Consider the following 114,382-nt stretch of genomic DNA (forward strand, 5'->3'; position numbering starts at 1 on the left):
CTGCAGATTCCCAACGTCACTTTGAACAGTGGGAGCGTGATTCCGCAGCTGGGCGTGGGCACCTATCTGATCGAGCCAGAGCACACCGAACGCGTGGTCAGCGAAGCGTTCAAAGCCGGCTACCGACACATCGATACGGCGAGTTTCTACCAGAACGAACCGGCCGTCGGCGCGGCCGTGAAAAACAGCGGAATCGCCCGAAACGAGATCTTCATCACCACGAAGCTGTGGAATACCGACCAGACGCGCGGCGTGGCCGCTTTTGAAGAAAGCCTCGACCGCTTGGGGCTCGACCGCGTCGACCTCTTTTTAATTCACTGGCCGCAGCCGGTGTACGGCGAAGCCCTCACCGCGTGGCGCTCGCTGATCGAGATTGCGCAGTCGGGGCGGTCGACCGCGATTGGTGTCTCGAACTTTGAAATCTCAGATTTGCAGGAGCTGATTGATGAGACAGGTGTGGTGCCCGCGGTCAACCAGATAGAGCTGCACCCCTTCCACCAGCGCCGTGAACTGCGGGCGTTCTGCGCCGATCACGGGATCGCAGTTGAGGCCTGGGGCCCGCTCGCCCGTGGCCGTACCGATTTGCTTGAGCGCCCCGAAGTGACCGCGGCGGCGCAGGCGCTGGGCAAGAGCCCGGCCCAGATCGTGCTTCGCTGGCACGTGCAGCAAGATCGCATCATCTTCCCGAAGACCACGCGGCGTGAACGACTGATCGAGAACGCGCAGCTGTTCGACTTTGAACTCTCGATCGATCAGATGGCCGCGATTGATGCCCTCGAAGAGGCCCGCAATCTCGGCCCAGACCCCAGAACCGACGCTCGCCGATAGCAAAAATGGGGGTGAACGGTGCGAGAACGTCAGACTTTTGGTGTCGGGCGTACGAAGTGGCCGCTCGCGAGCCCTAGGATAGAAGACATGTCCAAGGTTCTTTCTTCTCTTCCCGTGGGCGAGCGCGTCGGCATCGCCTTCTCTGGTGGTCTCGACACCTCGTGCGCCGTTGCATGGATGCGCGAAAAGGGCGCTATCCCGTGCACCTATACCGCTGATATCGGCCAGTACGACGAGCCTGATATCGACGGCGTAGCCGATCGCGCCAAGGAGTACGGCGCCGAAATCGCTCGTCACGTTGACGCTAAGCGCGCGCTGGTCGAAGAGGGCTTTGCCGCCCTGCAGACCGGTGCCTTCAACGTTCGCTCAGGTGGCAAGACCTACTTCAACACGACCCCCCTGGGTCGCGCAGTCACGGGCACGCTGCTCGTGCGCGCTATGAAGGAGGACGGCGTCGACATCTGGGGCGACGGCTCCACCTACAAGGGCAACGACATTGAGCGGTTCTACCGCTACGGCCTGATGGCCAACCCGTCGCTGCGCATCTACAAGCCGTGGCTCGACGCTGACTTTGTCAACGAGCTGGGCGGCCGTCACGAGATGAGCGAGTGGCTCGTCGAGCGCGGCTACCCGTACCGCGACGCCACCGAGAAGGCGTACTCAACTGACGCCAACATCTGGGGCGCCACCCACGAGGCAAAGTCGCTGGAGTTCTTGAACGCTGGCCTCGACATCGTCAACCCCATCATGGGCGTTGCCGCATGGCGCGAAGACGTTGAGGTTCTCACCGAAGAGGTGTCGGTGCGCTTCCAGGAGGGACGCCCCGTTGCGATCAACGGCGAGGTCTTCGATGATCCCGTAGCACTCGTCTACAAGGCGAACGAGATCGGTGGCCGCCACGGCCTCGGTGCTTCAGACCAGATCGAGAACCGCATCATTGAGGCCAAGTCACGTGGCATCTACGAGGCTCCCGGCATGGCGCTGCTGCACATCACGTACGAACGCCTCGTCAACGCCATCCACAACGAGAACACTCTTGCGAGCTACCACAATGATGGTCGCAAGCTGGGTCGCCTGATGTATGAGGGTCGCTGGCTTGACCCCGAGTCGCTGATGCTGCGCGAGGCGCTCACGCGCTGGGTCGGCTCTGCGATCACGGGCGAGGTTACCCTGCGCCTGCGCCGCGGTGACGATTACACGATCCTCAACACCGAGGGCCCCAGCCTGAGCTACCACCCCGAGAAGCTCTCGATGGAGCGCACCGTGGGTGCCGCGTTCGGCCCCGGCGACCGTATCGGTCAGCTGACCATGCGCAACCTCGACATCGCTGATTCTCGTCAGCGCCTCGAGCAGTACGCATCGCTCGGCCTCGTTGGTGGCACCGTTGCTGAGCTCGTGGGTGAGCTCGAAGTAGGCGGCGCTGCAGAAATCGCTGGCTCCGTCGAGGGCATCAGCGAGAACGCAGACGAGATGGGTCTGTCGGCCGCGTTCGAAACCGGCACCGACTAGGTTCCTTGAGCCCGCACCCGATCGGGTGCGGGCAGCCCCGCTAGCGGGTGCAGAACATGCGACGTGGGTGGCAGCTTCGACTATCGAGGCGGCCGCCCACGTCGCATTTTTGTTGCTGGGGGAGCGAAGGCCTGCACATACAAGAAGGCTCCGGTGTCAGTCTTTCGACCAACACCGGAGCCTTCTGAGAGTGAGGAGCCCCGAAGAATCTAGGACGCGCGGCGTGCGCGTGCAGCGCGACGCTTCAATGCGCGACGCTCATCTTCGCTGAGGCCACCCCAAACACCCGAATCCTGGCCGGTGTCCATTGCGTACTGCAGGCACATTTCGGTGACTGTGCAACGTGCGCACACCGACTTAGCGCGTTCAATCTGCTCTACTGCCGGGCCTGTGTTTCCCACCGGGAAAAACAGCTCGGGGTCTACAGTGAGGCACGCAGCCTGTTCACGCCAATCCATTGATGATCTCCTCTTAAATGCACGCGCACGAGAGAGTCAGGCCATATAGCCTAGTACTCGCGCCGTAGTTACCTGATACGTGGCTGAGAATGCTCACGTCGGTGTGCGCGAAACTCGACGAAATATATAGTTTCATGGATGCAAGCGCAAATCAATAGGTAATTTGTAATTCATAAGAAAGAGAGTCGAAATGGTCTCGCAACCTGCCGGACATCCGCGGTCGAATATTGCTTGGAAAGTGCTGCGTTTGCTGCTGGCGGCTGAGACGCTCGGGCTCATCGCCCTAGTGGCCTTCACGATCATGGAATCATTTGCCCAGCCGGGCGCGGTGGCGCAAGAAGTGAGCCTGGTGCTGATGGCCGTGGCCGCGCTGGTGTGGGTCGGCCTCACCTTCTTTGGCGTGGCGCGATCGCAGGCAAGTTGGGCGAGGGGCAGCTCGGTCACGATTCATGTGCTGGCTTTTGCGGCTGGCACCGGATGTCTGCAGCTGGGCATCGGGCAGTGGTGGCTCGGCCTAGGAATCGTGCTTGTCGCCCTCATCGGATTCGCCGCGGCGGTCATTGCGCGACCCGAACGCTCCTCAGAAGCGGCCTAAGCGACGCCAAGAAATTGTTAGGTGGCCCCGTGTCGGGGTACTGGAGCCTCAAGTACCCCGACACGGGGCCACCTAAGCGCTCGCCCGGCGTTATGAGATGCGCAAGCGCGGGCTAAACGCAGCCAAACACCGCCAGGTGGCCACAGAACGGCCCACAGGGCGAGAAATCAACGCCAATGACTACACGTGTGATAATGATGCTTTGCGTGCCTCCTAGGCGCGCGTAGGGCCGCTGTCACCAGGAAAAAGTGTCAGCGGCCCGACGTTTGCCCCGGGAGCAGTGTGCGCGAAGCGTTACGCGTCGACGCCGAGAATCTTGCGAATGCGCGCGACGTGGGCGGTGGCCTTCACGTTGTACAGGGCGTGCTCGATGTTGCCCTGCTCGTCGATGATGAAGGTCGAACGAATGACGCCCTCCACCAGTCGGCCATAGCTGTTCTTTGTGCCAAATGCACCGTAGGCGTGGTGGACTTCGAGCTCGGGGTCGCTGAGCAGCGGGTAGCCAAGATCGTCACGGTCGGCGAACTTGCGCTGCTTCGCGACCTGGTCGCGCGAGACGCCGAGCACGCGCACGCCGCTGGCCTGCAGCGCGGCTTCAGAGTCGCGAAAGTCACACGCCTGCTTGGTGCAGCCGGGGGTCATCGCTGCGGGGTAGAAAAAGAGCACGACCTTTTCGCCGCGGTAATCGGCGAGGGCACGGGTGGTGCCGTCTTGGTCCTGGAGTGAAAACTCGGGAGCGGGCTGGCCTACTTCAAGAATTACGCGTTCGGTCATGCAACCAGCCTAGCGCCCGGGTGTTGCTACTTCAGCAGCCGACGGAGTGACTCCACGCGCGATGCGCCGGTCGCGTCGAGCACGCCGCTTTCGATGGCCGCGTCGAGCTCGCAGTTGGGGGCATCGTCGTGGTGTGTGCACCCGCGCGGGCACGAATCAATCAGCTCGGCAAGGTCGGTGAACCCGCGCAAAATGCCGTCACTGGTGACGTGACCGAGCCCAAACGAACGTACACCCGGGGTATCGACTACCCATCCGGCCTCGCCAGCTTCGGCACCGGGGGTTTCGGCCCGCAGCGCCACCGACGATGACGAGGTGTGTCGGCCGCGACCGGTGACCTCGTTGACATGGCCCGTGGCGCGGTACGCCTCGGGCACGAGGGCATTGATCAGGGTCGATTTGCCCACGCCTGAGTGGCCCACAAACACGGTGGTTTTACCGGCGAGCGTCTCGCGAATCTCGTCGAGCGGCCAGGTCTCGGGCGACGACCGAAACACCGGTACCTCGAGCGCCGAGAAGTGCTCGAGAAACGGCTCGGGGTCGGCGAGGTCAATTTTGGTGATGCAGATCAGCGGCTGAATACCGGCGTCATATGCGGCGACGAGATAGCGGTCGACCAAGCGCACGCGCGGCTCAGGGTTAGCGGCAGCCACCACGATGAGCATCTGGTCGGCATTGGCGACCATGACGCGCTCGACACGGTCGGAGTCATCGGCGCTGCGACGCAGCAGGGTGGAGCGGTCTTCGATGCGCACGATGCGTGACAGCGACCCGATCTCGCCCGAGGTGTTGCCGACGATGTGCACGCGGTCACCGATGACGATCGGGTTGCGGCGCAGCTCGCGGGCGCGGGCAGCGGTGACGCTGCGCTCGCTGGGATCTTCGGGATCAACGCCGGCCGGCACCAGCACCGAGTAGCGGCCACGGTCGACGCCCGTGACCATGCCCGTGATCGCCTCAGAATGCTCGGGGCGACGCTTCGTGCGCGGCTTATTTGCCTTGGGATTGGGGCGCACGCGAATACGGTCACCGTAATCGGCGTACCGGTCGTCGCTGTCGCTATCGTCTGTAAGCCAGCTCATATTAAAAACCCTTGAGGTACGAAGTGGTGCCGGCGCTCATGCCGCCCAGGCTGAACGAACCACCGCTTGCCGCGCCGGGGCCGTCAACGAGGGCCTGCCACAGCTCGGGGAACTGGGGCAGCGTCTTCGACGTGCACGCAATGTCTTCCACTTCGACGCCTGCCACAACGAGGCCAATGAGTGCGCCGGTGGTGGCAATGCGGTGATCGGCGTAACTGTGCCACACGCCGCCGTGCAGGGTGGCGGGGCGCACCTCGATGCCATCTTCCAGCTCGTGGGCGTCACCGCCGAGCGCGCGAATCTCGGCAACGAGCGCTTCGAGTCGGTTGGTTTCGTGGTGGCGGGTGTGGCCAATGCCGGTGATGCGGCTCGTGTGGCCAAGCTGACCGGCGAGAGCTGCCAGCCCCACCACGGTGGGGGAGAGCTCTCCAGCTTCGGGCAGGTGGAGGTCGGCCCCCGTGAGGTCGCCGGTGCGGCTGACGGTCAGCGCGCCATCGGCTGACAGCTCAGCGGTGGCACCAAACGCGGTCAAAATCGTGCGCAGCTGGTCGCCCACCTGCGTGGTTTCTGCCGGCCAATCGGTGATCGTGACGCTGCCGCCCAGGGCGACCGCGGCCGACAAAAACGGTGCGGCGTTTGAGAGGTCAGGTTCGAGGCGCAGGTTGCGCGCTGCAATGGGGCCGGGCTCCACGAGCCACTCACCGGTGGCGGGTGAAGACGCGGTGACGCCGCGGGCGCGCAGCGCCGCGAGGGTCATCTCGATGTGGGGCACGCTGGGCAGGTGCTCGCCCGTGTGCACGACGTGTACGCCGTTGGTGAAGCGGGGGGCGGCGAGCAGCAGGGCTGACACGAACTGACTCGACAGGGAGGCATCGACCTCCACGCGGCCGCCGGCGAGTGTGCCGGTGCCGTGCACCGTGAACGGCAGGGCGCCGCGTCCCTCGTCAGAGATGTCGGCGCCGAGTGCGCGCAGCGCCTCGAGTAGCGGGCGCATGGGGCGCTTGCGCGCGTACGGGTCGCCATCGAAGGCGACGGGCCCGAGGGCGAGCGCCGCCAGCGGCGGCACGAAACGCATGACGGTGCCGGCGAGGCCGCACTCGATCGTGGTTGAGCCGGTGAGCTCATCGGTGGGAGTGATGCGCAGGTCGGCGCCGAAGGCACCGGTGCCGGGCACCTCCTCGATGCGTGCGCCGAGCGCCCGCATCGCCTCCACCATCAAGTCTGAGTCGCGCGAGTGCAGCGGCGCGTGCAGCGTGCCGGGTGCATCGGCGAGGGCTGAGAGGATGAGCTCTCGGCCGGTGAGTGACTTCGACGCGGGCAGTTGCAGCCTGCCATAAATGGGCGCACTCATGTGCGGCGCGGCCCAGTGTGTGACCTCGCCTTCGAGGCTCTCGCCCGAACCGACTTCGTCGCCGTCTTTACCCTGATTCATCTTTGCGATCAACATCACTACGAGTCTAGCTGTCTTGCCCGCTGCGGGCTGAAACGGGGCGTTCCAGGGGCTACGCGGGTGCGTCGCGCTAGGATCGGCGTGTGACCAATTCCACCACGCCAAAGGACCTGGAGCTCAGGTTCACCCAGGAGGCGCTGCCGCTGCTCGATCAGCTGTACGGCGCCGCCATGAAGATGACGCGTAACCCGCAAGATGCGCAAGACCTGGTGCAAGAGACCTATCTGAAAGCGTTTGCGGCCTTTGCGTCGTTCACCGAGGGCACCAATCTCAAGGCGTGGCTCTACCGCATTCTCACCAACAGCTATATCAACACGTATCGCAAGAAGCAGCGCGAACCGTACCTCGGCGTTGTCGAGGAGCTCGAGGATTGGCAGCTGGGCGGTGCCGAGTCAACGACGGCGATGACGACGCGTTCGGCCGAGGCCGAAGCGATCGATCGCGCCCCCGATTCTGTGGTGACGAACGCGCTCAACGCGCTGCCTGAAGACTTTCGTATGGCGGTGTATCTCGCCGATGTTGAAGGCTTCAGCTATCAAGAGATCGCCGACATCGCTGAAGTGCCCATCGGTACCATCATGAGCCGCCTCCACCGGGGCCGCGCCAGGTTGCGTAAGGCACTTGGGGAATACGCGGCGGAGCAGGGCGTTGGTATAGGTAGAGACACTGGGAAAGGAAGCACACGATGAGCGAGTGTGACGGCGCTAAAGGCAAGCTGTACGAGCTGTTACGTGGTGAATTGTGCGCCGAAGAGTCGGCACCGATTCGCGATCACCTGGCCTGCTGCCCCGATTGCCAGAGCGAGCAAGATGTCTGCCGCCAGCTGATGGGGGTCGTCAAGCGCGCCTGCGTCGAAGAGCGCGACAGCAACTGCCCGCCCACGCAGCTGCGCGACGATATTCTCGCGAGCCTGCGTGGCTTGGCGAGCGAGCAGCCCAGCGCGTAGGTTCGATCCGGATCACGCCCCGCCGTGGCCCGTTACTGCGTGAGCCGCTGCTCCAGCGTGGTGAGCGTGGCGTCGGTGACCCCGTGCGCGCGCAGGTAGTCGTGCACGCCGCCCTGGGCTTCAACAACCTGCGTCAATGCGCGGTCGAGGGCCGCCGCGGGTGACGCTCCAACGAGATCGCTGACCTCGGGGGTGAGCGTGACGCCCCTGCGCTGAAGCCACGAAAGCTGGTCGGTCATCCACTGGCCGCGCAAATTCAGCTCTGATGCGGCGTAATTGTCGAGCACATCGTCGCGGTCGACGCCGAGCGCGAGCAGCGTGAGCGCCGCGATGGCGCCCGTGCGGTCTTTGCCCGCGGTGCAGTGAAACACCGTCGGGGTGCCATCGGCGAGCAGTGTGATGCCCGCTGCGAGGGCCGCGGCATGCTCGCGATAGATCAGCTCGGTGAGCGAGAAGATCGTGATGTTGCGGTCAATATGCGCGCTGGCACTCGGAAAAATGGGGTGCGCAATCAGCTCAACCCCCGCGGGCAGCGCATCGGGGTTGGTGGCGCGCTCACGGTCGTCACGCAGATCGATGACGCGGGTGACGCCGAGATCCTGCAGCTGCGCTTGGCCCGTGGCGCCCAGCTTGGCGAGGGAATCGGCGCGATACAACGCGCCCGATCGCGTGCGGCGATCGCCCGCCCGCAACCCTCCGAGGTCGCGAAAATTGAAGGTGCCGTCAACAGGAAGCGCATCATTGGACATGCCTCCATGCTGGCAGACGCCCTGGCAATTGCGGTGAGCACCGATCGTGTCGCGCCGTTTCAGCGGGGACAGCGAGCGCTCTCAGCGGGGAGAGCGCTCGCTGCGATCTCGGGTTGCGCGGCGCACGTAGCCGCCGTCTTCTAAGCCAGCTTCGATCTCGAACCGGTTGCGCAGCGGGTTACGACCGGCGAGCGCGTAGAGCAGCGGCATCGCGAAACCGTAGTGCCGCCACTGGTCGCGGTGCACGCGCTCGTGGCGCAGCACCGCCGGCGACACATTGTGGCCGGTGAGATAGCACGAACCGACGCAGGTGCCGCCGCGTTGATAGGTCCACTTGGGCATGTCACGAAACACCCACAGGCCCTCGTGGCGTTCAATCGGGCCGGTGCTCCAGATCGCGCCCCACACAAACCCCACGCAGGTGGCGTAGGCGTAGCCGAGCCACGCGAAGGGGAGCGGGCGGCGGCGCTGCGGCGCGGCAGGCGTCTCGGCGGGCTCGCCGCCCGGCACGGCCGTCACGCGGTGCCCGCCTGGCGGCCTGAGGTGAGGGCCGCGAGAATGCGCAGCACCGTGGGCAGATCATCGTCGGCCGCGGCAGCGTCGGCGGGCGCAAACTCGCAAATTGACGCCCCCGCGAGCGGCAGCGTTTCGAGCACGGCCCGCAGCACCCCCGTGAGCTCGGCCACTTGCAACCCAAACGGCACGGGCGCGTGCACCGAACCAAACTCGGCGGGGTCGAGCACGTCGAGATCAATGTGCACGTAGAGGTGGGTGGCGCCCGCGGCGCGCGTCACGAACTCGGCCGCGAGGGCGGCATAGGCGGCGGGGCCGGTGAGGGCCTGCGGGTCAGGATCCTGCGTGATGCGCTGCACATCAGTAATGTGCATCGGCGAGATGCCGAGCCGGGCAAGCTCGGCGTCTTCTTCGGGGTCAATGTCGCGAGTGCCCACGAGAATGAGCCGCTCCGTGCTGATGGGGTGCTGCGCGCGCAGGTCTTCGGTGCCGTCGCCGAGTGCGTGCCGCAGCGTCATTCCCGACGCTGCGCCCGAGGGCGAGGTGCTGGGATGCTGCAGATCGGGGTGGGCGTCAAACCACAGCACCGCAAGATTCTCGCTGCCGTGTCGGCGGGCGGCCGCCTCAAGCCCGGGCAGTGATGACGCACAATCACCGCCCACAATAATGGGGGTACCGGTGGACTGGGCGAGCAAATCGCGCGCTGAATCACGGGCGCGAATCAGGCTCGAAAGCCGGGCAACCGGGGTGCCCAGCGCGTCACCGGCCTCGAGTGGCACCGGCACATCAATGCGGGCCGACGCCGGCAGATCCTCGCGCAGCAGCTGCGCGCCCTCGGTCAACCGCATCGCGCGCGACGACGCCGAACCCTGCCACTGGGGCAGAACAAAAAACACGGGTTGAGACATTGCTACCTCGCTACATTTGCAACCTTGCACCGCGACCGGCGCTGATGCTCCAATGCTACGCCCCGCACCCCCGAACGGGCACAGGGCCGCGCGTGCAATGCGGGGGATCGGCGGCCTGCGGGGGTTGATCCGGATCGAACGCCCGTTAGTCGACGGTCACGAAGTCAATGAGCTGCTCCACCCGGCCCACCAGCTCGGGCTCGAGGTCACGAAAGTTACGCACGCGGCCGCGAATGCGGGCCCACGCCTCGGCGATGTCGGCGGGCTCGTCGCCGGGCCAGCCCAGCGCCCGGCAGATGCCCGTCTTCCACTCGATCGAGCGGGGAATGACGGGCCACTCGGCGAGGCCCACACGCTCAGGTTTCACAGCCTGCCAGACGTCGACATAGGGGTGGCCGACGATCATCACGTGGGCGCCATGCGGGCCGCGCGCAATGGCGTCGGCGATGCGCGTCTCCTTGCTGCCGCGCACGAGATGGTCGAGCAGTACGCCCGCCTTGCGGCCCGTCCCCGGCCCAAAATGGGCGAGCACCGCCTCGAGATTATCGGCGCCCTGCAGCATCTCAACCACCACGCCCTCGACCCGCAGATCGGCGCCCCACACCTGCTCAACGAGCTGGGCGTCGTGCTTGCCCTCCACAAAAATGCGGCTGGGCATGGCGACCCGCGCACGCTCTTGCGGGGCCGCAAATGACCCCGAAGCGGTGCGGGCGCGGCCGGCAGGTTTGCGCTTGGGCATCACGAGCGTGACCGGTTCGCCATCGATCATGAAGCCATCGGTGAGCGCGAAGGCGCGCAGCTTGCCGCGATAGTCCTCCAGCTGCACGAGCCCCTCGCGCACCCCCGTGACGGCGCCGCACCATTCGGTCTCAGAATGCTCCACGACGAGGCCGCGTGCCAGCGGCACCTCGCGCCGCGCTGCGGGCCCGCGGCGCGGTTTCATGCGGGCGATGGGATCGAGATCGTAACGGTCATCTAACACGATTTCGAGCCTACCCGGTGACACTGCATGACGGGGCTCGCATGCGCGCCGCGAGCGGTGCGATAGCGTGCAGGGGTGAGTGCACCAGAGCCCGAGACGCCCCAGCCCAAGCGTGGCCTCCGCGGGTTACTCGTTGACACCACCCCGTTGCGTGCCAGCCCGGCGTTCGCGAGGCTGTGGGCGGGCAGCGCGGTGGCCCAGATCGGGGCGCAGATCACCATCGTCACGGTCGGCCTGCACATCTATCACCTCACCGGCTCAACCCTCGCGGTGTCACTCGTCGCCCTGTGGGCCATCGGCCCGATGATTCTCGCCGGCTTCATCGGCGGCGCGCTCGCCGACACCTTCGACCGCCGCACCGTCGCCCTCATCACCGCGTGCGCGGCCTGGGTGAGCATCGGCACCCTCACCACCATCGCGTTTCTGGGCGTCACCGCCACCTGGCCCTACTACGCGCTCGCCGCAGTGAACGCCGCCTCGGCCACCATTTTGGGGGCCACCCGCGGGGCGATCCTGCCGCAACTCTTGCCCGCCCAGCTACTGCCGGCCGCCGCCGCACTCACCGGCATCACCATGGGGCTCGCGGTGACCGTCGGCCCCGCCGTCGCGGGCGTGCTCGTCGCCGGGGTCGGCTACCCGTGGACGTATCTCGCAGACGCCGTGCTCTTCACCGGAGCGTTTTTGGGCATCGCGAGCCTGCCGCGCATGACGCCCACGGGGCCGGGTGCCGCGCCAGGCCTCGGCTCAGTGCTCGAAAGCCTGCGCTTTTTGAAAACCGCCCCCAACGTGCGCGCCACCTTTGTGTGGGACCTCGTCGCCATGACGCTGGGCAACCCGCGCGTCGTGTTTCCCGCCGCCGGCGCCCTCGTGCTTGGCGGGGGAGCCGTCACCGTCGGCGCTCTCACCGCATCGTTCGCGATCGGTGCCCTTGTCAGTAGCCTGTTCTCGGGCCCGCTCGGCCGCGTGCACCGACAGGGTCGCGCCGTCACCTACGCCATCGCCGTCTTCGGCGTCTTCACGGCACTGTTCGGGATCGTGCTGCTCATCACTTTTCTCACGGCGGGCACCCAAGACGGGCGCGCCCCAATCGTGCCCGCCATCGTGCTCGCGGGGCTCGCCCTCGCCGGCACCGGCGCCGCAGACAACGTCAGTTCGGTGTTCCGCTCGACCATCTTGCAAACGGCGGCCCCCGACGAGGTGCGCGGCCGCATGCAGGGCCTCTTCTACGTCGTGGTCGCCGGCGGCCCCAGAGTGGGCGACCTGATCGCGGGCACCGTGGCCACCACCATCGCCCTGTGGGCTCCGCCGCTGCTGGGCGGCATCGCAATCGTCGGCATCATGCTCATTCTCGCCCGCTCAGCCAGCGGATTCTTGCACTACGACGCCCGCCACCCCACCCCGTAACCGGGCACACGCCAGCAGCTCGCGGCACGCCCGCCCCCACCAAAACTTTGCGGCCCGATCAAGTTTCGGCTGCTACGGTGCTGCTATGAGCACCGCAACGACGCAGCCCGAAACCACTCAGCCGCGGGTGTACGTACGCCGCGAAGGCGCCATCACCCGCATCACCCTCAACCGGCCCCGCGCCTTAAACGCGCTCACCAGCGACATGTTCGCCCTCGTGAAAGCGGGCGTGGCCGCCGCCCAAACCGACGGCTCACAAGCCATCGTGCTCGACGGCGCAGGCGACCGCGGCTTCTGCGGCGGCGGTGACATCAAACAGCTCTCCGGCCCCGGCAGCCGCGACATCCTCGCCCTCGAGTACAGCGTCGACTATGCGGTCGCCACCTCACAGGTGCCCGTCATCGGCATGATGGACGGCGTCACCATGGGCGGCGGCATCGGGTTGGCCGGTCACGCCCACCACCGCATCGTCACCGAGCGTTCACGCCTCGCCATGCCCGAAGCGCGCATCGGCATCGTCCCCGACGTCGGCGGCCACAAACTGCTCGCCCGCGCCCCGCACCACCTCGGCGAATACCTCGCACTCACCGCAAGCGAAATGACCCCCGCCGACGCCCTCGCCCTCGACTTTGCCGACCACCTCGTGCCGCACGCAGACCTCGATGCGCTGCGTGAAGCGCTCGCCGCGGGGGAGGCCCCGGCGGCGGCGTGCGCGCGCTTTGCCACGGTGTCGGTGCCCCGCGAGGAAGCCATCTCAGAGTTCAGTGTGAGCACCAACACCGGGGCGATCACCACGGTGCAACCCCACGCGTTGCAGGCGGCCCCGAAGCTGCAGTCTGCGCCGCTCATGGTGTTGGCCGAGTGGTGGGGGCCGCTCGCAGCCCAGGCGCTCGGGGAGAACTGGCGCGCAGTGTTTGCCGACCCCGCGGCCGCGGCGCTGCGCATCATCGCCGCGCTTGAAGCCGCCGCCGCAACCGACGCTGACCATGCCCAAGCTGCGGCCGCGACCGCCGTGACCATCAAAGCAATGTGCCCCACCTCGCTCGCGGTGACGCTCGCGCAGATCGCACGCACGCGCGCCTTCGACTTTTCGCTCGCCGAGGTGCTCACCGATGATCTGCGGGTCGTCGGCCGGCTCGCGGTGCGGCCCGACTTCGCCGAGGGAGCGCGCGCCCAGGTCATCGACAAAGACCGCAACCCGATTTGGCAGCCGGCCACCCTCGAAGGCCTCGACGCGCACGATCTCGCGGGCATTCTCGACCCCGCGCTGCACGCCGATGAACCGCCGCTGGGGCTCTAGGCCCACGTCTCAGCCCAGGCCCACTACGATTGATGGGTGAGTGAAAGCTGGGATTCCCTGGGCCCAAACCAGGTCTACGCGGGCGACAACCTGCCCATTTTGAAGTCGTTGCCGTCTGAATCGTTTCAGCTGATCTACCTCGACCCGCCCTTTAACACGGGTCGCGAGCGGCACACCGAGCGCGTGCGCGGCGTGCGCGCCGAGGTGGAAGACGGCGGCCGGCTCGGCTTTCGCGGGCAGGGCTACGCGGTTACCCGCGAGCGCACCATCTCGTTCGACGACCGCTTTCGCGACTACTGGTCGTTCCTCGAACCGCGCATGGAAGAGGCGTGGCGCCTGCTTGCCCCAGACGGCATGCTGTATCTGCACCTCGACTACCGCGAGGTGCACTACGCGAAGGTGATGCTCGACGCCATGTTTGGCCCCGATTGCTTCGTGAACGAGATCATTTGGGCGTACGACTATGGCGGGCGCACCAAGCGGCGCTGGCCCACCAAGCACGACAATATTCTGGTGTATGCCAAAGATCCGGATCGATACTTTTTCAACGCCGAGGCCGTTGATCGCGAGCCGTACATGGCACCCGGGCTGGTGACGCCCGAGAAAGCCGCGCTGGGTAAATTGCCCACCGATGTGTGGTGGCATACGATCGTGTCACCCACGGGCAAGGAGCGCACGGGGTATCCGACGCAGAAGCCGCTGGGCATTATGCGCCGCATCATTCAGGCGTCGTCGCGGCCCGGTGATTGGGTGCTTGACCCGTTTGCGGGCAGTGGCACCACGGGCGCTGCCGCCGAAGAGCTGTACCGCCGGTTCGTGCTGATCGACGATAACCCCGAGGCCGCCAAGGTGATGCTGCGGCGGTTCACGAACCCCGAAATGCACTTCATTGTGAAGTAGCGAGGCACCGCGAGTCAAGGCGCAGTAGCGCGCAGTTACGCACAGAAAAGGTCGATGTACGAATGGGTATCGCGGGCGAATTGCCGATCACGCTGGATCGCTCAGGCAGCGCCACGCTGCCCGCGCAGGTTGCGGCGGGGCTGCGTGACGCCATTGACCGCGACATGCTGCGCCCGGGGGAGTCGCTGCCGTCAACGCGCGACCTGGCCGCGCGTCTCGACGTCGCCCGCGGCGTGATTGTGGCCGCATACGAGCAACTCGTGGCCGAGGGCTACCTGCTCTCGGGGCACGGCCGCGGCACCGTCGTGCACCCGAGGCTTGATCGTGCGCGCGCAGGTCAGCACGGTGAGCCAGTCGATGCAACCGAGGCCACTGCGCTGCCCGCGGCGCTGCCGGCTCACGGCCCGCTTGCGCCCGGCACCCCGCTCGCCGACGCGGTGGACCGGCCAGCGTGGCGTTCGGCCTGGCGGCACGCGGCGACGCTCGCGCACCTCGCCGCCCCCGAGCTCGGCGACCCCCGGCTGCGCGAGGAGATCGCCGAGCACCTGCGCCAAATGCGTGGTACTCGCCGTTCACCCGCCGACGTGATCGTCACCGCGGGCGCGCGCGATGGGTTGTCGCTGCTGCTCACCGCGCTGGGCACCACGCGTGGCCGGGCGCTCGTGGTGGGTGTGGAGGATCCAGGGTATCCGTCGCTGCGTCAGGTGGCCGCGCGTCACGGTGCCCGCATCGTGGCGCTGCCGGTGGATGCCGACGGTCTTGTGACCACGTCGCTACCGACCGGGGTGCTTGATGTCGTGATCGTGACGCCGAGTCACCAGTACCCACTGGGCGGTTCGCTGCCACTGACGCGGCGCCGCGAACTGCTCGACTGGGCCACCCGCACGGGCGTGGTGATCGTGGAAGACGATTACGATTCTGAGCTGCGTCACGTGGGCAGTCCGCTGCCTACGCTCACCGCGCTTGACGACCCCGAGACCGGCACCGTGGTGCTGCTGGGCACGTTCTCAAAAACGCTGTCACCGGCGCTGGCGGCCGGCTTTCTGCTGGCCCCGCGCGGGCTGCGGCGGCTCATTGAGCCGGTGCGGTCAGACCTCGGCGGCCCCGTCTCTGCGGTCGTACAAGCGGCGCTTGCGCGCTACCTGTCTGAGGGCGAGCTGCGCCGGCACATCGCACGCATGCGTCGCCGGTATGCGCGCCGCCGCGACCTGCTCTCTGAGCGCCTCGCCGGGCAGCCCGGGTGGCGGGTGCGCCCAACGAGCGGCGGCCTGCACGCCGTCATCGAGCTCACCCCCGGCAGCACCGCACGAGAACAACGAGTGCTCGAGCTCGCTGACGCCGCGGGGCTCGGCGCGGTGGGGCTCAGTAGCTACTGGGAAGCCAGCAACGTGGCGGGCTCCACCGGATTGGTGATCGGCATGGGCGGGCCCGACGATGACGGCTTTGACCGGGCGCTCACGGTGCTGCGCCGGGTGCTCGCGGCGTAACACCCAGCCGGTGGGAGTGCAGCGTCAGGTTGTGCTGGTGCTGGTGCTGGTGTCTGAACTGGTGCTGGTCGCTGCGCCCGGATCTAAGGCTGCCCGCTCGGTGAGCGCTTGCAGCAACACCACCGCGTGGTTCACCCGCTCGTCTTTTGCGCCGTACACGAGGGACACCCGATCGTGCTCGCGAGCAAGCGCAATGAGGCCATCGAGGGCTTGCGACGCGACTCCTATGGCGAGCTCGGCGCGATAGTCGGCGGCGAACGCAGCAAACCGTGCGGGGGAGTGTGCGAGGGGGTCTGCGTGCCAGCTGCGCCGCAGCGCGGTGCTGGGCGCGACGGCTGCACACTGCAGGTCGATGGCCGCGCGCTCACGGGTGAGGCCGCGCGGCCAGAGCCGGTCAACGAGTACGCGCAGGCCATCGCTCGCGGCGGGGGCCGCATACACTCGTTTGATTCTGACGTCCATGATTTCTTCAGTGTCCTCCTGCCGGGCCGTTCACGCCAGGGGTGGGTGTGTCTCATAGCCGTTGCGGGTAGCCTAAACGGGTGAGCGTTGACGAAATTTCCCCCAGCATGCAGAACTACCTGAAGGTTATTTGGGGCCTGCAAGAGTGGTCTGAGGCACCCGTCTCAAACTCGGCCATCGCCGAAGCCGCGGGGGTGCGACTTTCGACCGTCTCAGACGCGCTGCGCAAACTCTCCGATCTCGAGTTCATCGGGCACGCTCGCTACGGCAGCGTCACCCTCACCGATGCTGGCCGGCAGCACGCCGTCGCCATGATCAGGCGGCACCGGTTGCTCGAAACCTTTCTCGTCGACATGCTCGGGTATGAGTGGGATGAAGTGCATGACGAAGCCGACCGGCTCGAACACGCGGTCTCCGACCAGCTGATCGACCGGGTTGACCGTGCGCTGGGGTACCCCACCCGTGACCCGCACGGCGACCCGATTCCCAGCGCCGATGGCCGGGTGCACCGGCCCGACGCGGCGCCGCTGTCTCAGTTCACGGGGCCGGGCAGGGTGCGCGTCGAGCGCATCTCTGATTCAGACAACGAGATGCTGCAGTACTTCGCGAGCCGCGGGCTCGTGGTCGACGTGCTGCTCGACGTGCTGCCCGGTGAACCCTACTCAGAGACCGTCACAGTGAGCGTGAACGGTGCCGAAGCGGTGCGGCTGGGCCCCGCGGCCGCGGCCGCGGTGTGGGTTTCGGTGGGCGCTACCGACGAAACCCCCGCAGCCGACTAAGGCTGCTGCGGGTCGCGGGCAAACTTCAGCCCGATCACGCAGCCGATGATGCCGGCGAGAAACAGCAGCTTGAGTACCGAGGGGTCTTCGGCGCCCGCGAGCATCGAGACCGCGACAGTGAGCGCCGCCCCGGTGCCCGTCCAGATCGCGTAGGCCACGCTCACGGCGATGCCGCGCATCGCGTACGCGAGCCCGACCATGCTGAGCGCGCACGCAATCACAAACACGACCGATGGCCACAGCACGGTGAAGCCGGCTGAAGCGTCGAGCGCGAGCGCCCACACCGCTTCGAGGATGGCACTTGCAAATAGCACCGCCCAGTGGCGGCCGCTGGCCTGTTTCTGGGGGCGGGCAGCAGCTACCTGGTGATCCAACGCGGTCATCTCAGCTCACCGCCTTCAGGCCAGCAACACAGGCAATCAGCCCGGCCAGCAACAGTACGCGGGCGAGTGTGACGCGGTCGGCGCCGGTGATGAATGCCCACGCCGTGGTGAGCACCGCACCGATGCCCACCCATACGGCGTAGGCCGTGCCCACGGGGATCTCGTGCAGCGCATACGAAAGCCCCGCCATGCTCGCGATCACCGACACCGCAAAAATAACCGAGGGCCACAGCCGACGAAAGCCCTGAGTCGCATCGAGCGCGGTCGCCCAGACCGCCTCAAGCATGCCGCTCAAAATTAGAATGATCCAGGCGAGTGCCATGGTCGTATTCCCTCTGGCAGTCGTCACTATGCGGGTACTGCTCCCTCGTCCGCACCCCAGCTGGGGGTCACCAAATATTTTGGCACAGCAGCCTGTGCAATGGGCCATCATGGTCACTATATGAGTCGTGAGTGTGGCGAATGTATGAATGGTCAGCGATATCAGCGATAATAGAAAGGTCGCACTGATGTGCGCCTGAGGGGAGTGCGGTGTTCGGCAGATCGAAGAAACGCAAGAGCAGTGGTTCTCGAGGGCTGCGTCGACTTCCTAAGCGCGTGCTCGCTCCGGTCGAAGAGATCGTTGAGCAGGGCCTGCTGGTCGCCGATGTGGCCGTGCGCATGACCGTGAAAAACACGATCATCATGAACGCGTTGAAGCGCAACGTCGATTATGACGCGACGCAGATCAACACGATGGTGCACGACTCATGCGTAGATCTTGCTGAAGAGCGCGAGCGCGACGCTCGTCACATTGCGCGCATGCGCAACGAAATTCGTGACACCGGGCGCAGCTCGTGGAGCGAATCAGACTACGGCAACGACGATAACCGCACGCTGCGGCACCGCCAAGAAGTGTATGAGCAAGTGGCTGAAGAGCTGCACAAGCGCGCTTCTGACCCGACCTATTTGGAAGAGACCGCTGAGCGCGCCCGTCAAGCTGCGTGGCACGAGATTGGCGGGTCACTTGCTGACCGCGCCACTCAGCCCTATTACAGCGGTAACTACAACGACGAGTACGGCAGCGAGCGAGACAGCCGTATTCAGCAGCTCATCGAGAAAGACCTCACCTCGTTGATCCGGGAGCAGGCGGCGAAGGCCGCGGGCGAGAGTGGCGAAACGCTGAGCGACGCGCCCAAGAAGCGCATCTTCAAACGTAAAGACCGCAGCGCCTCGGCGAGCTAACCCTGATCGGTCGGCGTGCTCGCTGAACGCAGCTCGGGGTGCTTCTTGAGGTAGCCCTCAATGAACCAGCACGAGGCTGCGATGCGGCGGCTCTGGGCGAGCTCGCTCGAGAGCGCGTGCTGCGCCAGCAACCCAGAAAGCCCGGTGCCGCGCAGCGTCGGGGTGACCAGCGTGTGGTCAAAATCGATGACGGTCTCACCGAGCAGCGAGTAGTGAGCCTCGCCCACGAGCTCGGGCCCGGCTGCTGTCGCGTGCGTCACGGTGAACCGGTGCGCCTCAGGTTCGTGCGCAATCGTGAACCCTGCCGCTGCCGCCTGTGCTTCATCGAGATATCTAGCCATGTGCTCACCTTACGCGGGTGGCGTCGGCCCCGGCTATCCTAAAAGGTGTGCAAATGAAGTTACGTGCTCGAGCCGCTGCGCTCGCGATCGCGGCCACCGGGCTGCTCTTGGCCGGCTGCAGTGCCGGCGCAGGCTCCGCTGAACCCAAGCCCAAACCCGAGGTGCTCTCTGCGAGCGAAGCCGGGGGAATCTATCTTGATGCGGTGTGCCCGGTGAACCAGGCCTGGGATGCCGCCGATGTGGAGCTTGACCGGTTACGCCTCACGATCTCGCGGGGCGAGCCCGATACGCGCAGGTTCGCCTCGGCCATGAACAAGGTCGCCGCCGCGAGCAAAACCGCCGCGAATGATCTTGACCCGAAGACCCTCGATACCGACGGGCACGTGTGGCCCAAGGACGCACTCACCGAGGTTGCTGCGGTGCAGCGCACGCTCACGAGCGACCAGGCGCAGGCGACCAAGGTCGCAAAGTTTGGAGTCAACCAGGTGCTGGGTTACGAGTGGGACGGGGCCGAAGATCTGGGCGCGGCAGCAAGCGCCGCTCGTGCCGCGCTCGGTCTGCCCGCCGACGGCGAAAATGCCTGCCAGCAGTGGCACGACCAGGTAGCCGCCGACGAAGCAGCCGCAAAAAAGGCCGCTGCTGACTCCGGATCAACGGGCAAGGACTCAGCTGAGAAGTCGCCCGCCGAGAAGCCGGCATCCAAGCCAGCACAGAAATCTTCTTCCGATTCGAGTAGCACCTCATGACGCTCGCGGGGGATTCGGCCGCGCTCGCGATCGAGCGTGCGGTGCGCGCCGCGGCGCGATCGGGCAACCGGCTGCTCTCGGGCAGCACCGCGCTCGTCTCGGTGACCGATGACCTCGCGCGCACCACCCTGCAGCATGCGCTCGCACGCATGGGCGTGCGGGCAGCATTACCGGGCCACCCAGCAGACTTCGTGTTTGTTGACACCAGCGATGCAGCAGAGTTTGCTGCGTCTGACGCTGCGGCCGACTCAAGCCTCCCCGCCGTGGTCGTGGCCCTCGACGGCGGCATCGTGTCACCGCGTGGAACCGACCCGGCTGCGCGCATCGCATGGGCCGAGCGCGGCATGCCCGCCACCGCCGCCCTCGCCCGCGAACTTGCGCAGGGCATGGTGGGCGGCGCCGCGCCGCGCGTGGCCGTGAGCCTAGTGCTCGAGCCCAAGACCGCGGCGTTTACGCTGACGCTCGCGGCAGCGAGGTGTGACGTCGCGGTGTTCAGTGCGGTGTCAGAGACCGATCCCGAGATCGCACGCGAGCTTGCCAAAGACGGCAGGGTCGCCGTGTTCGCCCCCACCGATGAGACCTCAAGCTCGCGCATCAAGAGTGTTGATGCGGCGCACGCCGCCGCCATCTTGGAGTGGGCCCCCGACTACCTCATTGACGACGGTTCACACCTGATCAGGCTTGCACACACTGAGCGCCCTGACGCCCTAGACTGGCTGGTCGGTGCGGCTGAAGAAACCACGAGTGGGGTGCGGCCGCTGCTCGAAATGGTGCAGCAGGGTGATCTGCGCATTCCCGTGATCGCGGTCAATGATGCGCGCACCAAAACCGGGTTTGACAACCTCATTGGCACGGGGCAATCGTGCGTGTTCGCGATCGCCGATGTGCTCGACGCCGCTGGCTGGCACGCGCCCGCACAGCAGCACCGTGACGACGGCGCCACTTACGCAGGGCTCCACGGCACACGGTGGACCGTGATCGGGTACGGCCCCGTGGGCGTGGGCACCGCGCGGTTTGCCGCGGCGCTGGGCGCGACGGTCACCGTGGTTGAACGCGATCCGGTGCGCGCCCTCGACGCCCTGCACGACGGATTCGAAGCGCGCAGCATGGCTGACGCGCTCGCTACTGCAGACGTGGTGGTGAGCGCGACCGGTGTGTGGCACACGCTCGGGCGCACGCACTTCGCCGCGATGCGCCCGGGCACCGCGGTCGCGGTCGCCGGCGGCATCGACGACGAACTCGCGCTCGACGAACTGCGCGCCGCGGGCTGGACGATGGCACCTATCGGATCGCCCGCATCCGCGCTCGAAGAGTGGCGCGCACCCGATGCGACCGCCGGCCCCTATGTGGTCGCGGGCGGCGGTGGCGTGAACTATACCGCGGGGGAGGGCAACCCCATCGAAGTGATGGATCTGTCGTTTGCCACGCAGCTCGCAGCACTCGCGAGGCTGATGCGCGAGCGCCCGGCGCCCGGCGTGCACGCGCTTTCTGCGGCTGAGGAGCGGCTCGTGGCTCGGGCGGCGCTCGCAGCGCGCGGCGGCAGCGCCGACGCAGATCCGGAATCTACGCGTGCCGGAGGCGCCGCGCAGCCGTGGCCCATCCACCGCTACCGCACGCACAACATCGAGCAATAAACGCCCTAGAATCAGGGGGTGAGCTCCCAGCAAGAAATCGTCGTGTACAGCGCGGCCCTCGTATTTCCCGTGACCAGCCCCCGCATCGCCGATGGGGCGGTCGCGGTGCTGGGTAAGCGCATTTTGCACGTCGGCGACCGCCGCTGGGTGCTCGAAGCGCTTGAAGAGCGCGGCGCGCAGTACCGCGAAGAGCACTGGGACGGCGTGCTCGCCCCCGGGCTCGTCAACGGGCACACCCACCTGCAGTACACCCACATGGCCGAGGTTGCCAACCGCAACTACCGCGGGTTTGACGACTGGGGCGACGCGTTCGACGCCGTGTACGAACGCGTCGGGCACGACTGGGCTGCTGCGGCCGCTGACGGGGCGGCCCTGAGCCTGGCCGCAGGCGTCACCGCCGCGGCCGACGTTGTAACCGACCGCGAAGCCCTCTCAGCCCTGCACACCGCGGGAATGCACGGCATCGCCTACTGGGAGGTGTACGGCGCCGATAACGCGGGCTGGACGAACGAAGCCAAAGACGCGGTGCGCGAGCAGATTCGCTCGATTCCCTCGCCCCCCGGCGCCGGAGTTTCGCCGCACGCCCCATACTCGCTTGACGTGCAGCCGCTGCTCGAGCTGCCCGACATCGTGCGCGAGGAAGGCCTGCGCCTGCACATTCACCTCGCCGAGGCGCACATGGAGCGTGAGTTCGACGGCATCGACGGGTACGCCGGCCCCGGCGGGCACGGCTCGTGGCCGTCGCTCGGCGCCGACAGCTTTCGGGCGCTGCGCTCGCACGGCATCGGCGTCTCATCGACCCAGTTCGTCGACCACCTGGGCGTGCTCGGCCCCGACTGCCACATCGCCCACGGCGTGTACGTCAGCGCTGAAGACCGCGCCCTGCTGCGCGCCCGCGGCACGAGCGTCGCCCTGTGCCCCCGCTCCAACGAGGTCATCGGGCTCGATATGCCCCCGGTGGCGGCCTACCTGCGCGAGGGCAACCAGATCGCGGTGGGCACCGACTCGCTCTCGTCGTCACCCTCGCTCGACCTGCTCGCCGACGTCGGCAAGCTATACCGGGTCGCCCGCGACCAGGGATACCGCGGCGACGACCTGCACCAGCGCCTGTTTGGTGCGGCGACGCTCGGCGGCGCCGCGGCACTCGGTCTGCACGTGGGCAAGAACCGGATCGGGCAGCTTGGCGTCGGCGCCATGGCTGACCTCGCGTTCTTCGACGTGCCCACCCACAACCCCGATGTCGCCCTCGCCGAGCTCGTGGAGGCCGGCGCGGGTCGCGCCCGGCGCACCATCGTGGCCGGTGTTGAAAAATACAACGTCACCTCGGGCTAACCGATTCTGGGACTGTTGCTCACGTCTCGTAGAATGAGGAGCAGCCTGAAGCTCGCACCTTCTTTCGATTCACTTTTACATAGGAGTACTCGCATGTCTCGTACGTCTCGCGTTGTTGCCGCGGTCGCCGCTGGCGCTGCCGCCCTGCTTGTCCTTTCCGCCTGCACCAGCGGTGCCGCAGACTCTGCCGAGATTGGTTCGGTTACCGAGGGCAAACTCACTATCGCGACGGGCGAACCCGCGTACGCGCCGTGGATGATCGATAACACCCCCGAAAATGGCGAGGGCTTCGAATCGGCCGTGGCCTACGCCGTGGCAGAGGAGATGGGCTATACCGCCGAGGACGTCGTGTGGATTCGTACCCCGTTCGAGTCGGCCATCGCGCCCGGCCCGAAGGAGTTCGACCTGAACATGCAGCAGTTCTCGGCGACGCCCGAGCGCGAGAACGCGGTTGATTTCTCCTCGCCGTACTATGTCACCACCCAGGCCATCGTCGCGAATGCGGGCAGCGAAGCCGCGAACGCAAAGTCGATCAAGGATCTTGACGGCACCGTCTTCGGTGTCGCTTCGGGCACCACGTCATTCACGGCCGCCGAGAAGGTCTTCGGCGACACCGCCAAAGTGCAGGTGTTCAACAACCTCGATGACGTGGTCGCTGCGCTGCAGAACGGCAACATCGACGCGCTCGTGACCGACCTGCCCGGTGCGTTCTACGTACGTGATGCGCAGCTCGATGACGGTGTCATCGTGGGCCAGCTCGCCGATGAGGCGGGCGACGAATTCGCCTTCCTACTGCCGAAGGGCTCGAACCTCACCAAGCCCGTCTCTGACGCGGTCGATACGCTGCGCGAAGACGGCACCCTCGACGAGCTCGCCGCAGAGTGGATTGCTGACCAGGGTGCACCCGTGCTGAAGTAACGCGCTGACGCGTAGTGTGCGGTGAGTCAGGCTCACCGCACACTACGCGCCGGTTGATGTACCGGGGCATGCCCCGGCCCTAGCACTTCTTTATATGACAGGACCCACAGTTGACCCACACTGTCAGCGCCATTGAACTGGACCGCCGCGCGTATCGCCGTGCGCGCGGGCGACGCTCGGTGCTTGTGAGCTTGCTCAGCACGCTCGTCTTCGCCGCGGTGCTCGTGCTCGTGCTCGTATCGAGCCCCGGTTGGGAGAGCGTGCGGCACAGCTTCTTTGATTTCAACGTCGCGGTGCAGGCCTTCCCGCGCGTAATCGAGGGCCTGTGGCTCAACGTGCAGGTGCTGTTTATCGCAGGCATCGGTGTGGCGATATTGGGCACCCTGCTCGCGGTGGCCCGCACCCTCAAGGGGGCCGTGTTCACGCCCATTCGGCTCTTGGCGGCCGGCTACACCGACCTGTTTCGCGGTATTCCGGTGCTGCTCGTGCTGTACCTCGTCGGCTTCGGCATCCCCGGCCTCGAGCTCACCAACTGGATGCCCCCGCAGTTCTGGGGCACCATCGCCCTGATCCTGTGCTATTCGGCCTACATCGCCGAGGTGCTGCGCGCGGGCATCGACGCCGTGCACCCCTCGCAGCGGCTCGCCGCTCGTTCGCTCGGCCTGAGCCACGGCAAGACGCTGCGCCTCGTGGTGCTGCCGCAGGCGGTGCGCAAGGTCACCCCCGCGCTGATGAACGACTTTGTATCGTTGCAGAAGGACGTGGGGTTGATCTCGGTGTTGGGCGCGGTGGACGCTGTGCGTGCCGCCCAGATCGAGGTGGCAACGGCCTACAACTTCACGCCGTACGTGCTCGCGGGGCTGCTGTTCGTATTGATGTCGCTGCCGTTCATTCGGCTCACCGACTGGTTGACGGCCCGCGCGCAGAAGCGTGAGCAGATTGGGGGCGTCGTATGACCGGCGAACAGACCACTTCAGCGGCAAATCCCCGCACTTCACCCGTGCTCGACGTGCGCGGGGTCGTAAAAACGTTTGGCGACCAACCGGTGCTGCGTGGCATCGACCTCACCGTCGACAAGCACGAGGTCGTCGTGCTCATCGGGGCTTCGGGCTCGGGCAAGTCGACGCTGCTGAAAACGATCAACCTGCTCGAGCAAGTTGATGACGGCCAGATCATGCTCGGCGACACCGATATCACTGACCCGAGCGCTAACACCGACAAAGTGCGTGCGCGCATCGGCGTGGTATTTCAGCACTACAACCTGTTTCCCCACATGAACGTGCTCGACAACGTCACCCTCGCGGCCCGCAAGGTGTTTGGCACCCCGCGCGCACAGGCCGAGGCCCGCGGCCTCGAGCTGCTCGCCCGCATCGGCCTGGGCGACAAAGCCAAAGAGTTTCCCGATCGACTCTCGGGCGGCCAGCAGCAGCGCGTGGCGATCGCGCGCGCGATCGCCACTGATCCGGAGCTGTTATTGCTCGATGAGATCACGAGCGCCCTCGATCCGCAGCTCGTGGGCGAGGTGCTTGACATGGTGGGGGAGCTGAAGCGCGCCGGATCAACGATCGTGATGGCGACCCATGAGATGTCGTTTGCGCGTCGAGTGGCTGACCGGGTGGTGTATTTGAAGGACGGGGTGATCATCGAGTCGGGCACCCCCGAGGAGATCTTCGAGCGCCCCCAGCGCGCAGAAACACGCGAGTTTTTGGCGCGGCTGCGCGACCCGTTCGCGCCGTAAGTCGTAGGGCCCGCGGTACCGACCAGCGAGACCGGCGGGGTGTAGCTGACCGCGCACCTAGGGTAAGGTTGAACCCTTATGTCTGAAACTGAAAATCGCCCATTTGGTGCAACCGAGCAGCTCGCCGTCTGGGTGCTGCTGATCTCGGCGTTCGTCGTTATCTTGAACGAAACGATCATGGGTGTCGCGCTGCCGAAGCTGATGGCTGACCTGCACGTGTCAGCGGTCGCCGGGCAGTGGCTGACCACGGCCTTCTTGCTCACCATGAGCATCGTGATTCCCATCACGGGCATGCTGATTCAGCGGGTCAAGACCCGCCATCTCTTCACCATTGCCATGTCGCTGTTCAGCGCGGGCACGCTGATCGCCGCAACCGCTCCCGGCTTCGAAATGTTGCTGGTGGGCCGCGTCGTGCAGGCCGGCGGCACCGCCATCATGATGCCGCTGCTGATGACCACGGTCGTCACCCTCGTCCCCGAACACCAGCGCGGCCGCCTCATGGGGCGCATCGCGATCGTGATTTCGGTGGCCCCCGCGCTCGGCCCGACCATCTCGGGCATCATCTTGCAGTCACTGAGCTGGCGATGGCTCTTCATCATCATGCTGCCGATCGCCCTCGGGGCGCTCGTGTTCGGCCTGATTCGCATGCCCAACGTGGGCGAGCAGAGCCACGCCAAGATCGATATCTTCTCGGTGATGCTCTCGGTATTCGCCTTTGGTGGCATCATCTACGGGCTCAGCCTCGTGGGTGAATCGGCCAACGGTGACGCGCTGATTCCCGCCTGGATCCCGCTCGTTGTGGGTGTGCTCGCGCTGGGTGTCTTCGTCTGGCGTCAGCTGGTGCTGCAGCGCGAAGACCGTGCCCTGCTCGACCTGCGCACGTTCAAATCACGCCCCTTCGCGCTCTCGGTACTGCTGTTCATCTTCAGCTCGATGGCACTGTTTGGTTCGCTCATTCTGCTGCCGATCTACGCGCAGAGCGTGCTTGGCTACAACACTCTGCAGACGGGCCTGATGCTCTTGCCCGGCGGGCTGCTGATGGGTCTGCTCGGCCCGATCGTGGGCCGTATGGTCGACGCCCGCGGCTCACAGTTCATCTTGATTCCCGGCACGCTCATCACCGCGCTCGCGATGTGGAGCATGGGGCTGTTCACCGAGTCGACCACGATCTGGCAGATCCTCGCCACGCACCTCGCGCTGAGCGTGGGGCTTGCTGGTGTGTTCACGCCGCTGTTCTCGGTGTCGCTCGGTTCGCTGCCCACGAAGCTCGCCTCGCACGGCAGCGCCACGCTGTCGACCGCGCAGCAGGTGGCTGGCGCCGCGGGCACCGCGTTGTTCATCACCGTGATGACGCTTGTGTCGGTCTCGGCAGCGGGCTCGCCCAGCGCCGTTGACCCGCACGATCTGGCCCTCGGCACGCGCGCCGCGTTTATCCTCGGTGGCGCCGTGGCAACGATCGGATTCGTGGTGTCATTCTTCGTGCGTGACCCGGCTCCCGTTGCTGATCCGGCGCTGATTGAAGCACCGGTCGCGAAGTAAGAAACACCTGGCGCAATTCGCGCCCCGACGCAGCCGGCTCCCGCATCAGCGGGGCCGGCTGCTGTCATATGTAGGCTGGTCGGGCCGCCCGCTCTGCCCGCTTGCGTGCGTGACCCGCAGCCCGCTAATCGAGTGCGCTGATGGAGCGCCGCACGACCTCAGCCAGCTGCCGCACCGCCGCAGACGGGCCACCGGGCCCCGCGGGCGCCGCGAGAATCAGCTCGCGCGTGAAGCGCGGGTCTTCGATGGGGCGCAGCGCGACTCCGGGCGGGGGATTGTTGCTCACGAGGCTCGGCACGAGCGCGACCGCCATACCCGCCGCGACGAGGCCCAGCACCACCGAATAATCATCGGTGCGAATGGCCGTGGCGACCTTGTGGCCCGCGGCGGCAAACACCTCGCGCACCAGATCATCGAGGGTGTCACCGGGCGTCGAACCCATCACCCAGCTCTCGCCCGCGAGCGTGAGTAGCCGTTCGCGATCGAACGACGCGTGCTTCGCCGCGGGATGCGTCTCGGGCAGCGCGAGCAGCATCGGGTCGGTGAACAGGTGCGTGGTGTGCACCTCGGCGCGAAACGGTAGCTGATACCCGCCGGCCGCATACACGAGCGCTGCATCGAGGGTGTGCTGATTGACGCGCGTGACGAGCGGGGCGAGCTCTTCGAGCGACGCATCGAGCTCGATGCCGAGCTCGGCGACGCGGCTCGCGATGCCGGGCAGCAGGCGGGCGGCCGCGGTGGGGAAGGTGCCAAAGCGCAGCCGGATCTTGCCCAGCTTGGCGAGGTCACGCACGTCAGTGAGTGCGCGCTCGGCGAGGCTCAGAATCTCTTCGCCGCGCTCCAGCATCAACGCCCCCGCGGTCGTGAGCCGTGAGCCGCGCGTGCTGCGCAGGGTGAGGTCGGCGCCGACGAGCCGGTCGAGGTTGCGCAAGTGATAGTCGACCGTGGGCTGACTCCAGCCCAGCCTGAGGGCCGCGCGCGCCACCGACCCCTCGGCGGCGACGGCGCTGAGGGCCTGCAGCTGTCGAACATCGATCATTGAGTACCCCACGTTCTTTCGATGCTGGGAGACTACTTCGCAGCCCAGCTCCATAGAGTATATGGCACCAGGGAGACCTTCTGGGGTTCCATCTTGCCGCCGTTCACGCCACGGTGGAAGTATGTTCGAACACAGTAGCCACTACTCCGTATCCCTCCCCAGCGCCCCCGCGGCGGGCGAGCATATGGGCACAAAGTTAAGTGTGCTGCCCGACGCCGGCCAGCAGACGTGGCCGCTCGCTGCTCGGCTGTCACCCGCGCAGCGCGAGACCCCCTACGCCGATGCATTGCGCGGTTTCGCCGACGCCGAGACGCTGTCGCTGATGGTGCCCGGCCACGGTAACGACCCCAGCCGCGGCGCCGCCCACCTCGTCGAGTTCTTCGGCGAGCAGGTCACCCGCATGGACGCGCCGCTGATGCTCGAGGGCATCGACCTGGGGGAGAACTCGCCCGTTGAACAGGCGCGCGTGCTCGCCGCCGAAGCCTGGGGCGCCAAGCGCACCTGGTTCTTGACGAACGGTGCCTCGCAGGCCAACCGCACGGCCGCCATCGCGGTGCGCGGCCTGGGCGAGCGCGTACTGATTCAGCGCAGCATGCACTCAAGCTTCACCGACGGCGTGCTGCTGTCGGGCCTGATTCCCGCATTCGTGATGCCCAACGTCGATGTGCGCCACGGTATCGCCCACGGGCTCACCCCGGCAGTGCTCAACGAGGCACTTGAGCGCGAGGCGACCGCGGGCCGCCCCGTCTCGAGTGTGTACGTCGTGTCGCCCAGCTACTTTGGGTCAACCGCCGACGTTGCCGGCCTCGCCGAGGTCGCTCACGCCCACGGTGCTGCCTTGATTGTTGACGGTGCCTGGGGCGCCCACTTTGGCTTCCACCGCGAGCTGCCCGAGTCGCCCGTGCGCTTGGGCGCTGACCTCGTGGTGTCGAGCACGCACAAGCTTGCCGGCTCGTTTACCCAGTCGGCGATGCTGCACCTGGGCAGCGGCCCGCTGGCCGCGAAGCTTGAGCCGCTCGTGGAGCGTGCGTTCTCGATGACCTCTTCAACCTCGGCGAGCGGCATTCTGATGGGTTCGCTCGACGCGGCCAGGCGTGCCCTGGTGCTCGGCGACGCGCAGATCGGCGAGGCCGTGGCCGCGGCGAAGCAGCTGCGCGACCTGCTGCGCACCGATGACCGGTTCGACATCATCAGCGACCACTTCGACGAGTTCGACGACATCGTCGAGACCGACCTGCTGCGCGTGCCCATCGATATCTCGGCGCTCGGCCAGAGCGGGCACTGGGTGCGCTCGCGCGTGCGCGAGCAGCACGGCATCTACTTCGAAATGTCGACCGCCACGAGCGTGGTCGCCGTGATCGGTGCACTCGTGAAGCCCGACGTTGAGCGCGTTATGGCCGCGTTGCGCGCGGTCGCTGATGAGGCCGCCACGATGGCGCCAGACCCCGCCGTCGCTGGCGGGTTCCCCGAGCTGCCCGCACCGGGCGCCCTGGTGACCGCGCCGCGCGAGGCCTACTTCAGTGAGAGCGAGCTGGTGAACGCTGAGGATGCGATCGGTCGCGTCTCGGTTGACACACTCGCCGCCTACCCGCCGGGAATCCCCAACCTGCTGCCCGGCGAAGAAATCACCGCCGACACTGTCGCATTCTTGCGGGCCGTTGCCGCTTCACCGACCGGATATGTGCGTGGCGCCGTCGATGCGCTCGTGACTCAGTTCCGCGTGGCACGGTAGCCGTCACCGGGTGGGCGGCTTCAGCTCCCACCCGGCCCAAACGCAATCAGGGGCAGGATCCATATGGATCCTGCCCCTGATTGCGTTATCGGACGAGCTTACTTCTTCTCGAAGAGGTTGCCGATCAGCGTCGAACCGATCAGAACGACGGCAAGCAGCACCACGCCCACGATCGAGATGGCCACCACGTTGACGGGCTGGCCGGCTGCTGAGTAGATGTCAGCTGCCTGGCCCTCGGTAGCGAACGCAGGTACAGCGACGAACACCGATGCAAAAGCTGCGGCCGTTGCGGTGGCGATTCGGGTGCGGATCTTCACGGATATCTCCTCGCGGGTGTGATGTGCCGAATTGGCGATGCCTCCATCCTAGCTGGTTGTGTGCTGATGCAACTCCGGTCACCACGCGATCGGCCCTAGGATCGAAGTATGGACGCCGCACGCACTCCCACGCCCATTGACCGCATCGCTGAGGACTGGGTCGACACCCTGGTGGAATTTGACCCCACCACCGGCACTTACATTGGGCGGGTGAGCAGCGCCCTGCCTGACTACTCGCCCGAGGGCGCTGAGGCCGCTGCCGAGGCCGAACGACGGGTGATGCAGCAGCTGGCGTCGGCCACGGCGGTGGACGCGGTTGATGCGGTCACCCAGGCTGATCTCGCCGCCGAGCTCACACTGTCACTCGCGCAGCACGACGCGGGCGAACACCTGCGCAATCTCAACGTGATCGCCTCGCCCATGCAAGACATGCGCGACGTGTTCGACCTGATGGCCACCGACTCCACCGCCGATTGGGAGCGCATCGCCGAGCGACTGCGGGCCGTGCCCGCCGCGGTATCGGGATATCAGCGCTCACTCGCCCAGGGCGCAGCGCAGGGACTCGTGCCGGCTATCAGGCAGGTCAGCGAGGTCGCCGCCCAGGTGCGCCGCGCTGCTGGCACCGCCGAAGCCCCCGCGTTCGCCGCGTCACTGCGCGCGCAGGCCGCCGAGGGCGACCTCGTGGCCCCCGCGCTGCAGCGCGAAATTGCGCAGGCCGCAGCGCGGGCTTCTGACGCATACAGTGACTTCGCGGGGTTCCTTGAACGCGAGATCGCCCCGCACGCCCCCGCCGCCGACGCGTTTGGCCGAGACCGCTATGAGCTGGCCTCAGAAGCATTTCTGGGCGCCCGCGTCGATCTCGACGAAACGTATGAGTGGGGGATTGAAGAACTCGCCCGCATGGTCGATGAGCAAGAGCGTATCGCCGCAGAAATTGTTGGCGGATCGCCCCGGCCGGGCATCGTGGCTGAGGCAATCGCGAAGCTCGACCGCGACGAATCACGCAAACTGCACGGCACCGCCGAGCTGCAGCGATGGATGCAGGAAACGAGCGACCGCGCGGTCGCCGAGCTCGGGGCCACGCAGTTCGATATTCCCGAGGAGATTCGCGCGCTCGAGTGCATGATCGCCCCCAATGACGAAGGCGGCATCTATTACACGGGCCCGAGCGACGATTTCTCGCGCCCCGGCCGCATGTGGTGGTCGGTGCCCGAGGGCGTCACCACGTTTGACACCTGGCGCGAACTCACGACCGTGTTCCACGAGGGAGTGCCCGGCCACCACCTGCAGATCGGTCAGGCCGTGGTCAACCGCGGCACCCTGAACGAGTGGCGCAGACAGCTCGCCGGCACCTCAGGTCACGCCGAAGGCTGGGCGCTGTACGCCGAACGCCTGATGGAGCAGCTGGGCTACCTCGATGATCCCGCCGATCGCTTGGGTATGCTCGACGGCCAGCGCATGCGTGCGGCACGCGTTGTACTCGACATTGGTGTGCACCTCGGTAAGCAGCGCCCCGACGGGGCAGGGGTGTGGACGGGCGATTACGCGTTTGAGTTCATGGGGCAGCACGTCAACATGGAGCCCGGCTTTGTGCGATTCGAGGTGCTGCGCTACCTCGGTTGGGCTGGTCAGGCGCCCTCCTACAAGATCGGGCAGCGCATCTGGGAGCGGCTGCGCGACGAAGCACACGCGCAGGCGACCGCACGGGGTGCGGCATTCGACATTCGTGATTTCCACCGCAACGCTCTGGCGCTTGGCGGCGTGCGACTCGACACCCTGCAGCAGTCACTGCGGGGCGGTATGACGGGTGGTCGCCATGCGTGAGCAGTCGCCTGATCCGGCGCTCGACACGGCGCTCGACACGGCGCTCGACCTCGCCCAGAAGTGCCCGTGCGGGCGCGGCGACACCTACGGTGCATGCTGTGCACCGCTGCACGCGGGGGAGGCCGCGCCCACCGCTGAACGCCTGATGCGTTCGCGGTATGCGGCGTTCGCGCTGGGGCTCGTGCCTTACCTCGAGCGCAGCTGGCATGCGAGCACGAGGCCCGATGACCTCGAGCTTGACCCCGAAGTCGTGTGGCGGCGCCTGCTCATCGAACACGTGGAAGCCGGCAGCCCGTTCGACCAAGAGGGCTTCGTTACCTTCGCGGCGATTGGGCGCGGCCCCGATGGGCGCTTCGAACAGCGCGAGCGCAGCCGATTCGTGCGCGACAAAGCGGGGCGCTGGGTGTACCTCGACGGCGACGCTGTCTTCGAGTAGCGCTTACGCCACCTCGACGTTAGCGAATGTAGACGTCGAGGTGGTTACCAAAGGTGCCCCGGTCGTAAATCTTGCCGGGGTACCCGAATGGGGTCTCAAAGACGGTGCCCTTGGGGTGATCGCTCGCGAGCACGACGAAGCCATCCTCGTCGCTGACATAGCCGCCCGGGTTGAGATGGCGGCCGGGAATCGCAAGCCCCGGGCCCGGCAGCACCTTTTCGCTGTAGAACGTGAACCGGTAGCCGCCCCAGTTCACCACCCCGCTAAACATGAACTCCTCGAGCGAGTACAGGGCAGCCTGCGCGCCCGTGGCTTTCTTCGCTGGCGCGGCCGCAATCTCCACGCCCTCCACGCTGGTGCTCAACAGCGCACTCGACGAGTCCGCTGCGTTGAAAAACTGTGTCTTGCGCGCGGGCTGGGGTGGTGGGCCGTCGAGCGCAAACGCATCGGCCATTGAGAACGGTGCCAGGGCGGCGGTGCCGAGAAAAACGGTCACCGCCGCCACCGCACCCACACTGCGCACGCGCCCCCACGGGGTCACCGGGCGCGCCGCAGGCACCCGCGGGGGCGGGAGCGTGGGCAGATGCGGCTGAGCGGAACTCATCAAGACACCGGGGGAGCAGACGAAGCGTGGCGCGTTAGCCGCGCGCCTGCTGCACCCACGCCTCAACGTCATCGGCCGCGCGCGGAATGTTCGCAGACAGGTTGACGCAGCCATCAGCGATTACCACGATGTCATCCTCGATGCGCACACCGATGCCGCGGTACTCTGCGGGAACGGTGAGGTCATCGGGCTGGAAATACAGGCCGGGCTCAATCGTGAACACCATGCCCTCTTCGAGCTTGCCGTCGAGATACATGTCGCGACGTGCCTGCGCGCAGTCGTGCACGTCCATGCCGAGGTGGTGGCTCGTGCCGTGCACCATGTAGCGGCGGTAGTACGCCGTGCCGTCATCTTCGGGCAGGAAGCCCCACTCGCGGGTCTTGCGCTCGATGACCGCCATGGCGGTGTCGTGCACGTCACCGAAGCGAATGCCCGGGCGCACGATGGCGCGGGCGGCGTCGGCAGCCTCGAGCACAGCCTCGTAGACGCGGCGCTGCACCTCGGTAAACGTGCCCGAGATCGGAACGGTGCGCGTGATGTCGGCCGTGTAGAGGCTGTCGAGCTCGATACCCGCGTCGAGCAGCAACAGGTCGCCCTCATTGACGGGGCCGTTGTTGGTGATCCAGTGCAGGGTGCAGGCGTGCGGGCCCGATGCCGCGATCGTTTCGTACCCCACGGTGTTGCCGTCGAGGCGGGCGCGCTGGTTAAAGACGCCCTCCACGATGCGCTCACCGCGCGGGTGCGCGCTGGCCTGCGGCAGCGCCGCAAGCACCTCGTTGAAACCGGTCGCGGTGGCATCCACCGCAGCCTGCATCTCGGCGATCTCGTAGGAGTCCTTCACCAAACGCAGCTCAGAGGCCGCACGGGCAAAATCGGCGTCGTCGAGCGTGAGGTCGGAGTCGCCCGCCACGAAGTCGGCCAGGGGAGCGGTGCGAATACCCAGCGCCGCGGCGGTCTGGGCGAGCGACGGGCGTGCGCCGATCCAAAACTCACCAATCTCGGGGTTCGCGAAGAACTCATTGCTGTCGCGGCCCGCGCGCTCACGGAAGTAGAGGGTCGCCTCATGCGCCGCGTCACCCGCGGGGTCGAGCACGAGCACCGCACCGGGCTCAGAGTCTGAACCCCAGCCGGTGAGGTGCGCGAACGCGCTGTGCGCGCGGTACTCGTAGAACGTGTCGTTGGAGCGCTGCTTCATCGAGCCCGCGGCGATGACCAGGCGAACACCTGGGAACTGTGCGCCGAGCGCTGCGCGGCGCTGCGCGGCAAATGGAGCGGCCGCAACGAGCTCGGGCATGATCTCGGGGCGGTCGGCCCAGTGCGCGCTGATATACGAGGTAAATACATCGGTGTCGGGCGTCGTGCTGCGGTTACTGTTATCAATCTCCACCTCATGGGTGGACTGCGCGCTCTCAGTCATACCTGCCATTGTCTCACTCGCGACTGAGCGACACATAGAATGGCGGGATGGCGACCTCCTTGATCGGCCCAGGCTTCGATCTGCACACGCACTCCGTCTGCTCAGACGGCACGACCACCCCGGCTGAAATCGCCGTAGAAGCCGCCGAAGTGGGGCTGCAGGGTTTCGCGCTGACCGACCACGACACGATCGATGGCTGGGATGAAGCGCGCGCCGCGGCCGAGCGCGTCGGGGTGTCCTTTCTACCGGGCATCGAGATCACCACCAAGCACAATGACCGCTCGCGCCACCTCCTCGGGTACGGCATCACGCCGGGCCACGGTGAACTGTTTGCCGCGCTGGCACGCGTGCGTGAAGCCCGGCTCGAACGGGTGCGTGAAATGGTGCGCCGCGTCTCAGCCGATTTTGCCATCACGCTCGACGACGTCGTAGGTGAGGGCGATGCCCGCACCGTGGGGCGCCCGCACATCGCTGATGCGCTGGTCGCCAAGGGCTACTTTGCTGACCGCTCAGTGGTGTTCGCTGAGGTGCTGCACCCGGGCTCTCCCTATTACCTCGGCACCCTCGCCATCAATACGCTTGAGGCGATCTCGCTGGTGCGCTCAGCGGGCGGCGTGGCCGTGCTCGCGCACCCCGCGGCGTTTCGGCAGCGCGCCGCGATTAGCGTGGCAGACGTTACCGAGCTAGCGGCGCATGGCATGTGGGGCATCGAACTCGAACACCCCGAGAACCGGGAAGATTGGCTGCCGCCGCTGCGCGCCGCAGCACATGATCTGGGGCTCCAAGTGACGGGATCGAGTGACTATCACGGCGCGGGCAAGCCCAATAAGCTCGGAGAGAAACGCTCACCGGCCGCACTCGTTGAGCAAATTCGACAGCTGGTCTCGAACCCGCACTGATCCTGAATGCGATCAGCACCACGCACAATGCCACGCCCCAAACAGGGCGTGGCATTGTGCTTTCGGGCAGTACTACCCGGTACAGCAGCGACTACTCTGCTGCGGCAGCTGAGCCGGTCGACTCAGCTGCAGCGGTCGACTCGGTGCTCTGACCGCCCTCACCGCTGCTGCGGCGACGCGTGCGGCGACGGCGCGGGGCAACCGTGCCGTCTTCAGCGGTGCGCTCTGACTTCTCGCCGCGGAACAGGGGAGCACCGGGCTCGCCGCCGCCGTCAGCGTCGTGGCCGTGCTGCTCGTGACCGTGTGACTCGTGGCGACCACGGCCCTGGGGGTTCGCGCTGCGGGTGCGGCGACGGGTGCGGCTGCGACCCTCGCCGGCCTCAGCCGTGGCCTGCTCGCCCTCGGCGGGTGCGGCAGCTGCCTGATCTGAAGTGCGGGGGCTGTCTGAACGGCTGTCTGAACGGCCGCCCGAGCGTGCGCCCGAACGGTTGCCGCTGCGGCCACCTTCGCTGCGCCCACCCGTGCGCTCGCCGGCACGGCGGGGCGGGGTGTGCTCCTTGATGGGGGTGGCCTTCAACCGGCCCTTCGACCCCTCGGGAATGTTCAGATCGGCGAACAGGTGGGGCGATGACGAGTACGTCTCGACGGGCTCGGGCACACCGAACTCGAGCGCCTTGTTGATCAGCGCCCACTTGTGCATGTCTTCCCAGTCAACAAACGTGACGGCAATGCCGGTGCGGCCAGCGCGGCCGGTACGGCCCACACGGTGCAGGTAGGTCTTCTCATCGTCGGGCACCGTGTGGTTGATGACGTGGGTGACATCGTCAACGTCGATACCGCGGGCGGCGACATCGGTGGCGATGAGGATTTCCTTCTTACCCGACTTGAACTCGGCCATGGCCCGCTCGCGCTGCTCTTGGTTCAGGTCACCGTGCACGCCGGCGGTGCTGAAGCCGCGGTCGTTGAGCTCTTCCTGCAGCTTGGCGGCTGCGCGCTTGGTGCGCATGAACACGACCGTCTTGCCGCGGCCTTCAGCCTGCAGAATGCGGCCGATGACCTCATCTTTGTCGAGCGAGTGCGCGCGGTAGATGATGTGCTCGATGTTGGCCTGCGCGAGCCCCTCATCGGGGTCGGTGGCGCGAATGTGCACGGGGTTCGACATGAAGCGACGCGCGAGCGTCACGATCGTGCCGGGCATCGTGGCTGAGAACAGCATCGTGTGGCGAATCTCGGGGATGCGCGAGAACAGCTTCTCAATGTCGGGGAGGAAGCCGAGGTCGAGCATCTTGTCGGCCTCATCGAGCACCATTTCGCGCACGTTTGAGAGGTCGAGCAGACGCTGGCTGGCGAGGTCGAGCAGGCGCCCGGGGGTGCCCACCACGATCTGAGCGCCGGCCTTCAGCTGCTCAATCTGGCCCTCGTAGGCCTTGCCGCCGTAGATCGGCACAACGGTCGCGGGGCGACCGACGGCCGCGAGGGCGAGGTCTTCGTACACCTGCACGGCGAGCTCACGGGTGGGCACGACGACAAGTGCCTGCACACCGGGCTCGGGGGTTGCGCCGATGCGCTGCAGCAGCGGCAGACCAAAACCGAAGGTCTTGCCGGTGCCGGTCTTTGCCTGGCCGATGATGTCTTGGCCCGAGAGCGCCAGCGGAATGGTCTGCTCTTGAATGGGGAAGGCTTCTACGATGCCCTTGGCGGCCAGCTGGTCAACCATGTCTTGGTCAACGCCAAGCTCAAGAAAAGTCGTCACGTGTGCGTCCTTGTCAGTGTGCGGTGCTGCGCACGCAATACTCAAGGCGCAGCTGCGGGGCTCCTGCGGCGCCCGCGGTGAAAATACGTACGCGGCCAGTCTATTCCAGCGGTTTGTACATCCGGCGCTAAACTGGCGGGGTGTTTGAATGGATCCGTGGCCTGCGTAGGCAAGCAACCCCCGCCCGCAAGCTGCGCTCTCGAGGCGCAGGCGGCGATGCCGAGCGCGTAGAACTTGCTGAGTTCGCCCCCGGGATCCTGCCATTTTTGGGCATGACCGCCTATCTGCAGCTCGAACTGTATGAGGCAGCCACCCGTGCGGTGTCGGGCGCAGCGACGCTGCAGGCGAAGAATGTGCTCGCCCACGTGGCGGGCCAAACGCTGGCAAAACATCAGCGCCTCACCCAAGAAATGCGTGATCGCGGGCATGAACCGCACACGTTGATGGCACCGTACGCGCGCGTCATCGATGCGTATGTTGAGCGCATTGAGACGGGCGACTGGCACCAGCACGTGCTGTCGCTGTACCTCGTGGGCGGGCTGTTCGACGACTTCTTCGCGACCCTTGCGCAGGGACTGAAAGACGGGTTCCGCTCAGAAGCGATCTCGATTTTGCAGAGCGAAACGGGGCGCGGCGAGGTGAAGGAGCTGCTCGAGGGCGAGCTCGCTGCCGACGACGCGCTGGGCAGCTGGCTGGCACTGTGGGGCCGCCGCCTCGTGGGCGACACGCTGCTCGTGTCGCGTGCCGTGCTCGCGCTGAGCGAGACCCGCGAGTTCGACGCGACCGAGGTGGAGCCCGTCTTCACCGAGCTCATCGCCGACCACATTCGCCGCATGGATGGTCTTGGGCTCACCGCCTAAGCCTCAAGTTTTATGCCTCAACCGCTTCCCCTGCCCACTTTTCACCCCGACCAGACCCCGCTTGCGGCCCCCGCACCCGACTGCGCCTATTTCGATGCAGGCGCGTGCCGATCGTGCGCGCTGATCGAGACCCCCTACGCCCAGCAACTGCGGGCGAAAGAGGATCGTTGCCGGGCGCTGTTGCCCGGCGTCGCGGCTGAGGCCTGGCTCGAGAGCGTCGCTGGCGGCGTGCGCGGGTTTCGCAACAAGGCCAAGCTCGTGGTGGGCGGGGAGGCCGGGCACGTCACGCTCGGCATCTTGGGGCCCGACGGCCACGGCGTTGATCTGCGCGAGTGCCTGATCCAATCGCCCGAGATCCACGCCGCGATTCCCGCGATCGCGCGGCTGCTTGAGGAGTCGGGGCTCGCGCCCTATGACGTGCCCGGGCGCCGCGGCGAACTGAAGTTTGTGCACGTCACGTCGTCACCCACGGGGCAGCTGATGCTGCGGTTCGTGGTGCGAACCGCGCACGCCGCCGACCGGCTCGCGAAGCTCACGCAGCGCCTCACCGATCTCGTGCCCAACGTCGAGGCCGCATCGGTGAACCTGCTGCCCGAACACAAGGCCGTGCTCGAGGGCGATGAGGAGCGCGCGCTCATCGGCTCGTCGCTCACGATGCAGCTGGGCAACATCTCGCTGCACCTGCTGCCGCGCAGTTTCTTCCAAACCAACACCCCCGTCGCCCGCGCGCTCTACGCGCAGGCGGCCGAGTGGGTGGCCGAGGTGCAGCCCGCCTCGCTGTGGGATCTCTACTGCGGCGTCGGCGGGTTCGCGCTGCACTGCGCGCCCGCGGGCCAGGGCGCGAGCGATCTCTCTGGCGATTCCGGATCCGGATCAGCATCCCAGCACGCCCCCGTGCCTTCGGGTACCGCCGCCGTCGGCCCCGTCGTCACGGGCGTGGAGATCAGCGAGGCCGCGGTCGCTTCGGCGCAGCGCAGTGCGCGCGACGCCGCGATCGATGCCCGCTTCATCGCGGCAGACGCGACGGCATTCGCGCTCGGATCGAGCGCGAGCGAGGCCCCCGAAATGGTGATTGTGAACCCGCCGAGGCGGGGGATCGGCGCCGATCTTGCTGGCTGGCTCGAACAGTCGCAGATCAACCACGTCATCTACTCGAGCTGCAACCCCGAGTCGCTCGCCCGCGACCTCGCGGCCATGCCGGGGTTCACGGTGCGCCGGGCGCGCGTGTTCGACATGTTTCCGCACACCGCGCACCTCGAGGCCATGCTGCTGCTCGAACGCGTCTAAGTTCGGCGGGTACACGCGGCTTCTTCGGCGTCGCCTCGGCCATTTCGGCGACAAATAGTGCGAAGATGAAACCGTGAACATCGTATTGGGAGTGACCGGCGGCATTGCCGCATACAAGGCTGTGCTGCTCGCGCGACTGCTCGTCGAGGCAGGCCATGACGTGCATGTGGTGCCGACCGACGACGCGCTGAAGTTCGTGGGGAAGCCGACGTGGGAGGCCATTAGTCGTCACCCCGTCACCACGTCGGTGCACGAAGACGTGCCTGAGGTGCGCCACGTCGCCCTCGGCCAGCGCGCCGATCTCATCATTGTCGCGCCCGCGACCGCAAATTCGATCGCGCGCATGACGGCGGGGCTCGCCGATGATCTGCTCGGCACGACCCTGCTGGCGACCCGCGCCCCGGTGCTCATCGCCCCCGCGATGCACACCGAAATGTGGCAGCACCCCGCCACCCAAGACAACATAGCCATTCTGCGTTCGCGCGGCGTGCGCCTCGTCGGCCCCGAAGACGGGCGCCTCACCGGCAACGATTCGGGCCAGGGCCGCATGAGCGAGCCCGACGCGATCTTCGATGCCGCCACCGCGCTGCTCGCGCAGATCGCGGGCGAGGGGATTGATCCGGATCCCCAGCCTGCCGTGCCCGCAGAGCCCGCGGCCACCCAGGTCGTGTCCACGCCGGCCGTAGAGGCGCCTGCGCCCGTGGCCGCCCCGGCGCACGCGGCCCCGGCCGTCGCCGCGCAGGCTCCCTGGTTCGCGCGTGACCCGCACGAGCCCGCGCCCGAGCAAGATCTTGCGGGGCTGCGCATGCTCGTCACCGCGGGTGGGACGCGCGAGCCCATCGACCCCGTGCGCTATCTCGGCAATCGGTCGAGCGGGCGGCAGGGCGCAGCCGTCGCCGCGGCGGCAGCGCTGCGCGGCGCCAAAGTGGTGCTGCTCGCCGCCAACATCGATGAGTCAGTGCTGGCGGGCGTGCGCGAACTGGCGGGCGTGCGCATCGTGCCCGTGGGCACCGCGGCCGAGCTCGAAGAGGCCGCGCGGGCCGCTGCGGCAGGGGCGCGTGCGATCGTGATGGCCGCGGCCGTCGCCGATTACCGCATTGCGGCCCCCGCAGATCATAAGATTCGCAAGGAAGATGCTCCGGGGCAGGCGCCCACTCTCACCCTCGTGGAGAACCCCGACATTTTGGTGGGGCTCGTGCGCGACCGCATCGCCGACCAGATCATCGTCGGGTTCGCCGCAGAAACCGTGGAGAGCGAAGACGAGCTGCTTGAGCGCGGGCTGCGCAAGCTCGCGCGCAAGGGCGTCGATCTGCTCGCCGTCAACGCGGTGGGCTGGGAGACCGGGTTTGAATCGGGCGAGAACGAGCTGCTCGTGCTCGACGCCGATGGCCACGTGGTGACCCGCACCGCGGGCAGCAAACGCCAGGTCGCCGATCGCCTGCTCGACGCGGTACGCGAAGAGCTGCGCGACGACCTCACCTCGTACTAACGCTCAGACGGGAGGCACGCGCTGAATGGGCGCGTGTCTCCCGTCTGCTGTGCGCGTTAGCGCTTGGGCAGTTCGATCTCGGCGAGATCTGCGAGGCGCACGAGGCACCACTCAGCGGCTTCTTTGCGCGCCGCGTCGTCGGCCGCATCGAACGGGTAGAGCGCGTAGCCGTGGGGCCCACCGATGACGGTGTTCTCTGCGATCTCGCCCCTGATCCAGGCCAGCGCTGCCGGGCGAAAATCAGGAAAGTCGGCGGCAATATCTTGCACCGCAGAGCGCGTCGCCCGAATCGCCTCGGCGCGGGTGGCATACCCGGGCCCAAACTCAGACGTGCGCTCTTCAAGGTCGATCCAGACCCAGTTCCATCGTTCGCCCGACGGCTGCGCGGCCTCGGCAAGATTCTCAGTCATCGGTTCAGGATAGTGCGACCGGGCGCCACAACAGAACCACCACCCCGTAGCTGGTTATGGCTAAGCCCCGTAACGCAGCAGGGGAGGCTGCCGGCGCACGCGCCAACAACCTCCCCTGAGGTGCATCGCCGCTGCCCAAACGGGTGCGACGACACGAAACCTAGCTGATGAAGCCCACCTTGCGAGTGGCTTCGCCGCCGAGCTCAACGAAGCTGATGGAGCCCGTTGCTACGAGAAACTGGTTTCCCTTCACATCGGTCAGCGAGACGAGCGCAGCACCTGAGGTGAGGGCTTCTTCGACGAGCGTACGTACTTCGCTCGCGGTAGAGGTGGTCTCAAAGGTGAGCTCACGGGGGGAATCCTTGATGCCGATGCGAACTTCCACGGTGCCTCCTTGGATCGGTGGCGCGGGGGCCACGGGTGCCCGGCGGATGCCTGGGCGTGAATACCTACTTTGAGTCTAGAGGCGCAAGGCCCGTGTGTGCTGGGTGGGCGGGCTTCGTTCGCCCTGAGCGCAGCCCACGGGATGCCCGGCCGGGTGAATACGACGATGTCGGGGGTCAGAAGTAGGCTGTGGCCATGATCGAATTTGACGATTCGCAGCAGCTCGTGTTCGCGCTTGATGCGGGGTTACACGCCAGTGTGCTGGGGGCGCCGGGCACCGGCAAAACGGCGACGCTTGTAGAAAGTCACGTGCGCGCGCTCGAGCGCGACGGGTGGAGCGAAGAAGACGTGCTCTCCCTCGCCCCCAACCGTTTGAGCGCTGGCGTGCTGCGGCAGCAGATCGAGGAGCGCGCACACACCGCCATGGGCGGCACCGCCGCGCGCACGGCGGCATCGCTTGCATTCTCGATCCTGGCCCGCGGGGCCGCGCTGCACGGCGAAGATGTGCCGCGGCTGCTCACCGGTACCGTGCAAGACGAGGCGATCGCCACACTGCTTGACAGCGAAGACGCCCGGGCCATGCTGGGGGAGTCAGCGTTTCCCCCCGAAGTGCTCATCAGCCCCGCCTTCCGCGGGGAGCTGCGTGAACTGTGGCGGGTGAGCGATGACTACGCGCGCGACCGCGGCGAGCTGGCCCACGAGGTGCTGGCCGCTGCCGCACGCGGCGCGCGCGAAGCCCAGTCTGAGGCCCCCGACGCGGGGCTTGCCGCGCGCTGGGCCGCAGGCCTCTCCCTCATCGACGCCGTGGCCGCGAAACTTAGGGCCGACCGCCCGGGCGAACTGTCATCGAGTGGCCTGCTGCGGGCCGCGGCAGCACTCGTGCACGCCGAGGGCGGCGTCCACGACGGTGCACGCCTGCGGCTCCCCAAACTCATCTTGGTTGATGACGCCCAAGAAACCGGCGAGGGCGCCCTCGCGCTCATCGCCGCGTGCGCCGCACGGGGCAGCTCAGTGTGGGCCTTTGGCGACCCCGATGTGTCGACCGCCGCGTTCCAGGGAGAGGCGAGCGACCTCGCCGTGCACCCCGAACACGAACTCGTGCGCCGCGGCGGGGCGGGTGCACAGCGCGACGCCCAGCAACGGGTGGTGCTCGCCACCGTGCACCGGCACGGGGCGCTGCTGCGCGGGCTCGTTGCCGATCTCAGCGGCCGGGTCGGCAACCGCGGCGCCGGCCAGCAACGGGCGGCGGTGCCGGTGGCTCAGCGAGTCACCTCGCAGCCAACACAGCAGACAAATCAGTCGGCATCGCAGCCGGGAGACCCGGCTACGAACCCACCTGAGGCTGCGCCGACCACCGAGCAGGTGAGGTTCACCCTCGCCCAGTCAGTCACCGAACAGCTCGGCATCGTGGCCCACCAACTACGCACACGACGATTGGGGCTCGACGGCGGTGCCCCCCTCGACTGGAGCGACATGGCCGTCATCTGCCGCAGCCGCGCAGACGCGGTGCGCACTTCACGCGCCCTCGCTCTGCACCAGGTTCCCACGGCGCTCGCCGCAGGTGGCCTCGTGCTGCGCGAACACCAACTCGTGCGTGACCTGATCTGCTTGCTGCGCCACGCGCTCGGAGAAACCACGATCGGGCCAAGCGAGGTGCTCGAGATTGTTGGGGGTCCGATTGGTGGGCTCGACCCGGTGGCCCGCCGCCGGTTGCGCCGGGAGCTACTCATCAGTGAGCGCCGCGCCGCCGCTGCCGAGGGGCGAGCACCATCCTCAATCGAGGAGTGCGTGTTTGCCGCCTTCCAACTTCCCGCAGGCGAACCCGTGGTCGACAGCGCGGGCGGCCGCGCACTGCGCAAAGTGGCTCGCGTCGCAGACGCTGGCAAGCGGGTGCGCACCGCCGGCGGCACCGCCCGCGAAACCCTGTGGGCGGTGTGGGACGAAACGAAGCTCGCCGCCAAGCTGCAGGCCGAAGCCCTTGACGGCCGGCCCGCCCGCGCAGACGAGGCAAACCGTGCCCTTGACGCCGTAATGGGGCTGTTCTTCGCCCTGCAACGACACGAAGAAACCGACAGTGCTCAGCCCATCGCCGAGCTGCTCGCCGACATTATGGAGAACACGCTCCCCGAGGATTCCCTCGCGCGTCAATCAGACCGCCAAATGGTGACCGTGACGACCCCGCAAGGTGCGATCGGGCGCGAATTCGGTGTGGTCGCCGTACTCGGGTTGCAAGACGGCAGCTGGCCGAACCTGCGAGCCCGCGGCATGCTGCTCGGCTCGGTCGCGCTCGAACGGTGGCTGCGTGGCGGGCCCGCCAGCACCCCGTCGCGGCGCGACACCATTCATGATGAGCTGCGGCTACTGACGCTGTGCTGCGCTCGCGCCAGCGATGAGCTGCTCGTGGTGGCCATCGCCGATGAAGAGCAGCACCCCTCGGCTTTCTTCCGCTTTGGCGAGGCTCATCGGCAAGAGGGGCTGCCCAGCGCACGACTCACGCTGCGCGGCGCCACCGCACAGATGCGCCGGGAACTCGTGCGAGACCCCGCCAACGACGAGGCGCTCGACACCCTCAGCGCGCTCACGCGGGCGGGTGTGCCCGGCGCCGATCCAGAGACCTGGTACGGGGTGGCCGCGGCGAGCACGCAGCGCCCCCTGATCGATCTCGCGGGCGACCCCGAGGCGACGGTGCCGGTGAGCCCGTCACAGCTCGAACGGGTGGAACAATGCCCGCTGAACTGGGCGGTGGCCGTGCTCGGCGGGGGCAGCGGCAACATCGCCTCAAGCATCGGCACGCTCGTGCACCACGCCTTCGAAACGGTGGCAGAGCCCGACCCCGACAAACTGATGGCAGCGGTGCGATCGCAGTGGTCCAAGCTGCCCTTCGACACCGAATGGGAATCGCAGCGCTCTGAACGCACCGCGCAGGCCATGGTCGATGGACTGGCCGGGTACCTGCGCGAATTCGCGTCGTCTGACCGCGAACTCTTGGGCCAAGAAGCACGGTTTCAGACCGTGATCGAACGGGCCCTCTTGCGCGGCAGCGCCGACCGACTCGAAGGGCGTACGCTGCCCGACGGCACCCTCGAAGTAACCGTGCTCGACCTCAAAACGGGGCGCACCCTCCCCACCGCCAACGAGACCGCCGAGCATGCACAGCTGCAGGCCTACCAACTGGGCGTCGCGCTGGGCGCATTCGCCCTCGGGCACGATGCCCACCACGATGACGCGGTCACGGTGGCCCCGCAAGACGCAGCAGGCGTGGAATCTGGAAGTGATGCCGCGCAGGAGGTTCCAGCCGAGCCTGCCACCGAGACCGCGCTCACGCCCGAGTCCGATTCCGCCCCCGAGTCCGAGCCCGAGGTGGTAACGGGCGGCGCACGACTGCTGTACGTGCACCCCGACGCCACCAAGGCCAACGCATTTGTGGAGCGCGCGCAGGCGCCCATCACCGACGAGATGAAAGAAGCTTTCATGCAGCGAATCGCCAATGCGGCCCAGGTGATGGCCGCGGGGGAGTTCACGGCCAGGGTCGAGCACCACTGTTCAGACCAATACAAACCAGGTGAATGTCAGATCCACATCATTCCGGCGGTGAGCCGCGCATGAACCAGCACACGCCAGATACTCCGGCCCCCACGTCAGTTCCCTCGACGCCGTCTCCCACAGACGCCGAAGGCACCCCTCGCGTGGTCTTCTCGGCGGCCCGCATCGCCGAGCTGCTGACCATTCCGCCGAACACCCCGCTGACGCCCACCGCTGAGCAGCAGGCCGTCATCGAATACCCCATCGAGGGCACGGCCCTGGTCGTGGCGGGCGCGGGCAGTGGCAAAACCGAAACCATGGCCAACCGCGTCGTCTGGCTCGTTGCCAATGGGCTCGTGGCGCCCGACGAAGTGCTCGGCCTGACGTTTACGCGCAAGGCCGCAGGTGAACTTCGCGAACGCATCGCGGGCAGGCTCGCGACCTTCGCCGAGCGCCTCATCGATGCCCGTGAACGCGGTCTCCTCAGCGAAGCAGAAAGCGCACGCGCAGACGAGGTCGGTGAGCTTCTCGCCGACGGCCTCGAACTGCCCGACGTGAGTACTTACAACGCGTTCGCGGCCGCCGTGCTGCAAGAGTTTGGCGTCGCTGCGGGCGTTGCTCCCGGCGCCGCCATCATTGATGAGGCCACCGCGTGGGGCGTGGCGCGCGAAACCGTGATCGATAGCCGAGACCCGGCGCTCGTGGCGAGCAAGCTGTCCATCGGCAAACTCGTCGGCCACATCCTGCAGCTCGATCACGCCGTTGCAGATAACCTCACCTCGTTTGACCGGGTCGACCAGGTGATCGAAGAATTTCGCCGGGTCGAACATCTGCCCTATAACGAGAAAGCCCGAGAATCGGGGGCAACCGGCAAAGTGTATGCGCCCGTGCGCGACGCTCTGCGTGCGCTCGAAGAAACCCCGCTCATCACCCGGCTCGCGCGCGGATATGCCGCCGAGAAGCAGCGGCGCGGGCTGCTCGAATTCTCTGACCAGCTGGCGCTCGCCACACAGGTGATCGAACGCTCGGCCGAAGCCGTGCAATCCATTCGTCGCCGATACCGCACGGTGCTGCTTGATGAGGTGCAAGACACCTCGGTGGGCCAGACAAGGTTCCTATCGCGCATCTTTGCCGGATCAGCGGTGATGGCCGTGGGCGACCCCCACCAGTCGATTTACGGCTGGCGCGGCGCCTCAGCCGAAGGCCTCTCCTCGTTCCACCAAGATTTTGGTGGGCGGGGAACCCCCGCGGCCACCCTGTCGCTGTCCACCAGTTGGCGTAACCCGGTTGACGTGCTCACCGCGGCGAACGCGATCTCGGCGCCGCTCGCTGCGGAGTCGGCGGTCGACGTGCCACGCCTGGTGTCGCGCACGGGCGCCGCAACCGGCAGCGTGGAGTGGCGCTTCCCCGAAACCGTGCACGAGGAGCGCCGCGCGCTCGCCGAATGGATGCGTGATGCCCGCATCGCGCATATGCGCGAGCACGGCAAACCGCCCACCGCGGCGATCGTGTTTCGCACGCGCTCGCACATGGCCGCGTTCTCCGCGGCCCTGCACGACGTCGGAGTGCCCAACCGTATTGTCGGCCTGGGTGGCCTCCTCACCACCCCAGAGGTGACCGATGTCGTCAGCATGCTGCGCTGCATTTGGTACGCCGATGCGAACAGCGAACTCATCCGTATTCTCACCGGCCCGCGTTTCAGGGTGGGGACGGCCGATCTCGTCGGACTGCGCGAAGCCGCACGCTGGTTTGGTGATCGCGATGTGACCCAGCAACCCCTCAACGCCGAAGACCGCGAGGCCGACCGTGTGCTGCCCCACCCCGATCGCAGCTTCACTCTCGTTGATGCCCTCGATCAGTTGGCTCGCATGAAGCCGGGCCGTCACCGCGCGTTTGCGAACGTCAGCGATGTGGGGCTCGAGCGCCTGCGCGAGGCCGGCGAGATGCTGGCCGATCTGCGGTTCGGTGTCGGTGGCAGTATCACCGAGCTCATCACCGAAACCGTGTTCGCGTTGCGCCTCGACATTGAACTCGACGCCAATGAGGCGCGCGAAACAGCGGGCACCTCGGCCGCGCACGCGAACATCGATTCGTTTGTGCACCTCGTCGATCAGTTCCTCACCCTCGACGGTGCGGCCACCCTCGCATCACTCCTCGAATGGATCGAGCGCGCCACCGAAGCCGACGAGGTCGCCGAACACGTGGCCGCGCCCTCACCCGACACGGTGCACCTGATCACCGCGCACGGTTCGAAAGGGCTGGAATGGGATCTCGTGGCGGTGCCGCGGCTCGTCTCAGGTGAGTTTCCCGGCCAAGCCCGCAGCGGCAATGGCTGGTTGCGTACCGGTGAGATTCCCGATGAATTGCGCGGAGACGCGGGTGCCCGGCCCGAGCTGAACTGGCGCATCTCAGAGACCCAACAAGAACTGAAAGAGCGGATGGCCGAGTATGCCCAAGCGCTCAAAGACCGTCACGCGCAAGAGGAGCGACGCCTCGCCTATGTCGCGGTGACCCGTGCGGCCTCACGGCTGCTGGTGACCGGCTCCTTCTGGGGTGGGCAGTCACGCCCGCGCACCCCGTCGCCGTTTCTGCTCGAGCTGCAGGAGGCCGGCCTTTTGGCGGGGCTTCCCGAAGAAAGCGCCCACGAAACCGATCCGAGTGAGCACGACGAACTCACGCTCACCTGGCCGCTCGACCCGCTCGGGGCCCGCGGTGCGGCAGTGCTCACCGCTGCCGCAAACCTGCGCGACCGGATCGAAAAAACAGGCGACGCTGGTGACCAAGACGCCGCCATCCATGCAACGGTGCGGCTGCTGCTGGCCGAGCGCAGCGCACAGCAGCACCATTCCGAGGTCCCGCTTCCCACGCGCATCACCGCGTCGACCTTCCACGAGTTCATTGACGACCCGGTGCAGGCCGAACGGGTGCGATTGCGCCCCGTGCCGCAGCGCCCATTCCGGCGCACACGCGTGGGCAACCGCTTCCACGAGTGGGTCGAGCGGCGGGCCACCACGGCGCGGGGCACCGCGCTGACACTGGCCGGGTTTGATCCCGAGGGCGACGAACTCGCCCTGCTCGCCAACAGCCCCGAAGACCTCGGCGAAGATGCGGCCGACCTGCAGCCCCTCATCGACCAGTTCGAACGGTCGCGCTGGGCCGACCGGCAACCCATCGCCGTGGAACAAGAGGTCGTATTGCCATTCGCAGGGCGCTCGCTCGTGTGCAAGCTCGATGCCGTGTTTGAAAACCCGGGTGACGACGGCACCCCGCGTTACGAGGTCGTCGACTGGAAATCGGGTCGCGCACCCGCCACAAAGGCCGAACGAGAAAGCCGGTTCTTCCAGCTCGATCTCTACCGCCACGCATACGCACAGTGGGCCGGCATCGACCCCGCGCGCATCGATGTCACCCTGTTCTACGTCGCTGAGGGCATCGAACTGTGCGGGGAGCACCCCAGAGACCTCGCCGAACTCGAACGGCTGTGGCTGGAAGCCGCCGACCACCGCTTCTCGGCAGCAGGCGAGTGATCGGCAACCCGCGAGTGATCGACTACGGCGAGCGAGTTTCTGAGTGACCCACCGAATGATCCGGCGCATCACGCGCTGAGATCAACAGCCGCAGGTGACGGAACGACCGGCAGGCCGTTCCGTTACCGGCGGTCGGGTGCCCCGGGTGAGCCCGGCTGCAGCGTCGGGTCGGTGGAGCCCTCATCCAGCGCATCGCGATCGATCACATCGGTCGTCAGTACATCGGTGGCGAGCGACGCATCGTCGGCGGGATCGGCTGCCGCATCCCCGGTGTCACCTGCGGTGGCGGGGTCGGTGGCCGCATCCGGATCCACGCGAGGCTCCCTGAAATCAGGGTCGGTGCCGAACACGCGATCCTCATCGAGGGCCTCGTACGCCGCGGTGTCAGACAGAAAATCAATCACCTCGGGGGTCTCACTCAAAATGAGTTCGGCTTCGTCTTGTGACAGCGGTGCACGGTCGCGCGCACGGGCCACGGCCGAGGCGAGCGTGTGGCCACCGCCGACGAGCCGATCGAGCATGGCGACGGCGTCATCGATGATCGTCTGATCGTGAGAATCGGTGCCCTGTAGCAGCCAGCGGGCCACCTCAAGCTCGTGATAGAGCGCGATGCGTGAGCGCAGCTTATCGAGCACGCCCGGGTTGTGTAGATCGGCATACCGCTCGAGCACAGCATCGAGCACGGGGGTATTGGCGCCCAACAGCCAGAAGAAATCGAGCGCGGGGTCATCGACAGCGCAAGCAGACCAGCCCAAAACACCGGTCACCACATCATCTGCGATCAAGAGCTGCTCGTCACTCATCGTGCCGTGCACCATGGTCGGCGCAAAGTCCCACAGCTGGGCATCCTCCACCACGCTCAGCCAGCGACGCATCACGGTCTCGGGCACCAGCCGGGTCTGCACGGCACGGTCAATCAGGCGGGTCGCGGCGAGGCGAGACTCGTTGGCAGTGCGCTCGGGCAAGCCACCATTTTGCGCCACGCTCGTGGGCAGCGCATGAATCGAGGCGATGGTGCGGGCAATCGACTCGATCAGCAACGAATCGTCATGCAGATCAGCGACATCGAAGGCGCCGCCCGACAGGTACGTCGTGACCACCGCGCGGGTTTGACCGGCGCGCGTAATGCCCAGCGCCTGCGGCACGCTGAACGGCAGTTGCGACCGCGGGCCCTCGGTGAGTGCCGCGAGACCGAGGAGTTCGCCGCGCTGAATCGTTTCAGCGGCGTGGGTGCGGGGCACCCGCACGAGCAGCTCGGAGTCTTCGCTCACGATGACGGCTTCAGCGTATTCAGTGTTGGGACTGAGCGCGCGGGTAGCGAACACCGTAAGGTCTGGAACCGCGGAGGTGGCGAGCGCGGCTAAAGTGAGAGGAATGCTGGCCATGTACACAGCGTAGGCATCTGCACGCGTGGCCGGGCTGCGCCACGCGCAAGGAGGAGAATCGATGAACCAGGCAGTACCCCCACTCGCACAGGGAACCCTCGACCGAGATGCCCCCACCAGACTTGATGAGACGCTGCTGGCTGCGGCCTGGCACGAGCCTGGTGCGCGGTTGTTGCGGCTTCGCCCCGCCGAGATTCCGGTCATCGGGGACTCTCAACTGGCGCTCGTGCCGACCGACGGTGAATGGACGCCCGCGACGGCCGACAGCGCCGTGCACCACGTCTATCTGGGACGAATCGAGGGGGCCCCGATGTTTGCGCGCGCGGCCACCCCCGACGAAGCTGCTGACGCTGACGCGCAGTGGCGACCGACGTTTGATGCTGCGGTGCAGCTGAGCGAATCTGAACGCGAGCTGGTGGCCGCGGGCTCAGCGCTGCTGCGGTGGCACGACGCCGCCAAGTTCTCTGGCGTCGACGGGGCCCTCACAAGCCCGGTGCAGGGCGGCTGGGCCCGCGTCGACGCGAGCGGCCGCGAGTTCTTTCCGCGCACCGACCCCGCGGTGATCGTGCTCATTGAGCACGAGGGCCGCGTGCTGCTGGGCTCGAACGCGCTGTGGGAAACGGGCAGGTTTTCGCTGCTCGCTGGCTTCGTCGAGGCGGGGGAGTCACTCGAACAGGCCGCACGGCGTGAGGTCTTTGAAGAGTCGGGGGTGACCCTCGGCGACGTGCAGTACGTGGGGTCGCAGCCCTGGCCATTCCCGCGTTCGCTGATGCTCGGCTTCCGCGCCACCCTCGCGCCGGGGCACGACCCCGAGGCGCTGCAGGCCGACGTTACCGAGATCTCTGAACTGCGCTGGTTTAGCCGTGACGAGCTGCGCACCCCGCCGCCGGGAGTTATTTTGCCCGGATCACTGTCGATCGCCCGATGGATGATGGACCGCTGGTGCGAGGAAGGCGAGACTGAGCTTGGCCACTGACCCGATTCTGTCGGGCCTCGATCCCGAACAGCGTGAGATCGCCGAGTGGCTGCGCGGCCCCGTCGTGGTGCTCGCGGGCGCGGGTACGGGCAAGACGCGCGCCATCACGCACCGCATCGCGCACGGCGTGCGCTCGGGGGTGTATGCCCCGGATCGCGTACTCGCGGTGACCTTCACCCGTAAGGCCGCCGGCGAACTGCAGGGCCGGCTTCGTGAACTCGGCGCCGATGGCGTGCGCGCGCAAACCTTCCACGGTGCCGCGCTGGCACAGCTGGGCCATTTCTGGCCCGATGTGGTGGGCGGCACCGCCCCGCAGATCGTGACGGGCAAGTCGACCGTGGTGTCGCAGGTGCTCGAATCGATGAAGCTACGCGCGAGCGGCGAGACCGTGCGCGATGTCGCCTCAGAAATTGAGTGGCGTAAAACGTCGATGCTCAGCATCGACGACTACGAAGCTCGCATCGAGAGCCGCCCGCTGCCGCAGGGGCTCACCGCTGAACAAATCGTTGACGTGCAGCGCGGCTACATGGCCATTCTTGAAGAGCGACGTCAGATCGACTTCGAAGACGTGCTCGTGTTGATGACGGGCATGCTGGAGGCCGAACCGCGGGTCGCACTGCAGGTGCGTGAACGCTACCGCTTCTTTACCGTTGACGAGTACCAGGACGTTTCGCCGCTGCAGCATGCCCTGCTGTCAACGTGGCTCGGCAACCGTGATGACCTGTGTGTGGTGGGCGACGCGAGCCAGACCATTTACTCCTTCGCGGGGGCATCAAGCTCGTACCTCTTGAAGTTTGGGGCGGAGTACCCACACGCCAGGCAGATCAAGCTGGAACGCAACTACCGTTCCACCGAACCCGTGGTGCGCCTCGCCAACAAGCTGATGCGTGACCGGCCCGGGGCACTCACACTGCGGGCACATCGTCCCGCCGTGACCGAGGGCAAGGGCGCAGTGGTGCAGGCGCCCTCCTTCGAAATGTTCGCCTCTGAGGGAGACGAAGCCGCTGCGGTGGCCGCCTCGATTAAAGCTGCCGTTGATTCGGGGGTGCCCGCGTCACAGATCGCGGTGCTCTACCGCACCAACGCCCAGTCGGCGAGATTCGAACAGGCGCTGCAGTTGCAGGGGGTAAACACGCGGGTGCACGGGGCACAACGGTTCTTTGACCGTGCCGACGTGCGCAAGGCCGTGATGCTGATGCGCGGTGAAGCCAAAGTCGCCGATACCCGGCCGCTGTTTCAAATTGTCAGCGATGTGCTGCGCTCGAGCGGCTGGACGGCCCGCGCCCCCGAGGGGGCGGCCGCCCGTGAAAAATGGGAGGCACTCGCGGCACTGCTGTCACTGGTGGATGAGATGCCCGAGGGCGCCGGAATCAAGGAATTCAGCGAGGAACTCATCGCGCGGCAGCGCACCCAACACGAGCCGACGCTGCAGGCGGTGACGCTGAGCGCGATCCACGCGGCGAAAGGCCTCGAATGGTCGCTCGTGCACGTTGTAGGGATGAGCGAGGGGGTGCTGCCCATCGCGCACGCCGCCGATGAAGACGCCATCGATGAAGAGCGGCGGCTGTGTTACGTCGCGTTTACGCGTGCGAAAGACTCGTTGCGGCTCTCAGGAGTGGCGGGCGGTGCTCGCGGCAGGCGGCAACCGTCACGCTTCTTGGCGGAGGCGGGGCTAGCGGTCTGACCCGTGCCGACTCACGCTTAACCGGGTCTACCCGAGCATGCAGGCGCAGTCATCGTGCGGAGTGACCGTCTCAAAATAGGGCGGCGCATGCACCCGGCCGTGGCTGGTGGGAATAACGATGCGGGTGCGGCGGGCATCTTCTAACCCGCTTTTCCAATCGCGAATCAGCGAGCCAGCAAAGCCCGCAGCCACACCGGCGGTGCCCGCCGTCTCACTGCGCGGGGTGACGTGCATGAGTTGCGCGGCCATCACCGGGTACGACGGGTCGCGTGACACGAGATCGAGCGCGATACAGGTGTGGCAGGGGCTGCCGGGTGGCTCAATAATGGGGCCAACATGCACCGCGGTGTCGGTGAACCGAATGAGCAGTTGCGGGATGCCCGCGATCAACCAGCGCTGTGCACGTGCGAGGGGCTCGAGAAACCGCTCGACATGCACCACGAGATCGGGGGATTGCGTTTCGAGTGCGAAATCGAGCCGGCACAGCCCGGTGCCGGCAAGCGCGGTCGCCAAGCCAGCAACTTCACGGCCGGCGTCGCACACCGCGATGCACAGCGCGGGTGAACCCCGTGCCGCACGCGCTGACGTGGCGGGGGTGACGAGCGCCGGGGCAAGAGCGGCGAGCACCTCGCGCGCCTCCTGCGCCGAGATCCCCACGGCCCGTGCCGATTCAGCCACAAGCGCGGGGTCGACGCCGCGCAACAGCGCGTACAGCAGCCGCTGCACACCGGGCGAGGGATCGTGCAAACGTGCGTGCGCGTGTTCAAAACCGACGCGCAGGGTGTCGGGATCTTCCCAACACAGCGGCAGATTGGGGTCGATCAGCAGTTCAGACATGCATCGAGTATGCGGCAGAAATACGTACGCTGCGGGTTATCCACAAGACACTTGTGTGGACCACGAGAACCGCGCTGTGCAGCGATGCTGTGGACGACTCGGGGCGGCACCCACATGGCTGCCGCCCCGAGTCACAACGTGATGCGTCGCCGATTACTCGGGCTTTGCGCCACCCTCAGCGGGGCCGGCATCGCCGAGCTCTTCGCCCGCCGTGTCATCGCTTGCCGCGTCATCGACGTGCGGGGGCAGCGAGCCGTCGAGCAGCCGCGCGAGCGCCTCATCAAACTCGTCGGCCTCGGTCGTGGCGGTATCGCCCGCAAGCCCGAGCCGCTCGAGCAACCGGGCGGGGTGATCGAGCTCTTCGCCCGTCGGCAACAGATCGGGGTGCGCCCACAGGCCGTCGCGCAGGGCCTGCGAGCCGTTCTCAGACACAAGTCGCCACAGCGCCGCGGCCTCGCGCAGTCGTCGCGGCCGCAGCTCGAGCCCAACGAGGGAGGAGAATGCGTGCTCAGCGGGGCCGCCGGTCGCGCGGCGACGGCGCACCATCTCAGCGATAGCCTCGGCACCGGGGATGCGCTTGGCCGCCTCAGCGGTGACGACATCGACCCAGCCCTCAACGAGCGCAAGCATTGTCTCGAGGCGAGCGTGAGCCGCCTCCTGTGCCTCGGTCTTGGGCGGAATCAGTGCGCCGCCCGCGATCAGTTCTTGAATCTGCTCGGGGTGCTCGGGGTCAAGATCTTGCGCGAATTCCTGAATGCGGTCGTGGTCGATGCGAATGCCACGCGCATAGTCGGTGATCGCGGTCAACAGGTGCAGGCGCAGCCACTTTGTGTGGCGGAACAGCCTGGCGTGTGCCAGCTCGCGCACGGCGAGATACAACACCACGGTGTCGAGGGACTGGTCGAGCCCCTCGGCAAACTTCGCGACGCTTGCGGGCAGCAAAGCACCGCCCTCGCGGCCGGGGCCCGACAACAGCGGAATACCCACATCGCCGGCCGAGACGACCTCGCCCGAGAGCTTGCCGATGATGGTGCCCAGCTGCACGGCGAATAGGGCGCCGCCGACGCTGCGCAGCATCGGGGTGGCGCCGCGCAGGGCGTCACCAAATTCTTCGGGCATCTGCTGGTCGAGGGCGCTCATGAGTGCGCCGGTGATCGAATCGGCAACGGGCTCGGCGAGCGCGATCCAGGTGTCGACGGTCTGCTGCACCCACTCGATGCGGTTCAGTACGCGTGGGGCGTCGGGCGTGGGCCCGAGCTCAGTGGCCTCGTCAAGCCATAGCGCTGCGACGGGGAAGGCACGCAGGGAAGGGGCCGAATCTGCGGCGGGTGCGCCGTCACTTGCGACCTCGATCGCGGTGCGCCGGGTCACTGACCAGTCGATGCCATCGCTCGGGTTTTGCATCGCGCCCTGGAGTGTGCTGAACAGATTCTGCAGCGTCGCAGGGTCAATCGGAATTCCCGCGGCCTTCGCGAACTGCTCGGCGTCTGCGGGGCTGTTTGCTTGGCCGTTGCCGGCAAACATGTCGCGCAGCAGGCGCTGAAGCTCCTCGAAGTCGGGGCCGTTGCCGGAGTCTTCTGGACGGTTGTTGTCGCCAGTTCCCATGTCTATGCTCCTTCAGGTCGGTGCAACTTTAACGGTACGGCACACGGCCAGAAACTGCCTGCTAGATTGGCGAGCGATCGACGTGTTGCGTTGCGCCGTGTGCGAACAGTGCACGGCAGCGGCCGCATGTGAGCCCCGCGCACCACTCAACGAAAGAAGCCGTGTGACCCTCGAACCGAAGCCCCACGAGCCCCTCCCTGTGCGCAGCCGCGCGGCGAATGTGTGGGCGAGCGTGCGCGGATTCGTGCGGCGTAACCGCACCGAATCTGTGGTGATGCTGATCGCCCTCGTTGTGTTTGCGAGCGCGGTGATCCCGTCACCGTTCGCGATCGAACGCCCGGGCCCGGTCGTTGATGTGCTGGGCGATATCGAGCTCGAGGGCGAGGCCGTGCCCGTGCTGAAGGTGGAGGGGGAACGCGAGACCGCGTCCTCGCACCAAGCCAACGAGGGCGCCCTGAACCTGCTCACGGTCTCGATTGCGGGCAGCCCGCAGCAGCCACTGGGCTGGCTCGCGCTGATCCCCGCCCTGTTTGACCCGTCGCAAAAGATCGCTCGCGTGGCCGAGTATTACCCCGAGGGCGTCACGGTCGAGCAGCGCGAGGAGTACAACTCACTGCAGATGGATGCGTCACAGGTACAGGCCGCGGCGGCCGCGTTCACCCAGCTCGGGCTCGAGGTGGGCACCACCCTCAGCATCGGCGGCGTGGACGAAGCGGGCCCGGCCGCAGGCAAGCTGAAAACAGGCGACGTGCTCAACAAAGTCAACGGTGAACCGCTGCAGAACTTCGAACAGCTGCTCGAGACCGTATCTGCGGCAGACGGGCCGATCGAGTTCGAGATTGCGCGCGAGGGCGAGATCCGGATCGAAAGTGTGCAGCCCAAGGCCCCTGGCCCCGGTGAAGACCCGCGCCTGGGCGTCGTGATCAGCACGACCTTCGAGCTGCCGCAGCAGGTCGACATCAGCGTGCCCAACATTGGTGGGCCGAGCGCCGGGCTCATCTTTGGGCTCGCCATTCTCGACCGGCTGGGCGAGACCTCCACCCTCAACGGGCTCACCGTGTCGGGCACGGGCACCCTCAACGCGCGCGGCGAGGTGGGCGCGATCGGGGGATTGACACAGAAAGCCTGGGCTGCATCGCAAGCCGAAAGTGACCTGTTTTTGATGCCGATGGCCAACTGCGGCGATGTCGAGGGGTTTCCCTCTGATCTGACGGTGGCCCCTGTGGCCACGCTCGCCGAGGCTGAAGCCGCGCTCGAATCAGCCGCCGCGGGGCATGCGGTCGCGGGCCTCGAACGGTGCGGCCTGGAGGGCTAATCGGGCGGGGTTACGCTGCGGGCGCACCACGGCAATTGTCAGGCCTAATGGCGGGCTGAACGATAGGCTGAATGGATAGACAGCGCCCGGCACCGACGGGCGCGTGCTCGGACAGGAAGTTATACAGAGACGTGACCGACCAGAACATTAATGCTCAGGCCGCCCGTCCGCGCCGGTTGTCACCGCTTGCGGTGACCATCGTGATCGTGGTGGCCCTTATCCTCGGCTTCCTCGCGGCAGCCGCAGTGATCACCGAAGTGCTGTGGTATCGACAGGTAGATTTCCTGCCGGTGTTGACCACGCAGTGGATAGCCGCCGCCTCGATGTTTGTGATCGGCTTCCTCGGATTGGCCGTACCCGTATTCTTTGCGATTGATATTGCCTATCGCAAGCGCCCGGTATATGCGCGTTTGACCGCGCAGCTCGACCGCTACCAAGAGCTGTTTGAGCCGCTGCGCAGGCTCGTGAAGTGGGCCCTGCCCATTCTCGTTGGCCTCTTTGGTGGCTTTGCGGCGGCCGCGAACTGGCAGCGTGCCCTGTTGTGGCTCAACAGTGAGAACACGGGGGAGAAAGACGCGCAGTTCGGTCTTGACGTCTCCTTCTTCATGTTTGATCTGCCGATGCTGCAGAGCATTGTTGCCTTTGCTTCAGCGGTTGTGCTGCTGTCGCTCATCGCGGGCGTTGCCACCAGCTACCTGTACGGCGGCATCTCGTTCTCAGGCCGCGATGTGCGCGTCTCGAAGGCCACCCGTATTCAGGCCGCGATTCTTGCCACGGTCTACCTGCTGCTGCAGGCGGTCAGCCTGTGGCTCGACCAGTACCGTGCGCTGACGGGCACCGAGGGCCTGCGCACCGGCGCCATGTTCCAAGACGTGCACGCGCTGATCCCCGGCAAGCAGATCCTTGCGGGCATCGCGATCATCATCGCCGTGCTGTTCCTCGTGACGGCCTTCACCGGCAAGTGGCGCCTGCCCGTGATCGGCACCGCCCTGTTCCTCGTATCGAGCATCGTGCTGGGCATGGGCTACCCGTGGGCTGTGCAGCAGTTCCAGGTACAGCCTGACGAGAAGAGCCTCGAGTCTGAATATATTCAGCGCAATATTGATGCCACACGCACCGCGTACGGCATCGACAGTGTGAAGACCGAGCGTTACGACGCTGTCACCGACGCTGAGCCCGGTGCGCTGCGTAACGACGCCGCCACCACCGCGAACATTCGCATCATTGACCCCGAGGTCGTCTCACCGACCTTCGCGCAGCTTGAGCAGATCAAGCAGTACTACCAGTTCCCCAAGTCGCTGAACGTTGACCGTTACGAGATCGACGGCAAGATCGAAGATACGGTGTCGGCTATTCGCGACATCGATATTCGTGACCAGACTGGTTGGTACAACCGCACTCTCGTGTACACCCACGGTTACGGCCTCGTCGCCGCATACGGCAACCAGCGCTCTGCAGGCGGTGAGCCCGTCTTCCTCGAAAGCGGCATCCCGTCAAGCGGCAAGCTGGGCAAGTTCGAGCCGCGCGTGTACTTCGGTTTGAACTCTCCCGCCTACTCCATCGTGGGTGGCGAGCGGAAGAAGTCGATCGAGCTCGATTTCCCGGCTGACGCTGAAAGCACTGCCGAAGCCGTCGTCGATGACGCGGTTCCCGCAGACGAAGCTGACGCCGCAGCAGTGCCCGAGGTAACTGCTGAAGAGCAGGCCGCCACTGACGCCGCTGAAGAAGCTGCCGATGAGGCTGCCGCGGCCGAAGCCGAAAAGCAGAACATGACCACGTTCTCAGGTGACGGTGGACCGAAGCTCGACAACCTGTTCACGAAGCTGATCTATGCCCTGAAGTTCCAGGACATGGAGGTGCTCTTGTCGGGTGCCGTGGTTGACGGTTCGCAGGTGCTCTACGACCGTAACCCGGTTGACCGCGTCAAGAAGGTCGCCCCGTACCTCACGATCGATGACTCACCGTACTCTTCGGTGGTTGACGGCCGCATCGTATGGATCATCGACGGCTACACCACGTCGGCTGACTACCCGTACTCTGAAATGACCGACATGAACGCGGCGCTGGTTGACTCCGTTGACCGCGAGCGCAACCCGCTGCCGAAGCCGATCAACTACATTCGCAACTCGGTGAAGGCTACCGTTGACGCGTATGACGGTTCGATCAAGCTGTACGCGTGGGATGCCGAAGACCCGCTGCTGAAGTCGTGGGGCAAGATCTTCCCCGGCACGCTGTCGAGCGTCTCTGAGATGAGCGGCGAGCTCATGAGCCACGTGCGTTACCCCTCTGACCTGTTCAAGGTGCAGCGCGCGATGCTCGGCGAATACCACGTGACCACTCCCGACGCGTTCTACTCGGCAGAGGACAAGTGGCGTACGCCTAATGATCCGGTTGCTTCGTCGCAGGCTGCGGCGCAGAAGTTCTTGCAGCCTCCCTACTACCTGACGCTCGCGGCGGGTGCCAAGGCTGACCCGAACTACTCGATCTACTCGACGTACATTCCGGCAGCAGAGGGGGAGACCGCGCGAGATATTCTCACGGGCTACCTCGCTGCGAACTCGAATGCGGGTACCGAAGCTGGCAAGGTCTCTGACGAATACGGTTCGTTGAAGCTGCTGACGCTCCCCAAGAGTAACTCGATCCCCGGCCCCGGCCAGGTACAGAACAGCTTCACCACCGACTCGAAGGTGTCGAACCTGCTGAACATTCTGCGCCAGGGCGAAACCGACGTGATCAGCGGTAACCTGCTGACACTGCCGGTGGGTGGCGGGCTGCTCTACGTGCAGCCGGTCTACGTTCAGGCGAAGACGGGCACGAGTTTCCCGATCCTGCAGAAGGTGCTCGTCTCCTTCGGTGACCAGATCGCCTTCGAGGACACCCTGGATGGCGCGCTCGACGCGCTCTTCAACGGTGACTCAGGGGCGCACGCCGGTGACGGCGACGTGGTGGTCGACGAGAACGAGCCGGCCGATGAATCGGAAGCCCCGGCTGACGATAAGGAATCCGGATCGACCGGCGGCGGCTCAGGCGCTGCGATGTCGCTTGATGACGCACTGAAGCAGATGCAGACCGCGTTCAAGGATCGTGACGCTGCTATGAAGAAGGGCGACTGGGCCGCATACGGCGTCGCTGACGAGAAGGTAAAGGTAGCGCTTGAAGCGGCACTCGCCGCTGAGTAGCGAGACCGCGCGGCGACCGTAACGGTCGCCGCGCACCACACACAAATACGGGGCCCGGCATGATGCCGGGCCCCGCATTCGTGTCTCTACGGGAGGCTAGTGAGCGTCGGGGCGCTGAAACACCAGTAACGCGTCTGCGACGAGATCGTGGGGCAGACGATCCCAGTGGATCGGCACGGTCTCCACGTGGGAGAGATGCTCGCTGAGCACCCCGGTGCAGTCATGAATGAGCTGCGTCGTATGGTCCCTGAAATGAATATCGGCCACATTCCACACCACGAAGCCGCCCGGCCTTACGGCGCGCGCACACTGGGCGGCCACGAGCCCCAACTCGGCAAGATATCTGCCGTAGTCACCGCCGTCACGCTCGTACGCGGTGAGCGGGTCAGCCTCATGATCATGCTCCGTCATATACGGGGGAGACGTGAGAATGAGATCAACCGGTGCCTGGCGCTGCGCCTCGGGGGTTTCGACGAGCAGCCTGAGGAGTTCTCTGGCGTCCCCCTCGATCACGAGAGCGCGCGGTACGCGGGCGCTGAGGGGCTCTACACGCTCGGGCAGCAACTCGATACCGATCGCTGCGCGGCCGAGTGCGGTGGCGCGCTCGAGCGTCGTACCGAACCCAGCGAAGGGATCGAAGACTGTGTGGCCGGGTTCGCTGTACGTCGCGATCACGTGTTCAGCGATCGACGCCAGCATATGCACGTCTTCGTCGGTCTCGGGCAGGCGCTCGGCGAGAAAATCAGCGTGAATCGCGTGCAGGCCAGAAGCGGGCTGAACTGAGTGAACGGTTGGCGCGCAAAGGGAAGACTGGTCGGCAAGCATCCCGTGCAGTCTAGCTGGGGGAGATGCGTGGTGCAGATAGTATGGGCATCATGGCTCAGCCCGCGCACGGTCGCGACCCCAAAGACAATCCGACCCGTGCCCAGCGGCGGGAGTACTACCGCGGCATCCCCGAGCGTGAGGCCGCGAGAAACGGCATGACTCTAGCCGAGTATAAGAAGTATGCATCGATGTCGGGTGAGACCTCACACAAGCTGCACCAGCCGGTTGGACTGATTGTGACGGCGGCCATTATCAGCGTGCTCACGGGCGCGATCGTGGTGACGGCGATCGTGCAATGGGCGCTACACCAGGTGAATCTTCTTGAGTCGATCTGGGTGATCGTGCTCGTACTCGTTGCGCTGTCGGTATCCTCTTGGTTCTATGCGTTTCACGAGATGCGAACGGCGCGCAACCGGCGAAACGACGGCGTAACCCTGCGCCCCTCGGGGCACGCTGCGACAATTGACGGGCCTGATCCGGGCGGCCCGGTCATCTGAGCGCTGAGGCAAAGCGAAAGGCCCCTGATCTGGTTTTCACCTGATCAGGGGCCTTTCTCACAGTTGCGGGAGCAGGATTTGAACCTACGACCTCCGGGTTATGAGCCCGGCGAGCTACCGAACTGCTCCATCCCGCGTTACAAGAGTTAACATTACCAGGGGTGCACTGAGGCGACGATTCGTGGTGATTATGCGGCGATTCGCGCGGAGCTGTGTGTGCATGGAGGAGCGCTGTGAATTCTGCGGGCTACTTTTGTTCCTCCACGGTCACGGTGTAATTGGTGTTTGCGCCCATGACCTTCAAGAAATATTCGCCCTTGGCCTTGCGGAGAATGGTCTCGCCTGAGCCGGCCTCAGACACAATCACGTCTGGGAACGCGCCGTCGACCATGACGTCGGTGCCCTCGGTGAGTACATAGACTGCGCCTACGATGGTGCCCTGGCCTGATGCGTCGGTGAAATCATAGGTGACCCGCACCTTATTGCCTGACAGGTGGATCGTGTCCGACTGCTGATCGGCATTGCCGGTCATGGTCGTTACCTCGGTCCACTCGCCAGCTGCTGGTGACGCTGGCTCCTCTGTGGGTGCTGGCTTCTCTGTGGGTGCTGGCTCCTCTGTGGGTGCTGGCTCCTCTGTGGGTGCTGGCTCCTCTGTGGGCGCTGGTGCTTCGGTGACTTCTTCTGGGGTGGTGGAAGTAGCTTCATCGAGTTCTTCAGCGGCTTGCTCAAGTTCAGTAAGTACGGCTGAGGTTGCGGCGGGCGCCCCGACCAAAAAGGCATAGGTGGCAAAAGCTAGAGTAATCGAGGCGAGTACGGCGAGGCCACCGGTAATGATGCCGCTAATGGACATGCCTTTTGGTTGAGCCTTATTGAGGGCGATGATGCCGAGAATAACGGCGACGATGCCACCAATGCCTCCCAGAAATGGGACCGCGAACAACAACAAACTAACGATGCCCACAATCATTGCTGAGAGTGCGAGTCCCTTTGCTGCTGCGGGTTGCGTTGCGGGATACGTTGAAGGGTAGCCTGCGGGAGGCACTGGAGATGCGGCACCGTACTGTGGGGTGGGAGGGATTTGTGTCGGGGGAGCTGGTGTATACGGGGGCGGAGTTGCAGCTTGAGGCGCTGGCTGCTGTGGAACCTGGTCATTGGGGAGATCTGGATCGGACATGGGCCTTGCTCCTTCAAATCAGTGACATGAAAATAATGACTGCGGAGGTAGCGATTGCCGTCGACGCGTGCCAATTTCAGTCTATGTAGATTCTGTCTAATATGCCGATCTAAATTATTTGCGGCTGTTGACTGCCCCGATAGGCTGGCGACATGCGCATCAATACACTTTTGGCCACTGCTGCCGCAGGAATGCTCGTGCTCGTCGCTTCCGGCTGTGCTGGGTCTGGCGATTCAGCTGAGGCTTCTGGAGTCAAATCTTTAGTCTCACAGGTCAGTAGCAAGACCGAGGACATTGCCTTCGACGCAGAATCGGCACAGCTTCTCGGTGAATACGACGGCGTAACGTTCGCGACCGCATCAAATTCAGCTCGACCGACAGACGTTTGTCTCCTTTTGATCGCTGAGAACGGTGATGACCTTGGCTCTGCGTGTGCAGACAAAGCACCCATGATGGTCAACTTCAAGGGCACGGATTATGCATACGGCGAGAAGCCGTCTGCAGAGTTCGGAGACGGATGGGCAGAAGAGTCGCCTGGTTTCTGGGTGCGATAGTGCGCACGATTGGCCAGCCCTTTACGGCTGTTTGAGGTGTCCCGTAAAGGGGAACGCTGACCGGGAAGACTCAAGCGGCACGGTCAGCGTTTGTTGTTTCGTTGAGAACGCTAAAAGCAAGATGGGGTCAGGCGCGGTCGTAGGTAAGAACTCGCATACCTGAGTCGAGTAGCGTCTCGTTATTGGGTTCAAGCATCTGAGATTGGAAAGGCCCGTTAAAGAGCGGGATACCAGTTCCGATGATGGACCGGTGCTGTTTGAGTATGAGGCGATCAATTTTTGGTAACGAGGAATGGGCTAGCTTGCCGCCTCCCGCTAGCCACAGGTCTTTGCCTTCCTCGGCCTTGAGCGTTCGCACGCGGTTCAGCGCGTTACTGCGCACGATCTTGACTATCTGTATTGCGTAACGGTCAAGAGATATTGTTGGCAAAGGTGGCCTATAGGACAAAACGTGTGTACGAGATCTTGATCTAGCCCCAGGATGACGCGGTAAACCCAGGGAAGCTATGCCCGGGCACCCTTAACTGTGCCCAAAAGCGAGAACACCACCACCTGCCTGATATGCAACACCAAGCTCGTCAGGAATGGCACGACCCCCGCGGGAACCGTGCGTTGGAGATGCCCCAAATGCGGTGCTTCATCGGTTCGGAAACGCCCCGATGTGACACGCAAAGCGCAACTGGATCAGTTCCTCACCTGGATCACGGGGAAGGCCTCGCAGGCTGATCTCGGAGGTGCCAGCGCAGCTCGACAGTTCCGCCGCACGACGGCCTGGTGCTGGGCGCTCCGCCCCGTCATTCCAGTCACTGGCGCGGTGTACGACGTCCTCCAGATCGATGGGTTCAATCTGCGGACAGGCTGGTGTGTGCTGGTCGCCACTCACCGCGGAACCGTAGTCGCGTTCCAATGGTGTTCTCGTGAGTCAGCGGCTGCTTGGGGCGCGCTCATGCAACGGCTGCCGGCGCCCCTGGTCGTGGTGTGTGATGGCGGATCGGGCATGCATGCTGCGCTCAATACTCATTGGCCTACGGCCCAGGTTCAACGCTGTCTCGTGCATCTCCAACGCAACGTCCGGAAACACGTCACGACCCGCTCAAAAACGCCTGCCGGTCAGGGGTTGTGGGGCCTTGCTCTGAAACTCACCCGCGTAAAAACTGTCACTGGGGGCGAGGAATGGGCGCAGCTTTTCCTGGCCTGGGAGAACTCGTTCCTGCACCTCACCAAGGAACGCACGTATCGCAAACACGCGGCCGAGGTGCCGTCGTGGGCGAGGCCGAACCAAACCTGGTGGTACACGCATCAACGCCTCAGGTCGGGCTACCAAGTGCTACAACGCGCTATCCAGGGCGGCCATCTATTTACGTTCCTCAGCCCGCAACTCGCGCATCTCAACGTGCCCTCCACGACGAACGAGATCGAGGGAGGCACGAACTCCCAGATGAGGCTTCTGCTCCGCCTCCATCGGGGCATGCCAGAAGAACATCAACGACGAGCGATCGAGTGGTGGTTGTATCTGCATTCAGAGTTCCCGAACCCAGCAGTGATCCTCAAAGAACACCAACCCGAGAAACGGCAACACACGAACACTGCACAACCAGAGTCGAAAGATCCAGCAGCGCCAGTATCGCTCTATGACACCGGCCTCGATGCCAACGAAGGGCTATGGACACGCAGCGGATGGGCGGGCAGGCCCTGAGACACGCTCAACAAAACCCACACGTTTTGTCCTATAGGCCGCAAAGGTGCTGGTTGACCCGCAGCAGGGGGCACAAAAGCGAAAGGCCCCTGATCTGGTTTTCACCTGATCAGGGGCCTTTCTCACAGTTGCGGGAGCAGGATTTGAACCTACGACCTCCGGGTTATGAGCCCGGCGAGCTACCGAACTGCTCCATCCCGCGTTACAAGGATTAGCCTACCTGCGGCATGCAGGTCTCATCTAAATGGACCCGGGGGCGGGCGTGTTGTCGAGGGTTTCGTCGAACTGATCGCGGGCGCGATTGATCTCTGACATATTGGTTGCGGCCCAGCTCAGCAGCTCATCGATGGGCGCTCGCATCGATTTACCGAGTGGGGTGATCTCATATCGGATGGCCACGGGGCGTGAACTCAGTACGTGCCGATCGACGACGCCATTGCGTTCCAGTCGGCGCAGGGTGTTGGTGAGTGACTTCTGACTGACGTCGGTAATCGCGCGACGCAACTCATTGAAACGCTTGGGGGAGTCGCAGAGTTCACTCAATACAGCCAGCGACCATTTGTCGAGAACCTGGTCGAGGAGCTCACGATGTGACGGCGAGATGCTCAGGTGGGCTGGGCTGGTTTCTGGCACGATACCTAGTTTCGTTGAAGTGTCTTTCCTTCACCAAGTATAAATTGGCGAGTAGCGGTATCCGAAAGCAGTAGTCCACCTATCGGAAAGCACGATTCCGGGCATCGGGAAGCGTCTCATATTCGTGTGTTCTCCTGAGCCTTAGCGGCAATGACGCTGCTGTCATCTCAATGGAGAAATGAGGGCCCCGGTCATGACCGACTACCGAAAGATTATGAGCCTGTTGCTAAAAGGCCACAGCTACCGAGATATTGAGGCCCACGTACGTGCCTCGCAGAAAACGATCGCGGTAGCGAAGAAAACACTCAACGAACAAGGCATCACGCCCGCCCGCTTGGCCCAGCTGAGTGACGCCGAGATTACCGCGCTATTCCCTGACGGACGTGCCCGGGTCTCTGCCGAGTACCTGGCTCCCGACTACGGAAAAGTCGCGGCATCAATGAAGAAGAACCGTCATTACACCCTGCTGCAGGGATGGCGCTCGTACACAACACTCACAACACAGTTACGCAAGTACGGTTACTCGCAATACTGCGCTTTGTTCGCCGAGCATGTCCGCAAATATGATCTGACTGCGGTCCTCACCCACCAGCCCGGGAAAACATTGTTCATCGATTGGGCAGGCGACACCATTCCCCTCGTCGACGCCGTCACCGGCTCGGTCACGAAAGCGTACCTGTTTGTCACGGTGCTCCCTTTCTCGGGGTATCTGTGGTGCGAGGCATTCATGGACATGACGATGCCCTCATGGCTGGCAGGCCATCTCGGCGCATTCAATTTCTATGGTGGGGTACCCCAAATCCTCATCCCAGATAATGCATTGACTGCTACCCATAGAAGAGTGCGCGGAGACGCAGCTCGCTTCGTGACTGATCGATACCAACAGCTCGCCGATCATTACAACACGTCGGTGCTGCCCACAAGAGTGAGGTCACCGAAAGAGAAAGCTGCCGTTGAATCTGGTGTGAACGTCGTGAATCTTCGAGTGATCGGTTACCTCACCGAAGACGTGTGGACAAGCCTCACGGATTTGAACGCTGCGATCGCGATTCGGGTGCATGAGATCAACCACGATATTCGGCGCGTTGATGGTTCGACACGATATGAACGATTTAGCACGGAGGAAGCCGGATTCCTCGGCCCGCTCCCATTGACGTATTTGAAGAGGTGGAGTGGAGAGAAGCGAAAGTGCAGCGCAACTCTCACATCACCTGCGATTCGCAGTACTACTCCGTCCCGCATGAGCATGCCGGCAGGCTGCTCCGGGTCAGACTGACCAGCTCCAAGGTCACAGTGTTCGATGGCCAAACCATCGTGTGTGAGCATGCGCGACTCCAAGGGCGAAAAGGGCAGTATGTGACGGAGGCTGCACATTTACCTGCCCAGTATCAAAACGTGGACGGGCTCTGGTCACGGGAATGGTTTCTACAACGGGCCCGCGCATTCGGCCCAGCAACGGTCGAAGTGATCGGGCAGGTCATTGACCGACGTGCTCTCGAGGCTCAGGGATTCCTTGACTGCCGAAACATTCTCGACAGCCTCGGAAAGAACAACAAGCTGCGTCTTGAAGCCGCCTGCCAGCAGATTCTGTCAACAGGTGGGCACCCGACATACACAACGATCAAACGAATCATGGCTGCAATCGATTCCGATGCAAAGAAGCCGGCCCGAGTACGGCCGGCCGCGTCGACCAGGAAACGTCCGGCATTTGAGGCTGCAGCGGGCGAAGCCGCCACCCCGGATGAGTCTCCTTCCGGAGCGTATATACGTGGCGCGGACTATTACCGTCAGCTGGGCGAGCGGAGGACGTTCTAATGTTCACCGATGACGACTACGAAATGTTCCGTGATTTACGTGTCGCTCATATCGCGACCCGCTTCGAGGAACTCATCACGGATGAAGCGAACGACCATTTCACGCCGGAGCAACTGTTCTTGACTGCTGCGACTGACGCACTCGAACTGCGCCACGCGAACCGGGTCAGCGGGGCGATCAAGAAAGCCGCGTTCCCGCTCCCCGGAGCCTCGATCGCTGAACTCGACTACCAAGAGGGCCGCGGCATCACCAAAGTACGGATGCAACGCTACGCCGGCCAGGACTGGAAGGCCGAGACGTTGAATTTGCTCATCACTTCACCCTCGGGCGGCGGGAAAACGTATCTCGTCTGCGCGCTCGGAGTAGCGGCCTGCCAGAACGGTCACTCCGTCGCCTACGTGCGTATGGACGACCTTGCCCGCAAACTCGTGATCGCCCGGCATGACAGCATTAAACATCAGGCCATGCTGAACGAGTATTCCAGGGTGGATCTCCTCATCATCGATGACTTCCTCACTGTGGGTATCGACCCTGATGCTGCAGCCGACTTATTTACGATCCTCGCGAATCGTGAACATCGTGCCCCGACGATGATTGCGTCGCAGTCGGGCCCGGACTATTGGGTGGACGTGCTGCCCGACAAAGTAGCTGCAGACTCGATCGTGAACCGTCTGGTGAACCACTCGAAGAAGATCAACCTCGGCGAGATCGATATGCGCCGACACCGCGATGAGCTTGCCCGGCAGGCCCCGGGCTACTGGGAGTAACCGCGCCATGCTGGGTATCGGGAAGCAGCTACAAGAGGGCTGCTTCCCGATACCCAGAATCTTGCTTTCCGATACATGGACTAGCGCTTCCCGAAAGGACTATGCGCCATAAATTTGATACCTGCATTTTGCGGGAACTCAACGAAGGAGAAAACCATGCTAGTGCAGTACCTCGACCCAGACGGAATGATCGAAAATACGCCGTACCATCACGTCGCCGTCGGCACGGGAACTCGTTTTGTTCATGTGGCAGGTCAGGTCGCCCACATGCCTGCGGGGGAGCCGGTTCCAACTGACCTGGCTTCCCAGGTGAGTCAGGCACTGCGAAACGTTCACCGTGGATTGGTTGCAGCGGGGGCGCAATTTAGCGATGTGGTGCGCCTCACCGTGTACGTCACCGAGTGGGAGACTTCCCAAATGGGGGAGTTTATGGCCGGCGTTGAAGCAGTGGCCCCGGAGATTGGGCTGCAGTTGCCGATGCCGCCGGCATCACTGATTGCGGTTGTGCAGCTTTTTGAGCCCGGCGTGCTCGTCGAGATTGAAGCCACCGCACTGCTGTAGGTGCCAAGTCACTTCGAGCTCTGGGTGTGTGAGTGCGCTGGTGAATCAATGATTCGTTCACATGAGCGGTCAACGCCCTGGTTCAAAAGGCACAGTCGCGAATAGGCGGGGGCTCTGTGGCTGCCGAGCGGGAGGTGCCTGGTGCCGAGTTTGGCGCGCGTGGGGAAGGGGGCGGCGCATGAAAAGTCACCGTGCTGAGGCAAAGCGAAAGGCCCCTGATCTGATTTTCACCTGATCAGGGGCCTTTCTCACAGTTGCGGGAGCAGGATTTGAACCTACGACCTCCGGGTTATGAGCCCGGCGAGCTACCGAACTGCTCCATCCCGCGTTACAAAAGATAACTCTATCACGGCATGTGTGACGTCGCGAATCGAGCGACCCTAAGTGGCGTGTTGCGGCCCTGTGGAAAGGAACCCCGGGGCGACTTTGAGCCGCGCAAGATCAATGGGAGCTGCCTATAGGCGGCGTAGGCGGCCCCACTTGGGAACCGTTTGATGAATTCAAGGAGGAACTCATGCGTGTCACTGGTCGGGCAAGGTTGCGGGGAGGCTCGCAACCGCCGCGAACAAGATGGTTGCTGAAACTTTGTAGCGTTCTGGTGGCCTTCGCCGCGATGCTCACCGGCAGTGTGGCGGTTGGCGCGACGGCAGCTGCGGCGCTGCCCCGGGTGGAAACCGTGTCGTTTCCGGGCGGGGTAAATATCTCAATCTTTGAGCTGCCTGGTGGCACGCGCGCATACTGCGTCGAAATCATCATGGGGGAGCCGACGGGGCACGCCTGGCTCGATGGCCGGGTCACTTCGCTGCCCGGCCGCGCGGGCCTACTGAACTCCTGGGGTGACCCCAACGGCATGCGACAGATGAACTACCTCATTGATAAATATGGACAATCGACCAGTGCGTGGACGGCTGCGGCGCTGCAGCTCACGATCTGGCGCATGCGAGAGAACTTCGGGCAGGGAAACCCACAGCTCAACCGCACTATCTCGGCGCTCGAAGGGTCGAGTCGGGGGCGGGAGCTCATTGCGCGCTCCGACAAAATGTATGAAACGGCAAAAACGAATGCCACGGCTCCTGTCGCGGCCCCCAGTATCTTGGGGTCGCTGAAGCTCACCCCCGATCCGGCGGGCAAACCCGGCAGATACATCGTTTCGTTCCCGAAGGGCACGACCTCGCTGAGCGTGACCGGGGCGAAGTTCTCTCGCGATGGCAGTACGAAGCTGAGCGTGTCATCTTCAAGTGCGTCTGAGCGGGCGGTCGATGCCACCGCAGGAGCTACCCGCATCAAGGTCACCGGCACCTGGGAAACCAAGGGAAAAGCGGGGTGGGAACCCAAACTTGACGTTTACGGCACGCTGACGGCCGCCGGTGACCCCGGGCAACGTGTGGCCGTGTCAATCGGTAAGGCGGCACAGCCCAAGAAGCAGGGAACCTTCGCCGCCACCACCGTCACACTGCCGCCCCCGCTCGCCCCGCCGACGGCCTCTTCGCAGGCTCAACCCTCCGCTGAGGTGGGTGGCACGATGACGGACGAACTGCGGGTGCGGGCACAAAAGCAAACCACGCTAGAGATGTGGCCCGGCGCGACCGCCAGTTTCACCGCCTACCTCTATCCCGTGGTGGGCACCCCCAAATACTCGCCCGTTTGGGAAACACAATTGGGGGAGCCTTATGAAGCCCAGGCTGAGGATCCAGTGACAGGGCAGCCGCTGTGGTACACCTGGTGGGCCGACTCCGAGGGGGCCGCGCTGCTCGATAGCGACGGAAACCAGATTGCTGCGGCCGACGAACAAGGCGTCGCCACGGAAGGCGTTGACGCCAACGGGTTGGCATACCCGGTGCCTCAACTGGACGAGAACGACGAGTCCGTGCTCGATGATGAGGGCAACCCCGTCTTCTATTCTGCGCGCACCCCGGTACTTGAAGAACGCAGGGACCCTGAACGCTGGACCGAGCAAGAACTCTCTGCGCTGTCTGAGAAGGACCGCTGCCTCGCCCAACCGGTATTCCACGACGAAGGAATCCCGGTGCCGGGGCCAGGAAACTACTCGAGTGCACCGGCCGCGGTGCGCAGTGAGGGAACCGTGCACTGGGTGGAACGCGTGTACTCGCAAGGAACCTTGAAACACGAGGGCGTGTGCGGGCTCCCCAACGAGACCACGCGCATTAATCAGCCCGGCGTCGTCACGCAGGCACCCGCAGACCTGCGCATCGGCGATGAAGCCTATGACACCGCCACGGTGAGCGGTCGGCTGCTTCCAGACGTGTCGTACACACTGATGTTTGAGGCGTACCGCGCCGACGACGTCGCGGCCGCCGCAACCTGCACCCCCGAGAGCATTGTGTTTCGCTCAGATCGGGTGCCGGTGACCGGAACGGGTGAGGTGAGATCACCGGGGTTCAAGGTGACCCCCGCACACGGCGTCGCCCTGTGGTGGGTGGAAACCCTCGAAATCGACGAGGGTGACGGGCCGCGAGTCTTGCACCGGGGCGCCTGCGGACTTGAGAACGAAACCAGCCGCATCGCCCACCCCAGCGTCGAGACACTCGCGATGCCCGATGCAATCGTGGGCGACTACCTCACCGACACCGCCATCTTGAGCGGAGACTTCGCCGCCACCGAGGGAACGCGTTGGGAGCTCGAGTTCAAGGGATACCGGGGCGCACCAGCCGCGACCGAAGAGCCCGAGCCCGAAATTGCTTCGGTCGCCGAAGCCGATGATGAACACGCAGCAGAGTCAGCAGAAGACGAAGCCCTGACCGATAAAAACGAGACGCCCGCCGTGTGTGACGCGAGCAACCTGCTGTTTGAGGTGCCGGCCATCGAGGTGACCGGGCCCGGTGAAGTGGTGAGCGAGGGGGTATTTGCGCGGCCCGAGTGGCAGGGCGAAATCTGGTGGGTCGAAACGCTGTGGCTGATCCAAGGAGACGAACGCGTGCCCTTCTCGGTTGGTGAATGTGGGATCGCCAACGAGACCACCTTCTTGACCGGGGCCACCGTCACCACGCAGGCCATGCCGCTTGCCTCCATCGGAGACGAAATGACCGACACCGCCATCGTTGAGGGCGAACTCAGCGCGCGTGACGGGGTGCACCACGAGATCACCTTCGAGGCGTACCAGGGCGAAGCCTCCCTCACCGGCACCGAGCTCGCAGAATGCGGCGTTGAGAATCTGATCTGGGGGAGTGACCCGGTGCTGGTGGAGGGGCCCGGATCCTACGAATCATCTCCCCTCACCGCGCTGCCCGCCTACGGGAGTGACGTGTGGTGGGTGGAATCACTGTGGCTCGTGGAACCCGAGCAGGAGAAGCAGCTGCTGCACCGCGGCGACTGCGGGGTGGAACACGAGACCACGCGCCTGCAACGCCCTGACGTGTCGACGGTGGCGACTTCGACCGTGACCGTCGGCGACCCGGTATATGACACCGCCCTCGTCGAGGGCGCACTGTCGGTGCGCGAAGACATCGAGTTTTGGGTGCGCTTCACCGCCTATGAACGCCCACGTGAGGGCGCCATGGTGTGCACCCCCGACACCGAGATTGTCGCGCTCTCAGACACGGTCGGTGTGCGCGTGCCCAAACCCGGCACGTACCGTTCGAAAGAGGTGACCGCGCTGCCCGAGCATGTGGGGCTGGGTGGATACGTTGAAACGCTCGTGCTGATCGAGAACGGTGAGGAATATGAGGTGCACCGGGGTGAATGCGGAGCCGAGCGCGAGAACTTCGAGATCGTGCCGGTAGTCACGCCCCCTGATGCCCCGCCGGTCACCCCGCCCAGTGCGCCGCCTGCTATACCGCCGGTGCCGCGGGCGCCGGGGGATCCGGAGCTGCCTCGCACCGGATTCGAGAACCGAGAGTTCATCGTCATCGGAGGGGCCGTGCTGGTGCTGGGGTTGGCAGCATGCGGCCTCGGGATGGCGCGAAAGAATCGAAAGAAATCGTGACCCGCAGCGCTTGTGCAGCGCTTCCAAACCAAATTCATAGGTTCACGGGCCAGAGTGTAATCATACGAAGGGAGCCACCATGGCCACTACGCCCGAGAACCACCAGCCCGCCTCTGCCGCCGGGAACGAGGCAACGCAGCCCAACACCTACCGTGCTGCGCCTGCCCCCACGATGCCACAGGCTCAGCCCGCTCAGCAGGCCCCCGCGCAGCAGGCTCCTGCCCAGCAGACGCCGCTGACGCAGACGCCGGCACCCGTTGCCGACCAGCTCACGACGCCGCTGCCTCACCTGGCAGCGGCGTCGCAGGGCGGGGCGTACCCGCAGCCCGTGCAGACGGCGCAGCCCACCACGCAGTATCCGCAGCCTGCGCCGCACAGCTACCCGGCCCCCGCGCCGCAGCACCAGTACCCGCAGGCTCCGGTGCAGGCTCAGGCGCCTGTTCAGACGCAGGCTCCGATGCTGTCGCACGGTCAGGCAAAACCCCAGCAGAGCCAGCTCGGCCTCGGGGCATTTGGCCTCGGTGTCAACGACGGTCACGGCAACCTCAGCGGTCACGGTGGCCAGGGTGGCGAGGTGGCGACAACGGTGACGGTGGCGGCCCGGGCGATCAGGGCGGCTCGCATCAGGCACAGCCCAAGAGCCGCACCGGCCTGCTGCTCGCAGGTCTCGCCATCGGTGCGCTGCTGGGCGGCGTCGTGGGCGGTGGCGTCGCAGCCGTTGTCTCGGCGAACACCAGCCAGCAGCCCGTCGCGCAGGGCACGACCGGATCACTGACGCTGAACAACGCTGAAACGGCCACCGCGATCTCAGGTGTGGCTGCTGTAGCGACCCCCAGCGTCGTCACCCTCGAGGTCGCAGGCGCCAGCGCGAGCGGCTCAGGCTCGGGCGTGATCTACAACGAAGACGGCTACATCATCACCAACGCGCACGTCGTGACCCTCGACGGCGCCGCCGCGCAAGACCCGACCATTCGGGTGAAGCTCAGCGACGGCCGCATTCTCGACGGCAAATTGGTGGACATCGACCCCTACGCCGACCTCGCCGTGGTGAAGGTCGACGCTACGGGGCTGCCCGCCATTCAAATCGCCGACTCAGACAGCCTCAACGTGGGCGATCTGACCGTGGCCATCGGCGCACCGCTGAACCTCGCTAGCACCGTCACCAGCGGTGTGGTGAGCTCGCTCTACCGTGGCATCACGGTCGGCAGCGCGCTGATTCCGCAGGCTCCCTCGACGCCGCAGGATGAGAGCGACGGCGGCTCGGGCATGCCCTGGGACTTCCGCTTCAACACCCCCGACGAAAGCGCTCCGCAGCAAGAGCAGCCGCAGCAGCAGACCACGGGCGGCGCAGTCACCCTGCCCGTGATCCAGACCGACGCGTCGATCAACCCCGGCAACTCGGGCGGCGCGCTGCTCAACGGCAAGGGCGAGCTGATTGGCATTAACGTGGCGATCGCCTCACCGACGAGCTCCAACGGCGTTGCCGGCAGCGACGGCCTCGGCTTCGCGATTCCCGCGAACCTCGCCTCACGCGTCGCCGACTCGATCATCGCCGGCGACCAGCCCTCGCACGGCCTGCTGGGGGCATCGGTCGCCGACTCCACCCAAGACACCGACGCCGACGCCAACCACGCCGGCGGCCTGCTCGTTGAAATCATCAAGGGTGGGTCAGCCGAAAAGGCGGGCCTGCGCGCAGGCGACGTCATCACCGCCGTCAACGGCGTGCCCGCGGTCGACGGCACCTCGGTCTCAGCGCTCGTGCGCATGAACGCCGGCGGCAGCACCGTCACCATCGATTACACCCGCGGTGGCGTGGCCGGCCAGACCGACGCCAAGCTCGGCACCCTCGAGTGGTAACGAACACACCCCGGTAACCAGCACAGGCCACGCCTAGCTGGAGGTGAGCCCCGAGTCTGAGACTCGGGGCTCACCTGTATCCCGTAGCATTGACACAATGAGCAGCTCCACGCGATTCCGCTTCGACCGAGGCAACCTCGACAAGCTCCTCGCACTGCCCAAATACGTCCTCGCGCTCATCCTCTCGTGGTTCGTACCGCGCGTGGCCAGCCGCTGGGCGTTCGGCAGCGGGGCCGGAGTCGGCGAAGGCGCGCTCGCGGTCGCCGCCGAGTTGCTGCGGCGCGATCCGGCATCGCGTATTACCTGGCTCGCTGCAGACCAGGCCGAAGCCGCCGACGCCCGCGCCCACGGGTTCACCCCCGTTATGAAACAGGGCTGGGATGGCTTCTGGGCCACCCTGCGCGCCGGCCAAATCGTCGTCACCCACGGCCTCGGCGACGTCAACCGCTTCGGCGTATCGGGCGGCTTCGTCACCCAGCTATGGCACGGCGCCCCCCTGAAACGCCTACACCTCGACTCCCCGGTCACCACCACGGTGCAGGGCCCCGCCATCTTGCGCCGCGTACTGCGCCGCATGTACTTGCGCGGCGCAGCCGAGGTCGACCTGTTCGTCGCCGGATCACCCATCGCGGCAGACCGGCTCCGCTCGGCATTTCGTGTCGCCCCCGGCAAAGTACGCGTGCTCGGCGATGCCCGAGACGATGCGCTCGCCGCAGAACTGCACGACCCCGCAGCCCAGGCCGTGACGCGCGCACGCCTGCTCGAGCTCGTTCCCGGGGCCGCGAGCGCCGGGCGCCTCGTGATGTATGCCCCGACCTGGCGCGACGGCGACGTCGACCCGGCACTGCCCAGCGCCGCCGAACGCGCCGAGATCGAGGCCGCTCTCGAACGCGCCGACGCACACCTGATCATCCGATCGCACCCGCTCGGCGAGGGTGCGTGGGTCGAATGGACGCACGCCCGCGTGCACCTGCTCGGCGCAGACCTTGTGCGCGACATCACCCCGCTGCTGAGCGCCATCGACTGGCTGATTACCGACTACTCATCCATCGCCATCGACTTCGCGCTGCTCGGCCGCCCCATCATGTGGTTCGCGCCCGATCTCGCCGCCTACCAGGCGTCGCGCGGGCTCTACGAACCGCTCGAGGTGACCAGCGGCGGCCGCATCAGCCACTCCTGGCAGGCTGTGGGGCAGCGCCTCACTGAACTTACGACCTCGACGACGGCGCAGCGTGCCGCAGTCATTGAAACCCGCGCGCTCGCTGCACGGTTTCACCCCCACGCCGAGGGCGGCGCGGCCGGCCGCGTGCTCGACGAGATCATGCGTCTCAGACAGCCCGCGCGCGACCTCATCGCGACGCCCGCCGTGTTCTTTGAGAGCTTTTACGGCCGCCAGGTGAGCTGCAACCCGCTCGCCATCGATCGTGAGATCGCGGCCCGCGCCCCGCATGTCACCCGCTACTGGAGCGTGACGAGCGAGACCCAGCAGGTGCCCGAGGGCGCCGTCGCCCTGCTCGTCGGCGGCAAAGACTGGTGCGCGGCCCGCCGCTACGCCCGGGTGCTCGTGGTGAATGACTGGCTGCGGTATGGTTTTCGCCGGGCCCGCGGGCAGATCGTGCTGCAAACCTGGCACGGCACCATGCTCAAGCACCTCGCGCTCGGCCGCCCCAATGTTGGCCTGCGCACGCGGCTTGCGATCAAGCGTGAGAGCCGCCGCTGGAACCTGATGCTGTCGCAGAACCCGCACTCGACGGCGCAGTTTCGCGCAAGCTACGCCTACCGAGGTCAGGTGCTCGAGACCGGGTATCCCCGCTGCGACCGGCTCGCGCAGGCCGTCATTGGTGCCGACCGCAACCCCGTCGAGGTGGGGCTGGTGCGTGCCGCGCTCGGCGTGCCCGCCGGAGCCCGCGTGCTGCTGTACGCGCCGACCTGGCGCGACGGCGGTGTGGGCGTCGTCAACGACCTCGACGTGCACGCCCTGGCCCACGAGCTCGGTGACGACTGGGTCGTGATCGCGCGCGGCCACACCCGCACGCACGGCTTCGGCGGCTACGCCGGCCCCGGATCCCTGGGCTCCCGCAACATCTTTGATGCCCGTGACTCGCGTGGCCTCGTTATCGATGCGACCGCGCACGATGATATTAACGATGTGCTGCTGGCCGCTGATCTCGTCGTCACTGACTACTCGTCGATCATGTTCGACGCGACCGTCGCACGCTTACCGCTCGTGTTCTTTGCCCCCGATCTCGCGGCGTATCGCGACCGCGAGCGCGGGTTCACCTTCGACTTCGAAGCGCAGGCCCCGGGCCCGATTCTGGGCACCCGTGATGAGGTAGCCGAGCACGCGCTCGCGCTGGGCGCGAACGGGCTCGACGCCGCGTGGGTGCAGGAGTACTCGGCGCGCTACGAGGCTTGGCGCGACACCTTCAACCCGCACGATGATGGGCAAGCCGCGTCGCGCGTGTTTGACGAGCTCGAGCAGCGCGGCGCCCTCGCCGAGCGCGCGTAACTAGCTGTTCGCTGCAGCGGTCTGCTGTCACCGGCCTGCCGCCCGCGGCTTCCTGCGGGCCAGTCTCTCCTGAAGTCGCTAGCCGCGAATGCGGGAGCGGTCGACGACGCTGCGGGCGCCAAACACGATGCCGCGCAAGAACCCGGTGCCCCAGCTTAAGTGCATCGTGGTGAGCACCGCGGCGGTGAGCGCACGATCGCGCAGGCCCTGCTGCCCGGGGATCTTCACGGTCGCGAACCCGATCCCCGCGGCGTAAGCAACCAGGGGAGTGAGCAGCACGGGCCAGGCCGAGGCCCACGGCAGCACCCCGAGGGCGAGCAGGGGGAGCGAGACCACGCTCACGGTGAGCCCCAGCACGAGCGCGCCGGGGGCGAAGAAACGCCACGGGTTGGCACGGCCATATTTGCGTACGAGCTGCGCACGCCACGCCCCGGTGGCGAAGAACTGTCGCGACAAATCACGCAGGCTGGCCCGCGGCCAATAGGTCACGCCGAGCGCCGGTTCGAACCACACGCCGTACCCCGCGCGCCGCAACCGCAGGCTGAGCTCCCAATCCTCGCCGCGCAAGATGGCGGGGTCGTAGACGCCCACCGCGGTGACCGCGTCACGGCGAAACACGCCGAGGTACGCCGATTCTGCCGGGCCGGCGACGCCGTCGCCGTGATAGGCCCCGCCGCCCAACCCAAACGGGCTGTTATAGGCGCGGGCGATAGCGCGCTGCACTGATCCGGATCCGGCGGCGCGCATGATCCCGCCCACGTTGGCGGCGCCCGTTGCGCGCAGGGCCTCGATGGCGCGCGCGGTGTAGTCGGGCGTGAGCTCAGAGTGCGCGTCGACGCGCACGATCACCGGGTGCTGGCTGTGTGCGATCGCCAGATTGAGGCCGGCCGGAATGTCTCTGGCCGGGTTCTCTACGAGGCGAATGCGGGGATCTTGCGCCTGCAGCTGCCGCGCAATCTCGGTGGTGTTGTCGGTGGACGGGCCGAGCGCGAGCACCAGTTCCTTCTCGCCGGGGTACTGCTGCGCGAGCACCGTGTGCACCGCGCTGGCGAGAAACCCGGCCTCATTTAAGACGGGCATGACGTAGCTCACCGCGGGTTGCTCGGGCAGCGGGGGGAGCGTCAGGGGCGTTGCAGAGGGGGGCCGATTCACCCCCCGATCCTCCCATACGCGCTGGGGAAGCTGCCGCGCGCACGCCAGTTCTGAGAGAAGTGGGCGGCGCGACCGGGAGGTTTCGTGCGGCGTTAAGCAAGCCCCGGGTATCCTGGACGGATGCAGATTGCGAAGGATGTGAAGCGCGCGGCCCGGCTGGCGCGGCGCGTACTCAAGGGACGTCGGGCATTTTTTGATCTGCGAGAGTTGCTGGCGGCTAGGGGACCGCTGCCCAAACACCACTTTCGGGTGGGCGTGTACTTCGCAGACAGCGACGTCAACATCTACCAAATGCGGCAGTGGTATGCCCCGCTGGCCGAGCTTGCGAACACGCACCCGGTGCTCGTGTTGGCACGCAACGCGGCGGGCGCCCGCCAGCTGATGCAAGAGAGCGGGCTGCAGGTCGCGTTCGTTCCCAAGGTGACCGACATTGAGCGCGTGATCGGCGAACAAGACCTCGATGTCATCTTGTACGTCAACCAGAACACCCGCAATTTTCAGATGATGCGCTACGGCGAGCGTTGGCATGTATTCGTCAATCATGGCGAGAGTGACAAGATGTACATGACCAGCAACCAGTACAAAACGTACGATTATGCGATGGTGGCGGGCGAGGCCGCGCGTGAGCGGCTCACGAACGCGCTGTGGGGGTACGACGTCGACTCGCGCACGATCGCGATTGGTCGCCCGCAGACCGACCACCTCAGCGGCGAACCACCGTTCACCCCCGACTCGCGCACCGTGGTGCTGTATGCCCCCACCTGGGAGGGGGACCGGCCGGCCGCGAGCTACGGCTCGGTCGCCACGCACGGCGAACGGCTCGTCGCGCGGCTGCTGGAAACCGGGCGCCACCGGGTCGTCTACCGGCCTCACCCGCGCAGCGGCGTGGTCGATGCCGACTTTGGGGCGGCCAACACCCGCATCATCGCGATGCTTGAAGAAGCCAACAAGCGCGACGCTTCAGCGCAGCACGTCTATGACACGGCGCCCGCGCTGGGGTGGCAGCTCAGCCTGCCCGATGTCGCCATCTGCGATATCTCGGCGATGGTCTACGACCGGCTCGCCACGGGCAAGCCGCTGATGGTGACGCGCCCCGCTGCCCCCGAAGCTTCCATCGATGAGGGCGGCTACCTGAGCGAGTGTGAGTGGCTGAACGCCGCAGACGGTGCACGTATCGACGAGGTGCTTGACCGGGTGATCGGTGACGATGTGGCCCGCGAGCGCCTGGGCGTCTGGTCGACGCGGTACTTCGGCGACACCACTCCGGGGGCCCCCACCAGGCGGTTCCACGAGGCGATCGAGGAGCTGTTGGGTAGCGCGGCCGACTGGCGGGAACGCAAGGCCCGCTAGCCCACTCGCGCGTTATGCCTCGTCGCTGTGCTGATCGTGCTTGGGGATCAGCGGCACTGCGACGAGGGGCGCGATCGCCACGAGCGCGAACGCGACCGGGTACCCGACCACGGCGATGAGCGCACCCAGCCCCGGCCCCACGGCCGAGGCAACGATGAACTGGCCGGTGTTTTGGATGCCGAGCGCGCGGCCCACCCAGGCGGTGCCGGCGCCCTCGGCTACCGAGGTGTAGGCGAGGCCGTTATCGGCGACCGTGATTGTCGACGCAATGACGAGCACGATGGCTCCCGCCAGCTGCCAATCCAGGGCGCCTGTGAGTGAGACCGCCAACATTGCGGCGATGGCGGAGAGCGCGACCCAGCGCAGCACGCCCACGCGGTTGCCCAGGCGGTCACTGAGCGCGCCAATGGCGATGCGCCCGATCGCTCCGATGAACTGCGACAGGCCGATGATGAGGCCGGCGGCCGTGGCTGACCAGTGCAGCACGGCGATCATGTAGACCATGCCGAAGGTGGTGAGCGCGAACTGTGGCAGCACGAGGAGCATCGAGACCGCGTGAATGCGGGCGAGAAAGCCATTTTTCAGGTAGGGGTTGACGGCCAACTGCGGGGTGCCGTCGAGCGAGACCGCAGCGGTTTTGCGTGGCGGGTTTTCGATCCAGGCCATGCAGGCGAGCCCGAGCACCAGCAAGATGGCGGCGACGAGTAGCAGGGGCGCGTGCATGCCAAACTGTTCGGCGAGGGGCGGCACAACGAGGGCGGCGACGGCCACACCCAGCGGCTGTGACATCTGCCGAATACCCATGGCGAGGCCCCGGCGTTCCTTGGGGAACCAGCCGACGACCACCCGGCCGCTGGCTGCGTTCGTGCTCGCCGAGGCACCGCCCGCGAGCCCGAGCATCACCCCCAGCCACAGCAGGTTGCCCGTGGCCGCCGCCGCACACGCGAACACGGCGGTGAGGGCCAGGCCGCCAGAGATCACCCAGCGCTCGCCAAAACGATCGGCCACGTAGCCCCACATTACGAGGGTGAGGACCATGCCGAGCGTGGGCGCCGAAGCCAGGGTGCCAGCCGACACGAGCGGCATGCCGCGTTCGAGGTGCAGCATGGGAATCAAATACACGGGCGTGCTGACGAGCATGGTGCCAGCGGCCTGGGCAGCAACGCCCAGCGCCAGCATGCGCCAGGCCTTCGTCGGAATGACGCTGTGAGTTACGGAAGACACGCGATGAACGCCCTTGCTCTTCGTGCGTGGCGGGGTGCGCCACGACGCGGTGTGGAATACCATGATGGTATACCAAAGCATTGGAGCCCGTATGACCACGTCGCACGAGACCACCCCGTCGAGCGAACGCAGCACCTACGACAGGTTGCGTGCGCTCGTGCTGTCGCTTGAGCTGCTGCCAGGCGAACGACTGTCTGAGCGCGGGCTCGAAGACACCCTCGGGGCCTCACGCACCCCCATTCGGGCCGCCCTCATGCGGCTCGAGAACGAGGGGCTGACGAGGCGCCTGGGGCGCGGCTGGCAGGTCACCCCGGTTGATCTCACCGAGATTCGCTCGGCCATGGAGTTTCGCGAGACCCTCGAGGCGGGCATCGTCGCGCTGGCGGCTCAGCAGGCAGACGCCGAGGCCGTGCAGGCGCTCGTTGAACTCAGTGAAACCCCCGAGGGCGAACCCGATGACGCCGAAACGGGGCTGCGCGGCGGCACCGACTTTCACGTCGTACTCGCGATGCTCACGGGCAACCATTTCTTTGCCGACGCGATTCGTGATGTGATGACTCGCATCTCGCGCACGCGCTGGCTCGAAGTGCGTACCGAGGCCTCACGTGCACAATTGCGGGCCGAACACCGCGCCATCGCCGAGGCGATCGGCGCCGGCGATCCGGCAGCAGCGGTGGCACTGTCGCGGGCGCACACCCACGGCACCCGTGACCGGCTGATGGCGACCCTCGACGCTGAGCGGCACAGGCTGCGGGCGCGGGGGCTCTCGATTATCGAATCTGAAACGCTGGGCTAATGCGCGGTGTCGGAGCCAGTGCGCCGTAGTGTCGGTGCGCCACTTGTCAGACGTGTGTGATGCAATAGCAGGATGAACGAGGAACCGCGGCGGGAGGCATCGATCCTGCACGTCGACATGGATGCCTTTTTCGTTTCGGTCGAACTGCTCGATCGCCCCGAACTCGTGGGGCGCCCTGTGGCCGCCGCCCATGACACCGCCCGGTCGGTGGTGTCGAGTGCGAGCTATGAAGCGCGGCGCTTTGGGGTGCGCTCGGCGATGCCCATCGCGCGCGCCAAACAGCTGTGCCCCCAATTGGTGCTCGTGCCGCCGGTGTTCGAAAAGTATCGCGCCGCTTCGCGCGAGGTGATGCGCATCTTTACCGAGTTCACGCCCCTGGTTGAACCGCTCAGCATCGACGAAGCGTTTCTTGACGTCGCGGGTTCCACCAGGCTCTTTGGCCCGCCCGCCGAGATCGCCAGGCAAATTCGTGAGCGCATTCAATCTGAGCTCGGGCTGCCATCATCGGTGGGGCTTGCCGGCACCAAGTTCGTGGCCAAGCTCGCATCGCAGCGCGCGAAACCCAATGGGGTGCTCGAGATTCCGCCCGAGCGCACCCTTGACTTCTTGCACCCGCTGCCCGTCAGCGCCATGTGGGGCGTGGGCCAGGCGACCGCGAAGTCGCTGTCGGCGCGTGCGATCCACACGGTCGCCGATCTCGCGGCAGAACCCCTCGACTCGCTGCGCCGCATTGTGGGCGCCTCGAGTGCCCACAAGCTTCACGAACTGGCGAACGGCCGCGACGCCCGAGGCATCGAGATTGAGCGCACCGAAAAAAGCATCGGTCACGAAGAAACCTTTGAATTTGACGAACCCGACGGCGAGGCACTGCGGCGCGAGCTGCTGCGGCTGTCGTCAAAGATCGGGGAGCGGCTGCGCGATCGCGGCTTCACCGCCCGCACCATTGCGATCAAGCTGCGCTGGTCAAGCTTTGAAACCATCACGAGATCGCGCACGCTCGCCGAGCCCACACACGCGACGCAACGCATCTACGCGACCGCCCGCGAACTCTTCGACGAGGCGTGGGTCGAGGGGCAACCCGTGCGCCTCATTGGAGTACGCGCCGAACAACTCGGCGACTCGTCAGCCGGCGGTATGGGGCTGTGGAACGACGACGAACACCTCACTGCCGTCGACCAGGCGGTTGACTCGGTGCGCGGCAAATTCGGTGCGGCGGGGCTCGCGCCGGCACGCCTACTCACTGGGCGGGGCAACGCGGTCGACCCGAGATCGCTGCAGCCGCCGATCTAACGGCGGGTGGTGCGGGGCAACACTGAGCTGTCTTCGTTTTCGCCTATTGCGCGAGCGGCAACACTGCGCCGCGTGAAGCGTCAGGCCAGTCGCCCAGCACCATAGCGCTGTGCCGCTGCGGTTGCAGGCTGAGCCGCGAGGCGTGGAGCTCTATGCGTTGCTGCTGATCATTAACCCGGTGATCGTGATTCTTGTCGAGTATCCGCTGAGCTATGTCACGAAGCGGATGCCGGCGCATCTCGCGCTGATGCTCGGCATTGTGGTGATGTCATCGGGGGTGGCCGTCACCGGAATTTTTGCGACGGTGCCCGTACTCGCGATCGCGGGGTGGGTGCTGTTTTCGGTGGGCGAGTGCGTGTTTGCGCCGATGCCGAATAGCTACGTGGCGCAGCTTTCGGCGCCGCACACGCAGGGGCGCGAACAGGGGTGACTGGTCGCCGTGCAATCGGTGGGCGCCGGGTTGGGCCCAGGCCTGGGCAGCTGGATGCTGCTGGTGCTCGTTGGGGGAGCGTGGGCGGGCTTTATGGCGCTCGCGGTACTCGCGGCCGTGCTGGTGTGGGGCGCCCATGCCACGGCAGGGAGCCGCGGAGGCGCGCGCTCACACGAAGCCGCCCTCGGTAATGACGTGCGCCTGCCCTGAGCCGTCGACAACGCGCGACCAACTCTCGACGAAGAGGCGATTCTTGTGGATCGAGACGCCAAACCCACCGTACATGCCGGGGTACCTGAACCACAGCTCCGTGAGCTGTTCGATCGCTACGAGCTCGGTGGGCAGGGGCCTGATCTTGACCGGCGCAAGCCTGTCGGTGCGCTCGGCAACCAAGGCAGCTAAGTGGTGATCCCAGGCCGCAAACTTCTGCAGCTCGCGGGGGCTGGGCTCGCGCACGTTCAGCACATCTTCGAGGTGGTGATGGTCCCGCTTTCTGGCGATATCGATCGGGCGATCGCCGCGGGCGTCTCGCAGCGCCCGCCAGGCACCGCGGCGAATCAGCTGCTCGGCTATCTCGGCCGATGCGCCGAGCCACGCGGCCTGGTGCAGGGGAGTGAACCAAGAGGTTCCGGAGACCCGCCACTGATTCGGTGTGAGCGCGTCATGCGAATCCAAGAGGCTGAACACTTCGGCCCAGTTCCCGGCCTTCGCGGCATCAGCGAGGAGGTTCGTCTGTTCGACGAAGCCCTCAGATAGCGCTTCGGTGTCGATAGTGCCCGGCCAATCGGCGCTCATATGAATGCCTCCTACGCTTCAAGTGGTTTCTTGAAACGAGCCTACGGGAGCGGTGCTGCTGGCGGGATACGCGCACAAAAACAAATCAGCCCCCGACTCGAAAGTCGGGGGCTGATTCCTTGGGGTGGCTAACGGGGCTCGAACCCGCGACCACCGGCACCACAAGCCGGTGCTCTACCAACTGAGCTATAGCCACCATACTGACTTGTTCGCTTTGCGGCGAACGAGGCAACTCCATAAGCATAACCCACCCCTTCAGCCCGATGCCAAATCGTGTGCACCTCGCGCGTGCCGCCCGCCAGAATCAAGCGTCACCACAAATTTGCTCCCGTTGTCACACGCTTCGTGTGTAGGGTGAAGACATGCTCGAGTTATCCCCTGAGGAGTTCGAATCACTGGTCGCTGATGGCCTTGATTCACTGCATGACGACATGCTTGACCAACTCGACAACGTCATTTTCGTCATCGAAGACGTGCCCGAAGACGGCACCGACGTGTTGGGCGTCTACGAGGGGTTCTCGCTAGCCGAGCGTGATGTCTACGGCTACGGCGAACAACCAGACCGCATTATTTTGTTTCGCAAGAATCTCTTGGCACACTGCGCCGATCATGATGAACTCGTGAAAGAAATTCGCATCACGCTAGTGCACGAGATCGCGCATTTTTATGGGCTGAGTGAACAACGCATTCACGAGTTGGGATGGGGATAATGCCAACGATTACTGTAGACCGGCTCGACCACGGGGCGCACGCGGGGGCGTCGGGGCACGTATTGCCCGGCTCAGACACGATCGACCAGGCGCAGCAAGAGCGCATGTGGGAGACGGTCGTGTGGGACGATCCCGTCAATCTGATGTCGTATGTGTCGTACGTTTTTCGGCGCCACTTCGGCTTCGATCGGGAGCGCGCTGAGAAGCTGATGCTGCAGGTGCACCATCGCGGCAGCGCCGTCGTTGCCGAGGGGGAGCGTGCCGCCATGGAAATGCACGTCGAAGCGCTCCACGAGTATGGGCTGTGGGCCACCCTGCAGCAGGGAGGCCAGCCGTGAAAATTGCACCACTTGCCGGCGACGGGCTGCGCCTCAAACTTGAGCTCAACGAAGCGGCGATGCTCGACCAGCTGGTCACCCAGCTCACACAGCTGCTGCAGGACTACAGCCAGACCGCGCTCGACCCCGACCCGCTGTTCGCGAGCCTCGAGATCGGTGGTTCTGAGGAGCCCCCCGAAGACCCCGCGCTGGCCCGGCTCTTTCCTGACGCCTACGCCGAGCCTGAAGACGCCGCGGGCTACCGCCGGGTGACCGAGCAGGGGCTGGTCAACCGCAAGATCCAAGATGCGATGCGGGTGACCTCAGATTTGGGTCTCGGCGCGGGCATCGCGACAGACGCGACTACGGTCGAAGTCGATATCACCTCAGAATCGTTGCCGGTGTGGGCGCGCACGATCACCGCGCTGCGGCTGGCGATGGCGGCCCGGATCGGGCTCGAAACGGGTGACGATCACGAGCGGCTGCTGGCGCAAGAAGCCACACACGGCACGGTGCTCGTGTTCGACTGGCTCGCCGCCATTCTCGATTCGGTGCTCGCCGTAATGGAGTAACCATCGCGCGGTCGTGCGTCACGAACCGCCACGCCTCTTAACCGCAGCGGGATTATTGGTACGGTGGGCTCTATGGCTTCGCACACTTCAGATCAGGCTGGCGCTACCGATATTGCGGCGGCGACCCGTGCCGCGGGTGACCTGCTGCGGGCGCTCGGCGTTGACCTTGAGGCGCGCGGGCTTGAACGCACCCCCGAGCGGGTGGCGCAGACGCTTGCCGGGCTGATCGACCGCGGCCCCGTGCCCGAGGCGACGCTGATGCCCAGCGACGGGTATGACGGGCCGATCGTGATGCGCGATATTCCGTTCGTGGGTATGTGTGAACACCACCTGCTGCCGTTTCGGGGCACCGCCACCCTCGCCTACGCGGCGGGTGAGCAGATCGTGGGTCTGTCAACGCTGGCGCGCGTGGTGGAGTACTTCGCCGCTGGCCTGCAACTGCAGGAGCGCATGACCAGCCAGATCGCCGACTGGCTCGAATCAGAACTCACGCCCGCGGGCGTGGGGGTGCGCATCGAGGCCGAACACTTCTGTATGTCGATGCGCGGCATTGGCGGGCCGGCCACCCAGGCCGAAACGCGCATTACGCGCGGCACCATCACGGCGCAGGATCTCGCATGACCGCGCGTGTGATTGGCCGGCGCAGCTTCGACTTCGACCGACAGGTCGCCGTGATGGCCGTCATCAATCGCACACCAGACTCGTTTTACGATCAGGGCGCCACCTTCGCCCTCGACCGGGCGGTGGCTGCAGCGCTCACCGCTGACGCCGAGGGCGCTGACTGGATCGACGTCGGGGGAGTGCCGTTTGGGCGTGGGCCCTGGGTGTCGCCCCAAGAAGAGATTGACCGCGTGGTGCCGTTCGTGACCGAGGTATCGGCGAAGAGCGATGTCGTGATCTCGGTCGACACCAACCGCGCCGAGGTGGCGCAGGCCGCCATTGCGGCCGGTGCCGCCGTGATCAATGATACGAGCGGGCTGGGCGACCCCGAGATGGCTGGCGTGATCGCCGCGTCTTCGGCCTCTGTTGTGCTCACCCACAGTGTCGGGCCGTGGCGCGAGGAAAAGCCCGCCGCGCACTTCACCGATGTGGTGCACGAGGTGCAGGAGTATCTGGCCGAGCGCGTGGAGCGCGCCTGCGCCGCCGGTATTCCGCGTGACCGCTTGATTCTTGACCCGGGTCACGACCTCGATAAAAACACCCTGCACACGCTCGAACTCACGCGGCGGTACGCCGAACTGCAGCAGCTGGGGCTACCGCTTTTAGCCGCGGTGTCAAACAAAGACTTCATCGGGGAGTCCATCGACCGACCCAAACAGGAGCGACTGCACGGCTCGCTCGCCGCGATGGTGGTCTGCATCATGAACGGCGCCCGCATCGTGCGCATGCACAACGTCGCCGAAAGCGTGGATGCCGTGCGCATGACCGAGGCCATTTTGGGGTGGCGCGATCCCGTGCGGCTCGAGCACAACACCCATCCCACCCGCAACGTCTAATGACCGAACTCATTGCGATCGACGGCCTGTACCCCGCGGCCGAGACCGGCCTCACCGACGAAGCCCTGCTCGCAGAACTTGATCACCCGGCACTGCGGGCGAACTTCGTATCGAGCATTGACGGTGCGATGACGCGCGACGGGCTCTCAGGTGGGCTGTCGGGCGACGCCGATAAACGATTGTTCGGGCTGCTGCGCCGGGTCACCGACGTGGTGCTCGTCGCCGCGGGCACCGTGCGCGACGAGGGCTACACAGCCATGCGCGTCGACGCAGCATCAGTGCAGTGGCGCGAAGCGCACGGCAAACCCGCGCACCCGGTGTTCGCGATCGTGTCGGGGGCACTTGACCTCGACGAAGACGCTGAGATCTTCACTGACGCCCCGGTGCCGCCGATCCTGTTCACCACGCGGGCGGGGGCGGCGCGGGCGTCAAGGTTTGAGGGGCTCGCCCACGTCGTGATCATCGGCGAGCACGCGCCGGGCCGGGTCGACGGCGCCCAGGTGGCCGAGGCATTACGCACCCTGGGGCACACCCGCATACAGTGCGAGGGCGGCCCCACCTTTTTGGGGGCGCTGCTCGCCGCAGACGCGGTCGACGAACTCTGCCTCACGATCGAGCCCACGCTCGAGGCGGGCTCATCAAGGCGCATTGCGGCGGGCCCATCGGCCCCGCGCAGCATGCGTCTCGCCCGGGTATTGCGCGCAGGCGAGACGCTGCTGCTGCGTTACGCGAGGGGCGATTCGCCCTCGGTGCCCATGATGCTGTCCAGCAGCGGGGCGTAGTGCTTCGTCGTTGACTCGGTGATCGCCGCTGAAGCTGTCTTGTTGGGTCCGGGCTGCGCGACCATAACGGTGTCCCTGAAGTAAGCGAGCTCTTGAATTGACTCGGCGATATCGGCGAGCGCACGGTGCCCACCACGCTTCTTCGGCGCACCGAAGTAGGCGGCGTGGTACCAGCGGCGGCTGAGCTCCTTGATCGTCGAGACATCGATGCTGCGGTAGTGCAGCTTCTCTTCAAGCGCGGGGAGGTACTTCGCGATGAAGCGGCGATCCATGCCGATCGTGTTGCCCGCGACCAGCGGGCGACGGCCGGCGGTGACGAACCGCTTGAGGTACGCGATGACCTGGGTCTCGGCCTCTTCGAGCGAAACTCCCGCTTCGATGCGGGGCAGCAGCCCCGAGGTCTCGTGCATATTGCGTACGAAATCATTCATGTTCGCGAGCGCATCGGGGCCGGGGTTGATCACAATCTCAAATCCCGGATCGAGCGGCTTGAGATCAAAGTCGGTGACGATGACCGCGATCTCGCACAGGCCGTCGCGGTCAGCGTCGAGTCCGGTCATTTCGCAGTCAATCCAGACGATCTGTTCTGCTGGCGTGTTCGACACTCTCGCTCCTTGCATGGGGTGCCCGTGTGCGGCGGGGTGCCGTGGGCGACCGCTCTAGTCTACCGAGGGTTCGGCTGGGCGCGGCCCGGGGCCGAAGGGGAGCCCCAGCGCCGGTAGACTAGTCGGCATGGCAGTTCTTCCTATTGTGATCTCTGGCGAGCCCGTGCTGCACGCCCCCGCTGCGACCGTTACCGAATTTGATGACGCGTTGCGCCAGCTCGTCGACGACATGTTCGAGACGACTGAGGCCGCGCCCGGCGTGGGCCTTGCCGCAACCCAGGTGGGCGTGGGCAAGCGCGTGTTCGTGTGGATTTACGAGGATCAAGACGAGGCACCCGCTCGCGGCGTCGCCATCAACCCTGAGCTGTGGATCGCGCCGCTTGAGCCGGGCCTGCCCGACGACGAAGAAGAGGTTGAGGGGTGCCTGTCGTTCCCCGGCGAGCGCTTCGCACTGCGCCGCTCAGCACGCGCGATTCTGCGCGCCCAAGACATTGACGGCAAGCCCTTCGAGATCGTGGCGAGCGGCTGGTTCGCGCGCATCCTGCAGCACGAGTTTGATCACCTCAGCGGTCTGCTCTACGTCGATCGTCTCGTGCACCCCGAGAGCAAGGGTGCGCAGAAGGCGCTGCGCCGCAACGGTTGGGGCAAGCCCGGCCTGACCTGGATGCCGGGCGAGGACGACCTCGAGGGTTAATCTTTCGACGCAGCCTCAGGCTGCACGATGCGAGAGGGATCGCGGGCGCTTATGCGGCCGCGGTCCCTTTCTTATTGAGGTCGGTGACGAAGGTCCAGCCGACCATGGCCACCAATAGCAAAATCGCGGTGATGCCAAACGCCCAACCAAAGCCAGCGAAGTCAACGACGAAACCCGCCACGAGGGGCCCAAGCACACCGCCCAGGTCGCTCGCCATCGAGTAGCCGGCGACGACACCGCCACCGCTGCGGCCGTTCAATACGTCTGCGAGCACGGCCTGCTGCGCGGGGTTCGCGAGCGCTGAACCCGCGCCGGCGAGCAGCATCGCGAGCATCGCCAGCCACAGGTTGGGGGCGAGGGGGAACGCCCAATAGGTGATGGCGAGCACCAGCATGCCGATGATCAAGAGCGGCTTGCGGCCAACGGAGTCGGTCCAGCGGCCCGACGGGAAAATGAAGATGGCGTTGCCGGCGGCATAGGCGGCGAGCACCCACGCGGCCATGGCGGCGTCACCGTTGAACACGACGGCGACAAAGATGGGCACGATCGACACTCGCACCCCAAACGACGCCCACCCAAACGTGAACACCGACAGCAGCAGCGCGCGGTACTGCGGAATGCGCAGCGCCGCCCCAAATGGCATCGCCTCGGCCTTGGGGGTGCCGACACCGGGGCTACCGGCCGCCTTCGAATTACGCAGCGCGATCGCGACCACCGCGGCGGCGATGAGCAGCATGAAGAAGTAGAACACGAACGGGGCGCGCAGACCAAAGACCGACACGATGCCGCCGAAGACGGGGCCCAACAAGCCGCCGAGCAAGAAGCCCGCCGCGTTGAGGCTCGCGACGCGACCACGCGCGTTCAACGGGCTCATCTTCACGAGCAGGGCGGTGGCGGCGACGGTGAACATTGACGAGCCCACGCCGCCCGCCCCACGCAACACCACAAACTGGGTGTAGTCCTGCGCGAACGCGGCAGCGCCCGTTGAAATCGCGACGATCAAGATGCCGATCGTGTAGCTGCGGCGTTCACCGAACTTGGCGACGACCCAGCCCGCGAAGGGAGCCGAGACGAGGCGCATGCCCGCAAATGCGCTCACGATGGCTGAGGCGGCGAAGTTCGAGACATCAAATTCGAGGGCGAACTGGGGGATGGCCGGGGCGACCACCCCGTATCCGAGGGCGACGGTGAATGCACCGGCGACGAGAGCCCACACCTCGAATGGCAGCTTAGATTTGGGGGAGCGGGTCACTCGGTGAGTCTATCTGGCGGCGGTGGGTGGGGTGCGCGACTGCGCTCAGGGCAGAAACGACGAACGCCCGGAGTAACAGAAGGGCTACCGAGTGGGTTCTTGTGTTTTACAACGAGAGGGGGAACATTACGTGCCTACGTGCCTACGTGCCTACGAGCCGGCTTGCCGACAGTCTGTTCAAAGACACGTGCTGCTCGGCAGCTTCGATAACGAGCTTCCGATGTGTTTCTGGGGTTACGCGGATCATGAAGTTCCCAGAGTAAGTCCGATCGGCAAGTGCCTGAGGAGGGGTCTCTCCTTCATCGAGCATTTGCTGGACGACCTCGGCCGCCAACGCCTGGATGCCGACGAAGGCTTGGGCAGAGACTTCGTCCAAGAACGACAGTGAAGGGAGCTCGGCCACCGTTCCGACAAACTCCTCGTCCTCCGCAGACCAAGTTACTCGGTACGTGTAGTGATTTGAGCTCATGGCTGTACCTTTCCTAACTTGTCGATAGCTGAGACCGCTTGGCGAACTTGATACGGTTTCGCCTTACCGTTTGCATCCTGGATATTAATCCGGGGGTCACCTGCCCACGGCATTTTGTACACTCGGTGAGCGCCACCCATCTGGCGGCCTTCCCCGAAGTAGTGGTCACACACCTTTTGGAGATCGGCGTACCGGATGCCCTTGGGGCTGGCCCGCATATTGCTTAGGATCTTGTCCACGCTGGCCATGGTTAATGGTATCACTATTGATACCATTTTGGTGGGGTGTTTTTACGGCAACATCAGCGCTCAAAGCCAGTATTTCCCGAAGGGCACCGACCTATCAATTTATGGGCTGGAAGATCTTGAGGTCGTGGCTCAGTGGTTGAACGGTCGTCCACGCAAAACGCTGGGCTGGGAAACCCCAGCCCAGCGTTTTGCGTAAAACTAGTTCCTACCGCCTGGTCCATACCCCGGTGCTGCGAGGATCACTAAAATCCGCCGAAGTCACCCCGGGCATCGCCCAGCTCACGCGGTTACTGCGTGTCGGCGGCGGGCTTGTGATCCGGATCAGCGGTGTGCGCCGCAGCGTTTTCGAGATCGCTCGCCTGCTGGGCAGCGAGTGCCTCGGCCTCGGCTCCGCCGATCGCCTCGCCGCGCGCGACCATGCCCGACTGATCTGAGAGCGGGATCTGCTTCAGGAACAGTGCGAACAAGAACGCGAGCAAAATGAACGGAATCAGGTACCAGAACACCGGCGCGAGCGAATCAGCGTAGGCGGTCACGACGCCCTCTCGAATCGCCTCGGGCATCTGCGAGAGCGACTGCGGATCGATCGTGGCGACCGCCTGCTCGGGGTTCGCCATGCCAGCGCCCGCGAAGACGCCGCCCAGGTTGTCGCTGAGGCGCGTGGTGAACATGGCGCCGAAGATCGCGACGCCCAGGGAGGCTCCGACCTCGCGGAAGTAGTTGTTCGTGCTCGTTGCGGTGCCGACCATTGATGCATCGACCGCGTTCTGCACGACCAGTACGACGACCTGCATGATGAGGCCGAGGCCCGCGCCAAACACGAACAGGTAGACGCAGATCAGCCAGATCGGGGTGCTCGCGGCGAGCGTGGTCATGGCGCCCATGGCGGCCGCGGTGACGAGCGTGCCGACGATCGGGTAGATGCGGTAGCGCTGGCGCTTGGTGATCATGAGGCCCGACCAGATCGACGTGCCCATCATGCCGACCATCATGGGCAGCATCAGCAGGCCTGAGACGGCGGCGGAGGTGCCCGAAGACATCTGCAGGAAGGTGGGCACGAACGCGATGGCCGAGAACATGCCGAGGCCGAGCGTGAAGCCGATGGCGGTGGCGTTTACGAAGATCGGGTTCTTGAACAGCGACAGCGGAATGATGGGGTCTTCGGCGCGTGCCTCAACCAGCACGAACAGGCACGCCGAGATGATCAGCCCGCCGCCCCAGAGCCAGGTTTCGAGCGCAGCCCAGCCGTGATCGCGGCTGCCACCGAAGTCGGTGAAGAAGATGAGGCAGGTGGTGGCGATCGAGAGCGTCACGACGCCCGCGATATCGATCTTGTGGGTGGCGCGCTTGCTGGGGAGTCGCAGCGTAAACCAAGCGATCGCGAAGGCTGCGATGCCGATGGGAATGTTGATGTAGAACGCCCACTGCCAGGTGAGGTGATCAACGAAGTAGCCGCCCAGCAGTGGGCCGGCCACCGCCGAGATACCGAAGATCGCGCCGAGGGGGCCCATGTACTTGCCGCGCTCAGAAGCCGGCACGATGTCGGCGATGATCGCCTGCGACAGAATCATGAGCCCGCCGCCGCCAAGCCCCTGCATGGCGCGGAAAATGATCAGCCAGGTGAAGTCGGGGGCGAATGCCGCGCCCGCCGACGCGATCGTGAACAGCGCGATCGCGATCAGGAACAGGGTGCGGCGGCCGAGCACGTCACCGAACTTGCCGTAGATCGGCATCACGATGGTGGTCGCGAGCAGGTATGCGGTGGTGAGCCAGGCCTGGTGCTCGACGCCGCCGAGCTGACCGACGATGGTGGGCATCGCGGTCGACACGATGGTCTGGTCGAGGCTCGAGAGCATCATGCCCGCGACGAGCGCGGAGAAGATGATCCAGATGCGGCGCTGCGTGAGCAGTAGCGGGCCGTCGCCAGGCGCGGGCTTGTGTGCCTTGACCTGACCGGTGGGAGTTTTAGAGGACATGCGAAGAGTCCCTTTCAAAATGGGGTCGTGCAGAAAAGTGAAGGGGACCGCGGGTTAGGCGGTCGTGACCGGTGCGGGTGCCGGTGCCTGCGTGGGTGCCGGGGCGAACAGCTCGCGCGTGTAGGCGAGAGACTGCCGCAGCGCGGGGCCGATGCTGCCGGTGGGTGCATGAGAGAAGTAAGAGTGAGCCGTTGCGTGGAGCAGCCCGCCCAGCAGCTGCACCGCGAGCGAGATTCTGGGGTCTTCGGGGGAGAGGCCCTCGCGCGCGGCGATGATCTGCACGAGCTGTTGCTGCATCGCCTCGGAGTCGGCGATGAACTTGTCCATAAAGGCGGGCTCACGCATGATGATCGCGTTCACGTGCGTGAGCGTGCCCGCAATGTCGATGACCTCGTCGAAATTTACGATGGCCACCTCAACAAGATCAGTGAGCAGGGTGGGGCTCACTTGGCCATCGGCGATGCCTGCCGCCACGAACGCCCGCATCGCGTCGCTGTCACACAGATCAGCGGGAGTCGCGCCCACCACCGCCGCTTCTTTTGATTCGAAGTAGTTGAAGAAGGTGCGGCGAGAGATTTCTGCGGGGGCGCAGACATCCTCAATGGTGAAACCCGACAGCCCGTGGGCCGCGGTGAGCTTGCGCGCGTGTTCGGTGATGGCGATGCGGGTACGTCGCATCTTGGCCTCCCGGCCCGTTGGTAATGCACTTTGAGTCACAAAGTGCAATTATGCACGTTTGAGCTGTGAGTGCAATTTGAGCACGAGATGTTCGAACCTGAAGTACTCCCGTCATTTGGGGCTATTCGGGCGTTGCCTCCCGAAGATAAACTCGGCACGCACACACTCTTCGTGATGAGGTGCCGGGCGTTCGTCGCTCGGCACACTTGTCCCTTGCGGTTAGGAACTCGCATGGCTAGAACCTCGAATACTCGTAACCCCGAAGGTCAATCGGTTGGGCGGGGCTCCTCGTGCGGGGGCGGCGATGTGGCGCACTTTCGCCCGCGGATTCGTGCGTTGCTGTCGGCCATGGTTGCGGTCGCAGTAGGGTTCGGGCTTGCTAGTACCACCGCGCCCATTGCTGCGATGGCCGCTGATGACCCCAGGTGGTGGAGCGAGGCCATAGCCATTCCCAGTGCTCACGCTCAGGGGCTCACCGGCGAAGGCGTCAAGATAGCGGTCATTGACGACATGATCGATCCGAGTTCCCCGGCATTCACGGGCGCGAACCTGACGGTGAATGACGACCACATCTGCCCGGAGTCGGTGGGAACCTACGACGGCGCAACTCGTGAGGTACAGCATGGCACTGCCGTCACGCAGATGCTCGTGCGCCCCGACGGTGTACTCGGCCTGCCTGGCGGTATAGCGCCCGAGGCTGAAGTCGAGTTTATTGCGGTGGGAAGCGTCGAAACTTGTGATGCACTCGTGCGCGGTGAAGACGGTGAGATTGTGGATCAGTGGGCAAACGCAATAGACCAGGCGATAGCAGACGGGGCTGACGTCATATCAATTGCTATTAGCACCGGGGCATCTGAACGAAACATCCCCGCCATTGCCAGAGCACTCGCGGCCGGAGTTGTTGTTGTCGGGGCTAGCCCCAATGAGAGCACAAACCTTTCGAAGCGATTTGCTAGTGGGATAAACGGAGTGATTTCGGTTGCCGCAGTGAATTTAGAGGTTGACCTGCTGATAGAAGCGGATGGAGCCCGAGTGATTAACAAGGAGATCACTGTGGTCAATGCCGGCGTTGACATTGGCGTGATCGGTGGTACCCATGATGCCCCAGTTATGGAGACGACCGCAGGGTCATCGTTCGCGACCCCACTGACGGCGGGTATCGTTGCGCTGGCGATGCAGAAATTCCCCGATGCTACGGGTAACCAAATCATTCAGGCGCTCATCCACTCGGCGATCGGTAGCGAAAACGGCACTCAGCGCGACGTCACCAACGGTTTGGGCTACGGGCTTGCATCGCTGCCGGGCATTCTCGAGACTGATCCGATGACATACCCCGACGTGAACCCGCTCATGGACAAGGCACTCGGTCAGCCGACGGCGGAAGAAGTCGAAGCATTGCAGACGAGCAAAAACGAGCAGCCTGAAAATGAAACCTCGGCAGAACCGGCCGATGAACCAGCGGGGGAGTCAGCTGAGGGGACCGCACCGAGCGCTGAAGCCAAACCACAGGAGTCTGCCAACCCCGAAGGTGGCCTGGCCGGGGCGCTACTGCCCTGGACGATTGCGGGCGGTATCGTGGTGCTCGGGGGCATCGCCGTCGCAGTGGTGATGGTTGGAAGAAAGCGGCGTGGACAGTAGCGCGCGCTCGAAACACAGGCATTAACCTGACGGCTGGTTCTCACTGTGCCCTGGCACCCGCGTCGACTCCCGCTCCACCAACCGATATGGTGCGCTCATCAGCGCGGGGGCCGCGTCGCGGTCAGCGATGCGGCGCAGCAGCACCTCGATGGCGAGGCGCGCGATCGCGTTCACATCGGGGGCGATCGTGGTGAGCGGGGGTGACGTGAACCCCGCCTCAGGAATATCGTCCCACCCGATCACCGAGATGTCGCCCGGCACGTTCAGCCCGGCCTCCCGCAGCGCCCGCAGCGCGCCCACCGCGAGCTGATCATTCGCGCACACGAGGCCATCCATCTCGGCCAGCCCGCCGGGGCAAGCGAGCACCTCGCGCATGCGGTCGTACCCCTCCTGCCGGGTGTACACCCCATCTGGCCCGGTGACGTCCCACTGCGACACCGCAATCACGTGCTCCGGCCGCACAGTGAAGCCGGCCTCATCGAGGGCCCGCTGATAGCCACCCAGTCTGAGATCGGCCGGGGGAGCGCCCACCACCCCGGGCGACACCGCCCCAAGAAACCCGGGAGCCCGGCACCCCGCATCGATCAGGTGCCGGGTGGCCGCGGCGCTCGACGTGACACTGTTCACCACGACGCTGTCGACGCGGGCATCGCGCGGCCGCTCACCCAGCAACACGAGCGGGGTCGCGCTCTGCGCCGCCACGATCTGATCGACGTCGATTGAGAGGGGGCTGAAAATGATGCCGTCGGTGAGCAACGTGCGAAACCCACCGGCCACCCGCAGCTCACGCTCGACGAGACCCCGGGTCTCATCGATCACCACGTCGTACCCCACGCGCTCGGCCTCGGTGACGACTGCGTGCGCGAGCTGCGCGAAATAGGGGTGCGATACGAACGGCACCGACAGCGTCAGCAGCATGCTGCGCCCACTGCGCAACTGCCGCGCGGCCTGCTGCGGGCGGTACCCGAGCTCGGCAATCGCGGCCTCCACGCTCACGCGGGTGGCATCACTGATGTAGCGGTGCCCGTTGATGACGTTCGACACCGTGCGATACGACACCCCGGCGAGCGCGGCCACATCCTTCAGCGTGGGAGCGCCTGCGCGCGCTTCCCCCGCCACTAGCTCGCCGCCCCGTTTACTGCCCCGCCCGCGGCGGCAGCGCGACCCGGGTGAGCCACGGCACCGGGCGACACCGGGGGTAGGGTGGCCGCTGATCCGGAGCCCACCGCAGTTTCCATGCCCGCCGTAGCCGCCGCGAACCGGTCATGCAGCTCTTGATTCACCTGGCGCAGCACCCGGGCATCGACCTTGGTCACCGTGCGATCGTAGGTGAGAATGCCATTGAGCTCATCCTCAACGTCAGAGAGCTGTGTGTACACCATCGCCGACAGCCCCGCGTCGATCGCGGGCGCAATCTGCTCGCGATGCAGCGCCGCATAGGCCGCCGTGAGCTCGGCCCCGGTCGCATACCGGCGGTACCCAAACTCGCGCTCACTGAACTCGTGCCCGGGCAACCGCAGCGCATACCCGCCGTACTCAGAAACGACCACGGCGCGACCATCGGCGCCCCAGTTGCGCCGCGGCTTAATCGGCCTGAAATACACGTGCAAACTGCGCAGCTGCCCGCCACCCTGGTCGTGCCAGCCGCTGGCGTGATCGATGATGCGATCCGGATCAAGGCGACGCACCCGCTGCGCCACCTCATTGGCATCGAACTGCCCCCAGGCCTCATTAAACGGCACCCAGGTAACAACGCTCGGGGCGTTCTGCAGCAGCTCGATCGTCGCGTCGAGCTCGGCCAGAAACTCGGCGCGGCCCGCGGCATCTGCGCGCCCAAACAGCCCATACCGGCGGTCGTTGAACTTAATCGGCGAGAGCACCGGGGCCGTGATCACGAGCGGCTTATAGCGCTCGCCGCCGCTCACCATGTCTTGCCACACGAGCATGCCGAGGCGATCGCAGTGGTAGTACCAGCGCAGCGGCTCGATCTTGATGTGCTTGCGCAGCATCGTGAACCCGAGGTCTTTCATCGCCTGAATATCGCGCACGAGCGCGGCGTCGTTGGCGGGGGTGTAGAGGCCGTCGGGCCAGTAGCCCTGGTCGAGCACTCCGCAGTGAAAGTAGGGGGTGCCGTTGAGCATCATGCGGGGCTTGCCGAGGGCATCGGGGGCGATACCCACCGAGCGCATGCCGAGGTAGCTCGTGACGACGTCGTCGCACAGACGCACCTCGACGTCGTAGAGGAACGGGTCTGCCGGGCTCCACGGGCGCACCTCGGGAATGGGGAGACGCAGCGTTTCACCCGCGGGGCCTTGCGCGCGGGCTACCTCGACGCCGCTCTCACTGATGATGACCTCGACGGGCACGGTGGCGGCCGGGGCGTGCACCGTGATCTCGGCGAAACTCTCGGCGGGGTTGTCGGTGAGCACGGGGCGAATCTGGAGGCGTTCGACGTGGGCCTCGGCCACCGACTCGAGCCACACGGTCTGCCAAATGCCCGACTGCGGGGTGTACCAAATGCCGCCGCGATTGAGTGACTGCTTGCCGCGCGAACGGTAGCTCTGGTCGGTGACATCGCGCACCCGCACTCGCAGGGTGTGCGCGGCCCGATCGTCGCCGATTGCGTGCGTAAGGTCGACTGTGAAGGGAAGATAGCCGCCCTCGTGCGCGCCCACCTGTACACCGTCGAGGTACACGACGCAGTCTTGGTCAACCGCCCCAAAGTGCAGCAGCAGGCGTTCCTTACGAAACCCAGCGGGGAGTTTGAGCGTGCGTTCGTACCAGAGGTACTCGGTGGGGTCGAGCTGGCGGCCCACCCCAGACAGCTGCGCCTCAGGGGAGTAGGGCACCAAAATCTCGCCGTCCCACGCGGCCGGCGGCTGGGCCTCGGCCGTGAACGCATAGTTCCAGTGGCCGTTCAAGCAGAGGTAGCTGTCGCGCGCGAGCTGCGGGCGCGGGTACTCGGCGAGCGGAATGTCGGCGGCGTAACCAAACGCGGAGGCGACGGGACTGGTCATGAGCGAACCTTTCGGGAGCGCAGAAATGCGGTGATGGGAACGAGCAACAGCACAGCGGCTGCGGCCAAGAAGATCTCGGGGCCCGGCACTGACTTTGTGACGCCGAGCTCGGTGAAGGTATTGTTGGCGCCCGTGATGGCTGCCGCGCCGATGAACGGGCCGATGATCATCGGCACCATGACCACGAGGATCATGCGCACCCCCTGAATGCTGCCGGCGTGGGCGGCGGGGGTGTGGTCGCGGGTCATCGCGGCGACGGTGGCGAGGGAAGCCATCATGCCGCCCATCATGACGGTGGCCGAGGCGATGACCGCGATGAGATCGCGGGCAAAGAACATTGCGACTAGCCCCATCGCGAACACGGCCACCGCGGGGAGTAAGAACCGGGTCTTGCCGACGCGATCCATGATGCGCCCGGCGATCACGCTGAGCACGGCGGCGAGCAGCAGGGTGATGCCGAGCGCGATGGCGTAGGCCTCGATCTGCAAATAGTGCTGAAGGTAAATAATTACATAGGGTAAGAATGTTTGCACGCTGATGCTGAGCACCGCGTAGGTGAGCAGCGTGAGATACAGCGCGGGGTGCGCGCGCATGGTGCTGGGGCGTAACCAGTGCACGATGCCTGCCCACACCGTCGTGCGGGTGGGCGGAACTTCGCGGTCGCGCACGAGAAACCAGCTCGCAATTCCGGTGAGCGTGGTGACGGCGCCGATGATGCCAAAGAATAGCGTCCACTCGCCTGCGCGAGTGAGCCCATCAAGCAGCGCGAAGACCACCAGCATCGACATCAATGGCAGGGTGGCGAGCCAGCCCTCGACCCGGCCGCGGTTGGTGACGTGGGTGGAGTCGGTGACCCACGCGTTAAAGGCGGCATCGTTGGCGCCTGATCCGAAGACGCTCATGACGCAGTCGAGCGCGATGACGGCGATAATCGCTGTGAGTACGACGGGGGCGGCTGCGCTGACGGTGCTGTCGGGGAGCCCCAAGAACCCAAAGGCTGCGGTGCACAGACCCCACACGATGTAACCGATCGAGATGAACGCTCGGCGCTTGCCCAAGCGATCAGACCAGGCGCCCACCACGATGGTGGCGAGTGTGGCTGCTGCGGCGCTGCAGGCCACCATCGTCGCGATGACGGTGGGATCGGTGGTGATGGCGTTGTAGACGAACACGTTGAGGTACATGTTCTCGATGGTCCAGGCGAGCTGGCCCACGAACCCAACGGTAATGATGGCGAGCCAGGTGCGGCGGCCCAGCGGAACGCGGGGGCCGCTCGGGCCGCCGGGGCTGCTCGGGTTTGGCCCGGCTGGGGAGGTGCCTGCGCGCCGCGGGCGGGGTGCGCCCGGTGGCTCGGCGGCAGGCGTGGTGCGAGTGGTCATGGGGTCATCCTCGATGATGTTGCAACGTTGCAATGTTTGAACGCGGCAATTCTATCGATGGAAGTCTGAGAACGCGACCGGGGTGCTCCCGCTGCGGGCTTAGGCGTGCGTGGCGTCTCGATCGGTGATGTGGTGCAGCGCCCAGTTCGTCCGGGCAAGCGCCATCAGCGCATGGGTGGCCGGGTCATCAGCGGAGCCCGGCAGCTGATCGATGTGCGACAGAATATTGGGCCGGTCAAGCTGCTGCTCAGCGGTCACGGCCTCCGGCTCATTGGGAAAACTCAACGCATGATGGGCGGCCTCAGATGACACCAGCACCTCGGTGATCGCTGCGGAGATGACGCGAGCACCGGGCATCTGCTGTGCGCCGGGCACCTGCTGTGTGCCGGGCTCCGTCTGCGAGCTTGTCGCGTTTGGCCCAGCCTGCGCCGCCTGCGCGAGTTGCGCTGACGCCCGCGTCGCAATGTACATGAGGTGCACGGCGTCTGATTCCTCGCGGGGTGAATCGACGATGAACGCGGTCGACATTGACGAAAGCGAGCGGTCAACAGCGGCCTGGGCGGTGTCTAGCTGATGCAAGCTATTGGCCACCTCTTCGCGGGTGCAAGCCGAGGTGAGTGACCCGGCGACCGTGCGCAACAGATAATCGAGCGCATCAAAGTAGGCGTCAACCTGGGCGACTAGCGCGGGTCGAGAACTGGTGGTCATGATGAAGTAGGCGCACAGCACCCCAACGACGGCTCCGAGCAGCGTCTCGCCGACGCGCAACTCCATAATGCTGTGATTAAGCAGTCCCGTCAGATGGTAAAAGCACACGAGCATGATGGAAATGAACAGCGGGGAATAGGTGTAGTTGAGCGGCCCAAAGTAGAGCATGCAGAACACCGCGAGAATGCAGGCGATCACAATCACGGGGGTGTGATCGCCAATGAGCGTGACGATGATGAAGCCGGCGACAATGCCGATCGCGGTGCCAGCTACCCGGCGAAATGCCTTCGTGAGAATGCTGCTGCGGGTCGCGGCCCCCGAGAAAATAATGAACACGGTGATGATGGCCCAGTACCAGTGGGCCGAAGAGATAGCTTCGCCGATAAACATCGCGATCGAGGCGGCAATGATCGCCTGCACCGCCATGCGAGTCGAGGGGCGCCAGTGGCTCCATCCCCACTGCCGGGGAACCTTTGCGACTGGAAGCGTGGGTTGCTGCGGGGGAGCCTGCGACGGCGACCCGGAGGTTGCAACGGCCGACGCAGCTGACGGTGCTGCTGAGGGTGTTGCTGCCGGTACCGGTGGTCCTGCCGGTGTTCCTGACAGTGCCGTTGCCTGTGCGCGCTCGGGGGCGGACGGTTGGCCCGCGGGCGATGCGTGCTGCGGTGTGAGCGGCACCGCACGCAGCTTGGCGTGCGCCAGCAGCGCGCGTGCGAGCTGCTGCACACGCAGATCAGCGGGCACGGCACCCGATGGCGCCGCAAGCGTCTCGGTGGCCCACAATGTCGCCGCCGCGACCTCTGCGTCAGAGGCGTGGTCGTCAAGCACCGTCATGATCTAGCCGATGGCGTGCCGCAGTAACTGCTGCGGGTCTGAGTGTGGTTTAACCTCTGGAAGCAGGTGCGGGAGTGCGTGATGCTGGTGTTGCTGCCCCTGGTTCTGCCCTTGGTCTCCGTGCGCATCGGCGGAGTCAGACGGCGCTGCGTGACCGGCCCTCGCGATCGCGGCGCAGGCTTCTTCGGTGCTCACCCGCGCTTCCAAGACGAGCGCGTCGAGGGTGTGCTCGTCGCACCCAATTTCGTGGTCGGTGCGCACGTTTTGTTGCCACGCTGAGATCGACCGCGCCACCTCATCAATGCGAGCGAGCTCCGCGCGCCGATTCTTGGCCCGCTGCGGGTGTCGTGAGCCGTGGATCGCGCTGGCCGAGGCGACGCGCAGCTCTCGCAGCAGCACCGTGAGTTCGCGACGCGGCCGCTTCAGCAGCAAGATCGCGCGCATCAGCGCCTGAGCCGCAATGGCGATCGCTGAGATCGTGCAGAACAGCAGCAGATCTTTGGCTGTCACCTGCATGATGAGCGTGAAGAAGAACCCCATGAAGCACAGTGATCCGATGGCGCCCGCGCGTGGGCCGAAGCGGCGCACCCACACGGCAGCTCCCACCACGAGAATAAACGCGATGGTGACGGCGATGCGCGATTGCGACAGCGTCACAGCGACCAGCACGATGATCACCACGCTCGGAATCATGAGGACGGTGGTGGTGAACCGGGCGATGGCGGTGCGATCCTGGGCCATGCTGCCCGCAATTGCAGAGAGAAACAGCGGCACCGCCAAGAAACTCGTCTGAGCGGGATGCCCTCGCAACAGCAAGGACGCCGTGAGCACGCTCGCCCCCACACCCGCAGACACCGCGAGTGCCAACAAGAATCGGGTGTGAGCGGGGTCGCGCGCGGCGACTAGGGCGGCGATGCGGGTTCTGGCGTCCAAGGGCCCTCCAGGGCTGGGAAGAGTGAGGAAAAAGTGCGGTGCAGTAAGACGGCCGAACCGCCCCGCCGGCGAAAATGAGCCGGCGGGGCGGTGAAGAAGGGCCTGCGATGTGACCCGCGTCTCTCGGGCCTGGTGAGGCGCAAGAGACGCGGGTCAGCTTCAGCTAAGCAATCGCGTCGTCACTTCGGTCGTGCGCTTGGGTCTTGCCGAGCGCGGGCACCAGACCAAAGTCAGTGAGCAGCTGACCCACTTCAGTCTTGTCGAACTGGTTCACCAGGAGGCGCTGAGCAAAGTGCCCACCCGGCAGGTTGAGCTCGGCGCCATCTGCGAGGATCTTGGTGGCGTGCAACAAGAAGCGCAGATCGTAGGTCGAGTTGTACACCTCAGGAACACCGCGCTCCACACCGAGTAGCTGGTACGTGGCCTCCATGGCCGTGCGCACCGAGTACTCGGTGGTGAAGATGCAGTCGCGCGTGGTTTCGGCGAACTGGCCGATGAAGGCGAAGTTCACGCTGCCCTCTGGCACCACGGCCGGGCGATCGCCCGCCTGTCGCGGCATAAAGAACGAAGTCACGTACGGCATCATGCTGGGCACGGTCTTCGCGCCGGTGGCGGCGAGCTCGGGGATATCTTCGACGGGCACGCCGATCTGGTAGAGCCACTCCTGCGTGATCTCTTCGCCGGTGCAGTCCTGCAGCGCCTTCTTGACGTAGGCACCGGGCTCCTCCACAAAGAGGCCGTAGACCCACACCACGAGCTCGGTGGGCTTCTGCGCCTTGAAGTGCGGCTGGCGGTTCACCGTCCAGCTCATCAGCCAGGGTGAGTCGCGCGCCGTCACGATGCCGCCGGTGACGACCTTGCCCGAGAACGGATCGCGCTCGGAGATCTTCTCGATGTAAGCGGGAATGCGGTCATCGACCGTGGTGACGGTGGCTGACTCCCACTTGGTCTTGGGGATGTCGCTGCAGAACACCTCGGGGCGACCAAAATCGGGGGACTTCTTGGCGATGCTCTTCCACAGATCCCACGCGGGGGCGGGGCCGGTTTTCAGCTCTGCCGGGGTGTGGTGGTCACCGTTGTTGGAGTTTTCGGTGAGCGACCCAATCGTGATGAGCGCGATGTCGTTGTCGGTGAGATCAACGCCGCCGGCTTCACCGTCGCGCACCCAATCGATGCGGGTGGCCTTCTTGACGCCGTCGCTAATGTCGAACTGCACATCGGTGACGGTGGTGCCGAACTGGAACTTGACGCCGTGATCAAGCAGCCAGGTGTACATCGGCAGCACGAATGACTCGTACTGGTTGTACTTGGTGAACTTCAGCGACGTCATATCGGGGAAGCCGCCCAGCTGGTGCACGAAGCGGTGCAGGTAGAGCTTCATTTCGAGCGCCGAGTGCCACTCTTCGAACGCAAACATGGTGCGCCAGTAGAGCCAGAAGTTCGAGGCGAGGAATTCCTTGCTGAACACCTCGTCGATGCGCTTGTTCTCCATCGACTCGCGCGTCGCGAGGAAGATGGAGACGACTTCCTTCTGCGCCTTCGCGCTCAGGCCAAACTTGAAGTTGGTGCCGGCGTCTTGGCCCTGCTTCTCGGTGACGCGACGCTTTGATGAGTTGGGGTCGTCTTTATTGAGCCAGTAGAACTCGTCGAGCATGCTGGCGCCCTCGACCTCGAGTGACGGAATAGACCGCATCACATCCCACAGGCACTCCATGTGGTCTTCGAGCTCGCGCCCGCCACGAATCACGAACCCCTTCTCGGGGTACTTGATGCCATCGAGCGCGCCGCCGGGGAGGTTGAGCTCTTCGAGGATGGTGATCTTGTCGCCAGCCATCTGGCCATCGCGCACCATGAAGATGGCGGCGGCCATGCCGCCGAGCCCGCCGCCAACGAGCCAGGCTGTCTTGTCATCGACGCCTGCGGGTTTACGCGGCCTGGCAAATGCCTCGTAGTTGCCACTGCTGTAATGCATGCGTGTTCCCCGTTCCATCCGTGATTTCAGTGAGCCGGGGCGCTTCGGTGAAGTACGTCTGCCCCGAATACTTTCAGGTTAGAATCTGGGCCGCACGGGCGGGGAGAATGCGAGGGAATTCACCCAGCGCATCATCCGGTGGGTCACCCCACAGGTGTGGGGGAATGCTCGAGACCGAGCGCGGGGTTGCCGTACACGGCCTGGACCTCAGAAATGACGACGCGGTACTCGCCCAGCCACTCGCCATACCGGCTCTTTGCGAGCTGGTGTGTGTCCATGCTGATCAGCTCGCGCAACGGCTCCATACTTGACCAGTAGTAGACCTCGGCGTGCAGCCCGGTTTCTTCGTTGTGCCACGCCTCTTCACCCAAGAACCCATCGATGAGGCGTGCCCGCTCGGCAATTTCACTGTCGATGCGGTGAAAGTCATCGTCAAGGGCGCCGACCTCGAAAATAAAGGTCGAGCTGAACTTCGGCTTGGGCGTCGGGTGCGTCATGGGAGATTCAAGTTCCTTTGCGTGGGCGGGCTGCTGCCGCAGTGCGCCCGGGCAAATGCCTGAGCGACCTTAGCTGATGGTAGAAGTGTTCGTGCAGCAGAACAAGCCGCAGTTGCTACCTCGTGGGTGTAGTGCCCGCTTCACGATCGCTGAGCGGCGCATACTGAGCCTGAACGATGTCGTGCAGCGCCGCAACGACGTGGGCGACCGCTCGGTGGTGCACTCGTTCTGGCCGCATCAATATGTCGATGTGCCGCGTACTGGCCACGCCCACAATGGGGCGCAGCACGACGTGCTCATGGAGAGATGGGCGAACGGTATGACGGGGAACAATGGTGAGGTGTGAGCTTGCCGCCACCATGGCTGAGGCCGCGCCAAAGTCATTGATACGGTGGGCGACGCGCATCGGTTCGCCGGCGGCCGCTGAGATGCTCTGCAAAAGATCGGCGGGTGAAAAGCCTGCGTGCGTGGAGATCCAGCTCGTGCCCAACAGATCCGCGGGATGCAGCTGCGTTTTGCCCGCGAGCGGGTGGCTTTCATGCATGGCGATGTCCATGGGCTCTTGCAACAGCGGAATCACGGTGAGGCGCTGCTGATCCCACGGGGGAGTGTGGCTCATACGGCCGCCGATGACAAGGTCATAGCGCGCGGTGAGGGTCGGAAATGAGTCACGATCGACGTCTTCGTCGACGCACTCCACCCCGGGGAACGTAGCTGATGGGGGTCGCGCCGCCAGCAGCGGAAAGAACGCAATTGCAGCGCTGTGAAACGCGCTCACCCGCACGGTACGGTTCACGCCACCGATGAACTCATCAACCGCTGATTCGGCGCGCGCCATCGCTTCGGCCACCCCGATCGCGGCGACGGCGAGCGACCGGCCAGCCTCGGTGAGCTCGACCGATCTACCGCGCTTCTGAGTGAGCGGGGCGGTGAAGGTGCGCTGTAGCGTGGCGATCGTTTGCGACACCGATGACGAGGTGATGCCCAGGCTGCGCGCGGTGGCCGCGACGCTGCCGTGGTCACCAAGTTCACGCAGCACCCGCAGCTGATACAGATCCATAAGCCAATACTAAATCGTTCCCGCGCACACCCGCGCAGACGGGGTGTAATAGCGCGAGCCGCACGGCAGCCGCGCAAAAGACACTGGGGAGCCGGGCGCACACACGCACCCGGCTCCCCAGCAATCGCACCGAGCTAGTTGCCCGAGCGAATCATCTCAGCGCACTTCTCGCCCATCATCATGACCGTGATGTTGGGGTTCACCGTGACGATCTCAGGCATGGCCGACGCATCGACGACGCGCAGCCCCGAGACACCCTTCACCCGCAGCTGCGGATCAAGCGGCGACATCTCATCGTCGACCGGCCCCATGCGCACCGTGCCCACCGGGTGGTAGACCGTGTTGTGCGTTTGGTAGATGTACTCGGTGAGCTGCTCATCGGTCGTCGCCTCGACACCGGGAGCGAGCTCGCGCCCCGCCCACTCGGCCATCGCGGGCTGCGACATGATCTCGCGGGCCTTGCGGATACCGGCGAGCATGACTCGCAGATCGTGACCCTCGGGGTCAGAGAAGTACTTCGGATCAACGAGGGGCTTGTCGCGAAAATCGATCGACCGCAGCCGCACCGTGCCGCGCGACCTGGCGTGCGTGACATTGGGAGTGAGGCAGATCATCTCATCGGCGGTGGGGTAGCCGGCGCGATACGTGTGCATATCGAACGGCACCGAACCGTAGTGCATCATGAGATCGGGGCGATCAAGGCCCTCCTCGGTCGGGGCAAACACCCCAATCTCCCACCACTGCGTCGAATCGCGCGGCATCTGCTGCTTCGCTTCCCACTGCACGACGCCCTCGGGGTGATCCTGCAGATTCGAGCCGACGCCCGGGCTATCGACCCGCACCTCAATGCCGACCTCTTCGAGGTGCTCGCGCGGCCCAATGCCCGAGAGCATCAGCAGCTGCGGAGTATTAATCGCCCCGGCAGACACGATCACCTCGCGGGCCGCGGTCACCCGCGAAGCCCGCCCAAACGCGTTATCGAGCATCAGCGCGCCGGTGCAGCGATTCTCACTATCGAACTCGAGCTGCTTAACGTGCACCCCGGTCAAGACCGTCAAATTCTCGCGATCCCGGATCGGGTGCAAATACGACACCGACGACGAACCTCGAGTGCCGTTGGGCAGCCGGTTCACCTGGAAGAAGTTGGCGCCGTTGATCACGGTTTCGCCGGTGTTGAACTGGGCGCGGGGGATACCGGCCTGCTCGCACGCATCGAGCAGCGCCACACCGCACGCGTCTTTCTGCGGTACGTTCATCAGGTTGACGGGGCCACTCTTGCCGTGCAGTGGGCCGTCATCTTCGTTGGTTTCGAGCTTTGTGATGAGCGGGAACGTCTCGTTCGCGCTCCACCCGGTGGCGCCGAACTTCTCGGCCCACTCGTCGAGATCCTCACGCGGCGTCCAAAACGCGATGCACGAGTTGTGTGACGAGCAGCCGCCCAGCACCTTGGCGCGTGAGTGACGCATAAACGAGTTGCCGGTCTGCTGCGGCTCAATCGGGTAGTCCCAATCGAACCCCGATTCGAGCAGCTCCATCCAGCGGTCAAGCTGCAAAACGACCTGCTCGTCGGCGTCGTGCGGGCCAGCCTCAAGGAGGCCGACCGTCACGCTGGGGTCTTCGCTCAGGCGTGCCGCGACGGCAGCGCCAGCCGAGCCGCCGCCCACGACGACGTAATCAAAGGAGTGTGTAGTGTGCAACTGATTCACCTTTCTAGTGCTCGGGGAACCAGCCGGTGACGGCCGGTGTGAGGTTGTGATAAACGTGCTTCATCTCTTGGTACTCGGCAAGACCGGTCGGGCCGAGCTCACGCCCAAAGCCCGACTGCTTGAAACCGCCCCACTCCGCCTGCGGCAGGTAGGGGTGGAAATCGTTGATCCAAATGGTGCCGTGACGCAGCCGCTTGGCGATGCGCTCGCCGCGGCCGGCTTCGCTCGACCAGACGGCGCCCGCGAGACCGTAAATGGTGTCGTTGGCGATTGCGATCGCTTCGTCCTCGGTGGTGAACGTTTCGATGGTGACGACGGGGCCGAATGCCTCGTCGCGCACCACGCTCATGCCGCGCACGACCCGGTCGAGCACGGTGGGGAGGTAGTAGTAGCCGCCAGCCAGGTCGCCCTCGCCGAATGTGCCGCCGGTGCGCAGGCGCGCGCCCTCGGCGATGCCGGCCTCAACGTAGGCGTGCACCTTGTCGCGGTGGGCCGCCGAGATCAGCGTGCCGGTTTCGGCGGTGTCGTCGAACGGGCCGCCAAGCCTGATGCCCTCAGCGCGGCGCACGAACTCTTCAGTGAAGCGCTCGGCGATGCTCTCCTCGAGAATCAGGCGGGTGCCGGCCGAGCACACCTGACCCGAGTGCACGAATGCCGCGTTCAGCGCGTTGTCGAGCGCCGCATCGAAATCGGCGTCGGCAAACACGATGTTGGGGTTCTTGCCACCCAGCTCGAGGGCGATCTTCTTCACGGTGCCCGCAGCGTTCGCGGCGAGCAGCCGGCCCGTTTCGAGGCCGCCGGTGAACGAGACGAGGTCAACGTCTTCGTGCGTGGACAGCGGTCCGCCCGCCGTTGCGCCGGCACCGAGTACGAGGTTCGCGACGCCCGCGGGCAGCCCGAGGTCGTCGAGCAGCTTGATCATCAAGATTGCGGTGTGCGGGGTGAGCTCGGCGGGCTTCAGCACGAACGAGCAGCCCGCGGCAAGCGCCGGAGCGATCTTCCAGGCGGCCTGCAGCAGCGGGTAGTTCCAGGGGGTGATCAGCGCGCAGACGCCGATGGGTTCGACCTCGATGCGACTGTTGATGTTGGGGTCGCCCGCGTCAACGATGCGACCGGTGTGCTGCCCGGCAAGCTTGCCAAAGTAGTCGAAGCAGGCGGCAATGTCATCCATATCGAGGCGGGCCTCGACCATGCGCTTGCCGGTGTCGAGGGCCTCAGCACGGGCAAACTCTTCTTTGCGTTCGCGCAGCCCAGCGGCCACCTTCAGCAAAAAGTCGCCGCGCGCAGAAGCTGGGCTCTGTGCCCACACGCCCGCGTCGAATGAGGTGCGCGCCGCGCGAATTGCCGCGATCGTGTCTTCGGGGCCGGCCTCGTCAACCTCGGCGACAAACGTGCCGTCTGCGGGGCAGTGGATTTGCCTCGTGCCGCCGGCCGTGGCCGAGCACCAGGCTCCGTCAATGAACAGTGTTGCGGTCATAATGTTCTCCTGCTTTGCAAATGGGAATGATGAAGATTGTTAGGGGAGCGTGATGGGCGACGTGGGCGGCTCAAAATCGTCGCTCCAGTCGGTGACGACGTATTCGTTCTCACCCACCGACGCGTCGGTGCCACCCGAAGAGATGCGCAGATATTCGAGGTGGGATTCATAGTGGCCGAGCACATCAGAGATGATCTGGTCGCTATCGAAGCCGTACACGTCGTAGCCGTGTGAACCAGTGGCCGTAAACACTTCAAGCCTGAAGTAATACTCAGAGGTGCCCACGCTGCGGTACGCAAAGTTGGGCAGCTCGTGTGCCACCGGGTAGATCTGGTAGGTGAAGTCTTGCTGGTCAGGGAAGCGTGCGGTGACGTGCAGCGCCTGCACGCCGAGGCCCTCGACGTCGAGGCGCTCACACTCCACCTCGACTCCCGATTTACGCAGCTCATCGGTGACATCCATGAGCGCGGGTTCGGTGACCGAATCGATGTACCGCATCACCTGCGCCTGGTGCGGGAAAGTGGTGGAGCGCCGCAGCCGCCTGCGCCAACTGGTTTCGGCGGGGGCATACCGCAGCGGCTTCGTGGCCTCGTAGCCCTCGATGTGCTGGGCCTCGGTGCGCAACGCCCTGAAGAGCGAAATCATCACGAGGTAGAGCAACACCGACACCGGTAGCCCGATGATCAGGGTGGCCTGCTGCAGTGTCGAGACACCGCCCACGAGCAGCATGCCCAGCGTCAACAGGCCCGTGGTGATCGACCAGAAGATGCGCAGCGGCTTGCTGCCGTCTTGCTTCGGGTCGACGACGTGCGAGGTGAGGTTTGAGAGCACGAGCGCGCCCGAGTCGGCCGAGGTGACATAGAACAGCAGCCCCGTGAGCAGCGCGACCGCGATCACCACGGGGGCGGCGGGATACTGCTGCAGCAGGTCAAAGAAGGCGCGCTCGGGCAGATTCATTGCGGTGTCGGCGAACGCGGCGTTGCCGCCGAGCACAATCTCGAGGGCTGAGTTGCCGAAGATCGAGATGAAGATGGCGATGAATCCAAATGGGATGACCAGCACGCCAAAAATGAACTGGCGCAGGCTGCGGCCGCGCGAGATGCGGGCGAGGAAGAGCCCCACGAAGGGGGCCCAGGCGATCCACCACGCCCAGAAGAATAAGGTCCAGCCCTGCATCCAGTCGTCGGGGCGCTCCCACGCGAACGTGTCGAAGAGCATGCCCGAGAACCCGGTCATAAAATCGCCGACGTTCATCACGAGGCCCTCGAGCAGTCGCCTGGTTTCGCCGGTGATCAGAATCCAGACGAGCAGGGCGATCGCGAGAATCACATTCGCCTCTGAGAGCCGGCGAATTCCCTTCTCGACGCCCGAGACGGTCGAGAGGGTGGCCATTACAACGGCGAGCACGATGAGCGAGATCTGCGCGGCCACCCCGTCGGGGGTGCCAAAGAGCACGTGCATGCCGTAGCTCAGCTGCACCACGCCGATGCCGAGCGTGGTCGCGATGCCAAACACGGTGCCGAGCACCGCGAGGATGTCGATGGTGTGGCCGCCCCAGCCCTCGACGCGCTTGCCAAACAGCGGGGTGAGCAGCGAGCGAATGTTCAGCGGCAGGTTGCGGCGGTACGCGAAGTAGGCGAACGCGCCGCCCATGAGTGCATACATCGCCCAGCCGACGGGGCCGTAGTGGAAGAAGGTCCACACAATCGCTTGCCGGGCCGCTTCGATGGTGCCGCCGTCCCCCGAGGGCGGCCCAACGTACTGTGCCACCGGCTCTGACACGGAGAAAAACATGAGGTCGATGCCGATGCCCGCGGCAAACAGCATGGATGCCCAGGTGAACATGCTGAACTGCGGCTTGGCATGATCTGGGCCGAGTTTCGTGCGGCCGGCGGGTGAGAAGGCGAGGCCGATCACGAAGATGAGCACGAGGCCTGCGGTCAGTACGTAGTACCAGCCGAAGTTTTCAGCGGTCCACGCCACCAACGTGTTGATGACGCTGTCGGCTTGGTCGCGGGCCAAAATGGCCCACAGCGCAATGGCGAGAATCACGGCTGCCGAGCCAATGAGCACCGGCCACCGTGGCGCCGGCGATTTCAGGGATAAAGCTCCTATGTCGGGTTCTGCGTCTTTGGGGGTCGGTTCAGCTGCGACAGACAATAGCTTCGTTCCTTCGTTGGAGACGGAAGTGCCAGCGAGTCACCCCGGCGGCTCGTAACCATTCGAGCCTAACAACTGTCGAAAAAGCGCGGTAGGGCTGATCATGCTGGGGGCCACGGCCTCATTGGCGACGCGCCGGGGCCGGATCCCGGGAGTTTCAGCTGACGCAACAGTGCCGCGGGTGCCCAGAAATTCTGCCAGCGAAAGCGGCCTATTTTGCGCTATTTTTTGTCGCCCACAGCAGCGCGAGTAGCGTGAGGCACAGCGCCGAGATCGCAAGAGCTGCGACCATCACCGCCAACCCGAGGCTTCCGGAGGTGGCGATGGCACCGACCCCGATCGCGGTGACGGCCTGCAACGCGTACGCCACGAGGTAGAGCAGCGACAGTGTTGACCCGCGATGGTGTATGGGGGCGACCCGATTGATGAGCCCGAGGCCGCCGGTGAACGCGAAGGAATACGCGGTGCCGCCGACTAGGCACCAGAGGATGAAGAGGGGCGCTGATCCGGCGCTGCTTGCTGCCCACATCAGCCCCAGGCTCAGCAGAGTCAAGAGGCCGCCGAGCCACACGCACACCCGGGGTGAGACGCGCGCTAAGAACAGCGCGGTGACGCCGATCGCCGCCGCAGATAGGGCGAGGAGTGCGCCCACGACGGCGCTGTTGTCGGTGCGCGCGAACTGGGTGATCATGTGCGCGCCGAGTGAAAGGAAAATCGCGCCCACGCAGTAGGCGAGCGACACCGAGAAGGTGGCGACCACGAAGGGGAGCCTGATGCCCGCCGGCACGCTGGGGGATTGGGGGCGCCAGCGGCTGGCGTGCGCGGGGCGATCGTCGCGGGTGAGTGCGAGCGTCGTGATTGAGGCGAGGGAGAGCCCGAGCAGCACCACGTAGCTCCACAGCAGCGGGAGCGGGGTGACCTCGGCGAGGAGGCCGCTGAGCGCGAGGGCGATGGTGAGGCCCGTCGCGGTGGCGACCGTGGCCATCGAGCTTGCGAAGCGGGGATTGATGCGGGGGTTGTTCTCGAGCAGGGAAGCCGTGGCCGCGCCCATGGCGAGGCCCGCCCCGGCACCCTGCAGCGCCCGGCCAATGAACAGGAACGAGACGTTGGGGGCGATGGCAAACAGCACCGCCGAGGCCGCGATGAGGGCGACGCCCCAGATCATGACGCGGCGTCGGCCAATCTGATCGGAGAGGTTGCCGATGAGCGGCAGCACCAGCAGTAGTGCCAGCTGATAGGTGGCAAACACCGTGGTGACGGTGAGCGGAGTGAGTGCCCACTGCTCGGCATAGATCGGGTACAGCACGCTGGGCGCACCAGATGACCACAGCACGAGCGCGAGCACCAGGGCGGCGGCCCAGAAGCTGCCGCGCCGGCCGAGGCGCCACCGGCCGGGCTGCGTGCCCGGCGTTACCTGGTTCACGGGGTGGGCGCTGCGGGAATGACGAGGCAGGTGCTCGTGGCGGTTGCGAGCACGCGCCCCGAGCTATCGCGAATATCGGCCTCGGCAAATGCCGCGTTTCTGCCCGGTTTCGTGACCCAGCCGTGCGCGGTCACGACGCCGGTATCGGCGGTGATCGGGCGCAGAAACGAGACCTTGAGCTCGAGCGTGGTGAACCCGACGCCCGCGGGCAGGGTGCTGTGCACCGCGCAGCCACAGGCCGAATCGAGCAGGGTAGCGAAGAAGCCACCGTGCACCGAACCGATGAGGTTGTAGTGCGACTCATCGGGGTGGGCCGTCATCACGACATCACCCACGGCGACCGAAACGAAATCCATGTCGATGTGACGACTCATCGGCGGGGGCGGGGTATCGCCCGAGAGCAGCGAGCGCAGCTGATCGATACCGGTTTTCTCGAACAGCTTCGCTTTATCAACCTCGGGGCGGTGGTACTGCAGTGTGCGCGAACCGAGAGCGGAAGTGTCTGACGACGATGTCAATCGAGTTCCTTAGATGCAGATGACCAGACGGTGCAGGGGCCAGATTACCCATGGTGAGTCCACACTACCGATGCTAAGTTTGTTTAAGCAACCCAGCTGGGTTGTGTGAGCTTGCGCATAGTGCGTGCGGCAAGCGTGTGAAAGGAACCCGCGACGATGCCGGTATTTCAAGTACATCTGCCCGAGCAGCAATTCTCGGGGGAGCGCAAACGGGCGCTCGCGCGGGCGCTGCCCGAAGCCTTGCACGAGGCCCTCGGTATTCCCGCGGCCGACCAGTTTGTCGCGCTCACCACACACGGGCCCGACGAACTCTTTCTCGATCCGGGGTATATGGGGATGCAGCGCAGCGAGCGCGCGATCATCATCACCGTGCTGTTCACCGCAGAGCGCCCGCTCGCCGACAAGAGAAAGCTGGTCGCCGTGATCTGCCGTAATGCAGCTGACGCCTTAGGTATTGAACCCGATGACGTGTTCATCGCCCTCATGCCGGTGCCCAAAGAGAACTTCTCCTTTGGCAGGGGCGAGCTGCAGCTCGCGAGCGAGAGTAACTAAAGCCATGCCGCGCAAATCACCGTTTCTGGCCGAAGCCCTCGAAAACCGCTGCGGCATTGTGCGGTCGCTGGGTGTGTTGACCGACGCCTGGAGCTTTCTGCTGGTGCGCGAGGCGCTGCTCGGGCGACGCACCTTCGCCGAGTTTCGTGAGTCACTGGGCATCGCGAGCGACGTGCTCACCGCCCGGCTAGCTGCCCTCGTTGAGCAGGGCGTCTTCGAACGCGTCCCGTACCAAGCGCCCGGGCACCGCGCACGCGAGGCCTACGAGCTCACGGCCGAGGGCGAAGGCCTCAAGGTCGTGCTCGTGGCCATGCAGCAGTGGGGCGAAGCGAACGTACCGGTCGAACAGCCCGGATCGGTGCTGCCCCGCACCCGCAGCCGGGCCGCGCGGGTGCGCGCCGTACTCATTGACGAGCACGGCGACGTCGTTGAGAACACCGACGTCGCCCTCGTGCGGGCCGCTACCGCAGCGTGATCACCGACTTGCCGCGAAACCCACCCGCGGCAAGCTCAGCCAACGCCTGCGGGGTATCAGCAAACGGTGCGGTGCGCTCCACAATGGGGCGCAGCTTGCCCGCCTCCACGAGCGCCGTGATTTCACGCAGCTGCTCACCGCTCGCGCGCATAAACAAAAACTCGTAGGTGACGCCGAGCTTCTTCGCCTGCGCACGCACACCACGACTCATCGCCCCCAGAATGAGGCGCACCGGCGCGCCCAAACCCTGCGCCCGGGCAAATGCGGGCGTTGGCGGGCCCGAAATGCCCACCGCGATGCCGCCCGGCCGCAACACGCGCAGCGACTTCTCGAGGTTCTTGCCACCCAAGCTGTCGAGCACGAAATCGTACTCCGAAAGCTCCTGCTCGAAATCCTGTGCGCGGTAATCGATCACGATGTCAGCGCCCAGGCTGCGCACGAAATCGGCGTTGGCGGCGCTCGCCGTCGTGGCGACGGTGGCACCCAGCACCTTGGCGAGCTGAATCGCGACTGACCCAACTCCGCCGGCCCCCGCGTGAATGAGCACGCGCTGGCCGGGCTGCACCTTGCCGATTTCGACGAGGGCCTGCCACGCGGTCAGCGTGACGAGCGGCAGGGCGGCTGCCTCGATCGTGCTGATCGATGCGGGCTTGGGGGCGAGGTCTGCGGCATCGACGGCGATGCGTTCGGCAAATGTGCCGATGCGGTGGTCGCGCGGGCGCCCGTACACCTCGTCTCCCGGGGCAAATTCGGTGACCCCAGCGCCGACGCGCAGCACGGTGCCCGCGAGATCGTGGCCCAGTGTGAGGGGGAGCGCGTAGGGGAGGATGGCCTTGAATTCACCCGACTGAATCTTGTTATCGAGCTGGTTGAGCCCCGCGGCAGCCACCTCGACGAGCACATC

105 protein-coding genes, 4 tRNA genes and 1 pseudogene (1 of these 110 cut by a window edge) are annotated in these 114,382 nt (G+C 65.4%); 58 read left to right on the top strand and 52 right to left on the bottom strand.

Annotation, left to right across the window (positions count from 1 at the left end; translation table 11 throughout):
- Together JOF28_RS00005 and argG are read left to right on the top strand one after the other, a co-directional pair.
- Positions 1-828 (top strand): aldo/keto reductase (locus JOF28_RS00005; protein ID WP_245189800.1); only part of this gene is annotated, 828 nt, incomplete at its 5' end.
- 87 nt (positions 829-915) lie between these two features.
- A complete protein-coding gene (argG, locus tag JOF28_RS00010; RefSeq protein WP_209703901.1) occupies positions 916-2,337 on the top strand; it encodes an argininosuccinate synthase in 1,422 nt (473 codons plus the stop codon).
- Between the two features lie 209 nt (positions 2,338-2,546).
- Here argG and JOF28_RS00015 read toward each other — a convergent pair whose 3' ends face one another.
- Positions 2,547-2,795: a WhiB family transcriptional regulator gene (locus JOF28_RS00015; RefSeq protein ID WP_010156721.1), complete on the bottom strand. Its 249-nt coding sequence runs from the start codon at positions 2,793-2,795 to the stop codon at positions 2,547-2,549.
- A gap of 238 nt (positions 2,796-3,033) precedes the next feature.
- Between JOF28_RS00015 and JOF28_RS00020 the strand changes: the two genes are divergently transcribed.
- A complete protein-coding gene (locus JOF28_RS00020) occupies positions 3,034-3,390 on the top strand; it encodes a hypothetical protein (RefSeq protein ID WP_342452025.1) in 357 nt (118 codons plus the stop codon).
- Between the two features lie 294 nt (positions 3,391-3,684).
- Here the strand turns inward: JOF28_RS00020 and bcp are convergent, their stop codons facing one another.
- From bcp to aroA, 3 genes are read right to left on the bottom strand one after another with little or no spacing between them, the layout of a single operon-like run.
- A complete protein-coding gene (gene bcp / locus JOF28_RS00025) occupies positions 3,685-4,164 on the bottom strand; it encodes a thioredoxin-dependent thiol peroxidase (protein WP_209703903.1) in 480 nt (159 codons plus the stop codon).
- Positions 4,165-4,190: 26 nt separating this feature from the next.
- Positions 4,191-5,246, bottom strand: coding sequence for a ribosome small subunit-dependent GTPase A (rsgA, locus tag JOF28_RS00030; protein WP_209703904.1), 1,056 nt, complete (start codon positions 5,244-5,246; stop codon positions 4,191-4,193).
- Position 5,247: 1 nt separating this feature from the next.
- Positions 5,248-6,693, bottom strand: a complete 1,446-nt coding sequence (gene aroA, locus JOF28_RS00035) for a 3-phosphoshikimate 1-carboxyvinyltransferase (RefSeq protein WP_209703905.1) — start codon at positions 6,691-6,693, stop codon at positions 5,248-5,250.
- An 86-nt stretch (positions 6,694-6,779) separates the two neighbouring features.
- Here aroA and JOF28_RS00040 point away from each other — a divergent pair, with 86 nt between their 5' ends.
- On the top strand, positions 6,780-7,385 hold the full coding sequence (locus JOF28_RS00040; RefSeq protein ID WP_209703906.1) for a sigma-70 family RNA polymerase sigma factor: 606 nt from the start codon (positions 6,780-6,782) through the stop codon (positions 7,383-7,385).
- Positions 7,382-7,642, top strand: coding sequence for a zf-HC2 domain-containing protein (locus JOF28_RS00045; protein WP_209703907.1), 261 nt, complete (start codon positions 7,382-7,384; stop codon positions 7,640-7,642). The genes JOF28_RS00040 and JOF28_RS00045 overlap by 4 nt, the downstream gene beginning before the upstream one ends.
- A gap of 32 nt (positions 7,643-7,674) precedes the next feature.
- Here JOF28_RS00045 and JOF28_RS00050 read toward each other — a convergent pair whose 3' ends face one another.
- The 4 genes from JOF28_RS00050 to JOF28_RS00065 all read right to left on the bottom strand — a co-directional run bounded on the left by JOF28_RS00050 (position 7,675) and on the right by JOF28_RS00065 (position 10,794).
- Positions 7,675-8,391 carry a tyrosine-protein phosphatase gene (locus JOF28_RS00050; protein ID WP_209703908.1) on the bottom strand — a complete coding sequence of 239 codons (717 nt, stop codon included), beginning with the start codon at positions 8,389-8,391 and terminating at the stop codon, positions 7,675-7,677.
- Positions 8,392-8,472: 81 nt separating this feature from the next.
- Positions 8,473-8,901 carry a Fe-S oxidoreductase gene (locus JOF28_RS00055; protein WP_209706623.1) on the bottom strand — a complete coding sequence of 143 codons (429 nt, stop codon included), beginning with the start codon at positions 8,899-8,901 and terminating at the stop codon, positions 8,473-8,475.
- Positions 8,902-8,906: 5 nt separating this feature from the next.
- Entirely contained in the window at positions 8,907-9,812 is a 906-nt protein-coding gene (locus JOF28_RS00060) for an arginase family protein (RefSeq protein ID WP_209703909.1), read from the bottom strand.
- A 145-nt stretch (positions 9,813-9,957) separates the two neighbouring features.
- Positions 9,958-10,794: a DUF3097 family protein gene (locus JOF28_RS00065; RefSeq protein ID WP_209703910.1), complete on the bottom strand. Its 837-nt coding sequence runs from the start codon at positions 10,792-10,794 to the stop codon at positions 9,958-9,960.
- 75 nt (positions 10,795-10,869) lie between these two features.
- On the opposite strand from JOF28_RS00065, the gene JOF28_RS00070 reads away from it, so the two are divergent.
- From JOF28_RS00070 to pdxR, 4 genes are all read left to right on the top strand, one after another.
- Complete coding sequence (locus JOF28_RS00070; protein ID WP_209703911.1) at positions 10,870-12,198, top strand: MFS transporter; 1,329 nt, start codon at positions 10,870-10,872, stop codon at positions 12,196-12,198.
- 85 nt (positions 12,199-12,283) lie between these two features.
- Complete coding sequence (locus JOF28_RS00075; protein WP_209703912.1) at positions 12,284-13,498, top strand: enoyl-CoA hydratase/isomerase family protein; 1,215 nt, start codon at positions 12,284-12,286, stop codon at positions 13,496-13,498.
- Between the two features lie 36 nt (positions 13,499-13,534).
- Positions 13,535-14,398 (top strand): DNA-methyltransferase, encoded by an 864-nt coding sequence (locus JOF28_RS00080; RefSeq protein WP_209703913.1) that lies wholly within the window; start codon positions 13,535-13,537, stop codon positions 14,396-14,398.
- 62 nt (positions 14,399-14,460) lie between these two features.
- Entirely contained in the window at positions 14,461-15,885 is a 1,425-nt protein-coding gene (gene pdxR / locus JOF28_RS00085) for a MocR-like pyridoxine biosynthesis transcription factor PdxR (protein WP_209703914.1), read from the top strand.
- A 24-nt stretch (positions 15,886-15,909) separates the two neighbouring features.
- On the opposite strand, the gene JOF28_RS00090 is transcribed toward pdxR, so the two are convergent.
- Positions 15,910-16,347 carry a DUF488 domain-containing protein gene (locus JOF28_RS00090; protein WP_209703915.1) on the bottom strand — a complete coding sequence of 146 codons (438 nt, stop codon included), beginning with the start codon at positions 16,345-16,347 and terminating at the stop codon, positions 15,910-15,912.
- 80 nt (positions 16,348-16,427) lie between these two features.
- Here JOF28_RS00090 and JOF28_RS00095 point away from each other — a divergent pair, with 80 nt between their 5' ends.
- Entirely contained in the window at positions 16,428-17,126 is a 699-nt protein-coding gene (locus JOF28_RS00095; RefSeq protein WP_342452026.1) for a metal-dependent transcriptional regulator, read from the top strand.
- On the opposite strand, the gene JOF28_RS00100 is transcribed toward JOF28_RS00095, so the two are convergent.
- Both JOF28_RS00100 and JOF28_RS00105 read right to left on the bottom strand, forming a co-directional pair.
- On the bottom strand, positions 17,123-17,509 hold the full coding sequence (locus tag JOF28_RS00100; RefSeq protein ID WP_209703916.1) for a DMT family transporter: 387 nt from the start codon (positions 17,507-17,509) through the stop codon (positions 17,123-17,125). The genes JOF28_RS00095 and JOF28_RS00100 overlap by 4 nt on opposite strands.
- Position 17,510: 1 nt before the next feature.
- Positions 17,511-17,831, bottom strand: a complete 321-nt coding sequence (locus JOF28_RS00105) for a DMT family transporter (RefSeq protein ID WP_209703917.1) — start codon at positions 17,829-17,831, stop codon at positions 17,511-17,513.
- Between the two features lie 209 nt (positions 17,832-18,040).
- On the opposite strand from JOF28_RS00105, the gene JOF28_RS00110 reads away from it, so the two are divergent.
- Complete coding sequence (locus JOF28_RS00110) at positions 18,041-18,733, top strand: asparagine synthase (RefSeq protein WP_209703918.1); 693 nt, start codon at positions 18,041-18,043, stop codon at positions 18,731-18,733.
- On the opposite strand, the gene JOF28_RS00115 is transcribed toward JOF28_RS00110, so the two are convergent.
- The gene (locus JOF28_RS00115) at positions 18,730-19,074 is read right to left on the bottom strand and encodes a GNAT family N-acetyltransferase (protein WP_209703919.1); all 345 of its coding nucleotides are present in this window, start codon (positions 19,072-19,074) and stop codon (positions 18,730-18,732) included. The genes JOF28_RS00110 and JOF28_RS00115 overlap by 4 nt on opposite strands.
- Positions 19,075-19,127: 53 nt before the next feature.
- Here JOF28_RS00115 and JOF28_RS00120 point away from each other — a divergent pair, with 53 nt between their 5' ends.
- From JOF28_RS00120 to JOF28_RS00150, 7 genes are all read left to right on the top strand, one after another.
- Entirely contained in the window at positions 19,128-19,820 is a 693-nt protein-coding gene (locus JOF28_RS00120; protein WP_209703920.1) for a hypothetical protein, read from the top strand.
- Positions 19,817-21,454 carry an adenosylhomocysteinase gene (locus tag JOF28_RS00125; RefSeq protein ID WP_209703921.1) on the top strand — a complete coding sequence of 546 codons (1,638 nt, stop codon included), beginning with the start codon at positions 19,817-19,819 and terminating at the stop codon, positions 21,452-21,454. Before JOF28_RS00120 ends, JOF28_RS00125 begins: the two co-directional genes overlap by 4 nt.
- A gap of 18 nt (positions 21,455-21,472) precedes the next feature.
- Positions 21,473-22,786, top strand: a complete 1,314-nt coding sequence (locus tag JOF28_RS00130; RefSeq protein WP_209703922.1) for an amidohydrolase family protein — start codon at positions 21,473-21,475, stop codon at positions 22,784-22,786.
- Positions 22,787-22,879: 93 nt separating this feature from the next.
- Entirely contained in the window at positions 22,880-23,704 is an 825-nt protein-coding gene (locus tag JOF28_RS00135) for an ABC transporter substrate-binding protein (RefSeq protein ID WP_209703923.1), read from the top strand.
- Positions 23,705-23,814: 110 nt separating this feature from the next.
- The gene (locus JOF28_RS00140; RefSeq protein WP_209703924.1) at positions 23,815-24,660 is read left to right on the top strand and encodes an amino acid ABC transporter permease; all 846 of its coding nucleotides are present in this window, start codon (positions 23,815-23,817) and stop codon (positions 24,658-24,660) included.
- Positions 24,657-25,442 (top strand): amino acid ABC transporter ATP-binding protein, encoded by a 786-nt coding sequence (locus JOF28_RS00145; protein ID WP_209703925.1) that lies wholly within the window; start codon positions 24,657-24,659, stop codon positions 25,440-25,442. Before JOF28_RS00140 ends, JOF28_RS00145 begins: the two co-directional genes overlap by 4 nt.
- A gap of 78 nt (positions 25,443-25,520) precedes the next feature.
- Positions 25,521-26,981, top strand: coding sequence for a DHA2 family efflux MFS transporter permease subunit (locus JOF28_RS00150; protein WP_209703926.1), 1,461 nt, complete (start codon positions 25,521-25,523; stop codon positions 26,979-26,981).
- A 124-nt stretch (positions 26,982-27,105) separates the two neighbouring features.
- Here the strand turns inward: JOF28_RS00150 and JOF28_RS00155 are convergent, their stop codons facing one another.
- Positions 27,106-28,020 carry a LysR family transcriptional regulator gene (locus JOF28_RS00155; RefSeq protein ID WP_209703927.1) on the bottom strand — a complete coding sequence of 305 codons (915 nt, stop codon included), beginning with the start codon at positions 28,018-28,020 and terminating at the stop codon, positions 27,106-27,108.
- A gap of 184 nt (positions 28,021-28,204) precedes the next feature.
- On the opposite strand from JOF28_RS00155, the gene JOF28_RS00160 reads away from it, so the two are divergent.
- Positions 28,205-29,752 carry an aminotransferase class I/II-fold pyridoxal phosphate-dependent enzyme gene (locus JOF28_RS00160; protein ID WP_209706627.1) on the top strand — a complete coding sequence of 516 codons (1,548 nt, stop codon included), beginning with the start codon at positions 28,205-28,207 and terminating at the stop codon, positions 29,750-29,752.
- Between the two features lie 98 nt (positions 29,753-29,850).
- On the opposite strand, the gene JOF28_RS00165 is transcribed toward JOF28_RS00160, so the two are convergent.
- Positions 29,851-30,069 (bottom strand): hypothetical protein, encoded by a 219-nt coding sequence (locus JOF28_RS00165; protein ID WP_209703928.1) that lies wholly within the window; start codon positions 30,067-30,069, stop codon positions 29,851-29,853.
- A 108-nt stretch (positions 30,070-30,177) separates the two neighbouring features.
- On the opposite strand from JOF28_RS00165, the gene JOF28_RS00170 reads away from it, so the two are divergent.
- Together JOF28_RS00170 and JOF28_RS00175 are read left to right on the top strand one after the other, a co-directional pair.
- Positions 30,178-31,893: a DUF885 domain-containing protein gene (locus tag JOF28_RS00170; RefSeq protein ID WP_209703929.1), complete on the top strand. Its 1,716-nt coding sequence runs from the start codon at positions 30,178-30,180 to the stop codon at positions 31,891-31,893.
- Entirely contained in the window at positions 31,886-32,329 is a 444-nt protein-coding gene (locus JOF28_RS00175) for a YchJ family protein (RefSeq protein WP_209703930.1), read from the top strand. The genes JOF28_RS00170 and JOF28_RS00175 overlap by 8 nt, the downstream gene beginning before the upstream one ends.
- A 19-nt stretch (positions 32,330-32,348) precedes the next feature.
- Here JOF28_RS00175 and JOF28_RS00180 read toward each other — a convergent pair whose 3' ends face one another.
- Complete coding sequence (locus tag JOF28_RS00180; RefSeq protein ID WP_209703931.1) at positions 32,349-32,933, bottom strand: hypothetical protein; 585 nt, start codon at positions 32,931-32,933, stop codon at positions 32,349-32,351.
- A gap of 34 nt (positions 32,934-32,967) precedes the next feature.
- Positions 32,968-34,350: an aminopeptidase P family protein gene (locus tag JOF28_RS00185; protein WP_209703932.1), complete on the bottom strand. Its 1,383-nt coding sequence runs from the start codon at positions 34,348-34,350 to the stop codon at positions 32,968-32,970.
- A 47-nt stretch (positions 34,351-34,397) separates the two neighbouring features.
- Between JOF28_RS00185 and JOF28_RS00190 the strand changes: the two genes are divergently transcribed.
- On the top strand, positions 34,398-35,249 hold the full coding sequence (locus JOF28_RS00190) for a PHP domain-containing protein (RefSeq protein WP_209703933.1): 852 nt from the start codon (positions 34,398-34,400) through the stop codon (positions 35,247-35,249).
- Positions 35,250-35,340: 91 nt separating this feature from the next.
- Here JOF28_RS00190 and JOF28_RS00195 read toward each other — a convergent pair whose 3' ends face one another.
- On the bottom strand, positions 35,341-37,002 hold the full coding sequence (locus JOF28_RS00195; protein ID WP_209703934.1) for a DEAD/DEAH box helicase: 1,662 nt from the start codon (positions 37,000-37,002) through the stop codon (positions 35,341-35,343).
- 140 nt (positions 37,003-37,142) lie between these two features.
- On the opposite strand from JOF28_RS00195, the gene JOF28_RS00200 reads away from it, so the two are divergent.
- The 3 genes from JOF28_RS00200 to JOF28_RS00210 all read left to right on the top strand — a co-directional run bounded on the left by JOF28_RS00200 (position 37,143) and on the right by JOF28_RS00210 (position 40,638).
- Positions 37,143-37,862, top strand: a complete 720-nt coding sequence (locus JOF28_RS00200; RefSeq protein WP_209703935.1) for a ferritin-like fold-containing protein — start codon at positions 37,143-37,145, stop codon at positions 37,860-37,862.
- A gap of 12 nt (positions 37,863-37,874) precedes the next feature.
- Positions 37,875-39,149 (top strand): methyltransferase domain-containing protein, encoded by a 1,275-nt coding sequence (locus tag JOF28_RS00205; RefSeq protein WP_209703936.1) that lies wholly within the window; start codon positions 37,875-37,877, stop codon positions 39,147-39,149.
- Between the two features lie 73 nt (positions 39,150-39,222).
- The gene (locus JOF28_RS00210) at positions 39,223-40,638 is read left to right on the top strand and encodes a bifunctional phosphopantothenoylcysteine decarboxylase/phosphopantothenate synthase (RefSeq protein ID WP_209703937.1); all 1,416 of its coding nucleotides are present in this window, start codon (positions 39,223-39,225) and stop codon (positions 40,636-40,638) included.
- Positions 40,639-40,694: 56 nt separating this feature from the next.
- Here the strand turns inward: JOF28_RS00210 and JOF28_RS00215 are convergent, their stop codons facing one another.
- Both JOF28_RS00215 and JOF28_RS00220 read right to left on the bottom strand, forming a co-directional pair.
- Positions 40,695-41,048, bottom strand: a complete 354-nt coding sequence (locus JOF28_RS00215) for a hypothetical protein (protein WP_209703938.1) — start codon at positions 41,046-41,048, stop codon at positions 40,695-40,697.
- 160 nt (positions 41,049-41,208) lie between these two features.
- Entirely contained in the window at positions 41,209-41,433 is a 225-nt protein-coding gene (locus tag JOF28_RS00220; protein ID WP_209703939.1) for a DUF3107 domain-containing protein, read from the bottom strand.
- A 194-nt stretch (positions 41,434-41,627) separates the two neighbouring features.
- On the opposite strand from JOF28_RS00220, the gene JOF28_RS00225 reads away from it, so the two are divergent.
- Positions 41,628-45,038, top strand: coding sequence for a UrvD/REP family ATP-dependent DNA helicase (locus tag JOF28_RS00225; RefSeq protein WP_209703940.1), 3,411 nt, complete (start codon positions 41,628-41,630; stop codon positions 45,036-45,038).
- Positions 45,035-48,481 carry an ATP-dependent helicase gene (locus JOF28_RS00230; protein WP_209703941.1) on the top strand — a complete coding sequence of 1,149 codons (3,447 nt, stop codon included), beginning with the start codon at positions 45,035-45,037 and terminating at the stop codon, positions 48,479-48,481. Before JOF28_RS00225 ends, JOF28_RS00230 begins: the two co-directional genes overlap by 4 nt.
- Before the next feature lie 122 nt (positions 48,482-48,603).
- Here JOF28_RS00230 and JOF28_RS00235 read toward each other — a convergent pair whose 3' ends face one another.
- Entirely contained in the window at positions 48,604-49,866 is a 1,263-nt protein-coding gene (locus JOF28_RS00235; RefSeq protein WP_209703942.1) for a phosphotransferase, read from the bottom strand.
- Between the two features lie 61 nt (positions 49,867-49,927).
- Here JOF28_RS00235 and nudC point away from each other — a divergent pair, with 61 nt between their 5' ends.
- The gene (gene nudC, locus JOF28_RS00240; RefSeq protein ID WP_209703943.1) at positions 49,928-50,842 is read left to right on the top strand and encodes an NAD(+) diphosphatase; all 915 of its coding nucleotides are present in this window, start codon (positions 49,928-49,930) and stop codon (positions 50,840-50,842) included.
- Positions 50,832-52,526 (top strand): ATP-dependent helicase, encoded by a 1,695-nt coding sequence (locus JOF28_RS00245; RefSeq protein WP_245189802.1) that lies wholly within the window; start codon positions 50,832-50,834, stop codon positions 52,524-52,526. The genes nudC and JOF28_RS00245 overlap by 11 nt, the downstream gene beginning before the upstream one ends.
- A 27-nt stretch (positions 52,527-52,553) precedes the next feature.
- Here the strand turns inward: JOF28_RS00245 and JOF28_RS00250 are convergent, their stop codons facing one another.
- Positions 52,554-53,363: a hypothetical protein gene (locus JOF28_RS00250; protein WP_209703944.1), complete on the bottom strand. Its 810-nt coding sequence runs from the start codon at positions 53,361-53,363 to the stop codon at positions 52,554-52,556.
- 153 nt (positions 53,364-53,516) lie between these two features.
- Entirely contained in the window at positions 53,517-54,968 is a 1,452-nt protein-coding gene (locus tag JOF28_RS00255; RefSeq protein ID WP_209703945.1) for a zinc-dependent metalloprotease, read from the bottom strand.
- Positions 54,969-55,131: 163 nt separating this feature from the next.
- Between JOF28_RS00255 and JOF28_RS00260 the strand changes: the two genes are divergently transcribed.
- Together JOF28_RS00260 and JOF28_RS00265 are read left to right on the top strand one after the other, a co-directional pair.
- On the top strand, positions 55,132-56,283 hold the full coding sequence (locus JOF28_RS00260; RefSeq protein WP_342452027.1) for a YlbL family protein: 1,152 nt from the start codon (positions 55,132-55,134) through the stop codon (positions 56,281-56,283).
- Positions 56,284-56,414: 131 nt separating this feature from the next.
- A complete protein-coding gene (locus JOF28_RS00265; protein ID WP_209703946.1) occupies positions 56,415-59,462 on the top strand; it encodes a UPF0182 family membrane protein in 3,048 nt (1,015 codons plus the stop codon).
- A gap of 96 nt (positions 59,463-59,558) precedes the next feature.
- Here the strand turns inward: JOF28_RS00265 and JOF28_RS00270 are convergent, their stop codons facing one another.
- A complete protein-coding gene (locus tag JOF28_RS00270) occupies positions 59,559-60,287 on the bottom strand; it encodes a DNA methyltransferase (protein ID WP_209703947.1) in 729 nt (242 codons plus the stop codon).
- Positions 60,288-60,337: 50 nt separating this feature from the next.
- Between JOF28_RS00270 and JOF28_RS00275 the strand changes: the two genes are divergently transcribed.
- Complete coding sequence (locus JOF28_RS00275) at positions 60,338-60,784, top strand: hypothetical protein (protein WP_209703948.1); 447 nt, start codon at positions 60,338-60,340, stop codon at positions 60,782-60,784.
- Positions 60,785-60,847: 63 nt separating this feature from the next.
- Here the strand turns inward: JOF28_RS00275 and JOF28_RS00280 are convergent.
- Both JOF28_RS00280 and JOF28_RS00285 read right to left on the bottom strand, forming a co-directional pair.
- Positions 60,848-60,921 (bottom strand) — tRNA-Met (locus tag JOF28_RS00280).
- 110 nt (positions 60,922-61,031) lie between these two features.
- Entirely contained in the window at positions 61,032-61,958 is a 927-nt protein-coding gene (locus JOF28_RS00285; RefSeq protein WP_209703949.1) for a DUF4190 domain-containing protein, read from the bottom strand.
- A 152-nt stretch (positions 61,959-62,110) separates the two neighbouring features.
- Here JOF28_RS00285 and JOF28_RS00290 point away from each other — a divergent pair, with 152 nt between their 5' ends.
- Positions 62,111-62,512 carry a hypothetical protein gene (locus JOF28_RS00290; RefSeq protein ID WP_209703950.1) on the top strand — a complete coding sequence of 134 codons (402 nt, stop codon included), beginning with the start codon at positions 62,111-62,113 and terminating at the stop codon, positions 62,510-62,512.
- 127 nt (positions 62,513-62,639) lie between these two features.
- On the opposite strand, the gene JOF28_RS00295 is transcribed toward JOF28_RS00290, so the two are convergent.
- Positions 62,640-62,894, bottom strand: a complete 255-nt coding sequence (locus JOF28_RS00295) for a dihydrofolate reductase family protein (protein WP_209703951.1) — start codon at positions 62,892-62,894, stop codon at positions 62,640-62,642.
- Positions 62,895-63,038: 144 nt separating this feature from the next.
- Here JOF28_RS00295 and JOF28_RS00300 point away from each other — a divergent pair, with 144 nt between their 5' ends.
- Positions 63,039-64,208 carry an IS1249 family transposase gene (locus JOF28_RS00300; protein ID WP_209703952.1) on the top strand — a complete coding sequence of 390 codons (1,170 nt, stop codon included), beginning with the start codon at positions 63,039-63,041 and terminating at the stop codon, positions 64,206-64,208.
- Positions 64,209-64,336: 128 nt separating this feature from the next.
- On the opposite strand, the gene JOF28_RS00305 is transcribed toward JOF28_RS00300, so the two are convergent.
- Together JOF28_RS00305 and JOF28_RS00310 are read right to left on the bottom strand one after the other, a co-directional pair.
- Positions 64,337-64,410: transfer RNA gene (locus tag JOF28_RS00305), tRNA-Met, on the bottom strand.
- Between the two features lie 38 nt (positions 64,411-64,448).
- The gene (locus tag JOF28_RS00310) at positions 64,449-64,841 is read right to left on the bottom strand and encodes a winged helix-turn-helix transcriptional regulator (RefSeq protein ID WP_342452028.1); all 393 of its coding nucleotides are present in this window, start codon (positions 64,839-64,841) and stop codon (positions 64,449-64,451) included.
- 193 nt (positions 64,842-65,034) lie between these two features.
- Here JOF28_RS00310 and istA point away from each other — a divergent pair, with 193 nt between their 5' ends.
- The 4 genes from istA (at position 65,035) to JOF28_RS00325 (ending at position 67,984) form a co-directional block, all read left to right on the top strand.
- Entirely contained in the window at positions 65,035-66,117 is a 1,083-nt protein-coding gene (gene istA / locus JOF28_RS00315; RefSeq protein WP_245189804.1) for an IS21 family transposase, read from the top strand.
- A complete protein-coding gene (locus JOF28_RS14395; RefSeq protein WP_425342468.1) occupies positions 66,030-66,656 on the top strand; it encodes a Mu transposase domain-containing protein in 627 nt (208 codons plus the stop codon). Before istA ends, JOF28_RS14395 begins: the two co-directional genes overlap by 88 nt.
- On the top strand, positions 66,656-67,423 hold the full coding sequence (locus JOF28_RS00320; protein WP_209703953.1) for an ATP-binding protein: 768 nt from the start codon (positions 66,656-66,658) through the stop codon (positions 67,421-67,423). Before JOF28_RS14395 ends, JOF28_RS00320 begins: the two co-directional genes overlap by 1 nt.
- 156 nt (positions 67,424-67,579) lie before the next feature.
- Positions 67,580-67,984: a RidA family protein gene (locus JOF28_RS00325; protein ID WP_209703954.1), complete on the top strand. Its 405-nt coding sequence runs from the start codon at positions 67,580-67,582 to the stop codon at positions 67,982-67,984.
- 254 nt (positions 67,985-68,238) lie between these two features.
- Here JOF28_RS00325 and JOF28_RS00330 read toward each other — a convergent pair.
- A tRNA-Met gene (locus JOF28_RS00330) sits at positions 68,239-68,312 on the bottom strand.
- 270 nt (positions 68,313-68,582) lie between these two features.
- Between JOF28_RS00330 and JOF28_RS00335 the strand changes: the two genes are divergently transcribed.
- From JOF28_RS00335 to JOF28_RS00345, 4 genes are all read left to right on the top strand, one after another.
- A complete protein-coding gene (locus JOF28_RS00335; protein WP_209703955.1) occupies positions 68,583-71,927 on the top strand; it encodes a hypothetical protein in 3,345 nt (1,114 codons plus the stop codon).
- A gap of 79 nt (positions 71,928-72,006) precedes the next feature.
- Positions 72,007-72,702, top strand: a complete 696-nt coding sequence (locus JOF28_RS14400) for a hypothetical protein (protein ID WP_245189806.1) — start codon at positions 72,007-72,009, stop codon at positions 72,700-72,702.
- The gene (locus JOF28_RS00340; protein ID WP_342452029.1) at positions 72,624-73,784 is read left to right on the top strand and encodes a S1C family serine protease; all 1,161 of its coding nucleotides are present in this window, start codon (positions 72,624-72,626) and stop codon (positions 73,782-73,784) included. The genes JOF28_RS14400 and JOF28_RS00340 overlap by 79 nt, the downstream gene beginning before the upstream one ends.
- 97 nt (positions 73,785-73,881) lie before the next feature.
- Positions 73,882-76,293, top strand: coding sequence for a CDP-glycerol glycerophosphotransferase family protein (locus JOF28_RS00345; RefSeq protein ID WP_209703956.1), 2,412 nt, complete (start codon positions 73,882-73,884; stop codon positions 76,291-76,293).
- 78 nt (positions 76,294-76,371) lie between these two features.
- Here JOF28_RS00345 and JOF28_RS00350 read toward each other — a convergent pair whose 3' ends face one another.
- Entirely contained in the window at positions 76,372-77,445 is a 1,074-nt protein-coding gene (locus tag JOF28_RS00350; RefSeq protein ID WP_342452030.1) for a glycosyltransferase family 2 protein, read from the bottom strand.
- Between the two features lie 120 nt (positions 77,446-77,565).
- Between JOF28_RS00350 and JOF28_RS00355 the strand changes: the two genes are divergently transcribed.
- Entirely contained in the window at positions 77,566-78,795 is a 1,230-nt protein-coding gene (locus tag JOF28_RS00355; RefSeq protein WP_209703957.1) for a CDP-glycerol glycerophosphotransferase family protein, read from the top strand.
- Between the two features lie 12 nt (positions 78,796-78,807).
- Here JOF28_RS00355 and JOF28_RS00360 read toward each other — a convergent pair whose 3' ends face one another.
- Complete coding sequence (locus tag JOF28_RS00360; RefSeq protein WP_342452031.1) at positions 78,808-80,019, bottom strand: MFS transporter; 1,212 nt, start codon at positions 80,017-80,019, stop codon at positions 78,808-78,810.
- Between the two features lie 91 nt (positions 80,020-80,110).
- Between JOF28_RS00360 and JOF28_RS00365 the strand changes: the two genes are divergently transcribed.
- The 4 genes from JOF28_RS00365 to JOF28_RS00380 all read left to right on the top strand — a co-directional run bounded on the left by JOF28_RS00365 (position 80,111) and on the right by JOF28_RS00380 (position 82,745).
- Positions 80,111-80,815: a GntR family transcriptional regulator gene (locus JOF28_RS00365; RefSeq protein WP_209703959.1), complete on the top strand. Its 705-nt coding sequence runs from the start codon at positions 80,111-80,113 to the stop codon at positions 80,813-80,815.
- Positions 80,816-80,887: 72 nt separating this feature from the next.
- A complete protein-coding gene (dinB, locus tag JOF28_RS00370; protein ID WP_209703960.1) occupies positions 80,888-82,105 on the top strand; it encodes a DNA polymerase IV in 1,218 nt (405 codons plus the stop codon).
- Positions 82,106-82,214: 109 nt separating this feature from the next.
- Entirely contained in the window at positions 82,215-82,535 is a 321-nt protein-coding gene (locus JOF28_RS00375; protein ID WP_209703961.1) for an MFS transporter, read from the top strand.
- 9 nt (positions 82,536-82,544) lie between these two features.
- Entirely contained in the window at positions 82,545-82,745 is a 201-nt protein-coding gene (locus tag JOF28_RS00380; protein WP_209703962.1) for a hypothetical protein, read from the top strand.
- Here the strand turns inward: JOF28_RS00380 and JOF28_RS00385 are convergent.
- Both JOF28_RS00385 and JOF28_RS00390 read right to left on the bottom strand, forming a co-directional pair.
- Positions 82,704-83,330 (bottom strand): ankyrin repeat domain-containing protein, encoded by a 627-nt coding sequence (locus tag JOF28_RS00385; RefSeq protein WP_209703963.1) that lies wholly within the window; start codon positions 83,328-83,330, stop codon positions 82,704-82,706. The genes JOF28_RS00380 and JOF28_RS00385 overlap by 42 nt on opposite strands.
- Positions 83,331-83,450: 120 nt before the next feature.
- A tRNA-His gene (locus JOF28_RS00390) sits at positions 83,451-83,526 on the bottom strand.
- Between the two features lie 166 nt (positions 83,527-83,692).
- Here JOF28_RS00390 and JOF28_RS00395 point away from each other — a divergent pair.
- From JOF28_RS00395 to JOF28_RS00420, 6 genes are all read left to right on the top strand, one after another.
- Positions 83,693-84,040, top strand: coding sequence for a metallopeptidase family protein (locus JOF28_RS00395; RefSeq protein WP_209703964.1), 348 nt, complete (start codon positions 83,693-83,695; stop codon positions 84,038-84,040).
- 104 nt (positions 84,041-84,144) lie between these two features.
- Positions 84,145-84,378 carry an ATP-dependent Clp protease adapter ClpS gene (gene clpS, locus JOF28_RS00400; protein WP_245190005.1) on the top strand — a complete coding sequence of 78 codons (234 nt, stop codon included), beginning with the start codon at positions 84,145-84,147 and terminating at the stop codon, positions 84,376-84,378.
- Positions 84,375-84,929 carry a DUF2017 family protein gene (locus JOF28_RS00405; protein WP_209703966.1) on the top strand — a complete coding sequence of 185 codons (555 nt, stop codon included), beginning with the start codon at positions 84,375-84,377 and terminating at the stop codon, positions 84,927-84,929. Before clpS ends, JOF28_RS00405 begins: the two co-directional genes overlap by 4 nt.
- Before the next feature lie 72 nt (positions 84,930-85,001).
- Positions 85,002-85,550, top strand: a complete 549-nt coding sequence (folE, locus tag JOF28_RS00410; protein WP_209703967.1) for a GTP cyclohydrolase I — start codon at positions 85,002-85,004, stop codon at positions 85,548-85,550.
- Positions 85,547-86,425 carry a dihydropteroate synthase gene (folP, locus tag JOF28_RS00415; protein WP_209703968.1) on the top strand — a complete coding sequence of 293 codons (879 nt, stop codon included), beginning with the start codon at positions 85,547-85,549 and terminating at the stop codon, positions 86,423-86,425. Before folE ends, folP begins: the two co-directional genes overlap by 4 nt.
- Entirely contained in the window at positions 86,425-87,207 is a 783-nt protein-coding gene (locus tag JOF28_RS00420; RefSeq protein ID WP_209703969.1) for a pyrimidine reductase family protein, read from the top strand. The genes folP and JOF28_RS00420 overlap by 1 nt, the downstream gene beginning before the upstream one ends.
- On the opposite strand, the gene orn is transcribed toward JOF28_RS00420, so the two are convergent.
- On the bottom strand, positions 87,150-87,812 hold the full coding sequence (orn, locus tag JOF28_RS00425) for an oligoribonuclease (protein ID WP_342452032.1): 663 nt from the start codon (positions 87,810-87,812) through the stop codon (positions 87,150-87,152). The genes JOF28_RS00420 and orn overlap by 58 nt on opposite strands.
- A 127-nt stretch (positions 87,813-87,939) precedes the next feature.
- On the opposite strand from orn, the gene def reads away from it, so the two are divergent.
- Positions 87,940-88,506, top strand: coding sequence for a peptide deformylase (def, locus tag JOF28_RS00430; protein ID WP_209703971.1), 567 nt, complete (start codon positions 87,940-87,942; stop codon positions 88,504-88,506).
- Between the two features lie 49 nt (positions 88,507-88,555).
- Here def and JOF28_RS00435 read toward each other — a convergent pair whose 3' ends face one another.
- Both JOF28_RS00435 and JOF28_RS00440 read right to left on the bottom strand, forming a co-directional pair.
- On the bottom strand, positions 88,556-89,758 hold the full coding sequence (locus tag JOF28_RS00435; protein WP_209703972.1) for an MFS transporter: 1,203 nt from the start codon (positions 89,756-89,758) through the stop codon (positions 88,556-88,558).
- Between the two features lie 142 nt (positions 89,759-89,900).
- On the bottom strand, positions 89,901-90,227 hold the full coding sequence (locus JOF28_RS00440) for a type II toxin-antitoxin system HicB family antitoxin (RefSeq protein WP_209703973.1): 327 nt from the start codon (positions 90,225-90,227) through the stop codon (positions 89,901-89,903).
- A gap of 315 nt (positions 90,228-90,542) precedes the next feature.
- Between JOF28_RS00440 and JOF28_RS00445 the strand changes: the two are divergent.
- A pseudogene (locus JOF28_RS00445) lies at positions 90,543-90,671 on the top strand (IS30 family transposase); the annotation flags it as partial.
- Positions 90,672-90,762: 91 nt separating this feature from the next.
- On the opposite strand, the gene JOF28_RS00450 reads toward JOF28_RS00445, so the two are convergent.
- Complete coding sequence (locus tag JOF28_RS00450; RefSeq protein ID WP_209703974.1) at positions 90,763-92,451, bottom strand: MDR family MFS transporter; 1,689 nt, start codon at positions 92,449-92,451, stop codon at positions 90,763-90,765.
- Positions 92,452-92,505: 54 nt separating this feature from the next.
- Positions 92,506-93,129, bottom strand: a complete 624-nt coding sequence (locus JOF28_RS00455) for a TetR/AcrR family transcriptional regulator (protein ID WP_209703975.1) — start codon at positions 93,127-93,129, stop codon at positions 92,506-92,508.
- 231 nt (positions 93,130-93,360) lie between these two features.
- Here JOF28_RS00455 and JOF28_RS00460 point away from each other — a divergent pair, with 231 nt between their 5' ends.
- Positions 93,361-94,767 (top strand): S8 family peptidase, encoded by a 1,407-nt coding sequence (locus JOF28_RS00460; protein WP_209703976.1) that lies wholly within the window; start codon positions 93,361-93,363, stop codon positions 94,765-94,767.
- Between the two features lie 21 nt (positions 94,768-94,788).
- Here JOF28_RS00460 and JOF28_RS00465 read toward each other — a convergent pair whose 3' ends face one another.
- The 13 genes from JOF28_RS00465 to JOF28_RS00525 all read right to left on the bottom strand — a co-directional run bounded on the left by JOF28_RS00465 (position 94,789) and on the right by JOF28_RS00525 (position 112,451).
- Positions 94,789-95,886: a LacI family DNA-binding transcriptional regulator gene (locus tag JOF28_RS00465; RefSeq protein WP_209703977.1), complete on the bottom strand. Its 1,098-nt coding sequence runs from the start codon at positions 95,884-95,886 to the stop codon at positions 94,789-94,791.
- Positions 95,886-97,784 carry a glycoside hydrolase family 2 protein gene (locus tag JOF28_RS00470; protein ID WP_209703978.1) on the bottom strand — a complete coding sequence of 633 codons (1,899 nt, stop codon included), beginning with the start codon at positions 97,782-97,784 and terminating at the stop codon, positions 95,886-95,888. Before JOF28_RS00470 ends, JOF28_RS00465 begins: the two co-directional genes overlap by 1 nt.
- Positions 97,781-99,163 carry an MFS transporter gene (locus JOF28_RS00475; RefSeq protein WP_209703979.1) on the bottom strand — a complete coding sequence of 461 codons (1,383 nt, stop codon included), beginning with the start codon at positions 99,161-99,163 and terminating at the stop codon, positions 97,781-97,783. The genes JOF28_RS00470 and JOF28_RS00475 overlap by 4 nt, the downstream gene beginning before the upstream one ends.
- A gap of 99 nt (positions 99,164-99,262) precedes the next feature.
- A complete protein-coding gene (locus tag JOF28_RS00480; RefSeq protein WP_209703980.1) occupies positions 99,263-100,705 on the bottom strand; it encodes an FUSC family protein in 1,443 nt (480 codons plus the stop codon).
- Positions 100,706-100,708: 3 nt separating this feature from the next.
- Positions 100,709-101,638: a hypothetical protein gene (locus tag JOF28_RS00485; protein ID WP_209703981.1), complete on the bottom strand. Its 930-nt coding sequence runs from the start codon at positions 101,636-101,638 to the stop codon at positions 100,709-100,711.
- 163 nt (positions 101,639-101,801) lie between these two features.
- On the bottom strand, positions 101,802-103,610 hold the full coding sequence (locus JOF28_RS00490; RefSeq protein ID WP_209703982.1) for an oleate hydratase: 1,809 nt from the start codon (positions 103,608-103,610) through the stop codon (positions 101,802-101,804).
- 143 nt (positions 103,611-103,753) lie between these two features.
- Positions 103,754-104,107 carry a hypothetical protein gene (locus tag JOF28_RS00495; protein WP_209703983.1) on the bottom strand — a complete coding sequence of 118 codons (354 nt, stop codon included), beginning with the start codon at positions 104,105-104,107 and terminating at the stop codon, positions 103,754-103,756.
- Positions 104,108-104,222: 115 nt separating this feature from the next.
- The gene (locus JOF28_RS00500; RefSeq protein WP_209703984.1) at positions 104,223-105,167 is read right to left on the bottom strand and encodes a LysR family transcriptional regulator; all 945 of its coding nucleotides are present in this window, start codon (positions 105,165-105,167) and stop codon (positions 104,223-104,225) included.
- A 134-nt stretch (positions 105,168-105,301) separates the two neighbouring features.
- Positions 105,302-106,864 (bottom strand): GMC family oxidoreductase, encoded by a 1,563-nt coding sequence (locus JOF28_RS00505; RefSeq protein WP_209703985.1) that lies wholly within the window; start codon positions 106,862-106,864, stop codon positions 105,302-105,304.
- A 13-nt stretch (positions 106,865-106,877) separates the two neighbouring features.
- On the bottom strand, positions 106,878-108,350 hold the full coding sequence (locus tag JOF28_RS00510; protein ID WP_209703986.1) for an aldehyde dehydrogenase family protein: 1,473 nt from the start codon (positions 108,348-108,350) through the stop codon (positions 106,878-106,880).
- A gap of 39 nt (positions 108,351-108,389) precedes the next feature.
- Positions 108,390-110,510 (bottom strand): choline BCCT transporter BetT, encoded by a 2,121-nt coding sequence (betT, locus tag JOF28_RS00515; RefSeq protein ID WP_245189807.1) that lies wholly within the window; start codon positions 110,508-110,510, stop codon positions 108,390-108,392.
- Between the two features lie 211 nt (positions 110,511-110,721).
- Positions 110,722-111,933 (bottom strand): MFS transporter, encoded by a 1,212-nt coding sequence (locus tag JOF28_RS00520; protein ID WP_209703987.1) that lies wholly within the window; start codon positions 111,931-111,933, stop codon positions 110,722-110,724.
- Positions 111,930-112,451, bottom strand: a complete 522-nt coding sequence (locus JOF28_RS00525; RefSeq protein ID WP_245189808.1) for a PaaI family thioesterase — start codon at positions 112,449-112,451, stop codon at positions 111,930-111,932. The genes JOF28_RS00520 and JOF28_RS00525 overlap by 4 nt, the downstream gene beginning before the upstream one ends.
- 156 nt (positions 112,452-112,607) lie before the next feature.
- Between JOF28_RS00525 and JOF28_RS00530 the strand changes: the two genes are divergently transcribed.
- Positions 112,608-113,003, top strand: coding sequence for a tautomerase family protein (locus tag JOF28_RS00530; protein WP_209703988.1), 396 nt, complete (start codon positions 112,608-112,610; stop codon positions 113,001-113,003).
- A 4-nt stretch (positions 113,004-113,007) separates the two neighbouring features.
- A complete protein-coding gene (locus JOF28_RS00535; RefSeq protein WP_209703989.1) occupies positions 113,008-113,478 on the top strand; it encodes a winged helix-turn-helix transcriptional regulator in 471 nt (156 codons plus the stop codon).
- Here the strand turns inward: JOF28_RS00535 and JOF28_RS00540 are convergent.
- Positions 113,465-114,382, bottom strand: the 3' portion of a protein-coding gene (locus JOF28_RS00540) for an NADP-dependent oxidoreductase (RefSeq protein WP_209703990.1). It continues 78 nt past the right edge of the window; 918 of the gene's 996 nt are visible here — the last part of the coding sequence; the start codon falls outside the window, past its right edge; the stop codon is at positions 113,465-113,467. The genes JOF28_RS00535 and JOF28_RS00540 overlap by 14 nt on opposite strands.

This window comes from Leucobacter exalbidus (assembly GCF_017834145.1).
Classification (GTDB): Bacteria; Actinomycetota; Actinomycetes; order Actinomycetales; family Microbacteriaceae; genus Leucobacter; species Leucobacter exalbidus.

Bases quoted from the DNA above. Each gene is read 5' to 3' on its own strand.
- JOF28_RS00355 (WP_209703957.1), top strand. From the start codon at position 77,566: ATGCAGATTGCGAAGGATGTGAAGCGCGCGGCCCGGCTGGCGCGGCGC.
- JOF28_RS00155 (WP_209703927.1), bottom strand. From the start codon at position 28,020: ATGATCGATGTTCGACAGCTGCAGGCCCTCAGCGCCGTCGCCGCCGAG.
- JOF28_RS00385 (WP_209703963.1), bottom strand. From the start codon at position 83,330: ATGAGCGCCGATTGGCCGGGCACTATCGACACCGAAGCGCTATCTGAG.
- JOF28_RS00475 (WP_209703979.1), bottom strand. From the start codon at position 99,163: ATGACCACTCGCACCACGCCTGCCGCCGAGCCACCGGGCGCACCCCGC.
- JOF28_RS00500 (WP_209703984.1), bottom strand. From the start codon at position 105,167: ATGGATCTGTATCAGCTGCGGGTGCTGCGTGAACTTGGTGACCACGGC.
- JOF28_RS00205 (WP_209703936.1), top strand. From the start codon at position 37,875: ATGCCTCAACCGCTTCCCCTGCCCACTTTTCACCCCGACCAGACCCCG.
- JOF28_RS00470 (WP_209703978.1), bottom strand. From the start codon at position 97,784: ATGACCAGTCCCGTCGCCTCCGCGTTTGGTTACGCCGCCGACATTCCG.
- JOF28_RS00230 (WP_209703941.1), top strand. From the start codon at position 45,035: ATGAACCAGCACACGCCAGATACTCCGGCCCCCACGTCAGTTCCCTCG.
- JOF28_RS00050 (WP_209703908.1), bottom strand. From the start codon at position 8,391: ATGTCCAATGATGCGCTTCCTGTTGACGGCACCTTCAATTTTCGCGAC.
- rsgA (WP_209703904.1), bottom strand. From the start codon at position 5,246: ATGAGCTGGCTTACAGACGATAGCGACAGCGACGACCGGTACGCCGAT.
- JOF28_RS00450 (WP_209703974.1), bottom strand. From the start codon at position 92,451: ATGTCCTCTAAAACTCCCACCGGTCAGGTCAAGGCACACAAGCCCGCG.
- JOF28_RS00325 (WP_209703954.1), top strand. From the start codon at position 67,580: ATGCTAGTGCAGTACCTCGACCCAGACGGAATGATCGAAAATACGCCG.
- JOF28_RS00455 (WP_209703975.1), bottom strand. From the start codon at position 93,129: ATGCGACGTACCCGCATCGCCATCACCGAACACGCGCGCAAGCTCACC.
- JOF28_RS00460 (WP_209703976.1), top strand. From the start codon at position 93,361: ATGGCTAGAACCTCGAATACTCGTAACCCCGAAGGTCAATCGGTTGGG.
- JOF28_RS00060 (WP_209703909.1), bottom strand. From the start codon at position 9,812: ATGTCTCAACCCGTGTTTTTTGTTCTGCCCCAGTGGCAGGGTTCGGCG.
- JOF28_RS00395 (WP_209703964.1), top strand. From the start codon at position 83,693: ATGCTCGAGTTATCCCCTGAGGAGTTCGAATCACTGGTCGCTGATGGC.
- JOF28_RS00275 (WP_209703948.1), top strand. From the start codon at position 60,338: ATGGCTCAGCCCGCGCACGGTCGCGACCCCAAAGACAATCCGACCCGT.
- pdxR (WP_209703914.1), top strand. From the start codon at position 14,461: ATGGGTATCGCGGGCGAATTGCCGATCACGCTGGATCGCTCAGGCAGC.
- aroA (WP_209703905.1), bottom strand. From the start codon at position 6,693: ATGTTGATCGCAAAGATGAATCAGGGTAAAGACGGCGACGAAGTCGGT.
- JOF28_RS00510 (WP_209703986.1), bottom strand. From the start codon at position 108,350: ATGACCGCAACACTGTTCATTGACGGAGCCTGGTGCTCGGCCACGGCC.
- JOF28_RS00090 (WP_209703915.1), bottom strand. From the start codon at position 16,347: ATGGACGTCAGAATCAAACGAGTGTATGCGGCCCCCGCCGCGAGCGAT.
- JOF28_RS00440 (WP_209703973.1), bottom strand. From the start codon at position 90,227: ATGAGCTCAAATCACTACACGTACCGAGTAACTTGGTCTGCGGAGGAC.
- JOF28_RS00255 (WP_209703945.1), bottom strand. From the start codon at position 54,968: ATGGGAACTGGCGACAACAACCGTCCAGAAGACTCCGGCAACGGCCCC.
- JOF28_RS00290 (WP_209703950.1), top strand. From the start codon at position 62,111: ATGCGCATCAATACACTTTTGGCCACTGCTGCCGCAGGAATGCTCGTG.
- JOF28_RS00150 (WP_209703926.1), top strand. From the start codon at position 25,521: ATGTCTGAAACTGAAAATCGCCCATTTGGTGCAACCGAGCAGCTCGCC.
- JOF28_RS00180 (WP_209703931.1), bottom strand. From the start codon at position 32,933: ATGAGTTCCGCTCAGCCGCATCTGCCCACGCTCCCGCCCCCGCGGGTG.
- JOF28_RS00115 (WP_209703919.1), bottom strand. From the start codon at position 19,074: ATGGCTAGATATCTCGATGAAGCACAGGCGGCAGCGGCAGGGTTCACG.
- JOF28_RS00190 (WP_209703933.1), top strand. From the start codon at position 34,398: ATGGCGACCTCCTTGATCGGCCCAGGCTTCGATCTGCACACGCACTCC.
- JOF28_RS00215 (WP_209703938.1), bottom strand. From the start codon at position 41,048: ATGACTGAGAATCTTGCCGAGGCCGCGCAGCCGTCGGGCGAACGATGG.
- JOF28_RS00135 (WP_209703923.1), top strand. From the start codon at position 22,880: ATGTCTCGTACGTCTCGCGTTGTTGCCGCGGTCGCCGCTGGCGCTGCC.
- JOF28_RS00365 (WP_209703959.1), top strand. From the start codon at position 80,111: ATGACCACGTCGCACGAGACCACCCCGTCGAGCGAACGCAGCACCTAC.
- dinB (WP_209703960.1), top strand. From the start codon at position 80,888: ATGAACGAGGAACCGCGGCGGGAGGCATCGATCCTGCACGTCGACATG.
- JOF28_RS00420 (WP_209703969.1), top strand. From the start codon at position 86,425: ATGACCGAACTCATTGCGATCGACGGCCTGTACCCCGCGGCCGAGACC.
- JOF28_RS00120 (WP_209703920.1), top strand. From the start codon at position 19,128: ATGAAGTTACGTGCTCGAGCCGCTGCGCTCGCGATCGCGGCCACCGGG.
- JOF28_RS00270 (WP_209703947.1), bottom strand. From the start codon at position 60,287: ATGCTTGCCGACCAGTCTTCCCTTTGCGCGCCAACCGTTCACTCAGTT.
- JOF28_RS00320 (WP_209703953.1), top strand. From the start codon at position 66,656: ATGTTCACCGATGACGACTACGAAATGTTCCGTGATTTACGTGTCGCT.
- argG (WP_209703901.1), top strand. From the start codon at position 916: ATGTCCAAGGTTCTTTCTTCTCTTCCCGTGGGCGAGCGCGTCGGCATC.
- clpS (WP_245190005.1), top strand. From the start codon at position 84,145: ATGTGGGAGACGGTCGTGTGGGACGATCCCGTCAATCTGATGTCGTAT.
- JOF28_RS00015 (WP_010156721.1), bottom strand. From the start codon at position 2,795: ATGGATTGGCGTGAACAGGCTGCGTGCCTCACTGTAGACCCCGAGCTG.
- folP (WP_209703968.1), top strand. From the start codon at position 85,547: ATGACCGCGCGTGTGATTGGCCGGCGCAGCTTCGACTTCGACCGACAG.
- JOF28_RS14400 (WP_245189806.1), top strand. From the start codon at position 72,007: ATGGCCACTACGCCCGAGAACCACCAGCCCGCCTCTGCCGCCGGGAAC.
- JOF28_RS00170 (WP_209703929.1), top strand. From the start codon at position 30,178: ATGGACGCCGCACGCACTCCCACGCCCATTGACCGCATCGCTGAGGAC.
- JOF28_RS00250 (WP_209703944.1), bottom strand. From the start codon at position 53,363: ATGTCTGAACTGCTGATCGACCCCAATCTGCCGCTGTGTTGGGAAGAT.
- JOF28_RS00100 (WP_209703916.1), bottom strand. From the start codon at position 17,509: ATGACCGCGTTGGATCACCAGGTAGCTGCTGCCCGCCCCCAGAAACAG.
- JOF28_RS00285 (WP_209703949.1), bottom strand. From the start codon at position 61,958: ATGTCCGATCCAGATCTCCCCAATGACCAGGTTCCACAGCAGCCAGCG.
- JOF28_RS00235 (WP_209703942.1), bottom strand. From the start codon at position 49,866: ATGGCCAGCATTCCTCTCACTTTAGCCGCGCTCGCCACCTCCGCGGTT.
- JOF28_RS00535 (WP_209703989.1), top strand. From the start codon at position 113,008: ATGCCGCGCAAATCACCGTTTCTGGCCGAAGCCCTCGAAAACCGCTGC.
- nudC (WP_209703943.1), top strand. From the start codon at position 49,928: ATGAACCAGGCAGTACCCCCACTCGCACAGGGAACCCTCGACCGAGAT.
- folE (WP_209703967.1), top strand. From the start codon at position 85,002: ATGGCTTCGCACACTTCAGATCAGGCTGGCGCTACCGATATTGCGGCG.
- JOF28_RS00045 (WP_209703907.1), top strand. From the start codon at position 7,382: ATGAGCGAGTGTGACGGCGCTAAAGGCAAGCTGTACGAGCTGTTACGT.
- JOF28_RS00185 (WP_209703932.1), bottom strand. From the start codon at position 34,350: ATGACTGAGAGCGCGCAGTCCACCCATGAGGTGGAGATTGATAACAGT.
- def (WP_209703971.1), top strand. From the start codon at position 87,940: ATGGCAGTTCTTCCTATTGTGATCTCTGGCGAGCCCGTGCTGCACGCC.
- JOF28_RS00160 (WP_209706627.1), top strand. From the start codon at position 28,205: ATGGGCACAAAGTTAAGTGTGCTGCCCGACGCCGGCCAGCAGACGTGG.
- JOF28_RS00145 (WP_209703925.1), top strand. From the start codon at position 24,657: ATGACCGGCGAACAGACCACTTCAGCGGCAAATCCCCGCACTTCACCC.
- JOF28_RS00490 (WP_209703982.1), bottom strand. From the start codon at position 103,610: ATGCATTACAGCAGTGGCAACTACGAGGCATTTGCCAGGCCGCGTAAA.
- JOF28_RS00480 (WP_209703980.1), bottom strand. From the start codon at position 100,705: ATGACGGTGCTTGACGACCACGCCTCTGACGCAGAGGTCGCGGCGGCG.
- bcp (WP_209703903.1), bottom strand. From the start codon at position 4,164: ATGACCGAACGCGTAATTCTTGAAGTAGGCCAGCCCGCTCCCGAGTTT.
- istA (WP_245189804.1), top strand. From the start codon at position 65,035: ATGACCGACTACCGAAAGATTATGAGCCTGTTGCTAAAAGGCCACAGC.
- JOF28_RS00225 (WP_209703940.1), top strand. From the start codon at position 41,628: ATGATCGAATTTGACGATTCGCAGCAGCTCGTGTTCGCGCTTGATGCG.
- JOF28_RS00175 (WP_209703930.1), top strand. From the start codon at position 31,886: ATGCGTGAGCAGTCGCCTGATCCGGCGCTCGACACGGCGCTCGACACG.
- JOF28_RS00530 (WP_209703988.1), top strand. From the start codon at position 112,608: ATGCCGGTATTTCAAGTACATCTGCCCGAGCAGCAATTCTCGGGGGAG.
- JOF28_RS00105 (WP_209703917.1), bottom strand. From the start codon at position 17,831: ATGGCACTCGCCTGGATCATTCTAATTTTGAGCGGCATGCTTGAGGCG.
- JOF28_RS00345 (WP_209703956.1), top strand. From the start codon at position 73,882: ATGAGCAGCTCCACGCGATTCCGCTTCGACCGAGGCAACCTCGACAAG.
- JOF28_RS00495 (WP_209703983.1), bottom strand. From the start codon at position 104,107: ATGACGCACCCGACGCCCAAGCCGAAGTTCAGCTCGACCTTTATTTTC.
- JOF28_RS00125 (WP_209703921.1), top strand. From the start codon at position 19,817: ATGACGCTCGCGGGGGATTCGGCCGCGCTCGCGATCGAGCGTGCGGTG.
- JOF28_RS00075 (WP_209703912.1), top strand. From the start codon at position 12,284: ATGAGCACCGCAACGACGCAGCCCGAAACCACTCAGCCGCGGGTGTAC.